The sequence below is a fragment of the Stenotrophomonas sp. YJH_SMC_20 genome, assembly GCF_059367845.1.
Genome location: NZ_JCAFRG010000004.1, coordinates 113,820 through 225,249, shown reverse-complemented (window position 1 = coordinate 225,249; position 111,430 = coordinate 113,820). Strand labels below are relative to the sequence as shown.

General features: G+C 67.5%; 102 protein-coding genes and 2 tRNA genes (2 of these 104 only partly in view). 52 read left to right on the top strand and 52 right to left on the bottom strand.

Annotation, left to right across the window (positions count from 1 at the left end; genetic code table 11):
- The 3 genes from AC5P6A_RS09400 to AC5P6A_RS09390 all read right to left on the bottom strand — a co-directional run.
- Positions 1-374: the start of a PQQ-dependent sugar dehydrogenase gene (locus tag AC5P6A_RS09400; protein WP_495222300.1), read on the bottom strand. The gene continues 937 nt to the left of window position 1, outside the view; the window shows 374 of its 1,311 coding nt (coding positions 1-374); its start codon is at positions 372-374; its stop codon lies beyond the left edge, outside the window.
- On the bottom strand, positions 367-807 hold the full coding sequence (locus AC5P6A_RS09395; RefSeq protein WP_021201954.1) for a DUF2231 domain-containing protein: 441 nt from the start codon (positions 805-807) through the stop codon (positions 367-369). The genes AC5P6A_RS09400 and AC5P6A_RS09395 overlap by 8 nt, the downstream gene beginning before the upstream one ends.
- Positions 808-915: 108 nt before the next feature.
- A complete protein-coding gene (locus AC5P6A_RS09390) occupies positions 916-1,326 on the bottom strand; it encodes a hypothetical protein (protein ID WP_242015502.1) in 411 nt (136 codons plus the stop codon).
- Positions 1,327-1,577: 251 nt separating this feature from the next.
- Here AC5P6A_RS09390 and AC5P6A_RS09385 point away from each other — a divergent pair, with 251 nt between their 5' ends.
- On the top strand, positions 1,578-3,344 hold the full coding sequence (locus AC5P6A_RS09385) for a S8 family serine peptidase (RefSeq protein WP_049441989.1): 1,767 nt from the start codon (positions 1,578-1,580) through the stop codon (positions 3,342-3,344).
- A complete protein-coding gene (locus AC5P6A_RS09380) occupies positions 3,344-3,922 on the top strand; it encodes a DNA breaking-rejoining protein (RefSeq protein WP_346473401.1) in 579 nt (192 codons plus the stop codon). The genes AC5P6A_RS09385 and AC5P6A_RS09380 overlap by 1 nt, the downstream gene beginning before the upstream one ends.
- Positions 3,923-4,027: 105 nt before the next feature.
- On the opposite strand, the gene AC5P6A_RS09375 is transcribed toward AC5P6A_RS09380, so the two are convergent.
- From AC5P6A_RS09375 to cyoA, 5 genes are read right to left on the bottom strand one after another with little or no spacing between them, the layout of a single operon-like run.
- Entirely contained in the window at positions 4,028-4,708 is a 681-nt protein-coding gene (locus AC5P6A_RS09375; RefSeq protein WP_346715030.1) for an SCO family protein, read from the bottom strand.
- 11 nt (positions 4,709-4,719) lie between these two features.
- Positions 4,720-5,052 carry a cytochrome o ubiquinol oxidase subunit IV gene (cyoD, locus tag AC5P6A_RS09370; protein WP_005411473.1) on the bottom strand — a complete coding sequence of 111 codons (333 nt, stop codon included), beginning with the start codon at positions 5,050-5,052 and terminating at the stop codon, positions 4,720-4,722.
- A 1-nt stretch (position 5,053) separates the two neighbouring features.
- Positions 5,054-5,689 carry a cytochrome o ubiquinol oxidase subunit III gene (cyoC, locus tag AC5P6A_RS09365; RefSeq protein WP_005414759.1) on the bottom strand — a complete coding sequence of 212 codons (636 nt, stop codon included), beginning with the start codon at positions 5,687-5,689 and terminating at the stop codon, positions 5,054-5,056.
- Positions 5,686-7,662 (bottom strand): cytochrome o ubiquinol oxidase subunit I, encoded by a 1,977-nt coding sequence (cyoB, locus tag AC5P6A_RS09360; RefSeq protein WP_014038802.1) that lies wholly within the window; start codon positions 7,660-7,662, stop codon positions 5,686-5,688. The genes cyoC and cyoB overlap by 4 nt, the downstream gene beginning before the upstream one ends.
- Positions 7,663-7,667: 5 nt before the next feature.
- On the bottom strand, positions 7,668-8,573 hold the full coding sequence (gene cyoA / locus AC5P6A_RS09355; protein ID WP_010482114.1) for a ubiquinol oxidase subunit II: 906 nt from the start codon (positions 8,571-8,573) through the stop codon (positions 7,668-7,670).
- 183 nt (positions 8,574-8,756) lie between these two features.
- On the opposite strand from cyoA, the gene AC5P6A_RS09350 reads away from it, so the two are divergent.
- The 4 genes from AC5P6A_RS09350 to AC5P6A_RS09335 are packed head-to-tail and all read left to right on the top strand — an operon-like array spanning position 8,757 to position 12,629.
- Positions 8,757-10,172, top strand: a complete 1,416-nt coding sequence (locus AC5P6A_RS09350) for an aminotransferase-like domain-containing protein (RefSeq protein WP_346469706.1) — start codon at positions 8,757-8,759, stop codon at positions 10,170-10,172.
- Between the two features lie 55 nt (positions 10,173-10,227).
- Complete coding sequence (locus AC5P6A_RS09345) at positions 10,228-10,506, top strand: hypothetical protein (protein WP_227853757.1); 279 nt, start codon at positions 10,228-10,230, stop codon at positions 10,504-10,506.
- Positions 10,506-11,105: a DUF6436 domain-containing protein gene (locus tag AC5P6A_RS09340; RefSeq protein ID WP_346715029.1), complete on the top strand. Its 600-nt coding sequence runs from the start codon at positions 10,506-10,508 to the stop codon at positions 11,103-11,105. Before AC5P6A_RS09345 ends, AC5P6A_RS09340 begins: the two co-directional genes overlap by 1 nt.
- A gap of 9 nt (positions 11,106-11,114) precedes the next feature.
- Positions 11,115-12,629: an aminotransferase-like domain-containing protein gene (locus AC5P6A_RS09335; RefSeq protein WP_346715028.1), complete on the top strand. Its 1,515-nt coding sequence runs from the start codon at positions 11,115-11,117 to the stop codon at positions 12,627-12,629.
- A gap of 96 nt (positions 12,630-12,725) precedes the next feature.
- Here the strand turns inward: AC5P6A_RS09335 and AC5P6A_RS09330 are convergent, their stop codons facing one another.
- Positions 12,726-14,027: an aminotransferase class V-fold PLP-dependent enzyme gene (locus tag AC5P6A_RS09330; protein WP_495222299.1), complete on the bottom strand. Its 1,302-nt coding sequence runs from the start codon at positions 14,025-14,027 to the stop codon at positions 12,726-12,728.
- Positions 14,027-16,429: a TonB-dependent receptor plug domain-containing protein gene (locus tag AC5P6A_RS09325; protein WP_346715026.1), complete on the bottom strand. Its 2,403-nt coding sequence runs from the start codon at positions 16,427-16,429 to the stop codon at positions 14,027-14,029. Before AC5P6A_RS09325 ends, AC5P6A_RS09330 begins: the two co-directional genes overlap by 1 nt.
- Before the next feature lie 201 nt (positions 16,430-16,630).
- On the opposite strand from AC5P6A_RS09325, the gene AC5P6A_RS09320 reads away from it, so the two are divergent.
- From AC5P6A_RS09320 to AC5P6A_RS09310, 3 genes are read left to right on the top strand one after another with little or no spacing between them, the layout of a single operon-like run.
- Positions 16,631-17,458 (top strand): AraC family transcriptional regulator, encoded by an 828-nt coding sequence (locus tag AC5P6A_RS09320; protein WP_346715025.1) that lies wholly within the window; start codon positions 16,631-16,633, stop codon positions 17,456-17,458.
- 49 nt (positions 17,459-17,507) lie between these two features.
- A complete protein-coding gene (locus AC5P6A_RS09315; protein WP_429001274.1) occupies positions 17,508-18,551 on the top strand; it encodes an alpha/beta hydrolase family protein in 1,044 nt (347 codons plus the stop codon).
- A 54-nt stretch (positions 18,552-18,605) separates the two neighbouring features.
- Complete coding sequence (locus AC5P6A_RS09310) at positions 18,606-19,277, top strand: VOC family protein (protein WP_111104532.1); 672 nt, start codon at positions 18,606-18,608, stop codon at positions 19,275-19,277.
- Between the two features lies 1 nt (position 19,278).
- Here AC5P6A_RS09310 and AC5P6A_RS09305 read toward each other — a convergent pair whose 3' ends face one another.
- From AC5P6A_RS09305 to AC5P6A_RS09290, 4 genes are all read right to left on the bottom strand, one after another.
- Positions 19,279-20,691 (bottom strand): TPM domain-containing protein, encoded by a 1,413-nt coding sequence (locus AC5P6A_RS09305; RefSeq protein WP_346715023.1) that lies wholly within the window; start codon positions 20,689-20,691, stop codon positions 19,279-19,281.
- Between the two features lie 141 nt (positions 20,692-20,832).
- On the bottom strand, positions 20,833-22,557 hold the full coding sequence (locus AC5P6A_RS09300; RefSeq protein WP_346715022.1) for a peptidoglycan-binding protein: 1,725 nt from the start codon (positions 22,555-22,557) through the stop codon (positions 20,833-20,835).
- Between the two features lie 122 nt (positions 22,558-22,679).
- On the bottom strand, positions 22,680-23,255 hold the full coding sequence (locus AC5P6A_RS09295) for a hypothetical protein (protein WP_229301578.1): 576 nt from the start codon (positions 23,253-23,255) through the stop codon (positions 22,680-22,682).
- A 52-nt stretch (positions 23,256-23,307) separates the two neighbouring features.
- Positions 23,308-23,832, bottom strand: a complete 525-nt coding sequence (locus AC5P6A_RS09290; RefSeq protein WP_019661618.1) for a hypothetical protein — start codon at positions 23,830-23,832, stop codon at positions 23,308-23,310.
- 206 nt (positions 23,833-24,038) lie between these two features.
- Between AC5P6A_RS09290 and AC5P6A_RS09285 the strand changes: the two genes are divergently transcribed.
- Positions 24,039-24,665, top strand: coding sequence for a YiiX/YebB-like N1pC/P60 family cysteine hydrolase (locus tag AC5P6A_RS09285; protein WP_019661619.1), 627 nt, complete (start codon positions 24,039-24,041; stop codon positions 24,663-24,665).
- A gap of 55 nt (positions 24,666-24,720) precedes the next feature.
- On the opposite strand, the gene AC5P6A_RS09280 is transcribed toward AC5P6A_RS09285, so the two are convergent.
- The 3 genes from AC5P6A_RS09280 to ubiA form a co-directional block, all read right to left on the bottom strand.
- Positions 24,721-24,885: a hypothetical protein gene (locus AC5P6A_RS09280; RefSeq protein WP_005414774.1), complete on the bottom strand. Its 165-nt coding sequence runs from the start codon at positions 24,883-24,885 to the stop codon at positions 24,721-24,723.
- Positions 24,886-25,159: 274 nt separating this feature from the next.
- Positions 25,160-26,584: a short-chain fatty acid transporter gene (locus AC5P6A_RS09275; protein ID WP_495222298.1), complete on the bottom strand. Its 1,425-nt coding sequence runs from the start codon at positions 26,582-26,584 to the stop codon at positions 25,160-25,162.
- 186 nt (positions 26,585-26,770) lie between these two features.
- Positions 26,771-27,664, bottom strand: coding sequence for a 4-hydroxybenzoate octaprenyltransferase (gene ubiA / locus AC5P6A_RS09270; RefSeq protein ID WP_019336794.1), 894 nt, complete (start codon positions 27,662-27,664; stop codon positions 26,771-26,773).
- A gap of 149 nt (positions 27,665-27,813) precedes the next feature.
- Between ubiA and AC5P6A_RS09265 the strand changes: the two genes are divergently transcribed.
- Positions 27,814-27,890 (top strand) — tRNA-Arg (locus tag AC5P6A_RS09265).
- 51 nt (positions 27,891-27,941) lie between these two features.
- On the opposite strand, the gene AC5P6A_RS09260 is transcribed toward AC5P6A_RS09265, so the two are convergent.
- The 5 genes from AC5P6A_RS09260 to AC5P6A_RS09240 form a co-directional block, all read right to left on the bottom strand.
- Positions 27,942-28,403, bottom strand: coding sequence for a hypothetical protein (locus AC5P6A_RS09260; RefSeq protein ID WP_019661621.1), 462 nt, complete (start codon positions 28,401-28,403; stop codon positions 27,942-27,944).
- A complete protein-coding gene (locus AC5P6A_RS09255) occupies positions 28,400-28,819 on the bottom strand; it encodes a hypothetical protein (RefSeq protein WP_346715021.1) in 420 nt (139 codons plus the stop codon). The genes AC5P6A_RS09260 and AC5P6A_RS09255 overlap by 4 nt, the downstream gene beginning before the upstream one ends.
- A gap of 155 nt (positions 28,820-28,974) precedes the next feature.
- The gene (locus AC5P6A_RS09250) at positions 28,975-30,330 is read right to left on the bottom strand and encodes a Gfo/Idh/MocA family protein (protein ID WP_346715020.1); all 1,356 of its coding nucleotides are present in this window, start codon (positions 30,328-30,330) and stop codon (positions 28,975-28,977) included.
- 65 nt (positions 30,331-30,395) lie between these two features.
- The gene (locus AC5P6A_RS09245) at positions 30,396-33,371 is read right to left on the bottom strand and encodes a TonB-dependent receptor (protein WP_346715019.1); all 2,976 of its coding nucleotides are present in this window, start codon (positions 33,369-33,371) and stop codon (positions 30,396-30,398) included.
- Between the two features lie 133 nt (positions 33,372-33,504).
- Positions 33,505-36,864: a TIM-barrel domain-containing protein gene (locus tag AC5P6A_RS09240; protein WP_346715018.1), complete on the bottom strand. Its 3,360-nt coding sequence runs from the start codon at positions 36,862-36,864 to the stop codon at positions 33,505-33,507.
- Positions 36,865-37,186: 322 nt separating this feature from the next.
- On the opposite strand from AC5P6A_RS09240, the gene AC5P6A_RS09235 reads away from it, so the two are divergent.
- The 6 genes from AC5P6A_RS09235 (at position 37,187) to AC5P6A_RS09210 (ending at position 44,516) form a co-directional block, all read left to right on the top strand.
- A complete protein-coding gene (locus tag AC5P6A_RS09235) occupies positions 37,187-38,341 on the top strand; it encodes an SIS domain-containing protein (protein ID WP_346715017.1) in 1,155 nt (384 codons plus the stop codon).
- Positions 38,334-39,272, top strand: coding sequence for an ROK family protein (locus AC5P6A_RS09230; protein WP_346715016.1), 939 nt, complete (start codon positions 38,334-38,336; stop codon positions 39,270-39,272). The genes AC5P6A_RS09235 and AC5P6A_RS09230 overlap by 8 nt, the downstream gene beginning before the upstream one ends.
- Positions 39,273-39,288: 16 nt before the next feature.
- The gene (locus tag AC5P6A_RS09225; protein ID WP_346715015.1) at positions 39,289-40,623 is read left to right on the top strand and encodes a D-tagatose-bisphosphate aldolase, class II, non-catalytic subunit; all 1,335 of its coding nucleotides are present in this window, start codon (positions 39,289-39,291) and stop codon (positions 40,621-40,623) included.
- A 33-nt stretch (positions 40,624-40,656) separates the two neighbouring features.
- On the top strand, positions 40,657-41,433 hold the full coding sequence (locus tag AC5P6A_RS09220) for a DeoR family transcriptional regulator (protein ID WP_010482152.1): 777 nt from the start codon (positions 40,657-40,659) through the stop codon (positions 41,431-41,433).
- Positions 41,430-42,545: an N-acetylglucosamine-6-phosphate deacetylase gene (gene nagA / locus AC5P6A_RS09215; RefSeq protein ID WP_155030285.1), complete on the top strand. Its 1,116-nt coding sequence runs from the start codon at positions 41,430-41,432 to the stop codon at positions 42,543-42,545. Before AC5P6A_RS09220 ends, nagA begins: the two co-directional genes overlap by 4 nt.
- Before the next feature lie 192 nt (positions 42,546-42,737).
- Positions 42,738-44,516 carry an MFS transporter gene (locus AC5P6A_RS09210; RefSeq protein ID WP_346715014.1) on the top strand — a complete coding sequence of 593 codons (1,779 nt, stop codon included), beginning with the start codon at positions 42,738-42,740 and terminating at the stop codon, positions 44,514-44,516.
- Positions 44,517-44,568: 52 nt separating this feature from the next.
- On the opposite strand, the gene AC5P6A_RS09205 is transcribed toward AC5P6A_RS09210, so the two are convergent.
- The 5 genes from AC5P6A_RS09205 to AC5P6A_RS09185 all read right to left on the bottom strand — a co-directional run bounded on the left by AC5P6A_RS09205 (position 44,569) and on the right by AC5P6A_RS09185 (position 48,239).
- On the bottom strand, positions 44,569-45,039 hold the full coding sequence (locus tag AC5P6A_RS09205) for a SecDF P1 head subdomain-containing protein (RefSeq protein ID WP_180876404.1): 471 nt from the start codon (positions 45,037-45,039) through the stop codon (positions 44,569-44,571).
- The gene (locus tag AC5P6A_RS09200) at positions 45,036-45,587 is read right to left on the bottom strand and encodes an HdeD family acid-resistance protein (RefSeq protein WP_111103902.1); all 552 of its coding nucleotides are present in this window, start codon (positions 45,585-45,587) and stop codon (positions 45,036-45,038) included. Before AC5P6A_RS09200 ends, AC5P6A_RS09205 begins: the two co-directional genes overlap by 4 nt.
- Before the next feature lie 58 nt (positions 45,588-45,645).
- The gene (locus AC5P6A_RS09195) at positions 45,646-46,341 is read right to left on the bottom strand and encodes a ComF family protein (RefSeq protein WP_346715013.1); all 696 of its coding nucleotides are present in this window, start codon (positions 46,339-46,341) and stop codon (positions 45,646-45,648) included.
- A 97-nt stretch (positions 46,342-46,438) separates the two neighbouring features.
- Entirely contained in the window at positions 46,439-47,779 is a 1,341-nt protein-coding gene (locus tag AC5P6A_RS09190) for a chloride channel protein (protein WP_058979044.1), read from the bottom strand.
- 142 nt (positions 47,780-47,921) lie between these two features.
- Positions 47,922-48,239, bottom strand: a complete 318-nt coding sequence (locus tag AC5P6A_RS09185) for a hypothetical protein (protein WP_111098629.1) — start codon at positions 48,237-48,239, stop codon at positions 47,922-47,924.
- Positions 48,240-48,537: 298 nt separating this feature from the next.
- On the opposite strand from AC5P6A_RS09185, the gene bioB reads away from it, so the two are divergent.
- The 5 genes from bioB (at position 48,538) to bioC (ending at position 53,375) form a co-directional block, all read left to right on the top strand.
- Positions 48,538-49,581, top strand: a complete 1,044-nt coding sequence (gene bioB / locus AC5P6A_RS09180) for a biotin synthase BioB (protein WP_346715012.1) — start codon at positions 48,538-48,540, stop codon at positions 49,579-49,581.
- A gap of 67 nt (positions 49,582-49,648) precedes the next feature.
- Positions 49,649-50,872, top strand: a complete 1,224-nt coding sequence (bioF, locus tag AC5P6A_RS09175; RefSeq protein ID WP_312546065.1) for an 8-amino-7-oxononanoate synthase — start codon at positions 49,649-49,651, stop codon at positions 50,870-50,872.
- 17 nt (positions 50,873-50,889) lie between these two features.
- Positions 50,890-51,669 (top strand): pimeloyl-ACP methyl ester esterase BioH, encoded by a 780-nt coding sequence (bioH, locus tag AC5P6A_RS09170; RefSeq protein WP_155030292.1) that lies wholly within the window; start codon positions 50,890-50,892, stop codon positions 51,667-51,669.
- Between the two features lie 29 nt (positions 51,670-51,698).
- Positions 51,699-52,478: an SDR family oxidoreductase gene (locus AC5P6A_RS09165; RefSeq protein WP_155030293.1), complete on the top strand. Its 780-nt coding sequence runs from the start codon at positions 51,699-51,701 to the stop codon at positions 52,476-52,478.
- Between the two features lie 12 nt (positions 52,479-52,490).
- Positions 52,491-53,375, top strand: coding sequence for a malonyl-ACP O-methyltransferase BioC (gene bioC, locus AC5P6A_RS09160; RefSeq protein ID WP_010482174.1), 885 nt, complete (start codon positions 52,491-52,493; stop codon positions 53,373-53,375).
- A gap of 222 nt (positions 53,376-53,597) precedes the next feature.
- Here the strand turns inward: bioC and AC5P6A_RS09155 are convergent, their stop codons facing one another.
- Both AC5P6A_RS09155 and AC5P6A_RS09150 read right to left on the bottom strand, forming a co-directional pair.
- Entirely contained in the window at positions 53,598-54,242 is a 645-nt protein-coding gene (locus AC5P6A_RS09155) for a YdcF family protein (RefSeq protein ID WP_058979308.1), read from the bottom strand.
- Complete coding sequence (locus AC5P6A_RS09150; RefSeq protein ID WP_019661647.1) at positions 54,227-55,189, bottom strand: pyridoxal-phosphate dependent enzyme; 963 nt, start codon at positions 55,187-55,189, stop codon at positions 54,227-54,229. The genes AC5P6A_RS09155 and AC5P6A_RS09150 overlap by 16 nt, the downstream gene beginning before the upstream one ends.
- Before the next feature lie 159 nt (positions 55,190-55,348).
- Between AC5P6A_RS09150 and AC5P6A_RS09145 the strand changes: the two genes are divergently transcribed.
- The 9 genes from AC5P6A_RS09145 to AC5P6A_RS09105 all read left to right on the top strand — a co-directional run bounded on the left by AC5P6A_RS09145 (position 55,349) and on the right by AC5P6A_RS09105 (position 65,838).
- Entirely contained in the window at positions 55,349-55,828 is a 480-nt protein-coding gene (locus AC5P6A_RS09145; RefSeq protein ID WP_019661648.1) for a hypothetical protein, read from the top strand.
- A gap of 548 nt (positions 55,829-56,376) precedes the next feature.
- On the top strand, positions 56,377-58,266 hold the full coding sequence (mnmG, locus tag AC5P6A_RS09140) for a tRNA uridine-5-carboxymethylaminomethyl(34) synthesis enzyme MnmG (RefSeq protein WP_308305385.1): 1,890 nt from the start codon (positions 56,377-56,379) through the stop codon (positions 58,264-58,266).
- A 168-nt stretch (positions 58,267-58,434) separates the two neighbouring features.
- Entirely contained in the window at positions 58,435-58,965 is a 531-nt protein-coding gene (locus AC5P6A_RS09135) for a gamma carbonic anhydrase family protein (protein ID WP_019661650.1), read from the top strand.
- A 123-nt stretch (positions 58,966-59,088) separates the two neighbouring features.
- Positions 59,089-59,778 carry an RDD family protein gene (locus tag AC5P6A_RS09130; protein ID WP_019661651.1) on the top strand — a complete coding sequence of 230 codons (690 nt, stop codon included), beginning with the start codon at positions 59,089-59,091 and terminating at the stop codon, positions 59,776-59,778.
- A complete protein-coding gene (locus AC5P6A_RS09125) occupies positions 59,775-60,767 on the top strand; it encodes a stage II sporulation protein M (RefSeq protein WP_346715010.1) in 993 nt (330 codons plus the stop codon). Before AC5P6A_RS09130 ends, AC5P6A_RS09125 begins: the two co-directional genes overlap by 4 nt.
- Positions 60,757-62,379, top strand: coding sequence for a DUF4129 domain-containing protein (locus tag AC5P6A_RS09120; protein WP_346715009.1), 1,623 nt, complete (start codon positions 60,757-60,759; stop codon positions 62,377-62,379). Before AC5P6A_RS09125 ends, AC5P6A_RS09120 begins: the two co-directional genes overlap by 11 nt.
- On the top strand, positions 62,376-63,560 hold the full coding sequence (locus AC5P6A_RS09115) for a DUF4350 domain-containing protein (RefSeq protein ID WP_346715008.1): 1,185 nt from the start codon (positions 62,376-62,378) through the stop codon (positions 63,558-63,560). Before AC5P6A_RS09120 ends, AC5P6A_RS09115 begins: the two co-directional genes overlap by 4 nt.
- Positions 63,557-64,543 carry an AAA family ATPase gene (locus AC5P6A_RS09110; protein WP_134730930.1) on the top strand — a complete coding sequence of 329 codons (987 nt, stop codon included), beginning with the start codon at positions 63,557-63,559 and terminating at the stop codon, positions 64,541-64,543. The genes AC5P6A_RS09115 and AC5P6A_RS09110 overlap by 4 nt, the downstream gene beginning before the upstream one ends.
- Positions 64,540-65,838: a DUF58 domain-containing protein gene (locus AC5P6A_RS09105; protein ID WP_188249733.1), complete on the top strand. Its 1,299-nt coding sequence runs from the start codon at positions 64,540-64,542 to the stop codon at positions 65,836-65,838. The genes AC5P6A_RS09110 and AC5P6A_RS09105 overlap by 4 nt, the downstream gene beginning before the upstream one ends.
- An 85-nt stretch (positions 65,839-65,923) precedes the next feature.
- Here AC5P6A_RS09105 and AC5P6A_RS09100 read toward each other — a convergent pair whose 3' ends face one another.
- Genes AC5P6A_RS09100 through AC5P6A_RS09090 form a run of 3 tightly spaced genes read right to left on the bottom strand, consistent with a single transcriptional unit; the run spans position 65,924 to position 68,329 of the window.
- Positions 65,924-66,571 (bottom strand): hypothetical protein, encoded by a 648-nt coding sequence (locus AC5P6A_RS09100; protein ID WP_346474348.1) that lies wholly within the window; start codon positions 66,569-66,571, stop codon positions 65,924-65,926.
- Positions 66,571-67,749 (bottom strand): glutathionylspermidine synthase family protein, encoded by a 1,179-nt coding sequence (locus AC5P6A_RS09095; RefSeq protein WP_134730924.1) that lies wholly within the window; start codon positions 67,747-67,749, stop codon positions 66,571-66,573. Before AC5P6A_RS09095 ends, AC5P6A_RS09100 begins: the two co-directional genes overlap by 1 nt.
- A gap of 7 nt (positions 67,750-67,756) precedes the next feature.
- Positions 67,757-68,329, bottom strand: a complete 573-nt coding sequence (locus AC5P6A_RS09090) for a DUF1190 domain-containing protein (protein WP_021203331.1) — start codon at positions 68,327-68,329, stop codon at positions 67,757-67,759.
- 446 nt (positions 68,330-68,775) lie between these two features.
- Here AC5P6A_RS09090 and ilvD point away from each other — a divergent pair, with 446 nt between their 5' ends.
- Entirely contained in the window at positions 68,776-70,614 is a 1,839-nt protein-coding gene (gene ilvD, locus AC5P6A_RS09085; protein WP_332329389.1) for a dihydroxy-acid dehydratase, read from the top strand.
- Between the two features lie 138 nt (positions 70,615-70,752).
- Positions 70,753-71,364: a hypothetical protein gene (locus tag AC5P6A_RS09080; RefSeq protein WP_100479126.1), complete on the top strand. Its 612-nt coding sequence runs from the start codon at positions 70,753-70,755 to the stop codon at positions 71,362-71,364.
- 57 nt (positions 71,365-71,421) lie between these two features.
- Here AC5P6A_RS09080 and dinG read toward each other — a convergent pair whose 3' ends face one another.
- From dinG to aroE, 3 genes are all read right to left on the bottom strand, one after another.
- On the bottom strand, positions 71,422-73,497 hold the full coding sequence (dinG, locus tag AC5P6A_RS09075; protein WP_180876501.1) for an ATP-dependent DNA helicase DinG: 2,076 nt from the start codon (positions 73,495-73,497) through the stop codon (positions 71,422-71,424).
- Positions 73,498-73,679: 182 nt separating this feature from the next.
- The gene (locus tag AC5P6A_RS09070) at positions 73,680-74,033 is read right to left on the bottom strand and encodes a hypothetical protein (RefSeq protein ID WP_134730918.1); all 354 of its coding nucleotides are present in this window, start codon (positions 74,031-74,033) and stop codon (positions 73,680-73,682) included.
- A 3-nt stretch (positions 74,034-74,036) separates the two neighbouring features.
- Complete coding sequence (gene aroE, locus AC5P6A_RS09065; protein WP_111099155.1) at positions 74,037-74,882, bottom strand: shikimate dehydrogenase; 846 nt, start codon at positions 74,880-74,882, stop codon at positions 74,037-74,039.
- A 48-nt stretch (positions 74,883-74,930) separates the two neighbouring features.
- Here aroE and AC5P6A_RS09060 point away from each other — a divergent pair, with 48 nt between their 5' ends.
- Positions 74,931-75,803, top strand: a complete 873-nt coding sequence (locus AC5P6A_RS09060) for a TolB-like translocation protein (protein WP_171952499.1) — start codon at positions 74,931-74,933, stop codon at positions 75,801-75,803.
- A gap of 148 nt (positions 75,804-75,951) precedes the next feature.
- Here AC5P6A_RS09060 and AC5P6A_RS09055 read toward each other — a convergent pair whose 3' ends face one another.
- The 4 genes from AC5P6A_RS09055 to AC5P6A_RS09040 form a co-directional block, all read right to left on the bottom strand.
- Positions 75,952-76,221 (bottom strand): SHOCT domain-containing protein, encoded by a 270-nt coding sequence (locus AC5P6A_RS09055; RefSeq protein WP_171952498.1) that lies wholly within the window; start codon positions 76,219-76,221, stop codon positions 75,952-75,954.
- 30 nt (positions 76,222-76,251) lie between these two features.
- Complete coding sequence (hemB, locus tag AC5P6A_RS09050) at positions 76,252-77,241, bottom strand: porphobilinogen synthase (protein WP_006400669.1); 990 nt, start codon at positions 77,239-77,241, stop codon at positions 76,252-76,254.
- A 19-nt stretch (positions 77,242-77,260) separates the two neighbouring features.
- Positions 77,261-78,178: a bestrophin family protein gene (locus tag AC5P6A_RS09045; protein ID WP_019661664.1), complete on the bottom strand. Its 918-nt coding sequence runs from the start codon at positions 78,176-78,178 to the stop codon at positions 77,261-77,263.
- 122 nt (positions 78,179-78,300) lie between these two features.
- The gene (locus AC5P6A_RS09040; protein ID WP_006475755.1) at positions 78,301-78,549 is read right to left on the bottom strand and encodes a hypothetical protein; all 249 of its coding nucleotides are present in this window, start codon (positions 78,547-78,549) and stop codon (positions 78,301-78,303) included.
- 184 nt (positions 78,550-78,733) lie between these two features.
- Between AC5P6A_RS09040 and AC5P6A_RS09035 the strand changes: the two genes are divergently transcribed.
- Positions 78,734-79,192, top strand: a complete 459-nt coding sequence (locus AC5P6A_RS09035) for a hypothetical protein (RefSeq protein WP_010482223.1) — start codon at positions 78,734-78,736, stop codon at positions 79,190-79,192.
- Positions 79,193-79,276: 84 nt separating this feature from the next.
- On the opposite strand, the gene AC5P6A_RS09030 is transcribed toward AC5P6A_RS09035, so the two are convergent.
- The 4 genes from AC5P6A_RS09030 to AC5P6A_RS09015 form a co-directional block, all read right to left on the bottom strand.
- Positions 79,277-81,079 (bottom strand): DUF885 domain-containing protein, encoded by a 1,803-nt coding sequence (locus AC5P6A_RS09030; RefSeq protein ID WP_019661665.1) that lies wholly within the window; start codon positions 81,077-81,079, stop codon positions 79,277-79,279.
- Positions 81,080-81,315: 236 nt separating this feature from the next.
- Positions 81,316-81,831, bottom strand: a complete 516-nt coding sequence (locus AC5P6A_RS09025; protein WP_019661666.1) for a cytochrome c oxidase assembly factor Coa1 family protein — start codon at positions 81,829-81,831, stop codon at positions 81,316-81,318.
- Between the two features lie 25 nt (positions 81,832-81,856).
- Positions 81,857-84,082 carry a S9 family peptidase gene (locus AC5P6A_RS09020; protein ID WP_019661667.1) on the bottom strand — a complete coding sequence of 742 codons (2,226 nt, stop codon included), beginning with the start codon at positions 84,080-84,082 and terminating at the stop codon, positions 81,857-81,859.
- A gap of 188 nt (positions 84,083-84,270) precedes the next feature.
- The gene (locus AC5P6A_RS09015) at positions 84,271-84,960 is read right to left on the bottom strand and encodes a glutathione binding-like protein (protein ID WP_019661668.1); all 690 of its coding nucleotides are present in this window, start codon (positions 84,958-84,960) and stop codon (positions 84,271-84,273) included.
- Between the two features lie 110 nt (positions 84,961-85,070).
- Between AC5P6A_RS09015 and AC5P6A_RS09010 the strand changes: the two genes are divergently transcribed.
- Together AC5P6A_RS09010 and AC5P6A_RS09005 are read left to right on the top strand one after the other, a co-directional pair.
- The gene (locus AC5P6A_RS09010; RefSeq protein WP_019661669.1) at positions 85,071-85,712 is read left to right on the top strand and encodes a TIGR00645 family protein; all 642 of its coding nucleotides are present in this window, start codon (positions 85,071-85,073) and stop codon (positions 85,710-85,712) included.
- A 201-nt stretch (positions 85,713-85,913) separates the two neighbouring features.
- Entirely contained in the window at positions 85,914-86,915 is a 1,002-nt protein-coding gene (locus AC5P6A_RS09005) for an energy transducer TonB (RefSeq protein ID WP_019661670.1), read from the top strand.
- A gap of 83 nt (positions 86,916-86,998) precedes the next feature.
- Here AC5P6A_RS09005 and AC5P6A_RS09000 read toward each other — a convergent pair whose 3' ends face one another.
- A complete protein-coding gene (locus AC5P6A_RS09000) occupies positions 86,999-87,253 on the bottom strand; it encodes a hypothetical protein (protein ID WP_134730910.1) in 255 nt (84 codons plus the stop codon).
- Positions 87,254-87,331: 78 nt separating this feature from the next.
- On the opposite strand from AC5P6A_RS09000, the gene AC5P6A_RS08995 reads away from it, so the two are divergent.
- Both AC5P6A_RS08995 and AC5P6A_RS08990 read left to right on the top strand, forming a co-directional pair.
- On the top strand, positions 87,332-88,129 hold the full coding sequence (locus AC5P6A_RS08995) for a helix-turn-helix domain-containing protein (RefSeq protein ID WP_134735729.1): 798 nt from the start codon (positions 87,332-87,334) through the stop codon (positions 88,127-88,129).
- A 99-nt stretch (positions 88,130-88,228) separates the two neighbouring features.
- The gene (locus AC5P6A_RS08990) at positions 88,229-88,939 is read left to right on the top strand and encodes a transposase (protein ID WP_032959053.1); all 711 of its coding nucleotides are present in this window, start codon (positions 88,229-88,231) and stop codon (positions 88,937-88,939) included.
- A 24-nt stretch (positions 88,940-88,963) separates the two neighbouring features.
- Here the strand turns inward: AC5P6A_RS08990 and AC5P6A_RS08985 are convergent, their stop codons facing one another.
- The 3 genes from AC5P6A_RS08985 to AC5P6A_RS08975 are packed head-to-tail and all read right to left on the bottom strand — an operon-like array spanning position 88,964 to position 92,414.
- A complete protein-coding gene (locus AC5P6A_RS08985; RefSeq protein ID WP_308305993.1) occupies positions 88,964-90,148 on the bottom strand; it encodes an ABC transporter permease in 1,185 nt (394 codons plus the stop codon).
- The gene (locus AC5P6A_RS08980) at positions 90,145-90,891 is read right to left on the bottom strand and encodes an ABC transporter ATP-binding protein (RefSeq protein ID WP_021203318.1); all 747 of its coding nucleotides are present in this window, start codon (positions 90,889-90,891) and stop codon (positions 90,145-90,147) included. The genes AC5P6A_RS08985 and AC5P6A_RS08980 overlap by 4 nt, the downstream gene beginning before the upstream one ends.
- The gene (locus AC5P6A_RS08975) at positions 90,888-92,414 is read right to left on the bottom strand and encodes an alpha/beta hydrolase (protein WP_233653574.1); all 1,527 of its coding nucleotides are present in this window, start codon (positions 92,412-92,414) and stop codon (positions 90,888-90,890) included. Before AC5P6A_RS08975 ends, AC5P6A_RS08980 begins: the two co-directional genes overlap by 4 nt.
- Before the next feature lie 296 nt (positions 92,415-92,710).
- Between AC5P6A_RS08975 and AC5P6A_RS08970 the strand changes: the two genes are divergently transcribed.
- The 4 genes from AC5P6A_RS08970 to AC5P6A_RS08955 all read left to right on the top strand — a co-directional run bounded on the left by AC5P6A_RS08970 (position 92,711) and on the right by AC5P6A_RS08955 (position 97,279).
- Positions 92,711-93,238 carry a DUF1203 domain-containing protein gene (locus tag AC5P6A_RS08970; protein ID WP_346715007.1) on the top strand — a complete coding sequence of 176 codons (528 nt, stop codon included), beginning with the start codon at positions 92,711-92,713 and terminating at the stop codon, positions 93,236-93,238.
- 191 nt (positions 93,239-93,429) lie between these two features.
- Positions 93,430-94,602, top strand: coding sequence for a lytic polysaccharide monooxygenase auxiliary activity family 9 protein (locus tag AC5P6A_RS08965; RefSeq protein ID WP_019661678.1), 1,173 nt, complete (start codon positions 93,430-93,432; stop codon positions 94,600-94,602).
- A gap of 178 nt (positions 94,603-94,780) precedes the next feature.
- Positions 94,781-95,944 (top strand): lytic polysaccharide monooxygenase, encoded by a 1,164-nt coding sequence (locus AC5P6A_RS08960; RefSeq protein ID WP_019661679.1) that lies wholly within the window; start codon positions 94,781-94,783, stop codon positions 95,942-95,944.
- Between the two features lie 177 nt (positions 95,945-96,121).
- Complete coding sequence (locus tag AC5P6A_RS08955) at positions 96,122-97,279, top strand: lytic polysaccharide monooxygenase (protein WP_346715006.1); 1,158 nt, start codon at positions 96,122-96,124, stop codon at positions 97,277-97,279.
- Positions 97,280-97,391: 112 nt separating this feature from the next.
- Here AC5P6A_RS08955 and AC5P6A_RS08950 read toward each other — a convergent pair whose 3' ends face one another.
- Complete coding sequence (locus AC5P6A_RS08950) at positions 97,392-98,141, bottom strand: ferredoxin--NADP reductase (protein WP_019661680.1); 750 nt, start codon at positions 98,139-98,141, stop codon at positions 97,392-97,394.
- A gap of 84 nt (positions 98,142-98,225) precedes the next feature.
- Here AC5P6A_RS08950 and AC5P6A_RS08945 point away from each other — a divergent pair, with 84 nt between their 5' ends.
- The 4 genes from AC5P6A_RS08945 to AC5P6A_RS08930 all read left to right on the top strand — a co-directional run bounded on the left by AC5P6A_RS08945 (position 98,226) and on the right by AC5P6A_RS08930 (position 102,225).
- The gene (locus AC5P6A_RS08945) at positions 98,226-99,194 is read left to right on the top strand and encodes an ABC transporter ATP-binding protein (RefSeq protein ID WP_019661681.1); all 969 of its coding nucleotides are present in this window, start codon (positions 98,226-98,228) and stop codon (positions 99,192-99,194) included.
- On the top strand, positions 99,191-99,982 hold the full coding sequence (locus AC5P6A_RS08940) for an ABC transporter permease (RefSeq protein ID WP_005411568.1): 792 nt from the start codon (positions 99,191-99,193) through the stop codon (positions 99,980-99,982). Before AC5P6A_RS08945 ends, AC5P6A_RS08940 begins: the two co-directional genes overlap by 4 nt.
- Positions 99,983-100,363: 381 nt before the next feature.
- Positions 100,364-101,302, top strand: coding sequence for a 2-dehydropantoate 2-reductase (gene panE, locus AC5P6A_RS08935; RefSeq protein ID WP_180876372.1), 939 nt, complete (start codon positions 100,364-100,366; stop codon positions 101,300-101,302).
- Positions 101,299-102,225 (top strand): NAD-dependent epimerase/dehydratase family protein, encoded by a 927-nt coding sequence (locus tag AC5P6A_RS08930; protein ID WP_138953466.1) that lies wholly within the window; start codon positions 101,299-101,301, stop codon positions 102,223-102,225. The genes panE and AC5P6A_RS08930 overlap by 4 nt, the downstream gene beginning before the upstream one ends.
- A 78-nt stretch (positions 102,226-102,303) precedes the next feature.
- On the opposite strand, the gene AC5P6A_RS08925 is transcribed toward AC5P6A_RS08930, so the two are convergent.
- Positions 102,304-103,101, bottom strand: coding sequence for a TatD family hydrolase (locus tag AC5P6A_RS08925; protein ID WP_071228618.1), 798 nt, complete (start codon positions 103,099-103,101; stop codon positions 102,304-102,306).
- A gap of 67 nt (positions 103,102-103,168) precedes the next feature.
- Here AC5P6A_RS08925 and hrpB point away from each other — a divergent pair, with 67 nt between their 5' ends.
- Both hrpB and AC5P6A_RS08915 read left to right on the top strand, forming a co-directional pair.
- A complete protein-coding gene (hrpB, locus tag AC5P6A_RS08920) occupies positions 103,169-105,673 on the top strand; it encodes an ATP-dependent helicase HrpB (RefSeq protein ID WP_180876369.1) in 2,505 nt (834 codons plus the stop codon).
- A gap of 120 nt (positions 105,674-105,793) precedes the next feature.
- Positions 105,794-106,183, top strand: a complete 390-nt coding sequence (locus tag AC5P6A_RS08915; protein WP_019661686.1) for a hypothetical protein — start codon at positions 105,794-105,796, stop codon at positions 106,181-106,183.
- Positions 106,184-106,273: 90 nt separating this feature from the next.
- On the opposite strand, the gene AC5P6A_RS08910 is transcribed toward AC5P6A_RS08915, so the two are convergent.
- The 3 genes from AC5P6A_RS08910 to AC5P6A_RS08900 all read right to left on the bottom strand — a co-directional run bounded on the left by AC5P6A_RS08910 (position 106,274) and on the right by AC5P6A_RS08900 (position 108,123).
- Positions 106,274-106,813 carry a pseudouridine synthase gene (locus AC5P6A_RS08910; protein WP_026347220.1) on the bottom strand — a complete coding sequence of 180 codons (540 nt, stop codon included), beginning with the start codon at positions 106,811-106,813 and terminating at the stop codon, positions 106,274-106,276.
- Between the two features lie 88 nt (positions 106,814-106,901).
- On the bottom strand, positions 106,902-107,153 hold the full coding sequence (locus tag AC5P6A_RS08905; RefSeq protein WP_224329425.1) for a hypothetical protein: 252 nt from the start codon (positions 107,151-107,153) through the stop codon (positions 106,902-106,904).
- 112 nt (positions 107,154-107,265) lie between these two features.
- Positions 107,266-108,123 (bottom strand): class I SAM-dependent methyltransferase, encoded by an 858-nt coding sequence (locus tag AC5P6A_RS08900; RefSeq protein ID WP_346715063.1) that lies wholly within the window; start codon positions 108,121-108,123, stop codon positions 107,266-107,268.
- A 202-nt stretch (positions 108,124-108,325) separates the two neighbouring features.
- Between AC5P6A_RS08900 and AC5P6A_RS08895 the strand changes: the two genes are divergently transcribed.
- The 3 genes from AC5P6A_RS08895 to AC5P6A_RS08885 form a co-directional block, all read left to right on the top strand.
- Positions 108,326-109,282, top strand: a complete 957-nt coding sequence (locus AC5P6A_RS08895; RefSeq protein WP_346715005.1) for an aldo/keto reductase — start codon at positions 108,326-108,328, stop codon at positions 109,280-109,282.
- A 645-nt stretch (positions 109,283-109,927) separates the two neighbouring features.
- A tRNA-Gln gene (locus AC5P6A_RS08890) sits at positions 109,928-110,001 on the top strand.
- 357 nt (positions 110,002-110,358) lie between these two features.
- Positions 110,359-111,430 carry the 5' portion of a slipin family protein gene (locus tag AC5P6A_RS08885; protein ID WP_155030320.1) on the top strand. It continues 53 nt past the right edge of the window, so 1,072 of the gene's 1,125 nt are visible here — the first part of the coding sequence; it begins with the start codon at positions 110,359-110,361; its stop codon lies beyond the right edge, outside the window.

Below are 111,430 nucleotides of genomic sequence, written 5' to 3'. Positions count from 1 at the left end.
CCGGCCTTGCCCGAGCGCGCTTTGACCTTGCCTGCAATCCACTGCTTGGGCGTGGTGACCGGTTCTTCGCCGGGGCCGTTGCCTTCCACCACCAGTACGTCGCCATTGGGCAGGGTCAGCAGGCGCCGCGGATGCTGCAGGTTGGCGGCGATGCGCTCGATCTTCAGGCCCTCGGCCACCGTGGGGGTCTGTCCATCAGCCCAGCCGACGCCCTTGGGCACCTGCATCGGCGGCATCAGGAAGTTGGCCGGCTTGGGCAGCGGCGGCTGCGGGCCCGACTGGTCGGCGGGATGGTATTCAGCCTTGCCGGCGCAGGCCGACAGCATCACGGCCAGCGCCAGGGCGCCCATGGTGGGCAGGATGTGCTTAGCCATGACGACCTCCCTGCAGCACCGGCGGCTGCAGTGACAGCAGGATCAGGCCCAGGGCGATCAGGGCCACGGTCAGCGCCGACAGGATCGTGCCCGGCACCGCAACGGCGTACGCATCGCGGCTGTGCACGAAGGCGTTCCAGATGGCCAGCACCACCGCGACCAGGTTGAGCAAGAAGTCGATGCGGTCGATGCGGGTGGCCGTGCCGTTGCGGCGCCAGACCGCGAACAGGTTGATCAGGCGCGGCACGATGGCGATCAGCAGGCCGAAGGTGATCAGCCAGGCGGCTGCCTTGCCCCACATCACCTCGGCGCTGTTGAGGTAGATCGCGTCGAAGATCAGTGCGCCGACGAAGAAACCGAAGGGTATCGGGTTCAACAGGCTGAACAGTGTGGTGCCGAGGCCGCGATGAGCCTGGGCGAGCGGATTGACCATCATCGTGCTCCGTGCGGAAGGGTGCACGGGCTGTAGTAGCACAGCGCGATGTGAGGGCGCGCGATGATGACCCGGCGGGGCTGCCACACCCTCCGCGCAGGCACCGCGCTAAGTGGATTCGTCCTCGCGCACCTCGTGGAAGGGCAGCATCGTCTCGAAGCCGAATTCGTGTTCCATGCTGGTGCGGACCAGGCCGCCGATGGCGTAGCGGCTGGTGTTGGCATGCACGTCTATGCCACCAGGCCGCCACTCGGTGCGCAGATGCAGCGTCTCTGCGCGTCGCATGACGATCCGTTCCTCCTGCAGCAGCGCGCGACGATGCTTCTTCATCAACAGGCGCAGCGGTTTCACCGTGGTGATGCCGAAGGCTGCCAGCTCGGGCAGCAACTCGCTGATATCGGCATCGTCGCCATAGTCGTGGCTGCGCGTATGCACGGACAGCACCACCTTGCGGATGACGGCAACCGAGAGCGGAGTCTGGTCCGCGCGTGCACGGGCACGCTGGCGTGCCTTCTTCATGTGTGACTTCACCTGCATGCGATTACCCACGTTCCCCGTACCTCGAAGCAAGCACGCGATGATGGCGTGAAGGCATTCGAGTGCCCCGTCATAACTTGACGTACTAAGTGTTTGTGACGCAATTGGCACATTCGCACATTGCGGGTGTGAAGAGGTAGGGGTTTGTTCGTTGTGTCGCGTTTGGCTCGTTGCGATGGGGCAGATCCGCCCCGCCGTCCTGCCATGCCGATTCACAACAGAAGGATTCGTGTATGAAGCGACACACGCAACGCTCCGCGCCACCGCGCTCTGCGCGCCTGGCCCTTGCCACTGCCCTGGTGCTGGGCAGTCTGGCCGTCACCGCCCAGGCCCAACAGGCCGATCCACTGGCGGGGATACAGTGGCACCTGCTCAACACCGGGCAGACGGTCCCGGCTGACACCCTGCCGGTGGCCGGCAACGACCTGAACGTGGATGGCCTGTTCCGCAACGGCATCCGCGGCCAGGGCGTCACCATCGCCATCGTCGATGATGGCCTGCAGATCGCGCACCCGGACCTGGCCGCCAACGTGGCGGCGGTGGCCGGCAAGAACTTCACCAATGGCTCGAACAACCCCACCCCGACCAACCCGGATGTCGACAACCACGGCACCATGGTCGGCGGCATTGCGGGCGCGGTGGGCGCCAACAACCTGGGCGTGCGCGGTGTGGCGCCGGCGGCGACGCTGAAAGGCTTCAACCCGATTTCGCGCTCGGCCCTGGGCAACCAGCAGAGCAACATCGAGTACGCCTGGTGGGACGGCGCGGAGTCGGCCGACGTGCAGGTGTTCAACAACAGCTGGGGTGCCGGCCCGGGCAATCCGAACCTGCCGCTGGCGTACAGCGAAAACACGATTCGTTCGTATGAGCAGGCACTGTCGGGCACGCGCGGTGGCCGTGGCGGCATCTACGTGAAGTCGGCCGGCAACAACTTCAACAATGCCTCGATCAGCCAGACCCAGGATGTCTGCACCACCGACACCAAGAACCGCAACACCGGCTGCGTGCCGGCCGGACGCGATCCGCGCAACAACCTGTTCAACGTGATCACCGTAGGCGCGGTGCGTGCCGATGGCGTGCGCTCGTCCTACTCCTCCACCGGCTCGGCGCTGTGGGTCTCGGCCTTTGGCGGTGAGTACGGCCTGCAGGCCCAGTACGCCCCCGGCCTGGTGGCACGCGCCTACGACCCGGCCATCGTCACCACCGACGTGACCGGGTGCGCGCAGGGCAGCAACAAGAACACCAACCGCCAGAACACCCTGGACAGCAACCTGTCGGCCATCGACAGCACCTGCAACTACACCGCCAAGATGAACGGCACCTCGGCGTCGGCGCCGATGGTCTCGGGCGTGGCGGCGCTGGTGCTGGAAGCCAATCCGAACCTGTCCTATCGCGATGTGAAGTACATCCTGGCTACCACCGCCACCCGCAACCACCCGAACCAGCCGGCGGTGACGCTGGCCGACGGCCGCACGCTGGTGCCGGGCTGGACGGTGAATGCTGCCGGCCGTGCCTACAGCAACTGGTATGGCTTCGGCGTGGTCAACGCTGCACGCGCGGTGCAGGTGGCCGAGAACTTCCAGTCGCTCGGTGCGCTGGTCGATAGCGGCTGGCGCAACACCACGCGTACCGTGGCCATCGGCAACACCTCGGCCGCCGCCGCACGCCTGACCTTCCAGCTGGCCAACGGCGCGCGCAACATCGAGAGCGTGCAGCTGGGCTTCCGGGTCAACCACCGCAACACGCGCCAGCTGCAGTTCGTGCTGGTGTCGCCCAGCGGCACCCGCAGCGTGGTGCAGCCGGCGTTCACCGCGATCGGTTCGGGCACGGGTGGCGCGCAGAGCAACTTCACCAGCTGGGACCTGCTGTCCAGCAATGCCTTCCTGGATGAGAACGCCACAGGCACCTGGACGCTGGAAGTGACCGACATGGGGCAGGCCGCGACCGCTGCATCGCGTGGCAACCTCGAATTCTTCAAGATCCGCGTTCTGGGGCACTGATGATGAAGACGACCATTCTGTTGAGCACGCTCACCTTCGCGGTGATGACCTCCCCTGCCTGGGCACAGAGCTCGGGGCAGACCCCTCCGGCCAGGACCCTGTCGACCGTGGATGCGCAGGAACTGAAGGCATCCGCTACCGGCCGCACATTCGACGTGGGCGGCACGCGTTTCCAGCTGTCGCCCTCGGCAACGGTAAAGCAGGCCAGCGGCGGCCAGTTCACGATCACCCCGCAGGCGGCGGCGACCACCAGCGCGCGTACCAAGCGTTCGCTGGATGGCGCCACCGCCGCGCCTGCTGATGCCGGTGCCGGCAAGTTCGCGGCGGCGGTGTCCCGTGACGGCGCGCCGGTGGTGGCGACCTCGCGGGTCAAGGTGTTCTTCACCGATGCAGCCTCGGCCCAGCGCGCAGCCGCCGCCACTGGCGGTACCGTGGTGAAGGTCTCCAAGGCTTCAGGCCAGGCCATCGTGGAGTACCCGTCGGTGAACGCGGCGCTGGATGCGACCACCAGGCTGCTGTCCATCGCCGGTATCCGCGCGATCGAGCCGGACGTGGTGCAGTGGGAAGAGACCAAGTAAGGCGTTGAGTGGTGCCCCTGGCCGGTTGGCTCTCCTGGCCGGCCGGGGGATTGGTGTGGGAGATGTGCCGACCAACGGTCGGCACCCACCGCGGTGGAGGTGACGTCAGCGCGCGGCGAGTGTGTCGCTTTGCTTGAGACTGCAGCTGGCCAGTGCGTCGTTACCTGCCGCTGGATGGGCCGGTTCCAGCAGCAGGCGCTGCACGTCGGAGAACAGCTTGTCCACCGGCATGCCATAGGGCGCGAACAGGCGCAGTCGACCCTGGCGGTCGAACACGTAGCCGCCGGCAATGTGGCTCATCGTGTAGGTATCCGGTACCTGACCGGGTTCCTTTTCGTAGAACGCCTTGAAGTCGCTGGCCATCGCCGCCAGCTGCGCTTCGTTGCCGACCAGCGCGATTGCCTTGGGGTCGAACGCTTCCACGTAGGTCCGCGCAACCTCCGGGGTGTCGCGGGCCGGGTCGACGCTGACGAACACCACCTGCAGCTGGTCGGCATCCTTGCCCATCAGGTGCTTGACCTGGCTGAGCTCGACCATGGTGGTCGGGCACACGTCCGGGCAGCTGGTGAAGCCGAAGAACAGATAGGTCACCTGCCCCTCCAGATCCTTGGGCACGCGCAAGGCGCCGCGGCTGTCGGGCATCGACCAGTGCTGGCCGAGCTCTTCGCAGGCGATGTCCTTGGAGTAGAAGTCCATGCGCGACTGCGCACTGCAACCGGCCAGCAGGCCGAGCAGCAGGCCTGCGGCCAGCCGCAGGCCACGTTGGGGGAACGCGATGCCTTTCACGGTTCGCAGGCTCAGTTGATCATCATGTGGTAGTGCATGCTCCAGATGATCCACACCGACAACGCAACGATGATGAACAGGATCACCAGGGTGAACACGAAGCTGGCCAGGTTCCAGCCACCTTCGGACTTGCGGTCCATGTGCAGGAAATAGACCAGCTGTACCAGGATCTGCGCCACCGCGAAGCCGACCAGCAGGAACAGCGTGAGCGGCCGCGACAGCACCGGGTTCATCACCAGTGCGAACGGCACCACGGTCAGCAGCGCGCACAGCACGAAGCCGATCAGGTAGGACTTGGTGGAGCCGTGCGCATTGCCGGCGCGCGAGGTTTCGACGTGGGCCATGTCAGAAGGCTCCGATCAGATAGACGAAGGTGAAGACGCAGATCCACACCAGGTCCAGGAAGTGCCAGAACAGGCTCAGGCACGACACACGGGTGATGTTGGTCGGGGTCAGGCCACGGCGGTAGACCTGGTGCATGACCACCGCCATCCAGATCAGGCCGCTGGCCACGTGCAGGCCGTGGGTGGCGACCAGCGCGAAGAACGCCGACAGGTAGGCACTGGTGCTGGGGCCCGCGCCTTCGTGGATCAGGTGCGAGAACTCGTAGATCTCCATGCCGATGAACGAGGCACCGAGCACGAAGGTCACGCCCAGCCAGCGCAGCACCGCCGAGGTGTCGTGGCGATGCATCGCCAGTACGGCCTGGCCGTAGGTGATGCTGGAGACCAGCAGCAGGAAGGTCTCGGCCATCACGAACGGCAGCGAGAACAGCTCCTTGCCGGTGGGGCCGCCGGCGTAGGCGGTGCTGAGCACCGCGTACGAGGCGAACAGCGAACCGAACAGCACCAGGTCGGACATGAGGTAGACCCACATGCCGAACACCTTCATGCCGCCCTGTTCGTGGCCGTGGTCGTGCTCGTGGTGGTCCTCATGCGCCTGCGTGTCGCTGGCCAGCTCGGGGCGGGTCAACAGGTTCATGCGCGTACCTCCTTCAACTTGGCCAGGCTGGCCGCTTCGGTGCGCGCCACCTCTTCGGAACTGACGTAGTAGTCCACGTCCTCGTCGTAGGACCGCACGATCAGGGTCACGATCATCGCGATGAAGCTGGCCGCGGCCATCCACCAGATGTGCCAGACCAGGGCGAAGCACAGCACCAGGATCCAGATGTTGAGGATCAGCGGCACGCCGGTGTTCTTCGGCATGTGGATCGGTGCGTACTTCTTCGGCGGCGGCGGCAGGCCGCGCTTCTTCGCTTCGTGGAAGGCGTCCAGCTCATCGGCCTTGGGCACCACGGCGAAGTTGTAGAACGGCGGCGGCGACGGCGTGGCCCATTCCAGCGTGCGTGCGTTCCACGGGTCGCCGGTCAGGTCCAGGTTGCGCTTGCGGTCGCGCACGCTCACGTAGATCTGCACCAGCATCAGGATGATGCCCGCGAACACGAACAGCGCACCGATGAAGGCGGCGATCAGGTACGGCGTCCACGCCGGGTTGTCGTACTGGTTCATGCGGCGGGTCATGCCCATGAAGCCGAGCATGTACAGCGGCATGAAGGCCAGGTAGAAGCCGATCACCCAGCACGCGAACGACCACTTGCCCAGGCGCTCGTTGAGGGTGAAGCCGAACACTTTCGGGAACCAGTAGGCGAAGCCGGCCAGGTAGCCGAACAGCGCGCCGCCGATGATGGTGTTGTGGAAGTGCGCGACCAGGAACAGGCTGTTGTGCAGCAGGAAATCCGCGCCCGGAATGGCCAGCAGCACGCCGGTCATGCCACCGATGGTGAAGGTGACCAGGAACGCGATGGTCCACAGCATCGGCACGCTGAACTCGACGCGGCCACCGTACATGGTGAACAGCCAGGTAAAGATCTTAACGCCGGTGGGAATGGCGATGATCATCGTCATGATGCCGAAGAAGGCATTGACGCTGGCACCGGAACCCATGGTGAAGAAGTGGTGCAGCCAGACGATGAACGACAGGATGCCGATCGCCAGCGTGGCGCCCACCATCGACTTGTAACCGAACAGCTTCTTGCGCGCGAACGTGGCAGTGACTTCAGAGAAGATGCCGAACGCCGGCAGCACCAGGATGTACACCTCCGGATGGCCCCAGGCCCACACCAGGTTCACGTACATCATCGGGTTGCCACCCAATGTGTTGGTGTAGAAGTTGAAGTCCAGGTAGCGATCCAGGGTGAGCGCGCCCAGCGCCACGGTCAGGATCGGGAAGGCGGCGATGATGATCACGCTGGTGACCAGCACGGTCCAGGTGAACACCGGCATCTTCATCAGGGTCATGCCCGGCGCACGCATGCGCAGGATGGTGATGAACAGGTTGACGCCGGTCAGCAACGTACCGATGCCGGACGCCTGCAGGGCCCAGATGTAGTAGTCGACACCTACGCCTGGACTGAACTCGATGCCCGACAGCGGCGGATAGGCGACCCAGCCGGTCATGGCGAATTCGCCAACGCCCAGCGAGATCATCATCAACGCTGCGCCGACTACGAAGATCCAGAAGCTGAAGGCGTTGAGGAACGGGAACGCCATGTCGCGCGCACCGATCTGCAGCGGCACGATGATATTCATCAGGCCGACCACGAACGGGGTGGCCACGAAGAAGATCATGATCACGCCGTGCGCGGTGAAGATCTGGTCGTAGTGCTCCGGTGGCAGGAAGCCGTCACTGCCCGGCCCGGCCGCGGCCAGCTGCGCGCGCATCATCAGCGCATCGGCAAAGCCACGCACCAGCATGACCAGCGCCACCACCACGTACATGATGCCGATCTTCTTGTGGTCCACGGTGGTGAACCAGTCACGCCAGAGCGGACCCCACAGCTTGAAGTACGTCACCGCGCCGAGCAGCGCGAGGCCGCCCAGCACCATGGCCGCCAATGTGACCACGACGATCGGCTCGTGCAGTGGCACAGCCTCCCACGTCAATTTACCCAACATGTTCGTTACTCCTGGGAAACCTGGGCACCGCCGGCAGCGCCCGCCGGGGTAGCAGCAGCGGTGTTCTCACCGACGCCGATGAACTGGTCGATGACCTTCTTGAACAGCAGCGGTTCAACACTGGAGAAGTGCTGCACCGGTGCGTTCTTCGACGGCGCGGCCAGCGCCTTGAACTGCGTGAAGCTGAGCGCGTCCGGCGCGCTGCGCACTTCGGCCACCCAGCGCTCGAAGTCTTCGTTGCTGCTGGCAGTGGCGATGAACTTCATGTTCGAGAAGCCATGCCCGCTGTAGTTGCCGGACATGCCACGGAACTGGCCGGGTTCGTTGGCGATCAGGTGCAGCTGCGTGCGCATGCCGGCCATCGCGTAGATCTGCCCACCCAGCTGCGGGATGAAGAAGGTATTCATCGTCGAGTTGGAGGTGATGTTGAATGCCAGCGGACGATTGGCCGGGAAGTTGAGCTGGTTGACCGTGGCGATGCCCAGGTCCGGGTACACGAACACCCACTTCCAGTCGGTGGCGATCACGTCCACGTGCAGCGGTTCGCCAGCCACGTCCAGCGGCTTGTAGGGGTCCAGCTCGTGGGTGGACTTCCACACGATCACCGCCAGCACCGCGATGATGATCAGCGGCACGCCCCAGACCACGATCTCCACCTTGGTGGAGTGCGACCAGTCCGGCGTGTATTTCGCTTTGGTGTTGCCGGCGCGGTAGCGCCACGCGAACACGAAGGTCAGCACGATGGCCGGTATCACCACGATCAGCATCAGGCCGATGCAGATCAGGATCAGGTCGCGCTGGGCGAGCCCGACCATGCCCTTCGAATCCAGCAGCACCCAGTCACAGCCCGACAGGCCGACGCAGGCCAGGGCGACCAGCGCCAGGCGGATGCGGTTCCAGCAGATATTCATTGGAGGTCAACCCTGTTGAAGAAGCGCGCTTGACCGGCTCGCCTGCGCGCAGCGCCCGGGCGTGGAGCGGCTACACTGTGGGTACGAGGTCGCCTACAAGAGGGCGAACCACTCCAATCAAGCCCATACAAGATACATCATTGTATGGACTTGTGCACCTGCACGTATGGAAAAACCTGACCGATGACGCCACCTGCCGCCGGCCGCCGCCTGAAACACCCCAATCGCACCTGGGTTCGCCCCTTCCGCGAGGGCGCCGGCCCGCTGTACCTGCAGATTGCCCAGCAGGTGCGCGAGGCGGTGGACGACGGCGTGCTGCGCCCGGGCGACCGGCTGCCGCCGCAGCGCGACCTGGCCCAGCAGGTGGGCGTGGACCTGACCACGGTCACCCGCGCCTTCGCCGAGCTGCGCCAGGCCGGCCTGCTGGATGCGCAGGGCGCCGGCGGTACCTTCATCGCACTGTCGGCCGGAAACCGCAGCACCTCAGTGGACCTGAGCATGAACATCCCGCCGCTGCTGGGCAGCGCGCCGTTCGCACGGGACATGGAGGCCGGTTTCCAGCACGTCGGGCAGCAGCTGGGCCAGGGCGAACTGATGAGCTACCACGTCGGCGCCGGCACCCGCGAGGACCGCGCCGCCGCCGTGCAGTGGCTGTCACCGATGCTGGGGATGGTCGGTGCCGACCAGGTGGTGATCTGCCCCGGTGCGCAGACCGCACTGTGCGCGCTGATCCTGGCCCGCACCCAGCCGGGCGAGCTGATCGCCGCCGAGGAGCTGACCTACCCGGGCCTGCTGGCCGCCGCGCGCGTGCTGCAGCGGGGCGTGGTGCCGGTGGCAATGGACGCCGAAGGCATGCTGCCCGATGCGCTGGAAGAAGCCTGCCAGCTGCGCCGCCCGCGCCTGCTGTACCTGGTACCGACCATCCAGAACCCGACCACGGCAACGATGTCGGCACAACGCCGGCAGGCCCTGTTGGCGGTCGCCAAGCGCCACGATCTGACCGTGATCGAAGACGATCCCTACTGGTTGCTGGCCGGGGACGCCGCACCGCCGTTGGCCGCCCATCGCGACGCCGGCTGCCCGGTGTATTACATCTCCACCCTGTCCAAGTGCCTGGCACCGGGCCTGCGCACCGCCTACCTGGTGGTGCCGGCCGGCGAACCGATGGAACCGGTGCTGGACGCCCTGCGTGCGATCGCGCTGATGCCGACCCAGTCAATGGTGGCGGTGGCCTCGCAGTGGATCCGCAGCGGCAAGGCCCAGGACATGGTGCAGCGCTTCCAGCAGGAGCTGCGCGAGCGCCAGGCCATTGCCGCCCGGTATCTGCCCACCCGCGCCCAGGCCCATCCGGCCGGCCTGCATGTGTGGCTGCCGCTGCCGCCACGGCTTGACCAGTACCGGCTGATCCAGGCCGCGCAGGAACAGGGCCTGGGCATCGCCAGTTCCGACGCCTTCAGCGTGGAAGAGCCGCCGCCGGGCAACGCCATCCGCCTGTCGCTGGGCGGCGCGGTCGACCAGGGCGCTTTGGCCGGGGCGCTGGCCAAGCTGAACGAGATCCTGTCCGAAGTTCCCGAGGCCCGGCACAACGCCATCGTCTGAGTCGTCCACGTGGCACGACATCCATACAAGATGATATTTTGTATGCAATGTATGGATGAAGGGACGTGCATCGATGCGCGCCGAGAAACTGAAGTTCCACCTGGTGATGGCCGGGTGCGGTGGCTTTGTGGTGCTGATGCTGGCCGCGCTGGCCTGGGTCTGCCTGCAGCCGCAGACCGTGGACGTAAAGGCCGCCGAACGCCACGCCATCGAGCAATGCGTGCAGCGCAGCGAGGATCCGTCGCGTAGCGAGATCCAGCGCCGCGCGCAGGCAGATTCCTGCCGCGAGATGCGCAAGCAGTACGTGCACAAGTTCGGCGGGGAAGACTCCTGATGGGCGCAGCCGCGCCGCGCCGCCGCTGGCTACTGCCGACGATGATCGCCCTCGCCTGCCTGTTCATGGCCGGCGTGGCGGCTGCACTGTGGCAGTACTTCGGTTACAGCGCGCAGTCCACGTTCACCGAACAGGCCATCGTCTTCGACGACTCGCAGCTGCGCCTGCCGGCCGATCTGGCCGGAGATACCGGCCGCATCCGCGTGGTGCATTTCTGGGACCCGGCCTGCGGGGTGTGCAACCGCGAGACCGGTGCCCACCTGAGCTACCTGATCAGCATGTACCGCCGCGCCGGCATCGACTTCTACGCGATCCGTCGCCCTGGCACGCAGGGCGAACTGCCCGAGCCGCTGCGCAACAAGGTGATCAACCTGCCGTCCATCGACGGCATCGAGCACATCCCGGCCAGCCCTGCGGTGGCGATCTGGGACCGGCAGGGCCATCTGGCCTACGCCGGCCCGTACAGCATCGGCATGGTCTGCAGCTCGGCCAACAGTTTCGTCGAACCGCTGCTGGACAGACTGGTGCGCGGCGAAACCGTGCGCCCCAAGGGACTGCTTGCCGTGGGCTGCTACTGCCCCTGGCAGGCCAAGCGCTGAGGACGCGCAATGACATCACTGGCTCTGGGTGGCGCGACCGCCGCAAACAACAACGGCGGTCACCTGTCCGAACCGACCGATGGTTGTGGACAGGCTCCCGCCGTTGGAAGCAACGATACGCCCCGACATGCTCCGTACATGCCGCGACCGGATGTCGCAGCGCGCGAGTGGGTGCAGGACGTGCTCGCGCACAGCGGCCCGATCTACCTGCGCATCGTCAATTCGCTGGAACGCACGGTGCGCCGTGGTGGTCTGGCACCGGGACAGCGCCTGCCCTCGCAGCGCGCGTTGGCGCAGCAGCTGGGCATCGACCTGACCACGGTCACCCGCGCCTTCGATGAAGCACGCAAGCGTGGCCTGATCGAAGCGCGTGGACCACAGGGCAGCTTCATCGCACCGCCCAAGGCCGGCTTCGACCAGGTGGTGGACCTGAGCATGAACGTGCCGCCGGTGCCCGACGCCGACGCGCTGGCAGAGACGCTGCGCCGTGGTGCCGCCGCCGTGCTTGCACGCAGCAACGCGCCGAACCTGATGACCTATCACCTGGGGGGCGGCAACCCCACTGATCGCCATGCCGCGGCGCGCTGGCTGCAGCCGATGCTGGGCGTCGTGGCTGACAACTGCCTGCTGCTGACCGAAGGCGCACAGGTGGCGCTGGCCGCGATCCTGGTCAGCCAGGGCCGCGATGGCGATACGATCCTCTGCGATGCGCTGGTCTACCCGGGCCTGCTGCAGGCCGCCGCCGCACTGGGCCGGCGGCTGCTGCCGGTGGACGGCGACGAACACGGCATGTGTCCTGCAGCGCTGCTGCGGCAGGCACGCGAAAGCGGCGCGCGCCTGGTCTATCTCAATCCCACCTGCCAGAACCCGACCGCGCTGACCCTGCCGCTGCAGCGGCGCGAGGCGCTGGCGCGTGTACTGGAGAGCGAAGGCCTGCTGGCGATCGAGGATGATCCGTACTGGCACCTCGCCGAAGAGGCACCGATACCCCTGGCAGCATTGGCACCGCGCCATGTGTTCTATGTAGCGACGCTGTCGAAGGTGATCAGCCCCGGCCTGCGCACCGCATTCGTGCAATGCCCGAGCGCTGTGCACGCCGAGGCGATGACGGCGGCGTTGCGGGCGACGCGGCTGATGGGCCATCCGCTGGTCTCGGCATTGGCCAGCCAACTGCTGCTGGATGGTTCGGCGCAGTCACTGCTGGCCCAGGTACGCGCCGAGGCACGCGAGCGCATGCGCATGGCACGTTACCTGCTCGCGCCGTCGCTGCTGCAGCGCGCGGAGGGCCTGCATGCCTGGTGCCGGATACCGGCACCCTGGACCGACGCCACGCTGGTGCGTACCGCACAGCTGCAGGGGCTGGCGATTGCGCCGTCATCGGCGTTCTGTCCGCCGGGGGTCTCGCTCCAGTACGGCGTGCGGTTGTCGCTGGGGCTGGCGGCGGACCGACGGCAGCTGGAGAGTGCGTTGCGGCGGATTGACCGGTTGTTGTTGTCCGATGCGTTGCCGGCGATCGAGCGGTAGCCCCCACCCGATCGGTAGTGCCGGCCGCTGGCCGGCAGCTGCTCGTGGGCGACGATCATGAGGTTGCCGGCCAGCGGCCGGCACTACCGTTCATGATCAGGCCAATGCGGAGAGCGCCGTCACCAACGCATCCATCTGCTCGGGCCGGGTGAACACCGACGGCGTCACCCGCACGCAGGCGCCGGAGTCCAAGCCGTCGCGATGGGTGGTGAATATCCGATGTTCATCAAGCAGGCGCTTCTGCAGCGCGATGTTGTCTGCCACGCTGATGCGCCCGCGCAGGCGGAAGCTGGCCAGGGCGCTGGCCAGCGCCGGATCCGGCGAAGACAGCACTTCGATATGCGCCATCCGCCGCGCCGGTACGGTCCAGCGCTCGCGAAGAAAGCGCAGGCGCGCCTGCTTGTTGGCCACGCCGATGCGCTGGTGCAATGCGATCGCTTCTGGCAGCGCCAGGTAAGCGGCGAAGTTGACCGTGCCGGTGTGCACACGGCTGCCCACGCGGCCATCGTCGGTTTCACCCATGTACGGGTCGAGGTCCGCAACGCGGCCCTTGCGCACATACATCGCGCCGACGCCGACCGGCGCACCGATCCACTTGTGCAGGTTGATGCCGACGAAGTCGGCCTTGAGCTGCGGCACCGCGTAGTCGATCTGGCCGAACCCATGCGCCGCATCGACGATCACGTCGATATCGCGTGCGCGTGCGCGCTCGGCGATTTCGGCCACCGGCAGCACCAGCCCATGGCGATGGCTGACCTGGGTCAGCAGCACCAGCTTCAGGCGTGGCAGCCGCGCGAACGCGGCCTCGTAGGCCTGCAGGATCTGCACATGGTCGGGCACCACCGGCAGCGCGATGCGCTCGACCTGCACGCCACGGCGCTGCTGCAGCCAACGCATCGCACCGATCATGCTGTCGTAGTCGATGTCGGCGTACAGCACCTGGTCGCCGGGCCGCAGGCGGTTGTAGCCACCGATCAGCGCCAGCATCGCCTCGGTGGCGCCTCGGGTCAGTGCGATCTCATCCACGCCCACGCCCAGCAGTTCGGCCACCTGCCGCTGCACCGCCATGTACTGCGCCGGGAACGCATGACGGCCATACCAGGCGTTGCCACGGTTCACTTCAGCGGTATTGCGCTGGTAACTGGCCAGCGTTTCGCGGCCCATCGCGCCCCAGTAGCCATTCTCCAGGTGGTTCACTTCGTCGGTGATGTCGAAGTGGCTGGCCACGGCGGCCCAGTAGCTCTCATCGCGGGCCAGCACGTCCGGCGCCACGGTCGTTGCGGGAATCTGCATGGACGCAGCGTAACGCGTGGCAGCCATGGCGGGCAGTGAAGACAGTGCGGCTGCGGCCGGCAGCAAGGAGCCGGCACGCAACAGGAAGCGGCGGGTCGGGTCCATCAGAAGCTCAGCCGGTACTGCGCGTACAGGTTGGCGCCGTCGGTGTCGTACGGCGCGTTGCGCGAGTAGACCAGGCCGCGACTGGCCTGGAACGTGGCTTCGTCCGGATAGCGGTCGAACACGTTGTCGGCACCCACGCGCAGGCTGTGATGTTCGTTGATGCGATAGCCGACAGCCAGGTCGAGGAAGCTCATCGCGCCGAAGCGCTGGTAGATATCGCCCACTGCATTGCCGCTGGAATCGGTCCAGGCGCCGTAGTAGCGCATGCGTGCCATCAGCGACCAGGCGCCGATGTCCCAGCTGCCGGTCAGGCTGCCCTTGTGCTCGGGCAGGCGGTCTTCGAACAGCACGCGCTGGGTCTCATTGGTTGCCACCGAGGTGCTGCCGTTGTCCACGCGGGTGCGGTTGTAGTTGTAGGCCAGGGTCAGCGTCATGCGGCCGGCGCCGAGGTCGCGCAGGTAGTTGCCGACCACGTCCACGCCGGTGGTGGTGGTATCGAAGTCGTTGGTGAAATAGTTCACCGAGGTATAGCCCAGCGGATTGGGCGTACCGGCCGGAATGGCGAAACTGGCCGACTGGCTGAAGCGGTCGCTGAGCTTGATCTGGTAGACATCCACCGAACCGGACAGGCCCAGGTCGGTGCGCCAGGTCAGGCCCAGCGAGGCGGTGCCCGATTCTTCGGGCTTCAACGGCTTGGCCCCAAGCAGCTGCGCCAGCGGATCGTTCGGCGACAGGCGGCCACTGGTGAAGATCTGCAGCGTGCGCGTGTCCAACCCCTGGGTGGTACTGGTGGTGTTGAGCTGCGCCGGCGTCGGCGCACGGAAGCCGGTGGACACGGTACCGCGCAGGGCTACATCCGGCGTGATCGCGAAGCGCGCCGACAGCTTGCCGTCCAGCGTGCTGCCGAAGCTGGAGAAGTCCTCGTAGCGGCTGGCCGCACCGATGCTCCAGCGCTCGCCCAGCGGCACTTCCATATCCACATAGGCGGCCTTGCTGCGCTGGCTCCACTGCCCGGCCTGGCTGGCCGAGAAACCGGGCGCACCATTGGAATTGGCCTCCAGGCCTGCAGCCGCGCCCGGACCCACCGCGTACGACGCCGGGTCACCGGCGCGCACCTGGTAGGTCTCCTGGCGGAACTCGCCACCGAAGGCGACGTTGATCGGCCTGGTCAGCGCGGCCACGTCCCACTCATAGTTGAAGTCGGCGTTGGCGTTCTTCTCGGTCTGGGTCAGGCGGCCGAGATCGAACGCGGTCGGGCTGGCGGGACCCAGCGAGGCATTGATCGAATTCTTCAGGCTGTAGTCGATGGCGTTGCGGCCATACGAGGCGCTCACGTCCCAGCGCAGCTTGGGTGTGATCTCGCCGCGCAGGCCGCCGACCAGCTGCAGGTCATTCTGGACGTTGCCGTACTGCGGGCTGAAGCCGACCGGATACAGCGAGCGCAGGTTCCAGCCCGGGAAGATGGCGGTGGTGCGATACGCGCCAGTGGTGGTATCCGGGTTGCGCCAATTGAAATCGCTGACACCGTCGCTGTGGCTGTACAGGCCGAAGGCATAGAGCTCCAGCGTCTCGCTGGCATTGGCCTTCACGTTGAAGCCGACGCGGCGGCTTTCCAGTTCCGGCTGGCCCCAGCGCTGCACCGGGTTGGGCACCTCCAGCTCCGGATGTACAGCCTGGAAGGCGATCGCATCCGGGCGCTGGCGGGTACGCGAGGTGGCGTCTGAATTGGACGACTCGGCGAACAGCACCAGGCTGCCATAGTCGCCCAGCGACCAGCCGGTGCGCGCACTGAAGTCGCGCGAGGCACCGTCGCCCTGCGCGTACTGCGAATAGCCGGCGGTGATCCCGGTGCCGGGGCCGTCCTCAAGAATGATGTTGATGACACCGGCGATGGCGTCCGAGCCGTACTGCGCCGATGCGCCGTCGCGCAGCACTTCGATGCGCTTGATCGCGCTGGTCGGAATCTGTGCAAGGTCGGCCGCCTGTGCACCACGGTTGCCGAGCAGCGCGCTGCGGTGGAAGCGACGCCCGTTGACCAGCACCAGGGTCTGGTCCGGCGACAGGCCACGCAGCGTAGCCGGACGCACGAACACCTGGCCGTCCGCCATCGGCAGGCGCTGCACCACGAATGATGGCACCAGCTGGGCAAGCACGTCCTTCAGATCGGTGGATTCAACGGAGCTGATGTCTTCCTTGCTGAACACGTCCACCGGCGCCAGCGTTTCGAACTGGGTGCGGTTGGACGCACGGGTGCCGGTGACCAGCATTGCATCAAGCTGGGTGGGCGCGACGCGGCTGCCGCCTGCGGCATCGACCGCATCGGCCTCCGCTGCGATCGCGCCTCCTGCGCTGGCCATGGAAAGGGCGAGGAGGATGGAACGCGAAAGCTTCGAACGATGCACGGCAGGACTCCGGGAGGACGCGACAGGGCCAGCACCTGCAGGGATATCCCAGGCCTGGACAAGGCGCGCAGTCTCGGCGCGATCTGTGAAGGAGGCATGACGTCAGTGCGACAGCTTGAGTGCGCGCAGGCGCAAGAACTGCTAAACGCCACGCCTGCCGATCCGCTACTGTGTCCAGCATCGGATTCATGGAACGACAGGATGAGTGCGGCAGGCAAGGCGGTGTGGTACATCGAAACCCATGCGGAGCAGCCGCTGGCCTTGGCCGATATCGCCGCTGCGGTGGGACTGTCGCCATTCCATCTGTCGCGCCTGTTCCAGGCCCGCACCGGCACGTCGGTGGTCCGTTACCTGCGTGGGCGCCGCTTGACAACGGCCGCGCAGCGGCTGGCCAACGGCGCATGCGACATCCTGCAGGTGGCGATTGGCGCGGGCTACACCACCCATGCCGCGTTTACCCGTGCCTTCAGCGAACAGTTCGGGCAGACACCGGAACGGGTACGCGAACAGGGCACCGATGGGCTGGCGCTGGTGCAGGCGATCCGCGTGGACGAGGCGCCGGTTGCCTGCGCTGAGGCGCCACAGCTGCTCGACACCCCGGCCTTCCAGCTGGCCGGCATCGGCATGCGCCATACCCGCAACAGCGGCGGTGCCATTCCCGGGCAGTGGGCCCAGCTCAACCGGGAATGGCCGGCGCCGGCCCCGGTCAGTTTTGGGGTGTGCTGCAACAACGACGACGGCGGCGGCTTCGACTATATCGCCGCGCTGCCGATTGGTTCACTTGGCCCTGTACCCGCGCACTGGCAGCGCGTGGATGTGCCCGCACGACGCTACTTGGTGGCCTGGCACGGCGGGCACATCTCGGCCATCCGCTCGACCTGGTTCTGGTTGCTGGATCACTACCTGCCCAGCGCCGGCCTCAGCCTGGCCGACGCGCCGGACCTGGAGCGCTACGACGCCCGGTTCAACGAGCACACTGGCAACGGCGGCGTGGAGATCTGGCTGCCGGTAGACGAAGGTCCCTGCTGACATGGAGCTGAAGATGCGCGTGAACATCACAATTGTCGGGCTGCTGCTGATGGCAGCGGCGCTCTCCGCCCACGCAGGCGACACCTGGAAAGCCGGCGAGCGCCATGGCACCACGACGGTGGCCAGTGCCGCCGTGCGCGATGCGCAGCACCGCAGCACCCTGCGCTACACGGTGTGGTATCCGGCACCGGCCGATAGCAGCGAAGTCGAGGTGACCATCGGGCCGCCTGGCACGCCCCTGTTCGATGTTGGTCGCTCGGCGATGGATGCGCCGCCCGCAGGCGCTCGCCTGCCGACACTGCTGCTGTCGCATGGCAACGGCGGCAGCGCGCGCATGATGGGCTGGCTGGGCACCGCGCTGGCACGGAAAGGTTATCTGGTGATCGCAGTCGATCATCCCGGCAACAATGGTGCCGACCAGATGACCCTCCATGGCAGCATGTTGACCTGGCTGCGCGCGGATGATCTGCGCGCGGCACTGGCGGCCGTGCAGGCCGATCCAGTGCTGGGCCCGCACGTCGATCCTGAACGCCTGGGTGTTGCCGGTTTCTCGGCCGGTGGCTACACCGCGCTGTTGGCGGCTGGGGCGCAACCGGACCTGCAGCGACTGCTGGCGTTCTGCACGGCGCATCCGGATGACGGCGTCTGCCGGCCTCAACAGGAAGCGGCAACGCACACGATGGAGGCGCGTGTTGCCGCTGCGGCGTCGGCCGAGCTGTCGCCGTGGATGTCCCACGCCAACGACGCACGCGCCATTCCCGGCGTGCGCGCGGTGTTCCTGCTGGCACCGGCGATCATCCAGGCCTTCGCGCCCGAGCAGCTGTCCTCGTTGCGGCTGCCCGTGTCGATTGTGCTTGGCGAGGCTGACACGGTTGCGCCGCCACAGACCAATGGCGCGGCCGCGCGTGCAGTGATTGCGGGCGCTGCACTGCAGCTGCTGCCAGGTGTCGGCCATTACGATTTCCTCGCCGCATGCACCCCGACCGGGCAGCAGCGGCTGCAGGACCTCTGCAGCACGTCAGTGCCAAAGGCAAAGACCCACGCGCAGACAGTGGACGCAGCAGTGCGGTTCTTCGACCATTCACTGCGCTAGTGGCCGCCGGGCGTGGCCCGGCGCTACAGTGGGCGCGTCCACGGAGAATCGATCATGCGCCTGCTGCACCTCACCCTGCCGGTATCCGACGTCGCTTCCGTGGCCGCGTATTTCCATGATGTGCTGCAGCAGCGCGTGGTCGGCAACCATGTGCACACCGGCTGGAGCACCATCGAACTGCAGCCGGCGGGTGATTACCCCGTCGGTGGCGTGCACCTGGCCTTCAACGTACCGGACAACCGCTTCGGCGAGGCGATGGCCTGGTTGCGCGAACGGGCCCCGCTGCAACGTAATCCTGAGGGCCTGGATTACTTTGCGCTGGAGAGCAGCTGGCAGTCGCAGTCGGTGTACTTCACCGGTCCTGATGGCCTGATCCTCGAGTTGATCGGCCGGCGCCGTCTGCCAGTCAGCACGCGCGCAGGCGCCTTCCATGGCAGTGAGCTGACCTGCCTGAGCGAGGTTGGCCTACCCAGCCACGATGTCGATGCGGTGCGCGAACAGTCCAGCCAGCGCTTCGGCCTGCAGCCGATCAGCCCGCCGTCGCCGCAGTTCGCGCCGATGGGCGACGACGAAGGCCTGCTGATCGTGGTTGCTGCGGACCGGCGCTGGTTCCCCGAGCAGAAAGACCTGCCCGGTGCCCAGGGCGTGCAGCTGCAGGTGGGTGATGTGAACGGTAGCGGCGAACTGCGCGATGCCGCGCTGGGCTGGCGGGTGTGGGCGGCCTGAGCTACCAGCTGCCCGAAGCGCCGCCGCCGCCGCTGCGACCACCACCACCGGACCAGCCGCCGGAACTGCTCGAGGACGAACTCGACGACGAGGTGCTGGACGAGGAACGGTAACCTTGGGACGACCTTCGTCCGCTGCGTGCTTTTTCGCCGGGCAGCAGGGTGAACAGCCAGATGAAGTACAGGAACAGCGTGCCTACGCTGGACACGATCATCGCCAACACGCGTGCGTTCTCGTCGCTGGCCCGGTCGATGGCCAGCAGCGCGCCCAGCGCATAGGCGCCGGTCAACAGCACCAGTACCACCAGCCGCACGGCGAAGCTGTTGCGGTTCTTGCGCCAGCGCGCGCGGCCGGCCCGCACCAGGAAGAACACCAGCATGGCGGCAAGGGCGACCGCCAGGTTCAGCAACGTGTGCAGGGCAAGGCTGGGCGGCAACTGGCCACGGACCAGCATCACCGCGAAGAAACCGATACTGACGGCCAACATGCCGCACAGCACGATGCGCACACCACGGCTGCGACGCCAGCACCATCCCAGCAGCGCCGCCACCGGTACAGCAGGTAACAGCACGAAGAACAGCGCAGGCAGCACATGCCGCGGCAGCAGCAGCGTCGCCGAAACCAACCCAGCGGCCATCACTGCCGTTACCAGCAGCGGTCTACCCCAGGCAGGCAATGTCGGCCAATTCGGCCTGGGCATTGCCGCATTGGCTGCCGATGCCTTGCGCCGCCGCTCACGGCGTTTAAAGCTGAACTCGGCCTCGGTCCTGGTGGCCAGCAGGCGCGGCGGTGATCGCCACAGACCGGCCAGGAACCCCACCAGCAACGTCAGGGCAACGACCGAATCCCCTGTGCGCCAATCCGCTGGCAACAGGTTGCGTGCGGATGAATCTTCCTGGGGCGGCAGCGGCTCGCCATCGATCAACGCCACCAGCACCTTGCTGCCGTCCAGCAGGCCCTGGTCCAGGTCTCCCTCACGCAGGCGCGGCACGATCGCCTTGTCGATGATGCGCGCGGCATAGGCATCGGGAACGGTGCCTTCCAGGCCATAGCCGGTCTGGATGCGTACGCGCCTGTCCTGCACTGCCACCAGCAGCAACACCCCGTCATCGACACCGGCGCGGCCCAGCTGCCACTGTTCGAAGACGCGCTGTGCATAGGCTTCGATGCCGTCATCGCCAACACTGGGCACCACCAGCACCTGCAGTTGCGCGCCTTTGCGTGCCTGCAGCTGCAATGCCTGCTCGCGCAGCGTGGCGCGGGTGCTGGCGGACAGCGCGTTGGCGGTGTCCACCACCGGATCATCCAGTGCCGGGATCGCGGCCGCCGCCAGCACTGGCAGCGGCAACAGGCAGAGCAGCAGTGCCAGCCCTACCCGCTGCCATGCGTTGCGCCACCGCAGCACCCGGCTCATGTGGACGCCGTGCCTTGCAATGGCGGCGTGCTGTGCATCATGCGAAACGGCATCCGTGTATGTCCTTGCCCCATGAACGGAAAAGCCGGCCGGATTACCCCGGCCGGCCTCCTTTACCACACACCTCTTCACACGCAGCGGTCAACGGCCCATGGCCACGCGCTGCTGCTCGTCCTGCACGTGTTGCTGCGAAGGCTCATGCTTGGCCAGCATTGCAGCGCTGGTCTCCTGCAGGCTCGGTGCCGTCTGGGTCATGTCCACCGCAGTACGGAAGCCGGGAACGGTGCCGATGACGAAGGCCTTGCCATCCTGCACGGTGACGCCCTGCAGCTTCTCCGGTGAATCGATGCCGGCGGCCTTGGCCTGGGCGGTCACATGCGCGCTCATCTCGTTGCAGATCATGCCCGGCATGTGGCCACGGATCGCATTGTGCAGCGGCGTATCCGGATGCGCCTTGTCGCCCAGTTGCGGCCCCTTCGGCGCCGCCTCGGCATGGCTGCGGCCTTCGGCCAGCTTGCCCAGCGTCGCCGGACCCGCCACGCCATCGGCGGTGAGCCCGTGCTGCTTCTGGTAGGCGATCAGTGCGTCCCTGGTATTGGCACCGAACTTGCCATCCTCGCTCAGCGGATTGCCTTGGCCGTCGCGCACGCCCAGGCGGTTGAGTTCCTTCTGCAGCGCAGTCACTTCCTCGCCCTTGGCCCCCTGGCGCAGCACACCGTTGTGGTCGGCGTCATGCGAATGGCCACCCTTGCCGGTTTCCTTCAGCTTGCCGTGGTCCCAGAAGTCCTGCGGGCTGAGCAGCTTGCCGTGCGGATCCTTCAACTGGTAATGCACGTGCTGGGCATACTGCCCCGCACCGCCCGGGCCACGCCCGCCCATGGTGCCGATCGGCTCGCCCGCCTTGATCGGCTGGCCTTCCTTCACCTGGGTCGAGTGCAGGTGCAGGATCTCGTGCGAGTTGCCCTGTGCATCCCTGATCTTCACCGTGCCGTAGTCGCCACCGACGAACGTCACCGTTCCGGAGATCGGCGCGTGGACGGTCGGGTGCTGCAGATTACGGCCGTGCTGGCCGCCGACATAGTTGAAGTCGGTGCCACCGTGCGGCTTGTGCGCGCGGTGTTCGCCGAACTCACCGGTAACGTGCGGCTTGACCCCGTTCTGCGGGGGCAGCATCACCTGCATCGTCTGCTCGAAGGTGCGGGTCTGGCCTTCGGCATGCGCCGCTGCCGGCTTGGTCTGCGCGTGGGTGGCCGCAGCTGCGGCGGGGGCCGCGTGGCTGCCATGGGACTGGCCGTGGGTCAGGCCCAGGCGCTGCTCCACGAACCGCTCGTACTTGTCCACGTACGGCATCACCTTCTTTTCAGACAGGGTGAGGCCGCCGTAATCGCGGGTCGGGCCGTCGTGGTGGTACTTGTAGATGTACTCCTCACCCTGGCCGCGCTTGTGCGCCAGCGTGCGGTTATCGATGTAATGGTCAACCAGTGCGTCGGACTGTGCGCCGACGTCGAAGCGGTTGCGGCTGTTGAGGTGGTAGTGGTTGCCGGTCTTGTCGATGAACTGGCCCAGGCCCGAGGCCGAGGTGGTGCCAGCGGCGGCATCGGGGTTGAAGCCCGATTCAACGCGGGCGATGGCCAGCACGTGCGCGGTTTCGCGCGGGGTCAGGCCCTTCTCGCGCGCCGACTCGATGATCGTGTCGATCACCCGTGACTGTACTTCCGGGGTCGCATCGCCCCACCGGCGGGAATTGCCATGCAGGCGGCCGTCGCTCTGGTCGATCGGCTCCCGGTAGTGGCTCCACGGTTTGATGCGGTCACTGCTGTAGGCCGCCCCGCGGGGCTGGACCATGTCCTGGTAGATGTCTGCCATGTCTGTGCTATCCATTCTATGAAAAAGGGGATTTCCTTAAGGGGTACTGCTCCTGGTACTTCTGGTACTGCGGTACTGCGGTGCTGCGTTCACAGCGCGCGTGCGACGTCCTGCCGCTGCGCTCAGTCTTCGATGTAGTTCACCTCCGGGTGCTTGATGCCGAGCGAGTCGATCAACGTCTCGTACTCGTCGTTGTTGGGCTCCTGCTCCTCGCCTTCCGCGCCGCGCAGCGGGGGTGTGCTGTGGGTCAACTGGCGGCCACTGGCGTCGTACAGGTAGTACCACTCGCAGAAGCTGCAGCCGAACGGCAGTTCACCGTACTGCACGACGAAGTACGGCGTACCGCTGCGGTCCTGCACGCAGGCCAGGCCAACGGCGGTATAGCCGTCCATCTCCTTGGGCGCAGCAATGGCCTGGCGTGCGCCGTCCTTTTCGATTTCCAGCGTGGTCAGCCGGGAAGCGTCCGTGTCTTGGGTGGGCTGGGCCGCCAGGTGCAGGCGGGTGCCTTGGCAATCGATATGCATGCCGGTCTCGTCGCGCGTAAGAGAGGTGGGAAGGTCCGCAACGGCAGCCGCTGGTGCGGCCGGCGACGCTGCCGGGTCAGTAGAAGCGGGGGCCGCCGCCGGTGCAGCCGCCTCAGGGCCGCTGCAGGCAGCAAGCATCAGGGCCAGCACGGGGGCAACGGGAGACAGACGCATGCGGTGCTCCTTGGGTGAATCACACGACCGCCCGCAGGCGGTCGCTCAGGGGTCAGATCGATTCGTCCTCACGCTTGACCAGTTGCCAGCACGGCTTCTGGGCAAAGGTGTAGATCTGCTGGTCGCTGGTATCGGGGGTGCGCATCTGCACCTGTACCTGGCCGTCGGGCAGGCGGGTGACCTGCATCTCGCGGCCCTGGCGTTGCAGCGTGGCCGGGTCCGGCATCACCGGCCATTCGACCTTGGCAAGCGGCACCTTCTCCTCCACCTTGCGTGGCTCCGGCTCGGCGTCGCCATCGATGTGGCTGTCCAGCAGCGGATCGGCAGTGGACGTTTCCTGCAGCGCGATCTCGTTGCCGAAATGCTTGAGGAAGTCGTCGAAGACCGGATGGGGGCAGCTGGCAGACGCGTCTGCCGGGGCCGCGGCAACCGGCGTGGCCGGCGTCGTGGCGGCGGCCGTGCTGCTCGGAGCCGGTGCGGCGGCGTCAGTGATGGCAGCCTGGGGCGCAGGCTTGCAGCCCGACAGCGCAAGCCCCAGGGCAAGCGCAAGCAGGGCAACGGGGCGGAGCTGGTTCAAGGGATCCTCCTGATTCCGGGCGGTCGCGCGCGGTTCCGGCGCGGTAGGGAGGCAAGGATAGCCATGCCTCTGTCGATTCAGTTTCAACATCCGCTGTCAGGAATATCCCGACATGCTGAATTGAGACTCATATCACACTTGGGCTGAAATCAACGTCATCGCAGCAGCCGTTAGACTACGCCGCACACGCTTCGACCCTGGCCCCCATGCGCGCATTCCTGCTTGCCCTCTCCCTGCTGGCGCCAACGCTGTGGCCTGGTGTTGTGGCCGCACTGGAGGTCCGGGAAGGCGACCTGCTGTTCGTCACCGCCGGCCGCAGCGGCCTCAGCGCGGCCATCGACGATGCCACCGGCAAGCAGCACGGCCCCAGCTTCGACCACGTGGCCCTTGTCGCCTTGGCGTCGCAGGGGTGGGAGGTACTGCACGCCGACGAGAAGGGATCGCGCCGGCAATCCCTGGTCGAGTTCCGCCAGGACGCCCGCGCCAGGCAGCGGCAGATCGTGGTCTATCGCCTGCAGGCACCGCAGCAGGCCGCCATCAAGGATGCGATCGCGACCGCACGCACGATGCTGGGCAAACCGTACAACACGTCATACGTGTTGAACGAGGACAGCTACTACTGCTCGGACTTCATCGAGCGCGCATTCCGTGCGCACCATGTGTTCGCGTTGCAGCCGATGAACTTCCGCAACCCGCAGACCGGGCAGATCGCCCGGCACTGGGTGGATCTGTACCGCGGCATGGGCATGGACGTGCCGCAGGACCAACCCGGCACCAATCCCAATGACATGTCGGCGGCGCCGGTGCTGCAGCGCATCGGCGTGCTGGAATAAGCGAAGCCCCGCACAGGGCGGGGCTTCGCGGGTTGCCCAGGCTGGGGCATCGAAGTCACTCTTCCTCGTCCTGCCCACCCTGCTGCTGGTTGCGCTGGTTGCGCTGCTGCTGTTCCTGCTGCTGTTGCTGCTGCTGGTCGCGGCCGCGCCCCTGCTGCTGATCCTGCTGGTTCTGCTGGCCCTGCTGCTTCTGGTTCGGGTTCTGGTTCTGCTGTGCCATGTCCGATCTCCAAAGCCACGCGCGGAATGCGGTGGACGGGACCATCGTCTGCAGCGATTGGTTAATCACACGTGGGTGGCCGGCTACATTCGTGTGTACGCCTGTGAATGAACGCGCGGAACCTCTTGCGGCACAAGCGCCTGAAGGATTCATGCGGGTTCGGCATGTGCTCATGCCGTCATCGGCGTTGCACGCATTCATGGCGCTCGCAGCCGGAGACACGCGCTGAACGAGGCTGGCTTTCCCGGCTCACACAGGGAAGCCAACGCTGCATTCATGGCATCACCGGCGGCACGTACGCCAGCGTCATCCCCAGCAGCCACAGCAGGCCCAGCACCAGCGGGATATGCACCAGCAGCTGGATGAAGGTGAAGCCCACGATGTCGCGTGCCTTCAGGCCCAGCACGCCCAGCAGCGGCAGCATCCAGAACGGGTTGATCAGGTTCGGCAGCGCTTCGGCCGCGTTGTAGACCTGCACGGCCCAGCCCAGGTGCGCCTTCAGTTCGTTGGCGGCCTGCATCACGTAGGGCGCCTCGATGATCCACTTGCCGCCACCAGACGGCACGAAGAAGCCCAGCACCGCCGAATAGACGCCCATCACCAGCGCGAACGAATCGGTGCTGGCCACGTGCACGAACAGGCTCGACAGCCGGTGCGCCAAGGTCTGCCAGTCACCGCCGGCGGCGTGGGTGAGGATCATCGCGATACCGCCGTACAGCGGGAACTGGATCAGTACGCCGGTGGTGCTCGGCACCGCCTTGGCCACCGCGTTGAGGAAGCTGCGCGGGCGCCAGTGCAGCAGCAGGCCCAGCGAAATGAACAGGAAGTTGTAGGTGTTGAGGTTGGCGATGGCGGTGACCACCGGTTTGTTGGCGAACTCGTTGAACAGCCAGCCGAACGCCAGCAACGAGAGCAGCACGGTCAGCAGCGGGCTGTATTCCAGCCACTCGCCCGGGCGCGTGCGCCGCTGCAGCGGCTCCGGCTCGGCCTGCGCGGCGCCCGGGAAATCCTCGGCGGTACGCGCACTGCCGGCCGCAGGCGCGGTCAGCCAAGCGATCAGCAGCGAGACCAGGATCAGCACTGCGGTCAGCGCGATCGACTGCCACAGGAAGATGGTTTCGGTGAACGGCAGCACGCCGGTGATCTCCACCAGCCCCGGCGGCATGCTGGCCGGGTTGGCCTGGAGCTGTGCGGCCGAGGAACTCAGCCCCATGGCCCACACCGCGCCCAGGCCAAGATATGCCGAAGCACCGGCCGCGCGGTAGTCCATGCGCAGCTCGGTACGGCGGGCCAACGCGCGGACCAGCAGGCCGCCGAACACCAGCGAGAAACCCCAGCTGAGCAGCGAGGCGAGCATGCTGACCAGGCCCACGTACACCACCGCGCCGCGACCGGTGCGCGGCACACGGGCAAGGAAGTCGATGAAGCGTGCGACCACCGGCGCGGTGGCCACGGCGTAGCCACCGATGACCACGAAGGCCATCTGCATGGTGAAGGGGATCAGGCTCCAGAAGCCGTCACCGAAGGCGCTGGCGGTGGCCTGCGGGGTCGAGCCGAAGCCCATCGCGGCCAGCGCGACGATGACCACGCCCAGCACCGCGAACACATACGCGTCGGGGAACCACTTTTCCGCCCAGGCGGCCGAGCGCAGCGCTGCGCGCGCCATCCAGCCATCCTGTACTGCTGCCTTCGAGGCCATCGCCTACCCTCCCAGGTTCGATGGATCGATTCTGGGCGGTGGGGTGCAGGCTGTCAGCCACCTATTGGTCGTAGGCGGCGGAAGGCCCGGCGCTGTGCGCCGCCGCCCGAGCATGGGCTCGGGCGCTACGGATATCCGGTTTCGGGGGGCCACCTGTAGAGCCGAGCCCACGCTCGGCTGCGCGTCTCAGCGCAGCGCCAGGTCCACGGCGATGCCGGCAAACAGCGCGGCACCCACCCAATTGTTGTGCAGGAACGCCTTGAAGCATGGACCGCGTTCGCGATTGCGGCAGATCCAGAACTCGTACACCACCAGCACCGTGGCCACGGCCACACCGGCCAGGTAGTACCCACCCAGCCCGCCACGCACGCCAACCAGCGCCATGGTGGCCAGGAACAGCGCGTAGAGCACGCCCTGGATGACCAGGTCGAGGTCACCGAACAGGATCGCGGTGGAGTGCGAGCCCATCTTCAGGTCGTCCTCGCGATCGACCATGGCGTACCAGGTGTCGTAGGCGGTGGACCACAGGATGTTGCCGGCATACAGCAGCCAGCCCAGCATCGGCACCTCGCCCTGCACGGCGGCGAACGCCATCGGGATGCCCCAGCCGAAGGACATTCCCAGGTAGACCTGTGGCAGATGGGTGTAGCGCTTCAGGTAGGGGTAGCTGGCGGCCAGGAACACGCCGATGAAGCTCAGGCCGATGGTCAGCCCGTTCATCGTCAGCACCAGGCCAAATGCCACCAGCATCAGCACCGCAAACAGCGCCAGCGCGGCACGGCCACTGATCGCACCGGTGGCCAGCGGGCGCGCCTTGGTGCGCTCCACGTGCGGGTCGAGCCAGCGGTCGGCGTAGTCGTTGATGACGCAACCGGCCGAGCGGGTCAGCCACACACCGGCAGTGAACACGAACAGGGTCCACAGCGGCGGCAGGCCGCCTGCGGCCAGCCACAACGCCCACCAGGTGGGCCACAGCAGCAGCAGCGTGCCGATCGGGCGATCGGCGCGCATCAGACTCCAGTAATGCCGCCAACGCGGCGTCGCCGGCGACTGCGGCGAAGTGAGGGGGGTATCAGCCATGGCGATAGGATACTCCTGCCCCTCCGGCAGGGCTTTGCCCGTGGGGGGAGATTTGTTCGGCGAAACTGGATAGAATGCCGGTCCCGCACCGCCTCATGGCGCTGCGATGCCCGCCCCGGCACTGGCCGGTGGCGCGGCGGTTCTACAACGCGCCCGTAGCTCAGCCGGATAGAGTAGTGGCTTCCGAAGCCATTGGTCGGGGGTTCGAATCCCTCCGGGCGCGCCATCTTCCCCTGCTCGTTCCCGTCACCCCGGGCCTCTCGCTTGCGCTTCCACGTCAACGTGGCTCAGGAGCGAACGGCATCGAGCGATGTGTGCAACCTTGAAGATCGCGCACGACGATGGAAAGCGCCTGCCCTTTCTGCACGGCACCGGGCAGGAAGGCGCCCTTGCCGTCGTACAGGAAGGTTTCAATCTCACCACGTGCAACCACCAGGTCCGCAGCCGGCGGCTTGAGCTCTTCCAGAACAACACTGAAGGGACGCCAGGCCAGACCGTGTTCGTCGCGGATATCGGTCGATACGGCGTGTGCATGCGCCTGCCGATCCATGCTGGCCAGTGGCAGCCGTAGTGCCTGCGATCCCTCCGTAGCGATCTGGAACCTGCCAAGGACCACGGTATCCACAGTTTCACTGCCGATGTAGGTGATCGTGGCCTCGGGACACTGCACGGCATCGGCCGGGTGCGATGCACACGCGGCCATGCTTGCGGTCAGGAGCAGAATGATCGGCCGGATCATTGGCTGGCACCTGGCACATCGCTACCCTGCCCGGGGTTTGCAGCGGCGCGCGTAGTGGTAGCGCCCGGCCTGCGCGCATAGCTGTAATCGGGATCGCGCCAGGCGCGCACGATCGGACTTCGTGCGTGCCTGATCGCGCCGGGGACCCAGGACAACATCAACACCACGGCCCAGATCGCAGCCAGCCAGAACCATCGGCCCGAGGCATAGGCCCAGATCATGGGTAATGCAGCCAGCATTACGATGATCTGCGTATACAACAGGTAGAGCGTATACAGGCCCAAGCGAGGATCCGAGCGCAGCACCACGCCACATCCCCTGCATGCCGTCTTCGCCTGCCGTCCCGATGCGGAAAGCAGTGGAAACCGCTGCCCCGCGGCGCCGCAAAGTGGACAGGTGAAGGTCAGCAGGCGCATCAGGCAGCTCCTCTCTGTCGTTTGACATCAACTGTCCGGCACGAAGCCGAGCCTAGCATGGGCTTGGTAGGGGGACGCCACAGACAACAACGCCGGGCTATGCCCGGCGTTGTGTTCAAAGCAGTCGAGCATGGCTCGACTCTACACAGAGCAGATCAGTACCTGCCATCGAACGCGAAGATCGGCTTGCGCTGCTTCCACGCACCTGCAGTGAAGTCCGGGAACTCCAACGTCTGGAAACTATTGGCGATCGACTGCTCGCTCAACGGCGTGATCGCACTCCAGGTCACCGCGTCGTAGATGTCGATCGGCATCGGTGCCTTGGCCTTCAGTGCTTCAACAAATGCATGGATGACGAACCAGTCCATGCCACCGTGGCCAGCGCTGGCAGCGGTCTCGGCATTCTGCTTCCACAGCGGGTGCTCGTACTCGTCCTGGTACTTCTTGAACTCCTCCCACTGGTGCGGCGGGCTGCGGCCTTCGATGTGGATCGAATGGTTCACGTCCATCCACAGACCCTTGGTACCCTGCACGCGGAAGCCCATCGAGTACGGGCGCGGCAGCGAGGTGTCGTGCTGCAGCAGGATGGTCTCGCCGTTCTCGCAGGCCAGCGTGGTGGTCACGATGTCGCCGAGCTTGAACTTCACCTTGGTGCTGGGGTGGGTGGTGCCGCCACTCTTGGCCACGGTGTATTCGTGCAGGCCGCGTGCCTTGGTCGCGAAGGCATTGATGTGGGTGAAGCGGTTGCCACGGTTGATGCCGGTGTACATCGCGCACGGGCCGATGCCGTGGCTGGGGTACAGCTCGCCGTTGCGCTCCACCGAATGCTCGGTGCGCCAGCGGGCTTCGCTCCAGCCCTTGGGCCCGAACTCCACGCCGCTGTCGTAGGGCTGGTTGGGGTCGCCGGAATTGAACTTCACGCCGCGCAGGTCGTGCTGGTAGCCGGCCTGCAGATGCACCAGCTCGCCGAACAGGCCCTGGCGCACCATCTGCAACGCCGCCATCACGTCGCGGCGGTAGCAGACGTTCTCCAGCAGCATGTACGGGGTACCGGTGCTCAGCTGGGTCTTCAACACGTCCCAGTGGTCCTGCAGGGTGATGCCGGCCACTACTTCGCAGCCCACGGCCACGCCGGCCTGCATCGCGGCAATCGCCATCGGCGCGTGGTACTCCCACGGCGTGGCGATGATCACGCCATCGATGCCCTTCTGATCCAACAGGCGCTTCCAGGCATTGGTGTCGCGATCCTGGCCGTAGGTCTTCGGGGCCGGCTTGCCGGCCTTGGCCACCATGTCCATGGCGCGGCCGAGCATGATCGGCTCGATGTCGCACAACGCGACCACCTCGACATCGTCGCGGCGCACCAGCTCCTTCAGCAGCACCAGCCCACGCATCCCGGTGCCGATCATGGCCAGGCGCACCTTGCGCCCGCGTGCCCATGCCGGGGTCTGCGGCAGCAGGCTGCTGGCGGCGACAGCGGCACTGGCCGCGATGAATTCCCTACGCTTCATGGCAGACATCTCTCCTCTTGGCAGCGAGCCGGCCGTAGCCGGCCCGCCGGGTAACGCAAACGGAATTACTTGAATCGGTAGCCGATGGTCACACTGTAACCACGACCGAAGATGGTGGCGTAGTCACTGGAGTCACCCAGGAAGCTGTTCGGATCGTAGAACGGCAGGCGGTTGAACAGGTTCTTGACGGTGAAGCTCAGGTTCCACGCGTCATCCGGGCGCCAGGTGACGCTCATGTTGGCGGTCCACCACGACGGTGCACCATCGCACTTGCTCTTCTGCAGGGCCAGGTAGCCGCCGGTGCAGGTTTCCTTGTTGTTGCTCTCTTCGTCGATCTGGTCGGTGGCCCACTTGGTGCCGCCCACGTAGTTGACGAACATGCTGGTGGTCACCTGCTTGTAGGTCCAGTCTGCATTGAGCGTGGCACGCAGGCGCGGGTTGTTGTAGTAGCCCACCACGTCGCCGTAGTACCAGCCGTTCTCCGCGTCCATGTAGAAGCGGTTGCGGTTGGCGATGGTGGCGGCCAGGCCGATGTTCAGGTTGCCCCAGTCGCCCAGCGAGAAGCGGCTGCGCGCGTCGATGTCGAATCCGTCGATCAGCGTCTTGCCGCGGTTCTTGTACTGGCCGACCACGCTGGCCACGTTGCCGGCGGAGTAGCCCGGCAGGGTGGCCGGGCAGCTCACGCCGCTGGCCGGGTCGGCGCACATCGCCGCCAACTGGGCAAGATTGGCACGGTCGCTGTCGGTGATCGGCGAGCGCGACATCGAGATGATGTCTTCCATGCGGCGGTAGTCCGGCGCGACGATTTCATTGTCACGGTAGATGAACCAGTAGTCGGCCGACACCGACAGCCAGGTTGCTGGCTCGTATACGAAGCCGAGGGTGGCGATCTTGGCCTTTTCCGGCTTCAGGTCCTTGTTCGGCTGGGTCATGCGCGCCACGGTGCGGCTGCAGTCGACGTTCAGCAGGTTCTTGCCGAGGTCGACGTCACCCGGCCGCTGCGACTTCAGCAGCAGGTTGGCGATGGCGTTGGTCTCGCCGCAGCGCAGTTCATCACGGAAGCCACCGAGCTGTGCGAACACGCCGCCATTGCCGGACTCGGCCAGGCTCGGTGCGCGGAAGCCGGTGGAATAGGTGCCGCGCAGCATCAGCTGGTCGAAGGCCTGGTACTTGAAGCCGATCTTCGGCGCCACGTTGGCACTGAAGTTCGGGTACTTGTCCACGCGCACCGCCGCATCCACTTCCAGCTTGTCGGTGATCGGCGCCACGGTCTCGGCGAACAGCGCGTAAGTGTTGCGCTTGCCATCGAACCACGAGCCACCCTGCTGGGTGATCAGGCCGTTGGCCGCATCCGCATTACCCGGGGTGTAGAAGGTCTCGCGGCTGGCGTTGAAGCCGAACGCGGCGCGCATCTCACCGGCCGGCAGCTGGAACAGCGGTCCTTCGATCTTGCCGTCCAGGGTATGCAGGCGGGTCCACGACTGGATGTCGAAGGTCGGGAACGCTTCACGGATCAATGCGGCGTTGGCTTCGCTGATCTCGCCGAACTTGTACGCCGGGTGGTCGGAAATGATCACCCGACCGGTACCCGGATCGATCGTGTACGGCCCGAACGCCTTCTCGAAGCCCTTGGTGTTGACGTTGATCGTCTGGTAGGTGGTGGAGTGGGTACCGGCGCTGGCGAAGGCGGTCTCCCAGTTCCAGTCACCGCGGTTGCCACGCGCACCGGCCAGCACGCGGTAGCTCTTGTCGGTGTTGCGCTGGCCGAAGTAGTTCGGGCCGGCATCCTGCAGCAGGTAGTTCAGGCCGACCACCCCACCCATCAGTGCCTTCAGCTGCGGGCTGGCGTGGTTGTATTCGTTGTTGGGGCCCAGGAACGGGTACAGGAACTGGTTGACGGTGTTGCCGGTATTGCGCGAGAACCAGCTGGTCGGGTTGCCGGTGGTGGTGCCGTAGGTGCGCGGCGTGCCACCGTTGGCGCGCAGGTCGATGTCGGTGTAGGTCGCCTCGGCGAAGATCTCGGTGCTGTCACCCACCAGGAAAGTGCCGTTGAGGTAGGCGGTATTGCGCTCGGACTTGGCGCCGGCATCGATCTCGTTGTTCATCCAGGTTTCCCAGACGCAACGCGGGCCGGCCGCTTCACTGGTCAGCACGTTCCTGCAGCCCGGCGCAGCTTCCTGCACGCGGCGGCCGGTGACCGGATCGAAGGCGAAGTAGGTGCCCGGGTTGAACTCGCCCGGCTTGCTGCCCACGCCCAGGCGCAGGTTGTTGAGGTAGTTCGGGTTGTTGACGTAGTACTGGTCCGGACGCTTGTCGTAGAAATCGCTCAGCGGAATCGCGTCGCGACGGTACATGTTGACCGCACCGTAGATGTTGAAGCGGTTCTCGGCCAGGTCACCGAAGCCGGCGGTGATGCTGGCCTGGCGCTCGCCGTAGGAGTCGATGCGCGAGGAGGTGTCGTTGGTGAAGCTGACCTCGGCGCCCTGGAAGTTGCGCTTGGTGATCACGTTGATCACGCCGGCCACCGCGTCGGTGCCGTACACCGCCGAAGCGCCGTCGGTCAGCACTTCCATGCGTTCGATGGCCGCAGCCGGGATCGCGTCGATGTTGACGAACTGGGTCTGGAAGCCGGCCGGTGCACCGTAGTACGACAGGCGACGACCATTCAGCAGCACCAGCGTTCCCTGGGCACCGAGGCCACGCAGGTTGGCCTGCGAAGCACCGTCGGAACCGGTGAACAGCGAACGCGCGTCCTGCTGCGCCGGGCGGGCGGCCGGCAGGTTGTCGAGCACCTGCAGCAGCGTGCGCGCACCCATGTTCTGGATGTCCTGCTTGCTGATCACCTGCACCGGCGAGGCGGTTTCAACGTCGGTGCGGCGGATGTTGGAGCCGGTGACCTCGATGCGGGCCAGGTCGGTGGCCTTGTCCTTGCTCTCCTGGGCGAAGGCAGGAACGGCGACCGACAGCAGCACGCCGGCGATGGCCAGCGACAGCGGAGCGATCGAACGACAGGGGGGGCGGTGGTGGCGGGCGGGCAACATCGGGGTTCTCTCCTGGCAGGGGTGCAGCGCAATAAGTGAGCGCGTGGGCGTTCGGCGGGCAAAACGCTCCCGGGCCACGGCCACGAGGGCCGTAGTCGGAATGGGCGGGGGGAGGAGCGGTGTTACGAGGGGGTCATGGGGCGACGATGCTGGCGGAGTCGCCCTCCTGGCCGATCAGTACGGCGTTGGCCCAGTTGGCACAGACCTGGGCGGGTTGGCTGCCCTGCGCACCCAGCGTGCGCAGGCTCAGGGTGGAAAGGCCACGGATGTCCAGCTCCGGCTTGACCACGCCGGGTGCCTTTACCAGGCCGCTGTCGTACAGCAGGCGGTTGTCACCCCAGACCTGGAACTGCAGGCCACCGGCGCTGCGGCAGGCGTCGTCGATGCCGAGGTCGGCACGCAGCAGGTGCCAGCCGCCCTGCAGTCGCAGGTCGATGCGGCTGTTGGCGCCGACGCCCAGGCCACGGCGGAACTGCAGGCCGTTCATGCGCATGCCGGCACCGCCACGGAACGACTGGTCGGCGCGCACCTGGCTGGCCAGCGCGGCCGGCACCGGCAGCTCGGAGAGATAGCGCTGCCGGGCCGGTCGCTCCGGTTCCTGGTGTTCGAGGATGTGGAAGGTGGACAGTGCGATCGGGCCGACGTCGCGCGGCTGCAGCGCATCGAAGGCGCGGGCACTGCCCTGAGCGGCGGTGACCATCGGATCGGTGCTGCTGGCACCGTCGCCTTCCGGGTTCTGCACGCTCAACACGCGGAAGCGCAGCAGGCGGCCGGCATGGGCCGGGAACGCGATGCGCTGCACGCCTTCCTTCAACTGCAGGCGGCCACGCGCGATCGGCTCGCCCCACTCGCCGTTGCTGTCGCCCAGGTAGACCTCGTAGTCGCGTACCTGGCCGTGCTTCCAGTTCTTGTCGTTGCGCGGCGCGATGTCGATGCCATCGATCATCCTGCGCTCGCCGAACCCGATCACCCACTCATGCGCACCGGTGCGCACGGCTTGGTTGCGCACACTGCGGAACCAGGTGGCCGGGTCATCATCGAAGGCATTTTCCAGCGCATGGCCGGGCTCTTCGGCCGGGCGATTGACCACCAGCAGGCTGTCGGCCGGCAGTTCGCGGCCGAGTACCGGCGCAGCCGGATAGGCATCGTCGGCGGCCGCAGCGGCCACCGCGAAGTCCAGCTGCAGCTGCAGCGGCTGGCGGATGTCCTGGCTGGCGGTGCGCACATGCAGCGTGCCGCGTCGTTCGGCGGCATCGAAGTACCAGCCTTCAGCAGCAGCGTTGAACGCAGCGGCATCAGCCAGCGCCGGCAGCGCGCGGCCAGCGGCCTGCACCGCACGCGGCGCCTGGCGGCTGAGCACGCGCAGGCCGTAGCGGCGCTGCGGCAGCTGGCCGTTGTACTGGCCCTGCACCGCATCGATCTGCACCTGCACCGGGCCACTGCCCTGCGCCGGGGCCTGCACGCGGATCTGCTGCGTGCTCGACTCGCCCTGCTGGTAGCGGCGCGTGTTGCCATCGTCTTCGTACAGCGTGTACTGCGACTCGCCCTGCGGGTACAGGTCGAAGGTCACTTCATCGAGCGGCTTTTCGCCGTCGAACAGCATCGAGGGGTACATCGGCAGGATCGCACCGGCACGCACGAACACCGGCAGCGTGGCCAGGTCCACCTGGCGGTCGAGCTGGCGGCCGTCGGCGCCGGCCTGCACGCGGCGGCCATCCCAGTAGTCGATCCAGCCGCCGGCCGGCAGGTGGATGTCGCGGCGCCAGCCACGGCTGGCGGCCTGGCTGCGGTACACCGGCGCCACCAGCAGGTCGCGGCCAAGCAGGAACTGGTACTTGTAGGTTTCATCCTGCGCATGCGGGTCGCGCGGGTTGTCCCACATCAGGCCGCGCACCGGCGGTGCACCAGTCTGCGCGGCCTCGTGCACCAGACCGTACATGTACGGGGTCAGGCGCATCTTCAACTTCAGGTAATCGCGGTTGATGCTGCGGTAGGGCTCGTCGTACCACCACGGATGCTTGCGTGCGTTCGACGACCAGCCGCTCATGCCCATCAGTACCGGCGTGAACGCCTTCCACTGCAGGTCGCGGGTGAAGGTCTCGGCGCTGCCGCCGAAGATCGCATCGACGTCGCCGCTGGCATATGCCATGCCGGACAGGCCGGAACCGACCAGGGTCGGCACATGCCAGCGGATGTAGTCCCAGCTGCTGCTCTGGTCGCCGGTCCAGGCCACGGCATAGCGCTGGATGCCGGCCCAGCCCATCACCGTCCACAGGAACGGGCGCGAATCGGAATTGTCGAGGATGCCGTTGAACGCCTGACGGTTGGCGTCCATCGCGAACTGGTAGCCCTTGCCGGTCCAGGCGACGTCCAGCTTCTGCACGCGGCTGCCGGCCTTGCCCACTTCCCAGGCGATCTTGTCGACGCCGTTCTCGGTCCACAGGCCGGTGCGGAAACCGTAGCCGGCGAGCCCCTTCACCGTTTCCGGCAACTGCTTGTAGCCGCAGCCGTAGCCATCGTTGGGCAGGATCCAGCCACCGGGCATGTCGTGGGCACGGTACTGCTTGGCCACCGAGTCGATCACATCCGGCGTGGTGCCGGTCGGGCCGTCACTCCAGCCTTCGGGCACGGTGCCGGGCTTCTTGCTGTTGTCGCCATCGTTGTAGCAATCGGCGTCGCCGTAGGACAGCGCCCAGCGCGCGACCATGTTCGGGCGGCCAGTCAGCTGGGTGTAGCGCTCGATCAGTTTCGGCAGGTCGGCGCCGACGAAGTAATAGGCATCGAAGCGGTCTTCGCGATGCAGCAGCGTGGACTGGTCGGCCTCGCGCAGATCGTAGCTGCCATCGCTCCAGGTGTTGCGCAGCATGCCCCAGCCACGACTGCTCAGCAGCATCGGTGCAGGGCTGGGGCGGTCGCCCTCTTCCCAGCCGCCGGAATAGGACACCTCCAGCTCGCGACCCTTGAACTGGTAGCGGCCGTTCTGCTGGCCGCCACCGAAGTAGCCCTCATCGGCCTGCGAGGACAGCACCTGCACGCTCTGCGTGGCATCCAGGTCCAGCGGCTGCAGTTCCTGCCACAGCGCGGTGGGTTGGCCGTTGTCCAGCCGTTCCAGGCGCATGCGCAGCGGCTGCCGCTGTACATGCAACACCAATGACTCGGTGCGCACGCGGATTTCCTGAGCGTCTTCTTCCAGCTGCGCCTTCACGTTCGCCTTGGGCTGCGGCAGCACGATCGGTGCGGCCTTGTCGCCGGCACCGGTCAGCGTGCCGTTGCGGCCGGCCTGCACGCGGACGATGTCGGTGGCCGGCAGTTCGATGCGGATGCGCGCGCCCTTGTCGGTCTGCAGGTCCCAGCCCTGCACGCCGTCGCGGCTGGCGCTGGCGGCAACCGAACGCAGGTTGCCGACCGGCTCGGCCTGGGCCGGCATGGACGCCAACATCAATGCCGGCAACAGAGCCAGCATCAGCGGCGAGCGACGAACGCAGATTTCCACACGGACTCCCAACCCGTTCACCGGGCGTTTCGAAAGCGGTTGGGCCGACTCTAGGGCAGCGATTCGAAAGATGTCAACAAATTGAAAGGAAAAAGGAAGATATATTCCATTGAAACGAAAGTTGTTGCGTCGCAATACTTTGTGTAATCGATTGCAGCTGCCTGTTAAGCATTGTGCGATACGGCATTCGCCCCGTTCTTTCGTTTTCCCCAGCGCTCGGCAGCGGGAAAAGTCATCGCGTCATTTTCTTTCTTTTTACTTTCGATGTTTGACATTTCGAAAGAAAACGCAGATGGTGCGCTGGCCCAACTGGAACCTCCGAATGGACGTCACCCTGCTTTCCGATGTGTCCGCCTGGCAGCGCCTTGGCGGAGCCGATACCGCTACCGAAATCGCCCAGCAGCCAGCGCTGTGGGAAGCCCTCGCCCAGGATCTGTCGCGTGCCCGCGACCGCCTGCAGGCCTTCCTCGGCGGCAGCCTCAACGATCCCAACCAGCGCGTGCTGTTCACCGGCGCCGGCAGCTCCGGCTTCATCGCCGAGATGGTGGCCGATGCGATCAACGCGCAGTGGCCGGCCGAGGTGCGCGTGGTGCACACCACCAGCCTGCTGACCCATCCGGCGCTGTACCTGCAGCGCGACCGCCCCACCCTGCTGGTGTCGTTCGGCCGCAGCGGTTCCAGCCCGGAAAGCGTGGCCGCGGTGGAGCGCGTGCGCAGCGATGTGGATGAGGCACGCTTCCTCGACATCACCTGCAACGCCGATGGCGAACTCGCCCGTCGTGGTGCCGGCCGTGCCGATACCTGCACGCTGCTGATGCCGTCGGCCAGCTGCGATCGCGCCTTCGCCATGACCAGCAGCCTGACCTGCATGCTGCTGGCCGCACTGACCGTGTTCGATCGTTCGCCGTGGGATGCGCGCGTGGCGCGCCTGAAGCAGATCGCCGCGCTGGCCCGCGAAGGCCAGGCGCAGTGGGATGCACCGGTGGCGGAGCTGGCGCAGCGCCCGTTCAACCGCATCATCTACCTCGGCAGCGGCCCGCTGGAAGCGCTGGCGCGCGAGTGCGCGCTGAAGGTGCTGGAGCTCACCGCCGGCCGCGTGCTGGCGCTGGCCAACACACCGCTGGGCTTCCGCCATGGCCCGAAGTCGACGCTGGACGGCAACACCCTGGTGGTGGTGCTGCGCAGCGTGCAGCCGCTGGCGCGCCGCTACGAACAGGACCTGCTGGAAGAACTGCGCCGCGATGGCGTGGCCGGCCAGGTACTGGCGATCGGCCCGCATTCGGACATCGGCGCCGATGACGAGTACACCCTCACCGTGCCGGCACTGGACGATCCGTGGCTGGCACCGGTGTGGCTGGGCTTCGCGCAGCTGTTCGCGCTGCAGCGCTCGGCCGCGCTGGGCCTGACCCCGGACAACCCGTTCCCGGACGGCACCGTCAACCGCGTCGTCAAGGGCGTCACCATCCACCATGGCTGAGCTGATCGCCCACGCCTGCTATGGCATCGACATCGGCGGCACCAAGATCGAGCTGGTGGCGTGCGATGCGGCGATGCAGGTCACCTGGCGCCGCCGCGTGGCCACCCCACAGGGTGACTACGACGGCTTCCTGCAGGCGGTGGTGGCGCTGGTGGCCGAGGCCGATGCGGCGCTGGGCCGCGGTGATGCCGCCATCGGCATCGCCCTGCCCGGCGTGCGCCACCGCCGCAGCGGCCGCCAGCTCAGCGCGAACGTGCCGGCACTGACCGGCCAATGCGTGGCGCAGGATCTGCAGGCACGCCTGCAACGCCCGCTGCACTTCGGCAACGATCTGCAGTGCTTTGCCCTGTCTGAAGCGCACGGCGGCGCGGCTGACGGCTACCCCAGCATGTTCGGCGCCATTCTCGGCACTGGTGCCGGCGGTGGCTTCTGCCTGCAGGGCCGCCTGCTGACCGGTTTCAACGGGCTGGCCGGCGAATGGGGCCACTGGAGCGTGCCCGGCCACCTGCTGCAGCGACATGGCCTGCCGCTGATCGACTGCGCCTGTGGCCTGCAGGGCTGCGTGGAGCGCTACGTGTCCGGCAGCGGGCTGGCAATGATCGAGCGCCACCTCGGTGGCAGTGCCGCGGACGCCAGCGCCGTGATCGCCCTGGCCGAAGCCGGCGATCTACATGCGCGCAAGGCGCTGGACATCCACCGCGACCTGCTCGGCCACAGCCTGGCCGCGCTGGTGCTGGCGCTGGACCCGCACGTGATCGTGCTCGGCGGTGGCCTTTCGCAGTACGCGCCGCTGTACCAGCACCTGCCCGCCGCCATCGCCACCCACCTGTTCAAGGGTGTGCAGGTGCCACCGATCGTGCCGCCACGCTTCGGCGATGCCGGTGGCGCACGTGGTGCCGCTCTGCTCGCCTGCCAACCCTCGTTTTCCTGATGTCCGGAGCCTGACCATGTCCCCGTTGCAGACCCTGCTTGCTTCCCACCGCGCCGGTGCCAATGTCGGCCTGTACAGCGTCTGCTGCAGCAACGAGCAGGTGCTGCGCGCGGCCATGCACGTGGCGCTGGCGCACGGTACCGTGCTGCTGATCGAGGCCACCTCCAACCAGGTCGACCAGTTCGGCGGCTACACCGGGATGACCCCGCCGCAGTACCGCGATTACGTGGGCACGCTGGCCGATGAAGAAGGTTTCCCGCGCGAGCGGCTGATCCTGGGTGGCGACCACCTCGGCCCGAATGCCTGGCAGAAGCGCCCGGCCGCTGAAGCGATGACCCACGCACGCGTGCTGATCGAAGCCTATGTCGCCGCCGGTTTCCACAAGATCCACCTCGATTGCAGCATGTCCTGCGCCGATGACCCGGTGCCGCTGCCCGATGCCGTCGTCGCTGCACGTTCGGCCGAGCTGGCCGAGATCGCCGAGCGCACCGCCGCCGAACACGGCCTGCCGCCGCCGGTCTACGTGATCGGTACCGAAGTGCCCATTCCCGGTGGCGAAGCTTCGCTGGCCGAAGGCCTGCAGGTGACCACGCCCGCTGCTGCCGCGCAGACCCTGGCGATTCATCAGCAGGCGTTCGATACGCCGCAGCTGCGCGATGCGTGGCAGCGCGTGATCGCCATGGTGGTGCAACCGGGCGTGGACTTCGACCACAGCAGTGTGCACGAGTACGACCCAGCCGCCGCCAGCACGCTGGCCGACTTCCTCGAACAGCAGCCGCGCATCGTGTTCGAAGCGCATTCCACCGACTACCAGCGCGAAAGTGGCCTGCACGCCTTGGTGCGCGACCACTTCGCCATCCTCAAGGTCGGCCCGGCGGCGACCTTCGCCTACCGCGAAGCGCTGTTCGCGCTGGCCGCGATCGAGGCCGAACTGCTGCCGGCCGCGCAGTGTTCACGCCTGCCGCAGGTGCTGGACGAGGTGATGGTGGCGCAGCCGAAGTACTGGCAGTCCTACTACCAGGGCGATGAGGCAGCGCTGCGCCTGCTGCGCAGCTATTCCTTCAGCGACCGCTGCCGCTACTACTGGGGCGTGCCGGCGCTGGTACAGGCGGTGGAGACCCTGTTCGCCAACCTGGAACAGCACGCGCCGCCACTGGTACTGCTCAGCCAGTACCTGCCGGAGCAGTACCGCGCCGTGCGCGAGGGCACGCTGGCCAACACGCCCACCGCGCTGGCACAGCATCGCGTCGGCCTGTGCCTGGGCGAGTACGCCCGTGCGTGCAGCGCCAACCAGGCCGGAACCCGCACGCATCACGCAGACGCGGCTGCCGCCGTTGCTGCGAACGGCTAATCTCTACCTTTCCCCGCGACACCGAGAATGGCCATGCGCAACACCCGCTCCCGCCGGCAACAGATCCTGCAGCTGCTGATCGAGCACGGCTCGGTGCAGGTGGCCGATCTGGTCGAGCGCTTCGGCGTGTCGGCGGTGACCATCCGTGCCGACCTGACCCACTTCGAATCGCAGGGCCTGGCCAATCGTACTCACGGCGGCGCCACGCTGGTGCGCACGCCGCCACAGGAACAGGACATCCACGAAAAGGACGCACTGAACCTGCCGCTGAAGGAATCGATCGGCGCGTGTGCCGCGCGCCTGGTGCGGCCCGGTGACAACATCATCATCGACTCCGGCTCGACCACGATGACCCTGGCCCGCCACTTGCGCACCCAGCGCGACGTGACGGTGATGACCAATGGGTTGAACATCGCCTGGGAACTGGCCAACGCGCCCGGCATCAACGTACTGCTGACCGGTGGACTGCTGCGCCAGCAGTCGTTGTCGCTGCAGGGCAGCCAGGCCGAAGCCAGCCTCAACTCCTACAGCTTCGACACCCTGTTCCTGGGCGTGGACGGCCTGGACCTGCAGTTCGGCCTGACCACCCACGATGAAGCCGAAGCCCGCCTCAACCACCGCATGGTCGAGCGCGCGCGCCGCATCGTGGTGCTGACCGACGCCTCCAAGTTCGGCCGCGTCAGCCTGCACCGCATCGCACTTCTCGATCAGATCCACGCCATCATCACCGACGCCGGCATCGACGACGCAACCCGTGAAGGGCTGCAGCGGTTGGGCATCGAGGTGATCATCGCCGAGCCCACTGCATGACCGACACCCGCACCCTGCATGGCCGCATCCTCACGCCGCTGGGTTGGCGGCGTGGCCAGGTCCACTTCGATTCGCACGTGCGCCAGCTGCAGGTGGACGACCACAGCGGCGCCGACGACCTGCAGCTGCCGGTGATCCTGCCCGGCTTCGTCGACCTGCATGTGCATGGCGCGGCCGGCGTGGACCTGATGCAGGGCGGCGACGTGGCACGCACCATCGCCCGCACCCATCTGCGCTTCGGCACCACCACGCTGCTGGCGACCACCATGACCGCCGGGCTGGACGAGATCGAGCACGCGCTGCACGGCGTCGCTGCGGCGATGGCGGCGCCCGATGCCGACGCCGCCAGCATCGTCGGCGTGCATCTGGAAGGACCGTTCATCAGCCCGCAGCGGCTGGGCGCACAGCCCAATCGTACGATCGAGGCGACGGTGGCACTGGTGCAGCAGCTGCACGCGCTGGCGCCGATCCGGGTGATGACACTGGCGCCGGAAATCGGCGAGCACACCGCGCTGATTCCCGCGCTTTCGGCAATGGGCATCCGCGTGCAGCTTGGCCACAGCGCTGGCACTTACGAAGAAGGTGTTGCTGCGCTGCAGGCCGGGGCTTCCGGCTTCACCCATCTGTTCAACGGCATGACCGGCGTCGACCACTACCGGCCTGGCATCGCCGCGGCGGCGCTGGCACATGCGCAGTACGCCGAGATCATTCCCGACCTGCAGCACATCCATCCCGGCGTGATCCGCCTGGCCGCGCGCGCGATTCCGCGCCTGTACGCGGTGACCGACGCGACTGCCGCCACCGGCATGCCCGACGGCGAGTACGCGCTGGGCGAGCAGCGCGTGCACAAGTGCGGCGGCTGCGTGCGCCTGGCCACCGGTTCGCTGGCCGGCAGCGCACTGACCATGGACCAGGCGCTGCGCAACCTGGTGCGTGTGGGACTGGAACTGGCCGATGCCTCGCATCGCGTGTCCACCTTCCCCGCCGATTACCTGGGCCTGGATGATCGCGGCCGCATCGCGCCCGACGCCCGCGCCGACCTGGTGGTGCTGGACGCCGAACTGCGCCTGCAGCAGGTGGTCATTGGTGGGCGCGTGGTCGATCTGACCTGACGCAAGCGATGCGGCCCGGATGCCGCGCGGGCTCCCTGTAGAGCCGAGCCATGCTCGGCTCACCGCGCGAAGCGCGGCATGGGGAACCTCGATATCGGAACGGAAAGCAGCCGAGCATGGCTCGGCTCTACAGAATGCACTCTGCGACGAACCGCCGCCGGGCCTGGCCCGGCGCTACCACAGGAACTGCCGATGACTGCAAGCACCGCCCCGCGCTGGCCCGTACGCTACCTGCTCTTCATCGGCGGCCTGGGGGGCCTGCTGTACGGCATCGACATCGGCATCATCGCCGGTGCCCTGCCCTATCTTGAAGCGACCGCCAGTCACTCCTGGCAGCTCAGCAGCCAGCAGCTCGGCTTCGTGGTGGCGGCCGTACTGCTGGGCAGCGTGCTGTCCTCGCTGTTCGCCGGCATGATCGCCGACCTGATTGGCCGCCGCGGCGCGATGCTGCTGGCCGGCCTGCTGTTCACCGCCTCGATTCCGATCATGGCGCTGGCCTCGGGCTACACGCCGCTGCTGCTCGGGCGGCTGCTGCAGGGGATCAGTGGCGGCCTGATCGGCGTGGTGATTCCGCTGTACCTGGCCGAAGTGCTCAGCCCCGAGCGGCGTGGACGCGGTGCGGCGATGTTCCAGCTGCTGCTGACCATCGGCCTGGTGCTGGCCGCGCTGATCGGCCTGTACCACGCCCATGCGGTGGATGCCGCCGCCGAGGCCGTGCGCTCGCTGCCGGTCGCGCAGCAGGCGCAGGAACTGTTCACGGTGAAGGACCACGCCTGGCGCACCATCTTCTGGAGTTGTCTGGCGCCAGGCCTGCTGTTCTGCGCCGGTATCTTCTGGCTGTCCGAATCGCCACGCTGGCTGGTGCGCCGCGGCCGCATCGCTGAAGCCCGGCGCAGCCTTGAGCGCGTCCTCCCCGCCGCAGAGGTTGAGCCCACGCTGGCCCAGATCCAGGCGCCGGAATCGAGCAGCAGCGATGGCAAGCGCGACCCGCTGCTCAGCCGCCGCTACGTGGTGCCGTTCGTGCTGGCCTGCGTGGTGCTGGCCTGCACCCAGGCCACCGGCATCAATTCGGTGCTGGCCTACGCGGTGAACATCCTCAACCAGGCCGGCCTGTCCGGCTCGGTGGCCAACGGCGCCGACGTGGCGATCAAGCTGCTGAATGCGGTGATGACCGTGGTCGCGCTGCTGCTGGTCGACCGCAAGGGCCGCAAATTCCTGCTGATGCTCGGCAGCGGCGGCATCTGCGTGGCCCTGCTGGGCGCGGCCACGCTGTTCTTCCAGGCCGAACGCGGCCGTACCGACGTGCAGCCGCAACTGCAGGCAGCGGTCAGCGGCGACGGCCCGCGGCTGGTGCTGGATGATGCGCAGTGGCAGCGCCTCGGCGCTGGCATCGACAGCGAAGGCCGGCCGCTGCAACTGACCGTGTCGTATGCCTACGGCGACTTCACCAATGTGCGCGCCCTGCGCAGCGACAACCTGACCGACCGCGAGCTGCGCATCGAGCGTGCCGGCACCGTGCAGCCGGACAGCGTGATCGGTGCGTTCTTCCGCAAACTCCACCTGAATCCATTTGCCGACCCGGCCAGTGCCAGCCAGGCGCCATTGCGCATCGAGCAGGCCCGCATTGGCCCGGTGCCGCCACCGGCACACGGCTGGGCGGTGGCCACCTGCATCCTGGTGTTCGTCGCGTTCTTCGCCGTCGGCCCCGGCGTGTGCGTGTGGCTGGCACTGTCGGAGCTGATGCCGAACCGCATCCGCTCCAACGGCATGAGCATCGCGCTGCTGATCAACCAGTTCGTCTCAACCACCATCGCCGCGATCTTCCTGCCCACGGTGGGCCACTACGGCTACGCCAGCATGTTCGTGTTCTGGGCGGCGTGCACCTTCGTGTTCTTCCTGGTGGCCGCATTCTGGCTGCCGGAGACCAAGGGCAAGTCGCTGGAAGAGATCGAGGCACGGTTCGCCCGGTAGCGGTCGACCTTGGTCGACCTCCATGCGCAGCGTGGGGGTGTTGGCACGTCCGTCAGTCGCCCGTGATGTGCTTGGCCAGCGCCTGCGCCTCGGCAACGCTGGGCAACCCGCTCAGCATCATCGATTCGCCGAACGGTCCCTGCACCGTCGCCACCATCAGCACGCGGCCATCCACGCTGATCGCCGCTCGCTGACCGACCAGTGCTGCCGTGCCATCGTGGATGCGCTGGTGCGCTTCGTGTCGAAACCGGATCTGCAGGCCCGGCTGCTTGGCCTCGTCCAGCACGTAGCGCACATCGGCGATGTCGGCGCTGCCAGCGATCGGCGGCTCGCGCAGGGCGAGCGTTTCGCCCTGCCACTGCGCCTGCCTGCCCTTGCCGTCCGCATCGACCGCGCTCAGGCGGACATCCACATCCGCGCGCGGCGCATGATCCTTGCCTGCCAGCGCACCGGGCGTGGCACCCGGCATGCATCCGGCCAGCACCAGCGCTGCGCCCAGCAGGAACGGAAACGCGCCCCTCACTTCAGCTTCCGCAGCTTGAATGCCACCAGTACCTGCAGCAGCCCATACAGCAGGCTGCCGATGCCGATCCACAGCGTGGTCACCGCCACGCCTGCGTACGGGTTGGCCGCAAACAGCAGGCCCAGCACCACCGCAAGCACACCACTGAGTATCAGCAACCACTCGCCCTGGATCTGCTTGCGCACGCGGATCGCGAGCACGATGCGATAGATGCCCGCCACCAGCAGCCACGCTGCGAGGAACAACACCAGCACGCTGGCGGTGGCCAGCGGGTTGATCACCGCCAGGATGCCGAAGCCCAGCGAGGCGATGGCATACAGCGCCAGCCACCCACGCGAGGCACCACTGCCGCCGCTGATCAGTGCGAACAGGCTGATGACGCCTTCAACGATGGCCATCACGCCCAGTGTCCACGCCAGCGCCATCGCTGCGGACAAGGGCCAGCCGATGGCAACGATGCCAAAACCCAGTGCGACAAGCCCGTACAGCAGCAGGATCCACCAGCTGCGGCCAACCGCCGACAGCAAGGGAGACAAGGGGGAATTCATGACCACTCCTTCGATCCGGAACCGGCCTCATCCTAGCCCCTGTGGATGAAGAGGGCGATCACGGCGCCCGCGCGCAGACCCACACGCGCACCTCCGCAGCGCCCACCAGGCGCAGCGTCTCGGCAACCTCCATCACCGTGCTGCCGGTGGTCATCACATCATCGACCACGGTCAGCCGCGTTGGCACCAATCCACGCACATCGAACGCATCGAACAGATTTTCCCTGCGCTGTTCGGCCGTGCGCTCGGACTGCGGCGCGGTGTGGCGCCGCCGGTACAGCCCCTGCCAGACCGGCATCGGCAGCAGCCGGCACAGCTCGCCCGCCTGGTTGTAGCCGCGCTGGCGCAGCCGGCGATTGTGCAGCGGCACCGGCACCAGCGGTGGACACCACCACGGCGGCGGTGCGCGCTGCATCAGCTGCGCGAGCAGGCGTCCGGCTGCGAGATCCTGATGGAACTTGTAGCGGACCAGCAACTGGTCGACCGGTGGCAGGTACAGCAGGCTGGCGTGGGTAGCCGTCTGTGGCGGTACCTCCTCGCGGCAGCTGCCACAGACGATCAACGCGGTGTCGGGCAACGGCAACGCGCAGCGCAGGCAGGCACGGCCTGCCCAGGGCAGATCGGCCAAGCAAGCGCAGCACAGATCAAGATCATCGTGGCCCGGGTCGCCGCAGACCAGGCAGCGGAGCGGTAGCAGCACACCAAGCAGTGCGCGCGAGACACGGGTTGCCGAACGCAGGAGATCAGTACGCATCACCCAATACTTGATGGCGCACGCCGCGTGCGGCCATCGGCGAAGCACCGATTGCAGTGTCGGAACTGCCCTCAACTGCGACGGGGGCCGCCGCCCGTCAGGAAAGGCGTTCACCCTGTCCGGTCGCCGGTGGCGTAGCGGCGGGCCCGATCAACAACTCCGCCAGCCCGCGATAGATCGGCACCCTGCACACCAGCCCGGACACGCCACGCGCGATCAGCACCGTGGCCAGTATCGGCAGCAGCAGGTCGCCGCTGTCGGTCAGTTCCAGCGAGATCACCGCCGACGTCAGCGGGGCCTGGGTAACGCCGGTCAGGTAAGCACACATGCCCAGCAGCACGAACGCGCGCGGGTCCACGCCCGGCATCAGCACTGCCAGGTTGTGGCCGAGTCCAGCGCCGACCGCCAACGCCGGCGAGAACAGGCCGCCGGGAATGCCCGCCACGTACGAGGCCAGATTGGCCAGCAGCTTCATCAACCCGAACTCGTGGCCGACCAGCGCCTGCCCCTGCACCAGGCTGCGCGCCTGCTCGTAGCCGGTGCCGAACGCGCCTTCACCGAAGACCAGGGCGAGCAGTACCACCGCCATGCCGCAGCCTGCGGCCAGCAGCACCGGATGCCGCTGCCGCAGTTGCCCGAGCCAACGCGGGCGGCCCGCCGCACTGGCCAGCACCGCACGCGCGAACAGGCCGCCCAGCAGCCCTGCCACCACGCCGCAAAGCAGGATGGCCAGCCAGCCCTGGCCGAGTGGCAGGCGTGCACTCACATGGCCGAAGTAGGTGTAGTTGCCGAGCAGGCCCAGCGACACCACGCCGCCGACGATCACTGCGGTCAGCAGGGTGCCTGAGAAACGATGCTCGAAGCGGCCGCTGAGCTCCTCGATGGCGAAGACGATACCGGCCAGCGGCGTGTTGAAGGCCGCCGCGATACCCGCCGCACCACCGGCCAGCAGGAAGTGCGAGAGCTCGCGGGGATCCTTGAAACCGAACCAGCGGCCGAACAGATACATCAGGCTTGCGCCTACGTGCACGGTGGGCCCCTCGCGCCCGACCGATGCGCCCCCCAGCAGCGACAGCGAGGTCAGCAGCAGCTTGCCGGCCGAAACCGCTGGGGAAAGGTTGGTTTTCCGGAACGGCTCATCGGCCTTGTCCAGCGCAGCGATGACCTGCGGAATGCCGCTGCCCCGCGTGGGCTTCAGCACGCCGGAAGTGAGCCACGCCAGCAGCGCGAAGATGCCGGGCGTGAGCAGCAGGGCCCACCATGGCGAGTGTGACGTGATGCGCTGGAACAGATGGAAGGCCGCATCGCTGGCCTTGGCGAACAGGATGGCCACCAGCGCCACGGCCACGGCGCCGCCCCAGAGCGCGGCGCGGCGGCGCCAGGCTTCGCTGAGAACCAGCGCGGTGATGCGGCCGCGGAGGCGATGGAGATCGGTCATGAGTCAAAGTCTGCGCGCCAGCGCTTTGGTTAGACAGCGGCCACTGTGGCCGAAGGCCTTGCAGGATGCGGTGAAATGCACGTATGCCGCCAGAAGAGCGTCCTGAACTCGGGCAGATGCAGCGATCTGCGAGATCTGATGCTCAGATCACCAAACGATGGAGAATGTGGGTCAGCGTCAGCTGAGAACAGCCTTGGTTCGGCAACACACCATCCTCTCCCGGCGTGCCCATCTCGAATCCTTCCTCAACGTCCTCGTAGTACAGCAACCCGTCGGGCAGCTGTGCGACCGCCCAGACCCACTCAATCATGCCCAGCCTGTGCAACCGAACCGCATGGAATGGCACGCGCAGGGATTCGAAGGTGGCTCGTTGGACAGGTGAGCAATCCTGCAACTGCCGTGCGACCAGGGTTTCCAGTTCTTCCCGGGTGATCGGCTGCCAGTTGTCCGGATTGTCCATTGCAGCGCTGCCCGATTGAACGTGTGTGCTTGAGGTTACGTCCAACGCGCTGCGCGGGTCGATCCTGACGATGTTCGGGCCAAGCTCACCGCGCAGGCTGCCCCCGCTCCCGGCCCGAGGACGGGGTTCGCCGCGGCAGCAGCGATGCCCGCAATCGATGCAGCGCCATGGCCATCGCTTGTATGGGATTCCATTCCAGTCACGGCCAAGTAAACCAAAACATCAAACTAAAAGTTGACAGCCCGTGCCCCCCCAACCACACTGCCGCCCTTGCTCCATTCGTACCCAAGGCCCCGCCATGGCTGCTGCCATCCGCCACGACTGGCATCACGACGAACTGCAGGCGCTGTTCGATCTGCCGTTTCCCGAGCTGCTGTTCCGCGCCGCCGCGGTGCACCGCGAGCACTTCGATCCGGCGCAGGTGCAGGTGTCCACGCTGTTGTCGGTGAAGACCGGAGGCTGCCCGGAAGACTGCGCGTACTGCCCGCAGGCGCAGCGCTACAGCACCGGGGTGAATGCGCAGAAGCTGATGGAGACCGATGCGGTGCTGGCCAAGGCGCGCCAGGCCAAGGCCGCCGGTGCGTCGCGCTTCTGCATGGGTGCCGCATGGCGTTCACCGAAGGATCGCGACATTCCGAAGGTGGCGGCGATGATCGCCGGGGTGAAGGCACTGGGCCTGGAGACCTGCGCCACGCTGGGCATGCTCAGCGGCGAGCAGGCACGTGCGCTGAAGGACGCCGGCCTGGACTACTACAACCACAACCTCGACACCGCGCCGGACTACTACGATTCGATCATCCACACGCGCCAGTACCAGGACCGCCTGGATACGCTGGAACACGTGCGCGATGCCGGCCTGAAGACCTGCTGCGGCGGCATCGTCGGCATGGGCGAGACGCGCGCGCAGCGCGTTGGCCTGCTGCTGGCGCTGGCCACGCTGCCGGCGCATCCGGATTCGGTGCCGATCAACAAGCTGGTGCAGGTGGCAGGTACGCCGCTGCATGGCAGCGCCGAACTGGACCCATTCGAGTTCGTGCGCATGATCGCGGTGGCCCGCATCGCCATGCCGCGCTCGATGGTGCGGCTGTCGGCCGGGCGCGAGGCGATGAGTGACGAACTGCAGGCGCTGTGTTTCCTGGCCGGCGCCAACTCCATCTTCTACGGCGACAAGCTGCTGACCACCGGCAACCCGGAAAGCGAGCGCGATCTGGCGCTGTTCGCACGGCTGGGGCTACAGCCGATGGCGGTGCAGGGGGATGCCGAAGGCCACGACCACGGCGGTACCGTGCACGCCGATATCAGTGCCGATACGCCCGGCTGTGGCTGCGCTCACGCGGCCTGAGACGGGCCGCAAGCAGGCGCCGCGGCAACGCGCTACCCTAGCCGCCCCGTCGACGCATTCAGCCACCATGGCCCGCCCCGACCTGACCGCCCGCCTCCACGCCCAGCGCGCTCTGCGCGATGCCCAAGGCCGTCGCCGCCCGCGACGCATGGTCACCCGTCGTGATGGCGTGCGCCTGGAAGTGGACGGCCAGTGGCTGACCGGCTTCTGCAGCAACGACTACCTGGGCCTGGCCCAGCAGTTCAGCGTGGTCAACGCGCTGCAGGACGCCGCCGCACGCGAAGGCGCTGGCGCCGGTGCCTCGCACCTGGTCTGCGGCCATCATGCCCTGCATGAGGCGCTGGAACGCGAGGTGGCCGAGTGGCTGGGCTATCCGCGTGCGCTGCTGTTCGGCAGTGGCTTCGCCGCCAATCTGGCGGTACAGCAGGCACTGCTGAGCGAAGAGAACGATGTCTGCGTACAGGACAAGCTCAACCACGCCAGCCTCCTTGATGCCACCCGGCTGGCCGGTGCGCGCCTGCGCCGCTACCCGCACCTGGATGCGGAAGGCGCGATGCGCCAGCTCAAGCACGCGCCCGACGGCGCGGCAATGCTGGCCACCGATGGTGTCTTCAGCATGGACGGCGACATCGCACCGCTGCGTGCATTGTCGCTTGTGGCACGCCTGCAACAGGCGCTGTTCTATGTGGATGATGCGCACGGTGTAGGCGTGGTCGGTGATGGCCGTGGTGCCGTGGCCGCCGCCGGACTGGGCGTGGACGACGTACCGCTGCAGCTGGTCACGCTGGGCAAGGCACTGGGCGGTTCCGGTGCGCTGGTGCTGGGCCGCGACGACCTGATCGAGCATCTGGCCGAAACCGCGCGCCCGTACATCTACACCACCGCCGTGCCACCGGCGATGGCCGCTGCTGCGCTTGAAGCAGTGCGCCTGGCGCGCCGCGACCACTGGCGTCGCACAAAGCTGACCGACCTGATCGCGCTGTTCCGCACTGAAGCGCGTCGCCATGGCCTGGACCTGATGGCTTCGGAAACACCGATCCAGCCGCTGCTGTTCGGCGATGACCGCACCGCCGTGGCGATGTCCACGGCGCTGGAACAGGCCGGCTGGCTGGTCGGTGCAATCCGCCCGCCGACTGTGCCGGAAGGCAAGGCACGCCTGCGCGTGACACTGTCCGCGCTGCATACGCCGGAACAGGTGCGCGGCCTGGTGGAGGCTATCGCCAGCGCGCGCGATCGCGTGACCCTGGCCGTGCGTGAAGCCGCGCCACCGCCGCTGCCCGCTTTTGCCTGAGTTCCGTGTCGTTGCCCATGCATATTGACGTCACCGGCCGTGGGCCGGACCTGGTACTGATCCACGGCTGGGCCCTGCAGGGCGGTGTATTCGCGCCGCTGGTGCAGCGCCTGGCGGACCAGTTCACCCTGCACCTGGTCGACCTGCCCGGCCATGGCCACAGCCGCGAGGACACCACGCCGCTGCGCCTGCCGTTCGTGGTCAGTGCCATTGCCGCGGCCACACCCCCGGCGGTGTGGTGCGGCTGGTCGCTGGGCGGCCTGTTCGCGCTGCACGCTGCCGCGACGCTGCCGAAGGTGCGCGGGCTGGCGATGATCGCGGCCACGCCACGCTTCGTGCGTGGCGAAGACTGGCCGCATGCAGTGGAACCGGCGGTGTTCGAGCAGTTCGGGCGCGAGCTGGCCACCGACTTCGCCGGCACCCTGGAACGCTTCCTCGCGCTGGACGTGATGGGCTCGGCACACGCCCGCGAGGAGCTGCGCGTCCTGCGGCAGCGCCTGGTCGAGCGCGGTGCGCCCACCGAACGCGCCCTGCTGGAAGGCCTGCGCCTGCTCGAAAGCACCGATCTGCGCGGCGCGCTGCCGACGCTGGGCAAGCCCAGCCTGTGGATCGCCGGCCAGCGAGACCGGTTGGTGTCTCCGGTGGCGATGCAGGCCGCCGCAGCGCTGGCCCCGGGCGCGCAGGCGCTGACGATCGCCCATGGTGGACATGCGCCTTTCCTCGGCCATGCCGATGAGGTGGCCGCCGCCCTGCAACACTTCGTTGCCGGCCTGTCACCGGCCGATGGCGGACAATGAGCCCCCTCCGAATTCCGCAGGATTGACGCATGGATCTGGGTATCAACGGCCGCTGGGCACTGGTCTGCGGCGCAAGCAAGGGCTTGGGCCTGGGCTGCGCGCGTGCGCTGGTGCGCGAGGGCGTCAACGTGGTGATCGTGGCTCGTGGCGAGGAGGCACTGCAGGTTGCCGCCGCAGGGCTGAGCGCCCTGCCCGGTGCCGGTGAGGTGCGCGCCGTCGCCGCCGACGTCACCACCGAGGCCGGCCGCACTGCGGCGCTGGCCGCCTGCCCGCAGGTGGACATCCTGGTCAACAATGCCGGTGGTCCGCCGCCCGGTGATTTCCGCAATTTCGAACGCGACGACTGGATTGCCGCGCTGGACGCCAACATGCTGGCGCCGATCGCGCTGATCCGCGCCACCGTCGACGCGATGATCGAGCGCGGCTTCGGCCGCATCGTCAACATCACATCGTCGGCGGTGAAAGCCCCGATCGACATCCTGGCGTTGTCCAACGGCGCGCGCAGTGGCCTGACCGGTTTCGTCGCCGGCCTGGCGCGCCGCACGGTGGCCCACAACGTCACCATCAACAATCTGCTGCCCGGCCAGTTCGACACCGACCGCCTGCGCGCCAACTTCGCCCACAGTGCGGGCAAGGACGGCGATGCCGGCGAAGTCGCCGAACGCCGCCGCCAGCAGATTCCCGCCGGCCGCTTCGGCACGCCTGACGAATTCGGCGCCGCCTGCGCCTTCCTGTGCAGTGCACAGGCCGGTTACCTCACCGGACAGAACCTGCTGATCGACGGCGGCGCCTACCCCGGTACGTTCTAAGAGACTTTCGCAATGCCGTCCCACTTCGATGCCCGCCATGTCCGCCGCGCGTTCGCGCGTGCCGCCAGCAGCTATGACGCCGCTGCCGCCCTGCAGCGCGAGGTGCAGTCGCGGCTGATCGAATCGCTGGACTACCTGGAGGCACGCAAGCCCGAGGTGGTGCTGGACATCGGTGCCGGCACCGGCCACGCCAGCGCGTTGATGAAGAAGCGCTGGCCGAAGGCGCAGGTGATCGCGCTGGACGTGGCGCTGCCGATGCTGGACCAGGCCAAGCGCCAGGCCGGCTGGTGGAAGCCGTTCCAGCGCCTGTGCGGCGACGCCGCCGCATTGCCGTTGGCGGACAACAGCGTGGATGTGATCTTCAGCAACCTGTGCCTGCAGTGGGTGGACGACCTGCCGGCGGTGTTCGCAGGCTTCCGTCGCGTGCTCAAGCCCGGTGGCCTGCTGCTGTGTTCCACCTTCGGCCCGGAAACCCTGATCGAACTCAACGAAGCCTTCGCGGCCGCCGATGACCGCCCGCACGTGAGCCGCTTTGCACAGATCGCCCAGTTCGGCGATGCGTTGATGATGGCGGGCTTCCGCGACCCGGTGCTGGACCGCGATCTGTTCACCCTGACCTACGACGACCTGCCCTCGTTGATGCGCGAACTGCGCGCGATGGGCGCGACCAACGCGCGGGTGGACCGCCGCCACACACTGACCGGGCGTAGCCGTTTCGCGGCGGCGGCAGCGGCGTATGAACCGATGCGGCGCGCCGACGGCAAGCTGCCCAGCAGCTGGGAAGTGATCTATGCCCACGCCTGGGCACCGGACCCGGGCGCACCGATCCGCGAAGGCGGGCATGACGTGGCCTCGGTGCCGGTGTCGGCGATTCCGATCCGGCGCAAGCAGACCTGATCGTCTGGTAGTGCCGGCCGCTGGCCGGCAACCTCACGATTCCATGGTGGGCATCTGCCGTCCAGCGGCCGGCACTACCAAATGCGACGCCATACGCGAATCGCTCTGGTGGGTGCCGACCTTGGTCGGCACAGTGCCGGCAACCTCACGATTCCATGGTGGGCGTCTGCCGGCCAGCGGCCGGCACTACCGCATGGCACCCGCCCAAATCAGGTTTCCGCCTCAGGTATTGGCCGGCGAGCTCAGCGGCGGGCGCACCAGGTCGCGGTGGAAGAAGTAGATTTCCTGCACCAGGAAGCGCCAGCTGGTGTGGAAGCTGCGGAAGCGCGTGCTGGGCGTGGACGAGGCCAGCGCATCGATGCCCAGCGCCTTGCTCAGGCGCAGCGCGCGCGCCATGTGCAGCGGGTCGCTGACGATGATCACCCGGTGCAGGTCGCGCTGGTCCATCAGTCGCTTGGCTTCCACCAGGTTCTGCACGGTGTTGCGTGACGCGGTCTCGATCAGGATCGCATCGTCCGGCACGCCATGCTTCAGCGCATAGCGCCGCGCCACCTGCGATTCGGAGAAGCGCGCACCGGTGCCGCCATAGCCGCCGGTGAAGATCAGCAGCGGCGCGTACTGGGCCTCGTACAGGTCTAGTCCATGCCGGATACGTTCTTCGAACACCGGCGATGGCTTGGCGTCATAGGCGGCCGCACCGAGCACGATGATGGCGTCGGCCTTGGCGGCCTGGTCGCGCTCACCGACCCAGACGATCCAGGCGGTCACGCCCAGCAGCCAGACCACCAGCAGCACGAACAGCCGCCACAGCCAGCCCAGCAGGCCGGTGCGGGGCCGGTGCCGGTCGCGGCTCATGGCGCGCCCCAGCGCAGCGCAGGCAGGTCGACATTGCCACCAGACAGCACCAGGCCCACGCGCAGGCCGGCGAAGCGCTGTGGCTGTGCCAGCACGGCAGCGAGCACGGTGGCCGACGACGGCTCGACCACCTGCTTGAGCACCTCCCACAGCAGGCGCATCGCCGCCATCGTCGCGGTGTCATCAACCACGATCACCTCGGCACCTGCCGCGCGCAGCAGTTCGAAATTCGGCGCGCCGATCAGGGTACGCAGTCCATCGCAGATCGTGTCCGGGGCGAACGCGCCCTGGCGCTCGCCAGCGGCCAGCGAGCGCGCGGTATCGTCGGCTCCGGCTGGCTCGGCCAGCACCAGGCGGGTCTGCGGGCTGGCGTGCTGCAGGGCCAGCGCGGTGCCGCTGGCCAGGCCACCGCCGCCGACCGGCACGACCAGCACGTCGAACGGGCCGTCGCTGTGCAGCAGCTCCAGCGCGGCGGTGCCCTGCCCCGCCATCACCGCCGGGTCGGTGTATGGATGGACGAGAGTCGCGCCGGTATCGGCCTGCACTTTGGCGCAGGCGGCCTCACGATCGGCGGTGGTCGGCGGGCAGCGCCAGAGGGTGGCGCCATGGCGCGCGATGTTGGCCAGCTTGGCCGCCACCGCGCCTTCCGGCACCACCACGTGACAGGGAATGCCACGCGTGCGCGCGGCCAGCGCCAAGGCGGCGCCGTGGTTGCCGGAGGAGTGCGTGACCACGCCGGCACTGGCGCGATCGGCCTCCAGCGCCCACACCGCGTTGCAGGCACCACGGAACTTGAATGCGCCGCCGCGCTGCAGGTGCTCGGCCTTGAACGCGAGTTGCGCGCCGGCCAGCGCATCAAGCATGCGCGAGCGCAGTACCGGGGTCACGCTGGCATGCGGGGCAATCCTCGCCGCAGCAAGCAGGACGTCATCGGCGCGGGGCAACAGTGAATCGCTCATGACGCAAGATTAACGTATGGCTTCGCGCTGGCGACCGGGGCGCAGGTCATGCCAGCATGCAGGCCTACGCCTCCATTCATCCTGGCCGGCAGAATTAAGGGCCGATTCAACGCTGGCGCCCGAAGCTGACTGCACACCCGTCCTCTGGGGGGACCCACCATGAAAATGCGCCTGATGCTTGCCGGTGGCCTGTTGCTGGCCCTGACCGGCTGCACCACCTACGACTATGTCGGCGGCGGCCGCAGCGGCAGCTACTACCACGGTGCGCCGTCGGTGGAGTACCGCTACCCGGCCGGCTATCCCTACAACTACGGCCCCTACTACGGTGGCTATGGCGGCTACTACGGCGGCTACGGCAACCCGTATTACTCGCGCCCGATCTACCGCCCGCCGCACAACCATCGCCCGCCGCCGCGCCCGGGCAATGGTGGCGAGCACCGTCCGCCGCCGCCGTCGCGACCGTCGTACAACGGTGGTTCGCCGTGGCGGAACATGGACTCGATGCGCCGCCCGCCGCAGTCAAACGCACAGCCGCCGGCGCCCCAGGCCCGTCCGGCACCGGCACCGAGTGCGCCGAGGATGAACGGTTCCCCCTGGCGCAACATGGATCGTGCGACGCAGCGCACAGTTGAGCGCTGAACCGTCTTGCATTTCACACGGTCTAAGCTGCACTCTACGCGGACAGTGACGGCCCGCGTCACAAAGTGACAAAAACGACACGGGCCGCCGCAAAAAGCTCTACGTCGATATCCGACAGGAACATCTGGATCCCCCCTGTTCCGGCCCTGTCGGATGTCGGCACCTCTGAAGGCAGACGGCCCCGCAATGCGGGGCCGTTTGTTTTGTCAGGTCGCCAACCGGCGAAAGCCCCAGCTTCAGTAGATCCACGCCATGCGTGGATGGCGCCTTCCCGACAACCCCAAAAAAACAGGGCCGGACAGTCCCCCGACTGCCGGCCCTCTGCTCCCCCACCGTGCGCCTGTACCGGCCCCTGTTCCAATTCCGGTCACGGGCGCCTACGGCGCCAGCCACGATGGGTGCTATTGGGTTATCTGCAAAAATCCTGCCAACTTTAGGGCCGATTTCGCCACCAACTGGCCGGCGCCGGCGTCCGGACCCCGAATGGCGCTAAAATCGCCACCCCGGCGCCGCCCCCGGCCGCGCCTGCCCCAAGCTGAACAGCCCCCATGAACCCGTCCTTCCATCGTTACGACGTCATCGTCATCGGCGGTGGCCACGCCGGCACCGAAGCCGCGCTGGCCGCGGCCCGCACCGGCGTGCGCACCCTGCTGCTGACCCACAACATCGAAACCGTGGGTGCGATGAGCTGCAACCCGGCCATCGGCGGCATCGGCAAGGGCCACCTGGTCAAGGAAATCGACGCGCTCGGCGGTGCGATGGCGCATGCCGCCGACCGCGCCGGCATCCAGTGGCGCACCCTCAACGCCTCCAAGGGCCCGGCCGTGCGCGCCACCCGCTGCCAGGCCGACCGCAACCTGTACCGCATGGCGATCCGCGCCATCGTCGAAGGCCAGGCCAACCTGACCGTGTTCCAGGCGGCCGTCGATGACCTGGTCATCGAAGGCGACGCCGTGCGCGGGGTCATCACCCAGACCGGCCTGCGCTTCGACGCCGAGGCCGTGGTGCTGACCGCCGGCACCTTCCTGGCCGGCAAGATCCATGTCGGCCCGACCCAGTACGCCGCCGGCCGCATGGGCGACCCGCCGGCCACCACGCTGGCCGCGCGCCTGCGCGAGCGCCCGTTCCAGGTGGACCGCCTGAAGACCGGCACGCCGCCGCGCATCGACGGCCGCTCGCTGGACTACAGCGTGATGGATGAGCAGCCCGGCGACTCGCCGCGCCCGGTGATGTCCTTCCTCGGTTCGGTGGACGAGCATCCGCAGCAGGTCAGCTGCTGGATCACCCACACCACCGAACAGACCCACCAGATCATCCGCGACGCGCTGCACCGCTCACCGCTGTACAGCGGCCAGATCGAGGGCATCGGCCCGCGCTACTGCCCGTCCATCGAGGACAAGGTGGTGCGCTTTGCCGAGAAGGCCAGCCACCAGATCTTCGTCGAACCCGAAGGCCTGGGCATCGTCGAGATCTACCCCAACGGCATCTCCACCTCGCTGCCGTTCGACGTGCAGCTGGAGATGGTGCGCAGCATCCGCGGTTTCGGCAACGCGCATATCACCCGCCCGGGCTACGCGATCGAGTACGACTTCTTTGATCCACGCGGGTTGAAGGCTTCGCTGGAAACCAAGCTGGTCAACGGCCTGTTCTTCGCCGGCCAGATCAACGGCACCACCGGCTATGAAGAAGCCGCCGCGCAAGGCCTGTTGGCCGGCCTCAACGCTGCACGCCAGGTGCGCGGACTGGACGGCTGGTGCCCGCGCCGCGACGAGGCGTACCTGGGCGTGCTGGTGGATGACCTGATCACTCACGGTACCAACGAGCCCTACCGCATGTTCACCAGCCGCGCCGAGTACCGCCTGCAGCTGCGCGAGGACAATGCCGACCAGCGCCTGACGCCGGCCGGCCGCGAGATGGGCCTGGTGGATGACCGCCGCTGGAACGCGTTCGAGACCAAGCAGGCCGCTGTTGCTGCCGAACGCGCACGCTTGGGCGCGCTGTGGGCAACCCCGGCCAATGCGCTGGGCCGCGAAGTGCAGGACACGCTGGGTGTGGCGGTCAGCCGCGAGACCAGCGTGCTGGACCTGATCAAGCGCCCCGAGCTGGATTACGCGCAGCTGATGCAGGTGCCATCGCTGGGCCCGGCGGTAGCCGACGCCAAAGTGGCCGAGCAGGTGGAGATCGGCGTGAAGTACGCCGGCTATCTGGATCGCCAGCGCGAGGAAATCGAGCGCCAGCAGCGGCACGAAGCCACGCCGATCGCTGAAGCCTTCGATTACGCGACGGTGCGCGGGCTGTCGGCCGAAGCACTGCAGAAGCTGGAGCGCGTGCGCCCGCAGACCATCGGCCAGGCGCAGCGCATTCCGGGCATGACCCCGGCGGCAATCTCGCTGCTGCTGGTGCACCTGGAGCGTGCACGCCGCGGCCGCGTGGCGTAACGCGGGATCGGTGGATGCCATCCACCAATGCGGCGCGCGATCCGTTCTGGCAGGTGTCGACCTTGGTCGACACGGATGCATGAGGCATTCCGGCAGTTGCGGGTGGCGGGGTCGCCATTGGCCGAGCGCGTATCATCGTCGCGGACGCCCTGATTTCCGGAGACATCGATGAACCCGCTGCGCCCCTTCCGCGACAAGATGCCCGTCCTCGGCGAGCGCGTGTACATCGACCCGTCGTGCACGATCATCGGTGACGTGGAGCTGGGCGAGGACGTCTCGGTGTGGCCGGGCACGATCATCCGCGGTGACGTCAACTACGTGCGCATCGGCGCACGCACCAACGTGCAGGACGGCACCATCATCCACGTCAGCCACCACAGCCCCTACAACAAGGCCGGCTACCCGACCCTGATCGGCGAAGGCGTGACCGTCGGCCACGGCTGCATCATCCACGCCTGCACCATCGGTGATTACAGCCTGATTGGCATGGGTGCCTGCATCCTCGACGGCGCGCGGGTCGAGCGCCATGGCTTCGTCGGCGCCGGTGCCGTGGTCGGCCCGGGCAAGGTGGTCGGCGAAGGCGAGCTGTGGGTGGGCAACCCGGCCCGCCCGGCACGCACGCTGAGCGACAAGGAAATCGAGGCGCTGCATTACTCGGCCGACCACTACGTGCGGCTGAAGGACGAATACCTGGGCTGAGCGGCCAACGCCGCCATGCGGCTCTGCTAAAGTCTGGGCCCGACCAGGACCTGTCGAGACCCCCATGCCTGTGGCTGCCTGCCGGAGAGGACTCCGGCGCCCACAACGAAGGCCATCACGCTGATGGCCGCACCGATGCTCGATACCTACCGCGAGGTGGTAACGCCGGAGGGTGTGCCGCTGCAGTTGCCTGCAGCCGGCCCGGTACCGAGGGCGATGGCCTGGCTGGTCGATCTCGGCGTGCGCATCGCGGCACTGGTGCTGATGTCGATTCCGCTGGCACTGCTGGACCAGTTCGGTTCCGGCCTCTACCTGGTGCTGATGTTCCTGGTCTACTGGGCCTACCCGATCGTCTGCGAAGCAGTGTGGGGACGCACCCTGGGCAAGCGTGCGCTGGGGCTGCGCGTGCTGTCCCGCGATGGCGCGCCGGCAGGCTGGATGGCGGCGATCACCCGCAACCTGCTGCGCACGGTGGACATGCTGCCCTTCGGCTATGCGCTGGGCCTGATCAGCAGCCTGTTCGATCCGCATGGCCGCCGTCTGGGCGACCTGGTGGCAGGCACTGTGGTGGTGCATGCACCCGCGCTGTATCTGCCACCGCCGCCGACCATCGGCAGCGTGCTGGCCCCGCCGCAGCCCCTGCGACCAGAGGAACAGGCCGCGCTGATGGCCTTCGCCGAGCGCGCGCCACGCTTGTCGGCGGCGCGCCAGCAGGAGCTGGCCGGTATTGCCGAGCCACTGACCGGCACCCACGGCCAGGTCGGCGTGTTGCGCCTGTATGCGATGGCCAACTGGCTGCTGGGGCGGCGATGAAACAGGAGCAGTTCGTCGCCCGCTACCAGCAGGAATGGCAGGATCTGGAGCAGTGGCTGCTGCTGCGTGCCGGCGCCTCACGCCGCACGCGCCGCAAGGCCAGCGGCCTGGCACTGGACGACACTACCTTCCCGCAGCGCTACCGGCGGCTGTGCCAGCAGCTGGCGCTGGCCCGCGAGCGCGGCTACAGCCCGCAGCTGGTGCAACGCCTGCAACAGCTGATGCAGCAGGGCCACAGCGTGCTGTACCGCACGCCGCCAACGCGCTGGCGGCGTGCCCTGGAGTTCCTGGTGGCCGATTTTCCGCTGCTGGTGCGCAGCCAGGCGCGCAGCATGTGGGCGGCGCTGGCGATGTTCGCGCTGCCGGCGGTGGCCTGCTTCGTGCTGGTGCAGGTCTATCCGGACCTGATCCACATGCTGATGGACAACCGCCAGATCGCAGAAATGGAGCGCATGTACGATCCCGCCGCCGAGCGCCTGGGGCGTGACAGCGGCACCGACTGGATGATGTTCGGCCACTACATCATGAACAACATCAGCATCGCCCTGCGCGCCTTCGCCAGCGGGCTGCTGGCCGGGCTGGGCACGCTGCTGGTGCTGCTGTTCAACGGCGTGATCATCGGTTCAGTGGCAGGCCACCTGCAGCACATCGGCCATGGCGACCCGTTCTGGCGCTTCGTGGTCGGCCACGGCGCCTTCGAGCTGACTGCGATCGTGATCGCTGGCGGTGCCGGCCTGCAGCTGGGCATGAAGCTGCTGGCGCCGGGCCGGCGCCGCCGCCTGGATGCACTGGTCGACGGCGGCCGCATCGGCGCGCGGCTGTGCCTCGGCGTCGCCTTCATGCTGTTGGTGGCCGCCTTCATCGAAGCCTTCTGGTCATCGATCGCCGAAGTACCTGCATGGGGCAAGTTCAGCGTGGCCGGTGTGTTGTGGGCCGGCGTGCTGCTGTGGCTGTGGCGCGGCGGACGTGGAGCTGGCCATGCGCATTGACCACCTGGACGTGGCGCTGCGTGCCCGCAGTGGCTGGGAAGCGATGGAGCTGGGCACCGCGCTGTCCCGCCGTCACGCGCGCGCGCTGTGGGGCAGCTGGCTGCTGGCCAGTGCACCGCTGTTCGTGGTCTTCAACGCGCTGGGCTGGTGGCTGGATGCCTTCGGCTGGGCCTGGCTGGCGATGTGGTGGTGCAAACCGCTGTTCGAACGTGCGCCGCTGTATGTGCTGTCGCGCGGCATCTTCGGTGAACCAGTCGGCACGCTGGCCGCGCTGCGTGCGCAACGTCACTGGGGCAACAGCGGCTTCTGGGGCTACCTGGGTTGGCGCCGCTTCAGCGTACTGCGCAGCCTGTGCCTGCCGGTGAACCTGCTGGAAGGCAACACACCAGACCAGCGCGGCCCACGCCGCCGTGCGGTGGCCGCCGGGGCTGCAGGCGCGGCACTGGTGCTGACCGTGAGCTGCATGGCCTTCGAAGTGGTACTGGTATCCGGCGCGATCGGCGCGGTGTTCATGTTCATGCCACTGGAGCTGATGTCCGAATCATGGCGCGCCGCATGGGACATGATCGGCCAGGACACACCCGCATGGGCACGGCTGGGCTTCAACCTGGCGTGCTGGCTGGCCTCGGTGCTGATCGGCCCGTTCTTCGTCGGTGCGGGCTTTGGCCTGTACTTGAACCGGCGCACGCAGATGGAAGCCTGGGATGTGGAGATCGCCCTGCGCCGCCTGCGCGAGCGGCTGCTGCCGGCGGCATCGACGCTGGCCCTGCTGCTGTGCCTGGCACTGCCGCTGGTCTCCGCACCGGTGCATGCGCAGGACACAGACGCCGAGCCCGAACGAGCCATGGGCAAGCCCAACGACCGTGGCATCGACGCCGAGGAAAGCGAAGGAGCACCGACCATCGACCCGGCCAACACCCCGGCAACGATCTTCGGCGGTACGCCGGTGGACACCGCCGGTTTCCGTCAGGCAGTGAACCGCGCCTATGAAGACCCGCTGCAGCGCCCGACCCGCCAGGTCACCCGCTGGAAGCCGATCGAACAGGCCGAGGAAGAGAAGAAGGAAGACAAGCAGCTGCAGCGTGACACCAACAGCAACGGTGAACGCAAAGCGCGCAAGGACGGCATCGCCTGGCTGGCGCGTCTGGCCGAATGGGGCCTGTGGGGGCTGCTCGGCGTCCTGCTGCTGGTGCTGCTGCTGACCGCACGGCTGTGGCTGCCATGGCTGCGGGGCAGCGGCCGACGCAAGGCCGAGGCCGCACCGCCGGTGGTGGAGGAACAGGTGGAGTTGCCGGTGGTGCTGCCGCCGGACGTGGCCACCCAGGCCGGCCTGCTCTGGGACCAGGGCCGGCCGCGGCAGGCGCTGGCCCTTCTGTACCGCGCCAGCGTGCGCACGGTGGGCGAGCGCAGCGGTATCGCGCTTCCACCCGGTGCCACCGAAGCGCAATGCCTGCGCGCGTCGCGGCGCATGCCCGAGGCCAGCGACCGTGACCTGTTCGCGCGCATCGTGCGCATGTGGCAGTACGCCGCCTACGGTGGCCGCCTGCCCAGCCGCGCCGATTTCGATTCGATGGCCGATGCCCTGCGCCAGCAGTACGGGTGGCAGGCATGAGTCCGCGCCTGTTCTGGTCGCTGCTGCTCGGTGCATTGGTGCTGCTCGGCGTACCGCTGGCGATCCTCTACCTGCGCACGCACGAGCGGGTAACCGAGACCATCCGGCTGCCGCCACGGGGCGAGGCGGCCTACAACCCGCTGTACGTGCTCGGCCAGGCCCTGCGCGCTGATGGCATCGCCGTGCACTCGCGGCCGCGGCTGGACCTGCAGCAGATGGCGCTGGGTCCGCACGACACGGTGGTGGTGCTGCAGGACAGCAGCGAACTGCCGGCGCCCGTTGCCAGCGCGCTGCTGGACTGGGTCGACCGTGGCGGCCACCTGCTTGTACGTACACCGCCGCCGGTCGAGGACGATGCCGGCAGCACGCAGGGCCCCCTGCTGGACCGGCTGGGCGTGGACAGCCTGTTCCAGCGCAGCGATTGCCAGCCGTTCCATGTCGACGACGATCCTGGCCACGTTGAATTCTGTGCTGGCCGCCGCTTCACCCTGGGTTTTGCCGCCAATGCGCAGGCCGAACGCCGCTGGGGCGGTGACCGTGACCTGGTGTTCGCGCGCCTGCGCCATGGCCAGGGCAAAGTGAGCGTGCTGGCGGACATGGAGTTCCTGCGCGGTGATATCGACTCGCCTGCCGCGCGCCTGGCCGCGGCTGCCGGCGGTGCCAGCGATGGCCTGCACGACAAGGCTCACCGCGACCTGACCCGCTATCTGCTCGATCCGAACTACGGCAAGGGTGCGGTCTGGCTGATCTATGCCAGCCGTCCACCGTCGCTGTGGGCGCGCCTGTTCTACCAGGGCTGGCCGCTGTGGGCGCCGCTGCTGCTGGCCCTGCTGGGCTGGTTGTGGGCCCGCTCGCAACGCTTCGGCAGCCTGCTGCCGTCACCGGTACTGGAACGCCGTTCGCTGCTGGAACACGTGCACGCCAGTGGTGAATTGCTGCTGCGTTTCGGCCACGGTACGCGCCTGTACGAGGCCGTTCTCGCCCTGTTCCTGCACCGCCTGCGCCTGCGCGCACCGGTGGCTGCCGCACTGGATGGTGCGCCACGCGAACAAGCCATCGCCGAACTGCTGAAGTGGCCGCAAGGCCGTGTTGCCGCCGCACTGACGCCACCTCCGCCGCACGATTCCTCCGCCCTGCGCGAGCGTATCCGCTTGCTGCTCCAGATGAGATCCCTGCTATGACCGAAGTCCCCGAGCTGCCGGCGGCCGCCAACGCCCGCCTGATCGAACGCGTCGATGCCATCCGCGCCGCCGTTGGACACGCCTTCATCGGCCAGGCCGATGTACTGGACCAGATCCTGGTGGCGCTGCTGGCCGGTGGCCACGTGCTGATCGAAGGCGTGCCCGGGCTGGGCAAGACCCTGCTGGTGCGTGCACTGGCACAGGCCCTGGAGCTGGACTACGGGCGCGTGCAGTTCACCCCCGACCTGATGCCCAGCGACGTCAGTGGCCACGCGGTGTACGACCCGAAGAGCGAGAGCTTCAAGATCCGCCGCGGCCCGGTGTTCACCAACCTGCTGCTGGCCGACGAGATCAACCGTGCCCCGGCCAAGACCCAGTCGGCCCTGCTGGAAGTAATGCAGGAAGGCCAGGTGACCATTGAGGGCAAGGCCTTCACCCTGGCGCCGCCCTTCATGGCGCTGGCCACGCAGAACCCGCTGGAGCAGGAAGGCACCTACCCGCTGCCGGAAGCACAGCTGGACCGCTTCCTGCTGAAGGTGCTGATCGACTACCCCCAGCTGGAGGACGAGAAGCGCATGGTGACCGCGATCACCAGCGGCCGCGCTGCCAGCGATTTCGACCTGAGCCAGGTGCCGCGTGTGCTCGGTGCCGGCGAGCTGCTGGAACTGCAGCGTGCCACTGCGGCGATCACCGTCGATGACGAGGTGATCGACTACGCGGTGCGCATCGTCGCCGCCACCCGGCAGTGGCCGGGCATCGCCGTCGGCGCCGGTCCGCGCGGCAGCATCGCGCTGGTGCGTGCCTCGCGCGCACAGGCGGTGCTGGCCGGCCGCGACTTCGTCACGCCGGACGACGTGCGCGACATCGCCCGCCCGGCGCTGCGGCACCGCATCGCGCTGGCCCCGGAACTGCAGATTGAAGGCCAGGACGCCGACGATGTGCTGGGCGCGCTGCTGGCCAAGGTGGAAGCGCCGCGCCGATGAGGCCGGCCCCGCTGCTGCTGGCGCTGCTGCTGGCCTGGGCCGCCCTGGGCGGGCTGGTGCTGGGCGGATGGCTGCCGCGCTGGAGCTGGGCACTGGCGGCCGTGGCCATCGCGTTGCCCGCGCTGTGGGACCTGTGGCGGCAGTGGCGGCGTGCATCGCCGCAGGTGCAGCGCGAGCTGCCCGAAGCGCTGGCACTGGGCGTGCGCCGCGAGGCGGCGTTGCGTGTGCAGGCCGAGCAATCGATGACGGTGCAGGTGTTCGACCTGGTGCCCGGCGGCTGGCCGCTGGAAGCGCTGCCGCAGCGCGTGAGCCTGCAGGCCGGTACGGCGTCCACCCTGCACTACCACCTGCAGCCGCTGCAGCGTGGGCACTTCCGCTTCGAGGGGGTGCACCTGCGCATGCGCTCGCCGTGGCGCCTGTGGTGGCAGCAACGCACGCTGCCGCCGGCGCTGGAGGTGCGGGTCTATCCGAACTTCGTGCCGCTCACCCGCTTCGCATTGTTCAGTGCCGACCAAGCCTCGCGGCTGGTCGGTGCGCACGTGAAGCGCCGCCGTGGTGAAGGCACCGACTTCCACCAGATGCGCGAGTACCGTATCGGCGACAGCCTGCGCCAGCTGGACTGGAAGGCCACCGCACGTGCGCGCAAGCTGATCTCGCGCGAGTATCAGGACGAGAAGAACCAGCAGTTGCTGCTGATGCTCGACAGTGGCCGACGCATGCTGGCCAGCGAAGGCGGGCTCTCGCACTTCGACCATGCCTTGAATGCCTCGCTGGTGGTGGCCTACCTGGCGCTGCGCCAGGGCGATGCCGCCGGCCTGTACGCTGCCGGGGGCGAACGCCGCTGGGTAGCACCACAGCGCGGCATGGGCACGGTCGAGCACCTGCTGCGCGCCAGCTACGACCTGCAGCCGCGCGCGGTGGCCACCGACTACCTGGCTGCGGCCACCGAAGTATCGCTGCGCCAGCGCCGGCGTGCGCTGGTGATGCTGGTCAGCAATGTGCGCGACGAGGACATCGAAGACCTGCTGGCGGCGGTGCGCCTGCTGCAGCGGCGCCACCTGGTATGCGTGGCCAGCCTGCGCGAGCGCGAGCTGGACGGCGCGCTGGAGGGTGACGTGCAGACCCTGGAAGACGCCACCCAGGCCGGTGCCGCCGCGCTGTACCTGCAGCAGCGCGCGAAGGCGCACGAGGCACTGCGCAGCGAGAAGGTGATGGTGCTGGACGTGACCGCCGACGCCCTGCCCGGCGCGCTGGTGGAGCGCTACCTGGCGGTGAAGCGCGAAGGGTTGCTCTGAGCCGAGCGTAGGCTCGGCTCTACACGAATCGGGTTGTCTGTAGCGCCGAGCCCTTGCTCGGCTGCCGGCCGGCGGCCGGCACTACCTACCCCTGCAGCAAGCGCCGCTGCAACCGCTCCACCGCACGCTGCAGCAGCACCCGGTTGCGGGCCAGCTTCATCCACTGCGGCAGGCGCGAGAACATGGATCGGTGATGGCCGCGGCTTTCGCGCAACGTCGCGCCCGCGTATTCGTGCAGTGCCTGCAGATGTTCAGCGTTATAGGCCCAGAGCAGGCCCGCGCGGGTCGGTTCGACCAGGCGCAGCGGCAATCCGAAGTGCGGATCGGCAGGCTCGGCGTCACGCAACGGACGCACCGCGACCGAAACATCGGTACTGCGATCACATTGCGCACATCGAGCAGCGAAGCACGCCGGTGCAGGCACTCCGGCGGGAGCCCGGCGACGCACATGCAGCCACTGATACCCACAGAATCCACAAGGTTGGCGGCCCAGCATGTAGACCGCACCGACCCAGTCACCACTATCCAACGCAGAACTGCAGCCGGTGCAGCGGAAACGCGCGGTCCATCGATAGGGTTTCCAGCTGGCGATAACCCAACCGGAGGTGTCGCAGCGATGGCAACGCACCGCGACGCGGTCCGCGAATGCCTGCAGGCTGCGCCCGTCATCGAAATGCCGACCCGGCACGGGCGTGGCACGCCCATGCCGGCCAGGCCAGCGCTGCACCGTCATCAGACGTAGATCCGCGTCGGCGCCTCGTCGACGATCGCGTGCGGCACGAAGCGCGCACTGTCGCGGGTGATCGCGCTGTCGTCCTCGCGGATGCCGATGCCGCAGGCGTGGTCACCCACCACCCAGCTGCCGATCAGCGGGTAGCCGCCTTCGAAGCGGGTCAGCGGATGGGCGCGCTGGATGATCGCCGGGCCATCGTAGGGACCGTCGCTGCGCTGGGTGCTGCCATCGGCCAGGTGCATCTCGATGTTGGCACCTTCGCGCGAGAACAGCGGCTTGCGCACCCAGCCCGGGGCCAGCGTGCTGCCGTCATCGAAGTGCGCCTCCAGCAGGTTCGGATGGCCTACGTTGCGCTGCCACAGCAACGGCAGGATGCCCTTGTTGCTCAGCACCGCCTTCCAGGCCGGCTCCAGCAGCTGCACGCCCGAAGCGGGCAGCGCGCGGCCGAATTCCTCGGCCATCAGGTCTTCCAGCGGATACAGCTTGAACAGCGTGCCGATCACCGAATCATCCAGCGCGGTGAAGCGGCCATCCTCGGACAGGCCGATGTCCTCGATCGCGATGGCCTGGCCATGCAGGCCGGCCTGCGACGCGCAGTCGCGCAGGTACTCGACCGTGCCGCGGTCTTCTTCCGAGCTTCCCACCGCGCTGAAGTACAGCGGTGGCGGCAGCTGCGTGGCCAGTTCGCCGAAGCGCTCGACCAGCGCCTCATGGATCGCATTGAACTGGTCGGCATGCTGCGGCAGGCGGCCGGCGTTGCGCTGGTCTTCCAGCCACTGCCACTGGAAGAAGCTGGCCTCGAACAGCGAGGTCGGCGTATCGTAGTTCAGCTCGTACAGTTTGGCCGGGCCGGTGCCGTCGTAGGCCAGGTCCAGGCGGCCGTAAAGGTGCGGCTGGCGCTGGCGCCAGCTGTCGGCGATCCAGTCGCGGTAATGCGACGGAATCGCCAGCTGGTCCATCAACCGCTCGCTGCCGATGACATCACCGACCAGGTCCAGCGCCATCTGGTGCAGCTCGGCACTGGGGTCTTCGATGTCCTGTTCGATCTGGCGCAGGGTGAACGCGTAGTACGCGCTTTCATCCCAGTAGGGCTGGCCATCGATGGTATGGAAACGGAAACCCGCTTCCTCCGCGCGTGCCCGCCACTGGGCACGCTCGGCAATCCGGATGCGCTGCATGGGTCGATCAGCCGCCGTAGCTGCCGCTGCTGCTGCGGCGTGCGCTGGTGTTGCCGAAGCCACCACGGCTGGCAGTGACCGCACGGTTCGGTTCGCTGGTGACCGGTGCCAGACCGGCCTTGCCGGCGCCGATGCCGCTGGCGGTGTTCAGGCCACCGGTGCCGCCCGGTGCCGGGCGCGCCCAGCCAGCGTTCTTGTCCTGGTAAGCCGGTGACGACGCCGGCGCCTGCGGGGCGAGGCCGCCGCGGTTGCTCAGCATCTGCGACATGAAGAAGCCCATCATCATCGGGCCGATGAACGAGGTGCCGGCCGAGGTGTGCTGCTGCACGCACTGTTCCGGCTTGTAGTCCTTCTCGCAGGCTTCCTTGCTGGCGTACTTCGGTGCCGCATCGGCGGCCTGCTTCTGCGCTTCGGCAAAGGCATTGCGGCACGACGACGGATCACCGGTGGCCTCGGTGCAGGCCTCGACCGAGGTATACAGGCCTTCCTGCACCTTCACCTCCGGCTCCTTCTGGCAGGCGGTGAACAGCAGCGGCGCAGCGCTCATCAGCAGCAGCGCGGTGGTGCGGGAACGTTTCATGGCCTCATGCCCTGTCGACGGATCAATGCCCCAATGATGCCAAATCCGGGCCAGCAACCGGAATCGGCAAAGTGGGAAAGATGAACGGCCTTTCATTTTCGTCGTTCCCCATCAGCCACGCATGACGTGGATCCATCGTGTCGACCAGGATCGACACCTACCAACAGCCACAGGAAACGTCGAAGGCGGGGTGGGTCCGGTGGCAGGGGTGTGAGCCGCATGGATGCGGCGACCAAGCCCCCATGGACGGGTTAACGGCGTCCCCTGCCACCGGACCCACCCCGCCATCCCACGGAGCGCCCGCCTTTGGCGTTGACGTGGACGTTGCCTCTGCGGGTGCCGGGCGCAGCCCGGCCGGACCACCTCCGGTGGTTGCAGCAGCAACCGAAAAAATTGGCCATGATCGGCTGCCCCCCACGTCGTACGGCCCGCCCGTTCCGCCCGCCATGCCCGAGTACCGTTCCCGCACCTCCACCGCCGGCCGCAACATGGCCGGCGCCCGCGCCCTGTGGCGTGCCACCGGCATGAAGGACGGCGACTTCCACAAGCCGATCATCGCCATCGCCAACTCCTTCACCCAGTTCGTGCCCGGCCACGTGCACCTGAAGGATCTTGGCCAGCTGGTCGCGCATGAGATCGAACAGGTCGGCGGTGTCGCCAAGGAATTCAACACCATCGCCGTGGACGACGGCATCGCGATGGGCCACGACGGCATGCTGTACTCGCTGCCCAGCCGCGAGATCATCGCCGACGCCGTGGAGTACATGGTCAACGCGCACTGCGCCGACGCGCTGGTGTGCATCAGCAACTGTGACAAGATCACCCCTGGCATGCTGATGGCCGCGCTGCGCCTGAACATCCCGGTGGTGTTCGTCTCCGGCGGGCCGATGGAAGCGGGCAAGACCAGGCTGTCCGAGCACAAGCTGGACCTGGTCGACGCGATGGTGGTGGCCGCCGATGACAGCGCCTCCGACGAGAAGGTGGCCGCGTTCGAGCGCAGCGCCTGTCCCACCTGCGGCTCCTGCTCGGGCATGTTCACCGCCAACTCGATGAACTGCCTGACCGAAGCACTGGGCCTGTCGCTGCCCGGCAACGGCACTACGCTGGCCACCCATGCCGACCGCGAGGCGCTGTTCCGCCGCGCCGGCCGCCTGATCGTCGAGCTCTGCCATCGCTGGTACGGCGGCGAAGACCCGAGCGCGCTGCCGCGCGGGATCGCCACCCAGGCCGCGTTCGCCAACGCGATGACCCTGGACATCGCCATGGGCGGCTCCACCAACACCATCCTGCACCTGCTGGCCGCAGCGCAGGAAGCGGAGGTCGACTTCGACCTGACCCACATCGACGCGCTGTCGCGACGCGTCCCGCAGCTGTGCAAGGTGGCGCCGAACACACCGAAGTACCACATCGAGGACGTGCACCGCGCCGGCGGCGTGTTCGGCATCCTCGGTGAGCTGGATCGCGCCGGCCTGCTCGATGCCACGGTGCCAACCGTGCACAGCGCCAGCCTGGCCGACGCACTGGAACGCTGGGACGTGGTGCGCAGTGACAACGACACCCTGCACACCTTCTTCAAGGCCGGCCCAGCCGGCATTCCCACCCAGGAGGCCTTCAGCCAGGCCACGCGCTGGCCGACGCTGGACCTGGACCGCGCCGGGGGCTGCATCCGTTCGCTGCAACATGCGTATTCGCTGGAGGGCGGCCTCGCGGTGCTGCGCGGCAACCTGGCTGTCGATGGCTGCGTGGTGAAAACCGCCGGCGTGGACGAATCGATCCATGTGTTCGAAGGCCCCGCGCGTGTCTATGAAAGCCAGGACGCCGCCGTGGCCGGCATCCTCGCCGACGAGGTGCGGCCGGGCGATGTGGTGGTGATCCGCTACGAAGGGCCGAAGGGCGGCCCCGGCATGCAGGAAATGCTGTACCCGACCAGCTATCTTAAGTCGAAGGGGCTGGGCAAGCAGTGCGCGCTGCTCACCGACGGCCGCTTCTCCGGCGGCACCTCGGGCCTGTCGATCGGCCACGTCTCGCCGGAAGCCGCCAGCGGCGGCACGATCGGTCTGGTGGAAGATGGCGACCGCATCCGCATCGACATCCCCGCCCGCCGCATCGACCTGCTGCTGGACGAGGCCACGCTGGCCCAACGCCGCGCCGACGCCGATGCGAGCGGCTGGAAACCGCGTGCGCCGCGCCCGCGCAAGGTCACCAGCGCGCTGAAGGCCTACGCCCTGCTCGCCACCAGCGCCGACAAGGGCGCCGTGCGCAACACCGCCCTGCTGGGTGATTGACCGCCATACGGTAGTGCCGGCCGCTGGCCGGCACCTGCACCGTGACGGCCCAGATCGATGAGGCTGCCGGCCAGCGGCCGGCACTACCCATCCTGATCCGTTATGGTGGTCCAGGAAGTCACCAACACGGAGGTTGCGATGATGTTGCTTTCCTTTGCGCTGGCCGCTGCCATGGGCACGTCGACAGAACCGCCAAAAGCACCCGACTGCCGCTACGACCGTGCAGCGATGCTGGCGATGGAACCGGATGCGTTCGATCAGGACCTGGAAGGTGGCTGGCGCACGCTGGCCGACCGCGGCTGCCACCGTGAAGCCGCTGATCTGCTCGCCGCCTATGCTGCGTTGCCCAAGGCTGCGGGCAACACCATGATTCTGTGGCATGAAGGCCAGATGCGTGCGGAGGCGGGCCAGTACCCGCAGGCGGTGGCGCTGATGCAGCGCACCTACAAGCCCACCGACACCGACCCCGGTTACTGGAACGCCTACGTGGACGGCACGATCGCCTTCCTGCGGCGCGATCGTGCGGCGCTGGAGAACGCGCGAGCAAGGTTGATTGCGATTCCTGCGCCGGAGCAGATTGCCAGGGCGCTGAAGAATGGGCGTTATCATTTCACGACCGCCGGCGGGCAGAAGGTGGATGTGCCGTGGCCGCCCAACCTGGACGTGCTCGATGGTTTCCTGCGCTGCTTTGATCGCGACTACCACAATGCGATGGGCAACCAGGCCTGCCGGAATCCGCTGGGCGGTTGAACAGCAGAGTGCGTGGTGGGGTCAGAGCCTTTCCTGCGGAAGGGACCCGACCCCGTGTCAGCCGATCACGCGCTTGAACGGCGGCAGCGCGTCGATGATGCGCTTGCCGTAGCGGCGGGTCAGCAGCCGCGAATCGAGGATGATCACGCGGCCGGTGTCGGTGGAGGTGCGGATCAGGCGGCCGGCGAACTGGGTCAGCGTGCGCAGCGCGTGCGGAATGGCGATCAGGTTGAAGGCATTCAGCCCACGCCCTTCGAACCACTCGCTGAGGGTGGCGGTCTGCGGGTCGGTCGGCACGGCGAACGGCACCTGGGTGATCACTACCGTGGTGCAGGCTTCGCCGGGCAGGTCGAGGCCTTCACCGAACGAGTTCAGTCCGAACAGCACCGAACCCTCGCCTGCGGCCACGCGGCGCAGGTGCTCGTCGATCAGCCGGGTCTTGGACATCTCGCCCTGCACCAGCACCTGCTTGCGGCGCGCGGCCGACATCAGCCCGGCCACCTTCTCCATCTTCCAGCGCGAGGTGAACAGCACCATCGAACCCTTGGCCCAGTCCAGCTCGGTGTCCAGGTAGCGCGCCACTTCGCGGGGATGGCCTTCGCGATCGTCGGGGGTGACCGGAAACTTCGGCACGATCAGCTCGGCCTGGTTGGGCAGGTCGAACGGCGACGACAGCGAGACCATCTCGGCCTCTTCGGGAATGCCGTTGTCGATCGCCAGCGATTGGAAATCGCCACCGCCGGTCAGCGTCGCCGAGGTCATCACCACCGAGTCCACTTCATCCCACAGCAGCTTGCGCAGCACGTGCGCGGCCGACACCGGCGAGCCGTGCAGCACCAGGTCGCCGTCGCGGGTGGCGGTGACCCAGCGCGCCATCGGCGGCGCGCCGTCCTTGTCCTCGCGGCGCCACGCCTGCCACAGGTTGTACTGCTGCTCGATCATCTCCAGCGCCATGCCCAGATTGCGCTGCAGGCGCTCGCGTGCGGCATCGTCCGGCTTGCCCTTGGCCACCTGCGCGGTGGCGGCATGCGCCCAGTTGTAGAGACTGCGGGTATCGTCGGCCAGCGCCTCGATCGGCTCACGCCAGGCCTCGGGCAGGCGCCCGTTGGCCGCGCGCCACATTGGTTCCTCGTCGGCCGGCGCCGGCATCCACACCCGCTCGATGTGGTCACGGAACGCGCGCAGCTGCTTGGCCACGTTGCTGGCGACCTCGATGGCTTCGTTGGGCAGCAGGTTGCCGAGCCGGTCCTTGTCGACTGCGCGGTAGGCACCGGCAATCAGGATCTGCAGGCGGCCGGTGCGCTTGGCCATTTCATCCAGCGCCAGGCTGGCCGCACCCTGGTCGATGGCCACGTTGCCGATGTGATGGCCTTCGTCCAGCACCAGCAGCATGTCCGACGGCGGCGCAATCAACGGCTGGCCGTTGTCGCTGTCGCCGATCGACAGCGCCGACAGCAGCAGCGCGTGGTTGGTGACCACGATCTGCGCATCACGCACGGTGTTGCGCGAACGCAGCACCGCACACTGCGCCGAATAGGCACAGCGGCGCCCGGCGCAGCCCGAGGCCGGCGTGGTGATGCGGCTGCGCAGGCCGGGGCTGATGGTCTCCGGTGCGTTGTCGATGTCGCCATCCCAGCTGCCGCTGGTGAAGGCGTCGGTCAGGCGCTTGGCGATGTCCATTTCGATCGGCGCCAGCGGCCGATCGAACAGCGGCGCGTCATCCTCGAACATGCCGCCCTGCGAGCCCTCACCCTGTGCCTCGGCAGCATTGCGCGTGCACAGATAGCGGGTGCGGCCCTTGGCCAGCGCCACGGTCGCTTCCAGGCCGGTGGCCTTGAGGAAATTCGGAATGTCGCGCTCGACCAGCTGCGACTGCAGCGCCACGGTGCCGGTGCTGATCACCAGCTTCTTCCTGGTGGCCAGCGCGATCGGTACACCTGCGGTGAGGTAGCCCAGGCTCTTGCCGACGCCGGTGGGCGCCTCGACCACGCCGACGCCGCCACTTTTCGACAGCGCACGCGACACCACGCCGATCATCTGGCTCTGCGAGCGGCGGGTGGAGAAGCCGGGGGTATTGGCCTGCAGCGTGGTGTACGCCTTGCGGATCGCGTCCTTCAAGGCGTCATCGAGCATGCGCGGAGCGGCGACGGTTTCGGTCACGCCGGGAACTACCGTAGCTGGATCAGGCCGGTCATTGTCGCATGGCCGGCCACGACCGCCGCCGCTGCCTGCCTGAACAAGCCAGCGACGACACCCGGCGGCCGGATGAACACGCCGGACGCTGCTGGGGACAGACCAGGGCCGTCACCGGGAGGTCACTGCACCACGTTGCCACGCAGCCGCAGCAGGCGCACCAGCGCCCACACCAGCAGCACCACGCCGATGGCTTCAACCATTGCCAGCGCGAAGTGCAGCACGCCGAGGATGGTGCCGATGCCCGACACGGCGCCGAAGTTGCCGCTGCTGACCAGCCACATCGGCAGGATGCCCGCTGCCAGGCCGCCAAGACTGGACAGCAGCAACAGCAGCAGGCCGGCCAGGGCGCCGGTGCGGGTGGCATCGCGCGGCGCGCCGACCACCCAGACCAGGCCGATGCACAGCGCGATCAGCACCGGCAGGCGCACGCCCACCATGCTCAGCACGGTCACCAGCAGGGTTGTGCCGTCCATCGATCAGTCCTCGCCGGCCAGCACGGCCGAGCCCTGGCGCAGCGACTGGTAGACCTCATCGGTCTGCGGGCGCACGCCATGCCACTGCAGGAAGCTCTCGGCGGCCTGTTCGACCAGCATGCCCAGCCCATCCACGGTATTGCGGCAGTTCGACGCGCGTGCCCAGGCCAGGAAGGCGATGGCAGCCTCGCCGTAGTTGAGGTCGACGGCGGTGGTCATCGAGTTGACCAGCGACAGCGGCAGCTTGAACTCGACGTCGCGGTCGCGGCCGGCCGAGGTGGCATTGAGGATCAGCTCGAAGTCACCCAGGTCACGCAGGTCTTCCCAGTAGCGGCTGATCGCGCGGCCCGGTTCGCCCATCGCGTCGATCAGTTCATCGGCGCGTTCCGGTGTGCGGTTGACCACCACCAGCTCGGTGATGCCGGCATCGAGCAGCGCCGGCGCGACGCTGCGCGCGGAACCGCCGGCGCCGATCAGCAGCACGCGGCGGCCACGCAGGTCCAGGCCATGGCGGTCGGTCAGGTCACGCACCAGGCCGATGCCATCGGTGGTATCGCCGTGCCAGCGGTCGCCCTTGCGCAGCAGCGTGTTGACCGAGCCGGCGCGGCGCGCGCGCGCGGTCAGGGTGGTGCACACCGAGAACGCGGCTTCCTTGTGCGGCGAGGTGACGTTGGCACCGACACCGCCTTCGGCGGCGAAGGCTTCCAGGCCGGCCAGGAACGCATCAGGGGCCAGGTCGATTGCACGGTAGTCGATGCTGATGCCTTCCTGGCGACCGAACGTCGCGTGGATCTGCGGCGACTTCGAGTGGGCAACGGGGTGTCCGAAGACGGCGTAACGGTCGGTCATGGAATCCTCAAGCTGGCTAGACTGATGCTCTTTCGTGCACGGACCCGGATGATGCGCATCACCCCGCCCCTGCTGGTGCTTGCCGCCAGTCTACTCTCTGCCCCCGTGGCGATGGCGTTGAACGAGTACGGCATCGAAGGCATGGGCGTGGTCTCCACCCGTGCCGACGAGGGCCGCGCCACGATCAGTCCCGATGGCCAGCGCATCGTCTTTGCACGCCGCGGCGAGGCGGGCTGGGGCCTGTGGCAGGCGCGCGTGGTCGAGGGCCGCTGGCAGCAGGCGCAGGCGCTGCCGGTGGGCGTGGCCGGCGAGGCCCGCGATCCCTACTTCAGCCGTGATGGCCGCTGGCTGCTGTTCGCGGCCGGCCGCGAGGGCGCGCTGGCGCTGTACCGGGCCACGGTGGAAGCCGACGGCCAGCTCGGGAAGGCGCAGCCCTTGGCGGGCGATGGTGGGCGCCGGGAAGAGCGCGGGCCGGCCCTGAGTGCGGACGGCAAGCGGCTGTTGTTTGCCCGCGAGCAGGGTCGCGGCGCGGGCTGGGACCTGTTCGTGGCGTCACTGGACGCGCAGGGCGTGCGTGGCCCAGCCACCGCGTTGGCCGCGTTGAACAGCGCCGACGACGAGACCGACGGCGACTGGCTGGGCAACGACGGCGCGGTGGTGTTCAGCCGCGGCAGCGGCACGACCGCACAGGTGTGGAGCAGCGGCTGCGCGTGGAGTGGCGCGGCCCTGCAGCCGTTGGGACTGTCGTTCAACCAGACCGGCGGCTGGACCGGCGCGCCGGTGATCGACAACGCCAAGCCGGGCGAGATGCTGGTGGCCAGCAGCGCGGCGAAGGCGCCGCGCGCCGGTGGCGTGGACGTGTACCGCTTGGCGGTGCCGAAGAGGGCGGCGGTGGCCGGGTGCGTGCCAGGCGCGCGGTAACGGCAGACGCCAACCAAGGTTGGCGACTACCAGGGCGATGGGGGTGCCAGGTGCGTGCGATAGATCCACGCGATGCGTAGATGATCGCGGGGTAGGTGCCGACCTTGGTCGGCACGCCAAGGTGCCAACCAAGGTTGGCACCCACCCGTCAGCGAGACAACACCTTGGCGCGCTGCTGCTCGTACTCCAGCTCACTCAGCTGGCCGTTGTCCTTGCGCTGGTTCAACGCGGCCAGCTCGGCCTGCACGCTGTCCGGCAGCGCCTGCTCACGGGCCACGTGGCGGGCAGCGGAGAGCTGTTCCGGCGGGCGCTTGCCGGCCCGCCAGGCGGCGATGAAGACACCGACGATGATGGCGCCGAACACCAGTGTTCCGGTGCTCCAGATCAGCCATTGCATCCATCCCAGTTCGGGCGCCATCGCAGTCCTCCGTCTATCGTGTCGCTATTGTCAACGCTCGCGCAGCCATCGCGCCACCTGCGGCGCGAAATAGGTCAGCACGCCGTCGGCGCCGGCCCGCTTGAAGCCCAGCAGCGACTCCAGCACGCAGGCGCGTTCGTCCAGCCAGCCGTTGGCGAAGGCGGCCTTCATCATCGCGTACTCGCCACTCACCTGATAGGCGAAGGTCGGCACACCGAATGTCTCCTTCACCCGGCGCACCAGGTCCAGGTACGGCATGCCCGGCTTGACCATCACCATGTCGGCGCCCTCTTCCAGGTCCAGCGCGATCTCGCGCAGGGCCTCGTCGCCGTTGGCCGGGTCCATCTGGTAGGTCTTCTTGTCGGCCTTGCCGAGGCTGGCCGCGCTACCCACCGCATCACGGAACGGGCCGTAGAACGCCGAGGCGTACTTGGCCGAGTAGGCCATGATGCGCACGTTGATGTGGTTGTCGGCATCCAGCGCACGGCGGATCGCGCCGATGCGGCCGTCCATCATGTCCGACGGCGAGACGATGTCGACCCCGGCTTCGGCGTGCGACACCGACTGCTTGACCAGCGCTTCCACGGTGATGTCGTTCAGCACGTAGCCCTTGTCATCGATGATGCCGTCCTGGCCGTGGGTGGTGTACGGGTCCAGCGCCACGTCGGTCATCACGCCCAGCTCCGGGAAGCGCGACTTCAGCGCGCGGATCGCACGCTGCGCCAGGCCGTCCTCGGCCCAGGCGGCCGATGCGTCCAGCGACTTCAGCGACGGGTCGATCACCGGGAACAGGTCGATCACCGGAATGCCCAGCTCCAGCGCCTCTTCGGCAACCTTCAGCAGTTCTTCGATCGACAGCCGCTCCACGCCCGGCATCGACGGCACTGCGGTGCGGCCGGCCAGTTCGTGCACGAACACCGGGTAGATCAGGTCGTCGGTGGTCAGCGTGTTCTCGCGCATCAGGCGGCGCGAGAACTCGTCGTGGCGCATGCGGCGCGGGCGGTACAGCGGGTGGGACATGGCAGGCTCCGAGGAGTGGCTATTGCAACAGGTAGCCCTGCGGCAGCAGGGGTTCGGGCAACGGGCGTTCGCCGAGCGCATCGAGCTGGTCGATCTCGATCGTGCGCACCAGCGCGTCCAGCGGCAGATCGTTCGGCTCAAGGCCGAAGGGGTCTTCCATTTCTTCGCCCAGCTGGTCCAGGCCGAAGAAGGCATAAGCCAGCACCGCCGACAGCACCGGCGTGCCCCAGCCCAGCGAACTGGCCAGGCCGAACGGCAGCAGCACGCAGAACATCCACGCGCAGCGGTGCAGCAGCAGGGTGTAGGCGAACGGCAGCGGCGTGGTGAGGATGCGCTCGCAGCCGGCCTGGATCGACGACATCGCGTGCAGGCGCTCTTCCAGCTGGGTGTAGAGGATCGGATCGAGCTCACCGCTGCGCAGCGCCTGGGCCAGTTCGGCGGCGATCATCGCCAGCAGCGCGTCGGGCACGTTCTCGCGCTGGCCCAGCTGTTCGCGCTGGCGCTTGTCCAGCCACGGCAGGGCCATCAGCGCCACGATGCGCCCACGCAGGCGCCCGGCCAGGGCGTGGGCGAACGCGGTGGTGACGTAGGCGATGCGGCGACGGCGGCCGGTGTCATCGGCCAGCAGCAGGTTCACCTGGCGGGCCAGCGAACGCGATTCGTAGACCAGCTGGCCCCACAGCTTGCGGCCTTCCCACCAGCGCTCGTAGCAGGCGCTGTTGCGGAAGCTGAGGAAGATCGACAGCACCAAGCCGAGCAGCGTGAACGGCGTGACCGACACGCGTTCGATGCCGGTCGGCGGCGCCAGTTCCACCACCGCAGCCACGGCGATGGACAGGATCAGGATGGCCAGCACCTTGGGCGCGATCGCTTTGACGATCGAACCGCGCAGGATGTACAGCAGTTGCCAGCCGTGGGGACGGGGTCGGATGATCATGGGGCAGCCGCGCCGGGCGCGGATTCACAGGCACGCGGGGGGCTCGCGCAGCCATTCATTGTACGCCCCCGCCCGGCCATCGGCCGTGCGCCTGCGACGCCCTGTCGCACCCGGGCGCGGGCTCAGATGACGCCACCACCCAGGCCGAGGCGGAGGATGCCCACCACCACCACGATGCCGTTCAGGACCAGGCCGGCCCAGGCCCGGCCACGCTTGCTCGGGTGGGTGAACAGGATGCCCAGCGCGGCGATGACCGCGCCCACCGCAGCGAACGGGATAAGGAACCAGTTGCCCCAGCCGAGCAGTGGAATCAGCGCCAGGATCATCCACAACAGCGCCAGTACGCCCCACAACAGACTGATCACGCCCATGCCACTCTCCCGCAGTTGGTTCCTGCCCCAACCATAGACGTTCCCGCTGCCGTCGCCTACTGCCGTTGGCGGGGCTGTCACCCCCGGCGTGCTAGCGTGCTGCCGTGCGTGCCCTGGCCCGGGTGTTGGCGCCGATTCAGAGTGGCCCGCCGATGATCGCAACCAGTCCTACAGGGGTCGTGCCATGAACATCCGTTGGGCCGCGTTGGCGGCCATCCTGCTGGTCGCCGCCGGCTGTGCCAGCACCTCCAAGGTGATGCTGGGCCGCGCCCGCGCACCCATCGATCCGGCACTGGTGCAGATCTATTCGACGCCTCCGGCCGGTTCCCAGGAAATCGCCCAGCTGGAATCGGCGTCCGCCGTCGGCTTCGGCACACAGGGCCAGACCGATGCCGCCGTGGCACGCCTGAAGCGTGAGGCCGCCGCGCTGGGCGCCAATGGCGTGGTGCTGATGGGCGTGGGCAGCAGTGGCTCGCCGGTGGGCATGTCGGTGGGCGCCGGCACGTTCGGCTCGCATGTGGGTGGCGGCGTCGGCATCGGTATTCCGACCACGCAGAAGCGCGCCGCCGGCGTCGCGATCTGGGTGCCGAATCCGGCACCGCCGGCGCGATTGCCGACACAGGTGATTACCCCGCAGCGGTGAGGCGGCAGCGTCACCGCGGGTAGCGCCGGGCCATGCCCGGCGTCTCTCCCGCTGCGCTCGCCGGGCATGGCCCGGCGCTACCGATTATTTCTGCCGGTACTTCGGCACGAACACCTTGTTCACCGCATCAGCCAGCTGGTCCGGCGGCAGCAGGCCCTGGTCGAGCAGGAAGTTGTTGAACGCAAGGCGGTCGAACTTCGCACCCAGTGCCAGCTCGGTCTGCATGCGCAGTTCCAGGATGCGGGTGTAGCCGTAGAAGTAGCTGCCGGCCTGGCCCGGCATGCGCACCATGTAGCGATCCAGTTCCTGGGTGGCCATTGCCTTGGACAGGCCGACCTGCTCCATCAGCACGCGCTCGCCGTTGGCGCGGTCGGTCAGGCCCAGGTTGAGCATCGGGTCCAGCATCGCGCGCGCGGCGCGCAGCAGGCGGAACTGCAGGGCGATCATCTGACCGTCCAGCGGTTCGTAGGGCACCATCTCGGCCTCGGCATACAGTGCCCAGCCTTCCACGTTCACCGAATTGAACGCGAACATGGTGCGTGCCAGCGACACGCCACGCTCGACCATCGCGGTGAACTGGAGCTCGTGGCCGGGGCGGCCTTCATGCGCGCTCAGCGTCCATGCTGCCGCACCGAAGTTGAAGTCGTCGTACTGCGCGCCCGGGCCCGCTGCCGGGTTGCCCAGCGGCAGCACGAAGGTGCCCTGCTGCCCGGTGTTGTTGACCAGCGGCGCCGGCAGGAAATGCGGCGCGGGACTGGCCGCGCTCTCGGCGGCCGAACCCAGGCGCATCTGCATGGCGCGCTGGGGCACGTCGACGATGGCATGCTCGCGGATCAGCGGATCGATCGCGTCGATCACCTTGCGGTAGTGGCCTTCCAGATGGTCGTCGGCGATCTTGTCGGCCTTCAGCGCGCGGATCACCGCCACCGGGTCGCTCGGGTCGGCCACCTTCAGGCCCTTGTCCTTCACCACCAGCGGCGCCAGCTGCTGCATCGCCGAGCGGGTTTCCATGAACTCCAGCTGCGCGCGCTGCATCAGCAGCTTCGGGTCGATGTCGATGCCGACCTGCTTGAGCTGGTAGGCGTACAGCGGCGCTGGCAGGCGCGCATCGGTGCGTGCCTTCGGCAGCACGTCCTTGCGGGTCCAGGCGGCGTAGTCCTTCATCTGCCCGGCCAGGGCCTTCATTGCTTCATCGGTGCCGGCGATCTGGTACTTCTTCAGCAGCGACTCGATACCGGTGATGTAGGTCTCGACGTTGTCCAGCGACTGCTGCACTTCGATCTTGGTCGGCTGCAGCAGGCTGGTGTCCTTCAGGCGCTCTTCATAGCGCTGGCGGGCCAGCGTGGTGAAGGCGGTGCCGCCCGGCTGCAGGCCGGCATAGGCCTTGAGGCGGTCGATCGCCTTGGCCCGGCGCTCGGCCGGCACCTGGTCGGACAGCAGCAGGTTGAGGCCGCTGAACACGGTCTGCGGCGCATCACTCCACGGCAGCAGGTATTTCTCGTTGAGCTCGCTGCCTTCGATGTTCTGGCTGGCGGCGTGGATCATGATCTCCAGGTCCTGGCGGACGTTGGGATCCTTCTCGGTGGCCAGCTTTGCCTTGAGTTCATCGCGGGCTTTGGCCATCGCGGCGCGATAGCGCTTGCCGTTGTCCGGGCCAAGGTCTGCGACCTTGTCGTCGTAGCCGGGAACGCCGAAGAAGCCGGTTTCCTCCGGCTGGAACGGGCCTTGTGCATCAAGCAGGATCTGCGCCAGTGCATTGCTGCGGGCAACCCAGGCCGGGCTGGCCGGGGTAGCGGCCTTGGCGGCGGGTGCGGCCAGCGCCGGTGGCGCAGACAGCAGCGGTGCGGCAGTCAGGGCCAGGGCAACGGCGAACGCAATCGGCTTCATGGTGCACTCCAGGACGGGGTTGCCCGCACCCTACGCGCTCACGGCGATGGCGACAATCGGCGGGAAGTCATGGCGGCTGGTTGTGCAGCCGGGGCTCCGCGGAAGCCTGCCGGCGTAGAGTCGACTGTCAGTCGACTATCGCGCGCAGCGCGGGGGTTTCGCTATCTGACCGAAGAGCAGTCGACTGACAGTCGACTCTACCCGGTCGACGTCCCGCAGTCGCCTGCCCGGGGAGGTCACAACGCGGCGGTCAGCGGGCATTCGCCGCGATCACGGCAGGCCTGCAGCTCGCACTCCTGCGCAGCCTCATCATCATCCAGCGCCGTCAGGTCGAAGGTCTGCTTGTCTTCGGCCAGCACGTACATCACCGGGTAGTCCCAGACATCGTCACGACGGATGCCCTGCACGAACAACCGCCCGCGTGCCTGCGGCCCTTCCAGCGCAACGGTCAGGCCAACGTCGCGCTGGCCGTTGATGGCGGTCTGCATGCTGCCCAGCGGCATCGATTCGATATGCAGCGGCTCGCCGAAGGCTTCCACCAGTTCGATGCTGCAGCCCGCGCGGCGCAACGCTTCGCGCATCGGTGGACTTTCGCGTGCCGCCTCGCTCCAGCGCAACAGGCTCCAGGTCACCACGCCACCGGCGCCACCCAGCACCAGCACCACCGTCAGCGGCATCGCCCAGCGCCAGTGGCGGCGCCACCATCCGGTGGACGTCTGGCGATGGGCGGGAATCGGCGGTGGCAGGGTCATCGGCGGGCTCCTTCCCGGTTGCGGATCAGGGTTTCAGGCAGCGTCCCAGGAAGGCTTCGGCCACGCGGTAGCGATGCAGGGCATCGGCGCCCGACAGGCCATGCTTGGCACCCGGGTAGGTCATCAGCTCGAACGGCTGTGCACGCTTTTGCAGCGCGCTCATCAGGCTGGTCGAGTTGGTGAACAGCACGTTGTCGTCGGCCATGCCGTGGATCAGCAGCAGCGGCGAGCGCAGGCCATCGATATGGGTCAGCACGCGCGCTTCGCGATAACCGGCTTCATTGCGTGCCGGCAGATCCATGTAGCGTTCGGTGTAGTGGCTGTCGTACAGGCCCCAGTCGGTCACCGGCGCACCGGCCACGCCGCAGGCGTACTGGTTCGAGGCCTTGGCCAGCAGCATCAGGGTCATGTAACCGCCGTTGGACCAGCCCTGCACGCCAATGCGCGCCGGGTCCACCCACGGCTGCTGCTTGAGCCAGGCCACGCCGCGCAGCTGGTCGGTCACTTCCACCGTGCCCTGCTTCCCGTACAGCGCACCACCGAAGTCGCGGCCGCGACGCGGGGTGCCGCGGTTGTCCAGCGAGAACACCACGTAGCCCTGCTGGGCCAGGTACTGGTTGAACAGGTGATCACCGCGGCCGGGCCAACTGTCGGTGACGGTCTGGCTGGCCGGGCCGCCATAGACATACACCGCCACCGGGTAGCGCTTGGACGGATCAAACCCGGCCGGCTTGATCAGGCTGTAGTTCAGTGGGGTCTTGCCATCGGCGGCGGTCAGCGTGCCGAACTCGACCGGGCGCTGCGCGTCGCGGTAGCGCGCATACGGGTGCTTGGGATCGGCCAGGTCGTTCTCCACCAGCGTAGCGATCTTCTCGCCATTGGCGCGGAACAGCTCGATCTGCGGCGGCGTGGTGCTGTTGGACCAGCTGTCGACATAGACGCTGGCATTGCGGGCGAACGTGGCGCTGTGCATGCCCGGTGCCTTGGACAGGCGCTGGGGCTCGCCGCCCTGCAGCGATACCGCGTAGATCTGGCTTTCGCGCGAGGTTTCGATGCCGGCGCGGAAGTAGGCCTTGCCGGCCTTCTCATCAACCGCCAGCAGTTCGTCCACCGGCCAGTTGCCGTGGGTCAGCGCGGTGGTCTTGCCCTTGCTGTCGATGCGGTACAGGTGCTGGAAGCCGGTACGCTCGGACGACCACAGCACGCTGCCGTCTTCCAGGAAGCGCAGGCTGTTATGCAGCGGCACCCAGGTCGGGCTGGTCTCGTGGGCGAGCACGCGCTGGCGGTTGGAGTCGAGCGCCACTTCCACCAGGTCCAGTTGCTTCTGGTCACGCGACTGGCGCTGGAAACTCAGGTGCTGCGGATCGCGCCAATCGACGCGGGCCAGGTAGATATCCTGTTCCCTGCCGAGGTCGACCCAGCGCGGCTGCGCATCGGCGGCCGGTGCGATCACGCCCAGCTGCACGCGCACGTTGGCGTCGCCGGCGGCCGGGTAACGCTGCTCGATCACGTCGGTGCGGTCGGCATAGACCTCGTAGCGCTTCTGTACCGGCACCGGCGATTCATCGATGCGGGCAAAGGCAATGGCCGAATCATCCGGCGCCCACCAGTAGCCGGTGTGGCGATCCATCTCCTCATCGGCGACGAACTCGGCCACGCCGTTGCCGATGGTGGTGCTGCCGTCGTGGGTCAGCTGCAGCTGCTTGCCATTGGCCAGGTCGATCACCCACAGGTTGCGGCCGCGGATGAAGCTGACGAAACCGCCCTTGGGCGACAGCTTGGCGTCGGTGGCGAAACCTTCACCGTGGGTCAGCTGGCGCACGGCCGCCTGGCCCTGCTGCTTGAGGTCGTACAGGTAGAGTTCGCCGCCCAGCGGGAACAGCAGGCGCTGCGCGTCCGGCGACCACTGGTAATCAACGATGCCGGTCATCGCGGCGATGCGCTGGCGCTCGCGGCGTGCCTTTTCCTCGTCGCTGAGGGTCTCGGTGCCGGGCAGCACCACCTTGGAATCAACCAGCAGCCGGGTCTGGCCGCTACCGATGTCGTAGGTCCACAGGTCCAGCTGGTTTCGGTCGCTGTCCTTGCCGCGCAGGAAGCTGACCTGCGATCCGTCCGGTGCCACCTTGGGCTTCATCAAGGTCGGGCCGGACAGCGGCAGCGGACCGGTGATGGCTTCCAGGGTCAGCTTTTCAGCGTGGGCAGCGGTTGTGGTGGCAAGCATGAGGGCGAGCGAAGCGAACAGGTGGCGCATGGAGGATCCCGGCAAACGGCAGGTACGCCTCCACGCGGGGCGCGGGACGGTCGTCCCCCCATCCTAACCAAGCCCGTGCGGGAAGGCAGCATGACCTTCTGCCCATAAGGCGTGCGGACGAGTGCCGACCAAGGGTCGGCACCCACCATCCGTAGATCCACGTCACGCGTGAATGACGCCGTCCTGGTTCAACGCTGGCCGAACAGGTGCTTGCGCTCTTCGTCGCTGAGCGGCTTGCCGGCGTTGGGGTTCACCTGCTGGCGCAGGGCATAGGCGCGCTGGGTGGCCGGGCGTGCGGCAATCGCTTCATGCCAGCGCTTGAGGTTCGGGAACGCGGCGAAGTCCACCGGCAGCGTGTCGTAGGCGCCGACCCACGGGTAGCTGGCCATGTCGGCGATGGTGTACTCATCGCCGGCCAGGAAGGCGTGCTGGGCCAGGCGCTTGTCCATCACCCCGTGCAGGCGGCGCACCTCGTTGTCGTAGCGCTCGATGGCATAGGGAATCTTCTCCGGCGCGTACACGTTGAAGTGGCCCATCTGGCCACTCATCGGGCCCAGGCCCGCCATCTGCCAGAACAGCCATTCCAGGGTGGTCACGCGGCCACGCGCGTCGCTGGGCAGGAAGCGGCCGGTCTTCTCGGCCAGGTACAGCAGGATCGCGCCGGACTCGAACACACTCTGGGGAGCACCGCCATCGGCCGGGGCATGGTCGACGATGGCCGGCATCTTGTTGTTCGGCGAGATGGCCAGGAATTCCGGCTTGAACTGGTCGCCCGAACCGATGTTGACCGGGTGGATGCGGTACTCCAGGCCGGCTTCCTCCAACAGCAGGGTCACTTTGTGGCCGTTCGGGGTGGGCCAGTAATACAGGTCGATCATGGCGGCGGCTCGGGGTGCGGAAAGGAACCTGAAGTCTAGTGCGTGAGTTGGGTTGGCACCGTCATGGCGGGCCGGTAACCTCGCGGCTCCCCCGAAACGCACTGTCCTGCATGAGCCACAGTCCTCGTCCCTTGTCCCCGTTGTCCTCGCTGATCTTCGCCTCGCGCTGGCTGCAGCTGCCGCTGTACCTGGGCCTGATCCTTGCCCAGTGCGTCTACGTGTTCCTGTTCGGCAAGGAACTGTGGCACCTGCTGTCCCACTCGGTGTCGATGGGCGAACAGCAGATCATGCTGATCGTGCTGGGCCTGATCGACGTGGTGATGATCTCCAACCTGCTGGTGATGGTGATCGTCGGCGGCTATGAAACCTTCGTCTCGCGCCTGCGCCTGGAAGGCCACCCGGACCAGCCGGAATGGCTGAGCCACGTCAACGCCAGCGTGCTGAAGGTGAAGCTGGCGATGGCGATCATCGGCATCTCCTCGATCCACCTGCTGAAGACCTTCATCGCCACCAGCGCGTTGAAGGGACTGCCGCTGTGCAAACCGGAACAATGGGCAGCGGCAGTGTCTTCGGCGTCGACCAGTTTCTACAACGCTGGCGTCGATACCTGCACGACCATGACCCAGGAAGGTGTGCTGTGGCAGACCATCATCCACTGCGTGTTCATCCTGTCGGCGATCGGCATCGCCTGGACCGACAAGCTGATGTCCAACGGCCACAGCAAGTCGCACGACAAGGCACACGACCACTGAGGTCGCCGCCGGCCACGACATGATCACTGCGGCCCCACCCGGCCACCACCCCTTGTGCGGGGCGGTGGCCGGGATGCTAGATTGCATCCTCGCCGTTGCCGGCGGTGGCGTCGGGAAACGCCACCCTGCCGCGCCTGGACCACGGGTCCCGGCCATGCATATCAATGATTTACGTCACGTCGTCTTCTAGAGGGGAGCAGGATGTCGCACGTCTCAACGATCACCGCCGCGCGCCGGTGGCTGCCGGTTGCTTTGGCACTGGCGCTGGCCGCCTGCTCGGGCAAGGAAGAATCCGCAGCACCGGCTCCGGCCGCCGCCCCCACCGCCGCTGCACCGGCCGCACCGGTGGTCGCCGCCAAGGTGCAGTCGATGGGCACCGAGCAGCTGCGTGAGTCGGCCAGCCAGGCCCTGCGCGAGAACCGCATGTACGCGCCGGCCGGCGACAATGCCATCGAGTACTACCTCGCCCTGCGCGACAAGACCCCGGACGACGCCTCGGTGAAGAGCGCGCTGACCGACCTGCTGCCCTACACCCTGATCGCCGCCGAGCAGCACCTGGGCCGCGAGGACTACACCGAAGCACAGCGCCTGGTGGCACTGATCGAGAAGGTGGATGCCTCCGCGCCCGCCCTGCCGCGCCTGAAGGACGGTCTGTCCAAGGGCGTGGAAAACGCGGCCAAGCGCACCGAGACCGAAGCGGAGAAGGCAAAGAAGGACGCCGAGGAGCGCAGCAAGCAGCAGATCGAACAGCAGCGCCTGGCCGAACAACGCGCCAAGGAAGCCGACGCGGCCAAGCAGATCGCTGCCCAGCAGGACGCCGCACGCCGCGACAACGAACGCCAGGAAGCCGAGCGCCAGGCCGCCGCACGCCGCGAAGCCGAACAGAAGCAGCAGCAGGCCGCGGCCCAGCAGGCCAGCGCGGCGCGCCAGGCCGCGGCTGCCGCCGCGCCCACCCTGCGCCCGATCAGTACGCCGGCGCCGCGCTATCCGGCCGAGGCACTGCGTTCGGGAACGTCGGGCGAAGTGCTGGTGGAGATCACGGTCGGTACCGACGGCTCGGTGGTCAACGCCCGCGTGCTGCGCGCAACCTCCGGCCGCACCTTCGACCGCGAAGCCCTGAACGCAGTCAAGCGCTGGCGCTTCGAGCCGGTCAGCGCGCCGGTCACCACCCGCCGCACCCTGGTGTTCGCGCCAGGCGGCTGACCGCAGAAAAGGGGACGGAGGGGATTAAGTCGTTTCCGCCCCAAAATGACCACACGGCCCGGCATCTCCGGGCCGTGTCCGCTTCAGGAGAGGCTGTCAATCAGGCGTTGCAGTGCCGGATCGCGCGCGGCCAGCACCTGGAACAGGCCCAGCGCATGCAGGCCCGGCAGCAGCCCACGCAGATCTGCTTCGGCGGTGGCGCGGGTGGCGTCATCGCTGGCGGGGTCCTGCCAGTCACGGACGCTGGCGAGGAAGGCGCCCACGCTGCCCTTGCGCACGATGAGGCCGTTTACCTGCACGTCGTTCTGATGGTCGGGAAGAATGTCCTGGGGCTGCATCGGGGCGGCTCGTGTTGGAATGGGCGCCCAGTGTGGCGCGCGCGGATCGGCGCTTCTGCCGTATAACTGCCAATGGATATGGCAGATCAGACACCGACCGGCTTGATTGATCCGGCATTGGCGGACGCCGACGACGGCCCCATCGTGCTGGCCGGCCAGCTGCGCGTGCCCGGAAGGCGGCGCACCGCGCGCCACCAGCACGTGCGCGGCCAGTTGCTGGGTGCCCACCACGGCCTGCTGCGGATCGAGGCCGGCGACCTGCACTGGCTGCTGCCGGCGGGGCATGTTGCCTGGATACCGCCCTTGCTGCCCCACGCCCTGGTAGGGGCAGACGCATTCGATGGCTGGAGCCTGTACGTCCGCGCCGATGCCGGCCTGGATCTGCCGCCGCTGCCCCGCATTTTCCAACCCGATGTGCTGTTGCAGGCGGCGGTGACGCGGGCACTGCGTTGGCCGCATCAGGCACTGGACGCTGCGCAGGCACGCTTGGCCGGCGTCATCGCCGATGAGATCCGTGCCAGCACTCCCTTGCCACTTGCCCTGCCACAACCGCAGGATCGACGGTTGCGGCGGATCGCGGCGGCGCTGGCACGGTCGCCGGACGACCTTCGCAGCGTCGAAGCGTGGGCAGCCACCAGCGGACTGTCCAGCCGCAGTCTCGCCCGCCGTTGGCAGGCCGAAACTGGCATGACCTTGAGCCAGTGGCGGCAGCGCCTGCGCGTGCTGCTGTCACTGCCACGCCTGCTGGCAGGCGAACCCGTGATCAGCGTTGCGCTGTCAATGGGCTACGACACACCCAGTTCCTTCATCAGCGTGTTCAAGCGCGTGATGGGGGTAACGCCTGCGCGGTACGCAAAAGGGGACGGAGGGGATTAGGTCGCTTCTGACTCCTCCGATACGCCGGCGCGGCATTACCTGATGCCCCACGCCACGGTGCCGATGCCAGGCTGAGGCACCCTTCGACCTGGGAATCCCATGCCCCGACAAGCGCGCCTGATGCTGGCCGGCCAGGCCTATCACGTGATCCAGCGCGGTGTGAACAAGGGTGCGATCTTTGTCGACGACATCGACCGGCAACTGTTCCTGCATCTGCTGCACAGCGCTTTCCTCAAGCACCGCGTCGCACTGCATGCCTACGTACTGATGGACAACCACATCCACCTACTGGCCACGCCATCCACGCAGCGTGGGCTGGCCGATGCAATGCGCATGCAGGGCAACAACTATGTGCAGGCTTTCAACCAGCGGCACGGCCGCACCGGTCCCCTGTGGCAGGGCCGCTTCCATTCCTCGATGATCGACAGCGACGCTTACCTGCTCAGCGTATACCGCTACATCGAACGCAATCCCGTTCGTGCCGGCATTGCGGTCAGTGCTGAAGATCATCCATGGTCCAGCGTGCACGGCAACCTTCAACGACGCGATGACCCCATGCTGACCCCGCATCCCGCATTCAGAGCGTTGGCCGCGACCGCTCGCAACAGGACGGCGGTGTATGCGCGATTCCTGCGCGATGTGAATGCGTCCGCCGATCTGCCCGCAATCCGCAGTCATAGCGCCAAACAGCGTCCGTTGGGGGATGCTGCGTTCCTGCGGATGGTAGAGAAGACGCTCGGGCGGCCGGTGGCAATGCGAAGACAAGGCCGCCCGCGCAAGGAGGGGACGGGAGGGGCAGAAACGACTTAATCCCCTCCGTCCCCTTTTTTGCGGTCAGCCGGAGATGGCCAGGCGCTCGTTGTGGTAGCGGCGCACGGCGGCGAACCACAGCATAGCGGCCAGGCCGAGGCTGGCACCGAGGTAGATCGCCCAGACCGTCGGGGTGATGGTCTCGTGGCGGATCACCTTCAGCAGCATCTGGTTCTGCGACAGGAACGGCACGGCGTACTGCCACATCTCGCTCTTCAGCGGATAGGCCACCAGGGCGTAGCCAGGCAGCATCGGCAGCAGCATCAGCCAGGTCATGTGGCTCTGCGCTTCCTTCATGCTCTTGGCCGCAGCCGACAGGAAGGTCAGCAGCGAGGTGCCGATCAGCAGCATCGGCAACATCACCAGCAGCATCTGCAGCATCGAGCCGACGTTCATGTTGAACTGGCGGCCGATGTTGCCGGGGGCGATCTGCGCGCTCACCTTGAACGCGACCAGGGTCAGCAGCAGCGACACGAAACCGACCACGCAGGCGGCGGCGATCTTGCCGCTGACGATCGCACTGCGCGAGCCCGGCGTGGCCAGCAAGGGTTCCAGTGACTGCCGCTCGCGCTCGCCGGCCGTGGCGTCCATCACCAGGTAGGCGCCACCGATGAACGAGGTCAGCGTCAGCAGTACCGGCAGCAGCATCGACAGGATCATGCCGCGCTTGGCCTCGGCACTGGCCAGGTCCTGGCGCGCCACGTCCAGCGGGCGTGCCACCTGTGCGTCGATGCCGCGTGCCATCAGGCGCAAGGCACCGACCTGGCCGTTGTAGGTGGCCAGCGCCGCCTCCAGGCGTGCACTGGGTACTTCGGCCGCGCGACGCGTGCTGTCCATGATGACCTCCACCAGCGCCGGCTTGCCCTCGGCCCAGTCCTTGCCGAACTCATCGCTGATGCGCAGCGCCACATCGATGTCCTGGGTGCGGATGGCCTCGGCCAGGTCCTTCGGTGCCGGTGCGGTGTTCAGCCCCTGCGCGGCGAGGAAGCGCACCAGGTTCGGCGCGTTGTCCGCACCGATGGTCGGAATCTGCAGCGGTTGTTCGATCTGGGTGCGCACCCGGCTCTCGGCCAGCTTGCCCATGCCCAGCAGCAGCACCGGGTACAGCAGTGGCCCGAACAGCAGGGTCAGAAGCAGCGTGCGGCGGTCACGCGACAGGTCACGCAGCTCCTTGCGCATCACCGTCATCAGGGTCGACATCATGCTCATGCGTGCAGGCCCTCTTCGCTGCCGATCAGTTTCACGAACGCATCTTCCAGGTTGGATTCGCCGGCCTGCGCACGCAGTTCGTCGGCGCTGCCGGCGGCCATCACCGTGCCCTTGGCGATGATCACGATGTGATCGCACAGCGCGGCCACCTCCTGCATGATGTGGCTGGACAGGATCACGCAGCGACCCTCTTCGCGCAGGCCCAGCAGGAAGCGGCGCAGCGCGCGCGTGGTCATCACGTCCAGGCCGTTGGTCGGTTCATCGAGAATGACGTTGCGAGGGTCGTGCACCAGCGCGCGGGCAATCGCGGTCTTGGTGCGCTGGCCCTGCGAGAAGCCATCGGTCTGGCGGTCGAGGATGTCCCCCATGTCCAGCGCGTGCGACAGCACCTCGATGCGTTCGCGGATGCGCTCGGCCGACAGGCCATGCAGTTCGCCGAAGTAGGCGATGTTCTCGCGCGCAGTCAGGCGCTTGTAGACGCCACGCGCATCAGGCAGCACGCCGAGGTGGCGACGCACCTCCACCGGATTGCGCGCCGCATCGATGCCGTCGACAGTGATGCTGCCCTGATCGGGCGTCATCAGCGTGTACAGCATGCGCATGGTGGTGGTCTTGCCGGCACCGTTGGGCCCCAGCAGGCCGGTGATGCGGCCATCCTCGGCGCGGAAGCCGACGTTGGACACTGCCTGGATACGGCCGGTGCGGGTGTCGAAGGCCTTGTGCAGGTTGTCGGCGACGATCATGGTTCCCATCCGTTGAACGAGGTGAACGCCGGCACGTAGCTCAGCGTATCCAGGCAGCCGGCATCCAGCGCCTTGGCATCGGTCGTGTCGATGAACTGGCCGAGCAGGCGCGGCATGCAGCCGGCGGTCAGCGTGCCGTGGCCCTGGCCACGGGCGACCAGCGCGCGTCCATTGGGCAGGCCCTTGAGGACCTGCTCGGCATAGCGCGGCGGGGTCACCGGGTCCAGTTCACCAGACAACAGCAGCGCCGGTACGTCACTGCGCAGCGGCACGGCATTGGCTGCCGGTGCCGGACGGTGCGGCCACACCGGGCAGGCCGCGAAGAACGCACTGGCCACCTCGTTGCCAAACAGCCGCTCGGGATCCTCGGCCGGCGCGTGGTAGCGCGGCGCATCTTCGCTACAGATCACCGACCAATGCATCCCGCGGTTGATCTGGAAATCCATGCTGCGGTTCGCACCGCGTGCCAGCGAGGCGAGCGGCGCGTAGCGGCCGTGCGCGGCTTCATCAAGAACCAGCGGCAGCAATGAGGCGTACTGGGGTACGTAGGAAAACGCAAAAGCCAGGCCCACCACGCTGTCCGGTGTCAGCACATCCTTCCGGGTCCCGTAGGTGCCGGGGTCGCGATACTCGACCGGAACCGGTGCACGGCGCAGGGTCTCGACCACGCTGCGCAGCTGCGCACGGGTATCGGTCGGGAAGCGCTTGCTGCAGGTAACGTCCTTGCGGCACTGCGCCGACTGCAGGGCGATCGCGTCCTCGAATGTCCTGGCGAAATCGCCGCCCACCACCAGCTCATTCGGCACCACGCCATCGATGACGATGCTGCGGGTGTGCTGTGGATAGGTACCCGCATAGCGCTGGGCCACGCGGGTGCCGTAGGACGCACCGATCAGGTTGACCCGGTCCACGCCCAAGGCCTGGCGAACTGCGTCCAGGTCTGCAATGGCTTCGGTGGTGGTGTAGAAACGTGCGTCCGCACGTCCCTGCAGGGAAGCCGCACAGCGCTGGGCGTAGTCGCGCAGCGATGCCTCGGAAGGCGCGGCATCCTCGTCCATCGGCAGCTCCTTCCCGTCCGCGCCCAGGCAGCTGAGCGGGTTGGAACCGCCGGTGCCGCGCTGGTCGATCAGGAACACGTCGCGCTGTTTGCGCACCTGGCGCAGTGCAGTATCGACGATGACCGCCACCTCGCTGGCCGCCTGGCCGGGGCCGCCGGCCAGGAAGAACACCGGATCCGGCTGGCTGGCGCCGCTGCTGCCCGATTCAAGCCAGGCGATACGCAGGCCGATCCGGCGACCGTCAGGCTGGGCCCGGTCCTCCGGCACCTGCAGGGTGGCGCACTGCGCCTCCACGTTGGCGCTGGCACCTACCGTGGACAGCGTGCAGGGCTGGAAATCGATCGTGCCGAAGCGGCGGCCGGGTGCGTCAGTGGCGCCCTCGGCGCCGGGTGACGGCGGCTGGCTGCAACCGGCAAGCATCAGGCTGGCCAACGCTGCGGCCAACGCGAGGTGGAGTCTTTGCATCGTGCTCGTTTCCCCTGGAAGACGTTCCTGGCAACCACGACGGGCTGCCGCGGAAGATGTGACTCAACTTACACGGGCAGCGCGCCGACGGCGATGGGCAATGACGAATCCGCCGCCAACGGCGCGCAGACCGGACGGTCCTGCCCCTCGGCCTTGGTCGGCACAGGGCGGCACCGGCGGCGGCCCGCAGCACCCCACGGGCCAGTGCCCCGGCCTGACGGCGATGCGGGGTCTGAAAACGGCGAGCACGGCCGCCGGCGCACGCGCAGAATCCGCCGCAAACCCAGGAGACACCCATGCACACGTGGTACCTCGGTGGCATCGACCATCGCCCCTTCCTGCACCTGTTCGAGATGAGCGACTGCGCGCTCGCTGCGCTCGGCATCCAGCGTCGCTGGGCCGGCGCGAGCGGCGGACATCCCTGCCGGATCAGCCTGAGCGATCCCGCGCCTGGCAGCGAACTGCTCCTGCTGTCCCACGTCCACCTGCCGCTGCATTCGCCGTACCGCGCCGCCGGCCCGATCTTCGTGCAGCGCGGCGTGACCCGTTGCATCCTGCCGCCGGGCGAGGTGCCCCCGTATGTGCAGCGCCGGGTGATCTCGATGCGTGCCTATGACCACGCCGCGCTGATGTGCGGTGCCCAGGTCTGTGCGGGCACCGAGGTGGCCGACCACCTGGATGCACTGTTTGCCGACCCGTCGGTGGCGTTCGTCCAGCTGCACAACGCCGCGCATGGCTGTTTCTCGTGCCAGGCAGATCGGGTGGGTACCGGGACTGCGTCGCGTGATCTCCATGACGTGATCGATGCCACGCCGGTCACGTGACGTCCAGCGCATCCGTTCAGCCCTGCGTGAAGCCTGCGGGAAGGGCTTCACATGCGCAGTCACGGATCGGCACTGCGATGGTTCCGCCGCCTGCAGTGCGACTCGATACTCGCCCTGGTGCCGCCGAAAGTCCGCCGCCCAGCGCAGCGCCTGCGGTCACCGTTCCCTTTCGACGACCACAAGGATGCGCCATGTCATTCCGATCCACACCGCTGTTGCTGGCCACCTCGTTCGCCGCTGCGGGCCTGTGCCTGGCCGGCAACGCGTTCGCCCACGGCACGATGACCACGCCGGTCAGCCGCGTCTATGCCTGCTTCCAGGGCAATCCCGAGAATCCGACCAACCCGGCCTGTGCCGCTGCAAAAGCGATTGGCGGTTCACAGGCGTTCTACGACTGGAACGGCATCAACCAGGCCAACGCCAACGGCAACCATCAGGCCGTGGTGCCCGACGGCAAGCTGTGCAGCGGCAACAACCCGACCTTCCGCGGCCTGGACGTGAACCGCAGTGACTGGCAGACCACGCCGATCCACGCCGATGCCAATGGCAGGTTCACCTTCGTGTTCAAGGCAACCGCGCCGCACGCCACGCGCGACTGGCGCTTCTTCGTCACCCGCGACGGCTGGCAACCGGGCAGCCCGTTGCGCTGGGCCGACCTGCAGGAGTTCTGCACGCTGGGCAATACACCGCTCTCTGCCGATGGCACCTACAAGCTGCAGTGCACGCTGCCGCAGCGCAGCGGCCAGCATGTGATCTACAACACCTGGCAGCGCTCGGATTCGACCGAGGCGTTCTACACCTGCATGGACGTGCGCTTTGAAGGCGGCGGCGGTGGTACGACGCCGGCACCGCAATGGCAGGATGCCGGCCCGGTCACCGCCCGCGGTGAATTGCCGGTCGGTACGACGCTGGCACTGCGCGTGTTCAATGCCAGCGGCAACGATGTCGAACGTGTGGAAGCGACGCTGGCCAGCGGCCAGACCTCGGCCGCGCAATGGCCCTTGGCGCTGGCCCGCAAGGTCAATGCCAGTGCCCAGCATGCGCGCGTGGGCGTGCTGGCCAATGGTGCAATCACGCCGACGGCCTCGGCCACCGCCAACCGCGTGTACCTGAAGGATGGCAACCGCTTCCAGCTCGACACGAAGGTGCCGGACCCGGGCACGCCGTCGCCGGGCGGTGATTTCGACCATGTGTACCCGGCCGGTATCGGCGGCTATGTGCCGGGCCAGACCGTGGTGAAGGGCACCGACGGCAAGCTGTACGCCTGCCGTCCGTTCCCGGAGGGTGCATGGTGCAACGTCAATGCCGAGGCCTACCGGCCGGGCGTGGGCGCGGCCTGGCGCGATGCGTGGATCGCGTACTGAGGCAGTGATGCGGGAGGCGGTGCACAATGCACCGCCTTTCGCCCGGATGACGGCAAAGTAAGCACCGTGTTGCAGATCGAACACAGCCGCCATCGATTTCAAACTTGTCCGATGTTGCCGGCGCATCTGCATGTGAAGACTCCTTGAGGTTTCCCACACCTCGCAAAGGAGTCTCTGCATGCACCTGTCCCATCGGGCAGTCTTCGCACTGTCCGTCGTCGCCGGCCTGGCCTTGTCCGGCAGCGCCTTCGCCCATGGCACCATGACCAAGCCGCTCAGCCGCGTGAAGCAGTGCCACGAGGGCAATCCGGAAAACCCGACCAACCCGGCCTGTGCCGCAGCCAAGGCCATTGGCGGCGCGCAGCCGTTCTACGACTGGAGCGCGATTGCCCACGGCAATGCCAATGGCAACCATCGCGAACTGGTGCGCGATGGCGAACTGTGCAGTGCCAGCATTCCCAAGTACCGCGGCCTTGACCTGAACCGTACCGACTGGCCGACCACACCAATCCGCGCCGACGCGCGTGGCCGCTACACCTTTGAGTTCTATGCCCCGGCCCCGCATGCCACCCGCGAGTGGAAGTTCTATGTCACCCGTGATGGCTGGCAGCCGGGCAGCCCGCTGCGCTGGGCCGACCTGCAGGAATTCTGCACACTGGGCAACGTGCCGGTGGACGGCAAGACCTACAAGCTGGACTGCCCGCTGCCCAAGCGCAGTGGCCAGCACATCATCTACAACACCTGGCAGCGTTCGGATTCGGGTGAAGCGTTCTACACCTGCATGGATGTCCGCTTCGAAGGCGGCAACGGCGTGATTCCGCCGCCGCAGTGGCAGGATGCCGGCCCGGTCACCGCCCGCGGTGCGTTGGAGGCAGGCACCACGCTGACCCTGCGCGTGTTCAATGCCAACGGCAACGATCTGGAGCGCCCGGAAGTGACCCTGGCCGCCGGCCAGACCGCTCCGGCGCAGTGGCCGATGGCGCTGGCCAGCAAGGTCAATGGCAGCGCCCAGCACGCCCGCGTCGGCGTGATGAAGAACGGCGTGATCACGCCGGTGGCGTCCGCCACCGAGAACCGTGTCTACCTGAAGCCGGGTCATCGCTTTGAACTGGAAACCCAGATTCCGGGTCCGGGCCCGGTCGATCCGCCGGGTGGCGATTTCGACTTCGTGTATCCGGCAGGCCTCGGCAGCTACAAGCCGGGCGAGACCGTGGTGAAGGGCACCGACGGCAAGCTGTACGCCTGCCGCCCGTTCCCGGAAGGTGCGTGGTGCAACATCAACGCCGATGCCTATCGCCCAGGCACCGGCTTTGCCTGGCGTGATGCCTGGATCGCGTACTGAACTCGACGGGGGTGGCACTTCGGTGCCACCCCTCCTGCATGACGTTTCTTGCGATGGCGGTCGCATGGAAAAAGACGACGGGTTCCCAGCCTCGGTTTTTTAGGAACCGTTGAATGGAGGACGCTCTTTGCTGCGTGGAAACTCGGCGGGTCTTCCACGCGTCAAAGGACGTCATCGATGCAAGCCCACCTACTTGCAGCAGTTGCTGCCTCCCTGTGCGCAGCTCTCTTCGCCTCACAGGAGGCCCAGGCCCACGGCACCCTTTCCAAGCCGATCAGCCGCATCTACGCCTGCCGCCAGGCCAACCCCGAGAATCCGACCAATGCGGCCTGTGCGGCAGCCAAGGCCATCGGTGGCGCGCAGCCCTTCTACGACTGGGCCGGCATCAACCAGGCCGAGGCTGACGGCAACCATCGCCAGGTCGTGCCTGATGGCGAACTGTGCAGCGGCGGCACTGCAAAGTACCGCGGCATGAACCTCAATCGCACGGACTGGTCGACCAGCCCGATCCGCGCCGATGCCCGCGGCCGCTACACCTTCGAGTACCTCGCATCGGCTCCGCACAAGACCCGCGACTGGGTCTTCTATGTAACCCGCGAAGGCTGGCAACCGGGCAGCCCGCTGCGTTGGGACGATCTGGAGCAGTTCTGCTCGCTGGGTCACGTGGACGAGGACGCCAACGGCATCTACCGACTCGATTGCCCACTGCCCAAGCGTACTGGCCAGCACATCATCTACAACACCTGGCAACGCTCGGATTCGAAGGAAGCGTTCTATACCTGTGCCGACGTACGTTTCGAAGGCGGTGACATCATTCCGCCACCAGAATGGGAGGACGCTGGGGCGATCACCGCGCGGGGTGACCTGGAGACCGGTACCACCCTGACCCTGCGCGTGTTCAACGCCAACGGCAATGACCTGGAAAGCCCGAAGATCACCCTCGCCACCGGGCAGACCTCCGCCACGCAATGGCCGCTGGCGCTGGGCCACAGGGTCAACGCTTCTGCCCAGCATGTCCGGGTGGGCGTGCTGAAGAATGGAATCATCACACCCATCGCCTCGGCCACCGAGAACCGCGTCTACCTGAAGCCGGGCCATCGCTTCCAGCTCGACACGCAACTGCCGGATCCGGTCGATCCGCCACCGGGCGACTATGACTTCGTGTATCCGGACGGTATCGGCAGCTACACGCCGGGCGAAACCGTGGTCAAGGGCGCCGACGGCAAACTCTACGCCTGCCGCCCGTTCCCGGAGGGCGCGTGGTGCAATGTCAATGCCGAACCCTACCGCCCGGGCACCGGCTCTGCCTGGCGTGACGCCTGGATCGCGTACTGAGGCCGGGCACCGGGGCGGCGTGATGCCGCCTCCGATTTGCGGGATTGCCGGCCAGCGGCCGGCATTACCAGCGTTCGTGGGGTTGCCGGCCAGCGGCCGGCACTACCCTGGCTTACTTGCTGCTGACGTACTTCTCGCGGCGGATCTGCGGGTTGCCCAGGCCGGCGGCCTTCAGCAGTTCGGCGCAGGCATCGACCATGTCCGGGTTGCCGCACAGGTAGGCGATGTCGGTGGCCGGGTCCGGCGTGAAACCGGCCAGCGCCTGCTGCACGTAGCCGTGCTGTACATCCGGGTGCGGTTCGGCCGGCAATTCGCGCGACAGGCACGGAACATAGCGGAAGTTCGCGTGCTTTTCGGCGAAGCTGTAGAAATCTTCGCTGTACAGCAGCTCGCCCGGGCTGCGCGCGCCCTGCAGCAGCACGATCTGCACATCGCGTTCGGCCATGGCCTTTTCCAGCAGCGGCAGCATGGAACGGTACGGGGTAACGCCGGTACCGGTGGCGATCAGCAGGTAACGGGCGTTGTGGTCACCGGGATTCAGGCAGAACCGGCCATAGGGGCCGGACGCACTGATCTGGCCGCCCGGCTCCAGTGCCTCGAACAGGGCCGTGGCAGCACCACCGGGCACGAAACTGACCGCGATATCCACCGCCTCGCCCGGGCCCAGCGCATGGTCGTGGATGGTCGCCAGCGAGTAGCTGCGCTTGGTTTCGGTGCCGTCGGCGTAGCTGAAATGGACCTGGATGAACTGGCCGGGCTGGAAATCCAGTGGCTGTCCATCATCACGCACGAACTGGTAGTGGCCGACGGTCGGGGCCAGCATGCGGCAGCCGACCAGCTTGAGGGGGAATTGAACAGGCACGACTTTTCGGGACAGTGTGTAGCCGGGGCAAGCCCTCGGGGTCTTCTATAATAGCCCCTCCCCGCCCCTCTCCAGCGCCAGCCCATGGGCGCGAAGGCTTCGAGCTTGGCATCCCAGAACGATACGGCGCCCGCCCTGCGCGTGCGCGACCTGCGCAAGACCTACGACAACGGCACCCAGGCCCTGAAGGGCGTTTCCCTGGAAGTGGCCCCGGGCGACTTCTTCGCCCTGCTCGGCCCCAACGGGGCCGGCAAGTCGACCCTGATCGGCATCATCAGCTCCCTGGTCAACCTCAGCGAGGGCCAGGTGGAGGTGTTCGGCAGCGACCTGGTGCGCAACCGCAGCGCGACCATGCGCCTGATCGGGCTGGTGCCTCAGGAAATCAACTTCAACCTGTTCGAGAAGCCCTTCGACATCCTGGTGAACTACGCCGGCTTCTATGGCGTGCCGCGCGAGGAAGCCGAGCAGCGCGCCGAAGAGGAACTGAAGCGCGCGCACCTGTGGGAAAAGGCACAGGTGATGAGCCGCACGCTGTCCGGCGGCATGAAGCGCCGGCTGATGATCGCCCGCGCGATGATGACCCGCCCGCGCCTGCTGATCCTGGACGAACCGACCGCCGGCGTGGACATCGAGATCCGCCGCGACATGTGGCGCGTGCTGAAGGAGATCAACGGTGCCGGCACCACGATCATCCTCACCACGCACTACCTGGAAGAGGCCGAGTACCTGTGCCGCCACCTGGCGATCATCAACCATGGCCAGATCGTCGAACAGGGGCCGATGCGCACCCTGCTGGCCAAGCTGGACGTGGAAGGCTTCCTGCTGGACATCGACGGTGACCTGCCGGCGCAGCTGCCGGTGATCGAGGGCGCGACGCTGACCGCCCCGGACCCGCACACGCTGGACATCGATATGCCACGCGCGATGGACCTCAACCGCGTGTTTGCGACGCTCAACGCGTCCGGTATCCGCGTGCGTTCGATGCGTACCAAGAGCAACCGCCTGGAGGAGCTGTTCGTGCGCCTCACCGGCAACATGGAGAAGCCCGCATGAGCACCACCGAGCTGACCGACGGCCAGCGCAACCGCATCGCGCTGATGACCATCGTGCGCCGCGAAGTCGCCCGCATCATGCGCATCTGGGGCCAGACCCTGGTGCCGCCGGCGATCACCATGACCCTGTACTTCCTCATCTTCGGCAACCTGATCGGGTCGCGCGTGGGTGACATGGGCGGCTACACCTACATGCAGTTCATCGTGCCGGGCCTGGTGATGATGAGCGTGATCCAGAACAGCTACGGCAACATCAGCTCCTCGTTTTTCGGCGCCAAATTCGGCCGCCACGTCGAAGAGCTGCTGGTCAGCCCGATGCCGAACTGGGTGATCCTGTGGGGCTATGTGGCTGGCGCGGTGCTGCGCGGCCTGATGGTGGGCGTGATCGTGCTGATCATCGCGATGTTCTTCACCCCGGTGCGCATCCCGCACCCGCTGGTGATGCTGACCACGGTGATCCTGGGCGCGACGATCTTCTCGCTGGCCGGATTCATCAATGCGGTGTATGCGAAGAAGTTCGATGACGTGGCGATCGTGCCGACCTTCATCCTGACCCCGCTGACCTACCTGGGTGGCGTGTTCTATTCGGTGAAGCTGCTGCCGGGCTGGGCCGAAGCGGCCACGCACGCGAACCCGATCTTCTACATGGTCAACGCGTTCCGCTATGGCCTGCTGGGTAGCAGCGATGTGCCGCTGCCGGTGGCCTACGGCCTGATGATCGGTTTCGTGGTGGTGCTGACGGCGCTGGCGCTGTGGCTGCTGCGCCGTGGCGTGGGCATGCGCAGCTGAGTTTTGCCTGCAGGGCCTGCGGCCCTGCACCCGCTGAATCAACGTCAACTTCAACGGCAAAAGCTGACTATCCGGGGGATGGCGGGGTGGGTCCGGTTGCGGGGGACGCCGTGAATCCGTCCATGGAGGCTCGGTCGCGCCATCCATGGCGCTCACGCCCCCGCAACCGGACCCACCCCGCCTTCGACAAATTCCTGCGATCTGCCGGGGAGCCGTTCTGCGCTGCTGTTGGTAGGTGTCGACCTTGGTCGACACGATGGATCCAAGCCATGCGCGGATGAAGCGATCTCTGTAGAGCCAAGCCGATGCTCGGCTCTTTTTTTGCCCGCAATCTCCGGCACAATCGCAGATCTGATTCCCCCAGAAAGCGGTGAACGTGCAATGCGCATCCTGATCCTCGGCGCCGGCGGTACCGGCGGTTACTTCGGTGGCCGCCTGGCCCAGGCCGGCGTGGACGTGACCTTCCTCGTGCGCCCCGCGCGCGCCGCGCAGCTGGACCATGATGGCCTGGTCATCCGCAGCCCACTGGGTGATGCGCGTTTCCCGGTTCAGCACGTCACTGCTGATGCACTGCCCGCACTGGCCGCGCAGAAGCCCTTCGACCTGGTCATCCTCAGCTGCAAGGCCTACGACCTGGACAGTTCGATCGATGCCATCGCCCCGGCAGTCGGCGCGAACACCACCGTGCTGCCGATCCTCAATGGCCTGCACCACTACAACGCGCTGGACCTGCGCTTCGGCCGCGACGCGGTACTCGGCGGCCTGTGCTTCATCAGCGCCACCAAGGCGCCCGATGGCGCGGTGCTGCATCTGGGCAAGCCGGCCAAGCTCACCTTCGGCGAGCGCGACGGCGGAGCAATCTCCGCACGCGTGCGCGCCTTCGCTGCCGCCTGCGCACAGGCCAATCTTGATCACCTGGCCAGCGAGCGCATCGGCCAGGAGCAATGGATCAAGTACACCTTCCTGACCGCGCTGGCCGCCGCTACCTGCCTGCTGCGTGCGGATATCGGCACCATCGTCGCCACCGATGATGGCGAGGCGATCGTACGTGGCCTTTACGACGAGTGCCTGGCCGTCGCCGAAGCCGCCGGTGAACCGGTTCCGGAGGCAGCGCAGGACACCGCGCGCGGCACGCTGACCCAGGCCGGCTCGGCGTTGAAGGCCTCGATGCTGCGCGATCTGGAGGCCGGCCAGCAGGTGGAAGCGGAACAGATTGTCGGCGACATGCTGGCGCGTGCGCGAAGGGCCGATCAGGAGGCCCTGCTGCTGCAGGTTGCCTACAGCAGCCTGCAGGCCTACCAGGCACTGCGGGTCGCGTGACTCCCGCATTGCAGGCCAGCCCGTTGCCCGCGCGGGTACTGATTCTCGGGCTGGGCTGGAGCGGACGCGTGCTGGCCGCGCAGCTGCAGGCGCGGGGCGTAGCCGTGTCCGGCACGGTGCGCGACCCGTCTGCGGCACCGCACGATGGCCTGCTGCGACACCCGCTTCGAGCTGACACCGCACCGTCACCTGCCCTGCTCGAAGAGATCGCGCAGGCCGATGCCGTGCTGTGCAGCGTGCCGCCGGATGCTGAAGGGGACCCGGCACTGCGCCTGCTGCTGCCCGCGCTGCAGGCCAGCCCGGCATTGCGCTGGGTCGGCTATCTGTCGTCGACCTCGGTGTATGCCGACCGCGCCGGCGGTTGGATCGACGAGCGCAGCGCGGCCGACGCCACTGAAACGGCTGGCGTGCAGCGCCTGCTCGCGGAAGCACAGTGGCGTGCACTGGCCGGACAACGCGGCATCGCCTCGGCGGTGTTCCGCCTGCCCGGCCTGTACGGGCCGGGTCGCAATGCGCTGGTGCAGTTGGCGCAGGGGCGTGCACGCCACGTGGTTCGCCCGGGCCAGGTGTTCAACCGACTGCACGTGGATGACCTGGCAACCGTCATCATCGCCGCAATGCGGCGCCCGGCCCGGCAGGGTCTCTACCTGCCCAGCGACGACGAGCCTGCACCGCCGCAGGATGTGCTGGCCTTCGCCGCGAAGCTGGGCGGGTTTGCGCTGCCGCCCGCCGTGGCCTGGGATGACCCGGCACTGAGCCCGACGCTGCGGCGCTTCTACGAGAGCAACAAGCGCATCGACAGCCGTGGCACGCGTGAAGCGCTGGGGTGGGCGCCACGGTTTCCGACGTATCGGGAAGGGCTGACGGACCTTGCCGCTTCGCTCGCCGGGCATGGCACGGCGCTACCGGACAGCGCTTTGTAGAGCCGAGCCCATGCTCGGCTGCTCTTTGCGTCTTTCGCGCTGCGCGCGATAAGCCGAGCATGGGCTCGGCTCTACGGATCAACCGGCGTCGGGCAGGCGGAAGAACGCGCGCGTCGCCGCAGTCGCATTGGCCGCCGTCACTGCAACGTCCTCGCCACGGTCACGTGCCAGTTCTTCCACGATATGCGAAAGGAACATCGGTTCGTTGCGGCGGTCCTTCGGCATCGGCTTCAGCGTGCGCGGCAGCAGGTACGGTGCGTCGGTCTCGATCATCAGGCGGTTGGCCGGGATGTTCTTCACCAGTTCGCGCAGGTGCGCGCCACGGCGCTCGTCGCACAGCCAACCGGTGATGCCGATGTACCAGTCCTGGTCCAGGTAATCGAACAGTTCATCGCGTTCGCCGGTGAAGCAATGCACCACCGCCGGGCCGATGCGACCTTCGAAGTTCTTCATCTGTGCCATGAAGTCGGCATGCGCATCACGCTGGTGCAGGAACAGCGGCTTGCCATTGTCCGCAGCCAGCTGCAGCTGGCGCTCGAACGCGCGGTGCTGCGCCGGGCGCGGCGAGAAGTCACGGAAGTAGTCCAGCCCGCACTCCCCCACCGCCACCACTTCCGGATGCGCGTGCAGCGCGCGCATCTCGGCATCGCATTCCTCGGTGTATTCCACCGCGTGGTGCGGGTGCACGCCGGCGGTGGCGTATAGGAAACCGGGGTGCTGCTGGGCCAGCTGCACCGCCAACGGCGAGTGCTCGCGGCTGGCGCCGGTGATGACCATCTGCACCACGCCGGCCTGGCGCGCGCGGTCCAGCACGGCATCGCGGTCGCGGTCGAAGGAGTCGTGGGTCAGGTTGGCGCCGATATCGATCAGGTGCATGGTCATCGCGGGGGAAAAGTGCCCGCGCATTGTACCTGCGCCCGCCGTGGCCCCTTATCCTTTGCCCATGAATGCCCCGCTCTTCCCGATTTCCCCGCTGCTGCCGCAGATCCAGCAGCACCTGGCCGTGCAGCCACGGCTGGTGCTGGAAGCCCCGCCCGGCGCCGGCAAGACCACCCAGGTACCACTGGCCCTGCTCGATGCACCGTGGTTGCAGGGCCGGAAAATCATCCTGCTGGAGCCGCGCCGGGTCGCCGCACGCAGCGCCGCGCTGTTCATGGCACGGCAGCTGGGCGAGGAGGTCGGTGGCACGGTCGGCTACCGTATCCGCTTCGAGAACAAGGTTTCGGCGCGTACGCGCATTGAAGTCGTCACCGAAGGCATCCTGACCCGCATGCTGCAGGACGACCCGATGCTGGAAGAGGTCGGTGCGATCCTGTTCGACGAATTCCACGAGCGCCATCTCAGCGGTGACCTCGGCCTGGCGCTGGCGCTGGACGTGCAGGCGCAGCTGCGCGATGGCCTGCGCCTGGTAGTGATGTCGGCCACGCTGGATGGCGAGCGCCTGGCACGCTTCCTCGATGCGCCGCGGCTGAGCAGCGAGGGCCGCAGCTACCCGGTGACGGTCAGCCATTTCCCGGCGCGCCGCGATGAGACGCTGGAACTGCAGGTGCGCCGCGCTGTGCAGCAGGCGCTGGCCGAACACCCCGGTGACCTGCTGGTGTTCCTGCCCGGCCAGCGCGAGATCGCGCGGGTGCAGGCTGGCCTGCAGGAGTCACTCGATGGCAACGTCGAGGTGCTGGCGCTGCATGGCGAGCTGCCGGTGGAACAACAGGCGCGCGTGCTGCAGATGGCCAGCGATGGCCGCCGTCGCGTGGTGCTGGCGACCAACGTGGCCGAGTCGTCGGTGACCCTGCCCGGCGTGCGCGTGGTGATCGACAGCGGCCAGGCGCGCGAACCGCGCTACGACCCCAACAGCGGCTTCACCCGGCTGGACGTGGTGTCCATCGCCCAGGCGTCGGCCGACCAGCGCGCCGGTCGCGCCGGTCGCGTGGCCGAAGGCGTGGCCTGGCGGCTGTGGCCGCAGTCGCAGCGATTGGAGCCGCAGCGCCGTGCCGAGATCGACCAGGTGGAACTGGCCGGACTGGCGCTGGAACTGGCGGCCTGGGGCAGCAGCGATCTGCGCTTCCTCGATCCGCCCCCGGCGGGTCCGATGGGCGCGGCGCGCGAACTGCTGCAGCGGCTCGGCGCCCTGTCCAGCAGTGGCGCGATCACCGAACTGGGCCGGCGTGTGCTGGCGCTGGGCACGCATCCACGGATGGCGGCGATGCTGCTGGCAGCGCCCGATGCCCGCGCCCAGGCGCTGGCTGCCGACCTGGCCGCGCTGCTGGAGGCGCGCGACCCGTTGCGCCAGGGCGGCGACGCGCTGGCGAGCCGCTGGCGCGCACTGGCTGCGTTCCGCAATGGCCGCATACCGGGCGATGCCAACCGCAGCGGGCTGGCTGCCATCGATGCCGCCGCCAGGCAGTGGCGTCGCCGCCTGCGCTGCGAGGCTACGCCGCCGGCCAGCATCGAGGCGCACGAACTGGGTGATCTGCTCGCGCACGCCTTCCCAGACCGGATTGGCGTCCAGCATCCCAGCGATCCATTGCGCTACCTCCTGGCCAATGGCCGCAGCGCGCGCCTGCACGAGCTGAGCGACTTGCGCGGCGAGCCGTGGCTGGTGGCCAGCGAACTGCGCTTCGAAGCGCGCGATGCGTTGTTGCTGCGTGCCGCACCGGTCGATGAAAGTGCTCTGCGCCATGCGTGGCCGGAGCGCTTCGTCACCGAAGACGTGGTGCGCTGGGACAGCGAGCGCCGCGCCCTGGTGGCCCTGCGCGAGACCCGTTTCGACCGGATCGTGTTGGACAGCCGCTCGGCCGGCCGGGTCGATCCGCAGCACGCCGCGCAGGCGCTGACCGATGCGGTGGCCGAGCTCGGCCTGCAGGCGCTGCCGTGGACCGAAGGCCTGCGCCAGTGGCAGGCACGGGTGGAATCGCTGCGCCGCTGGATGCCCGAGCTCGGCCTGCCCGACTGCAGCGACGACGCCCTGCTGGCCAACCGCGCGCAGTGGTTGCAGCCAGCGTTCGCCGGCAAGAGCCGTCTGGATGCGCTGGATGAAGCCAGCTTCGGCGAAGCGCTGAAATCGCCACTGGAGTGGCCACAACGGCAGCTGGTCGAGCGTCATGCGCCGACCCGCATCACCGTGCCGTCCGGACTGGAGCGGCCGATCACCTATGCGCTGGACAGCGAGAGCGGCGACCCGCTGCCGCCGGTGCTGGCGGTGAAGCTGCAGGAACTGTTCGGCCTGGCCGACACGCCGCGCATCGCCGATGGCCGCGTGCCGCTGACCCTGCACCTGCTCTCCCCCGGCGGCCGCCCGCTGCAGGTCACCCAGGACCTGCGCAACTTCTGGGAAAGCACCTACGCCGAGGTGAAAAAGGAAATGAAGGGCCGTTACCCGCGCCATCCGTGGCCGGATGACCCGTGGACGGCCACGGCCACGCATCGGGCCAAGCCGCGCGGGACGTAGCCGGACCCTGCCTGATCCTGAATGGCTGCGGTAAAGTCACACCGCGTGCCACCTCGACTGACATACCGTTTACGGGCAACACGCGACACTGGACTTCGACCCGAGGCAAAGGACCCCCGCATGAGCAAGCTGACCGTAATCACCGACCGCGCTCTGGAGCGCGCCCTGGACCTGGCCCACAGCGCCGGCGACGGCCTGAAGAGTGCCGGTGGCAGCCTGCGCCACCTTGGGCCGCAGGCCAGTGACTGGATCAAGACCGGCGCGGCGCTGGGTGCCGTCAAGACCGGTGGCAAGGTGGCCACCAAGTTCGCCCGGCGCAACCCGGCGGTGACCATTGCCGCCGCTGCGGTGGGTGTCGGCCTGCTCGGCTATGCGCTGTACCGCAAGCAGCAGAAGAAGAAGGCCGCCAACGGCCACGTGGTGAATGGCCAGGCGCAGCGCATCAATGCGCGTGACCGCCGCAACGACACCGTGGTGGACGAGCACAGCGATATCGGCAGCGACGCCTGAGTCTGCCGGGGTCGGCTTCCTTCCGCAGGAACTGAGCCCATCAGCCCGCTATGAGGGCCGGATACCGTAGGGTATCCGGCCCTTCCTGTTTCAGCCGATCTGCCGCCACTGCCCCGGCTGCAGGTCGTCCAGGCGGTAGGGTCCCATCGACACGCGGACCAGCCGCAGCGTCGGCAGGTTCACCGCCGCGGTCATCCGCCGCACCTGGCGGTTGCGGCCCTCGCGGATCGTGATCGCCAGCCAACTGTCGGGCACGGTCTTGCGGAAGCGCACCGGCGGATCGCGTGTCCACAGCGACGGCGCCGGATCGAGGCGCTCGATCTTCGCCGGCAGGGTCGGTCCGTCATTCAGCTCCACCCCATCGCGCAGCCGTTGCAGCTGCTCATCGCTGGGCGTGCCTTCCACCTGCACCCAGTAGGTCTTGTCGGCCTTATGCCTGGGGTCGGTCAGCTTGTGCGCCAGCGTACCGTTATCCGTCAGCAGCAGCAGGCCTTCGCTGTCATGGTCCAGGCGACCGGCGGCATACACGCGCGGCGGCAGGCCGAACCCGGCCAGCGTCGGCCGCGGCGGTACGCTGCGGTCGGTGAACTGGCAGAGCACGTTGAAGGGCTTGTTGAAGGCGATCAGCATTGCGGGCACGGCGGGCGGCAGATGGCGCATTGTCCCACGCCGCGCTGCTCGCTCGCCGGGCACCGCTTTGGCCGAGGCTGCGGCGGGATCAGCCGAAGACCTTCCACTCCAGCAGGAACGAACCCAACACCAGTGCGATGCCGCACGCCGCGATGACATTGGCCCGGCGCCGCAGGCGGACCGGTGGCGGATTCATGGCACGCGCACGTTCCTCCAGCAGCGCACCGGCGAACAGTACGGCAAACCCCACCGTCGCCACCAGGTCGTAGGCATGGCCACCGTAGAACACGAAATCAATCAGCCGCGCCAGCACCAGCACGGCCACGGCGATGTAGAACACTTTCTTCAACAGTCCACTCCATGGATGGTAGCGCCGGGCCATGCCCGGCGGATGCACATTGCGTCGATTGCCACGCCGCTGCGCTCGCCGGGCGTGGCCCGGCCCTGCCGATTTACGGCTTGATGAAGCGCAGGGTCATGCGGTCGCTTTCACCGATCGCCTGGTACTTCGCATCATCGGCCTTGTCGTGCTGGTTGGTCGGCGGCAGCGTCCACACGCCGTTCGGGTGGTCCTTGGTGTCGCGCGGGTTGGCGTTGACCTCGCTGCGTGCATCCAGCTTGAAACCAGCCGCCTCGGCCATCGCGATCACCTGCTGCTGGCCGACATAGCCGGTGTCATCATCGTCGGCTACGTCGGCCTTGGCACGATGCTCGACTACGCCCAGCACGCCGCCCGGCTTGAGCACGTTGAAGAAGCCCTGGAACATGCCCTGCGCCTGGCCGGCCTTGCGCCAGTTGTGCACGTTGCGGAAGGTCAGCACCACATCGGCTGAATTGGCCGGGCCGAACACCGGCTTGGCCGGATCGTAGGCGACCACGGCAGTCTTGCCGAACTGTGCCGGCGCACCGGCGTACTTCTTCTCCAGGCTGTCGCGGCTGCGCTGCTGGTAGTCACGGCCGCGGCCTTCGGGCACCGCCATCGGATCGACCACCGCAGCAACGTAGTGGCCCTTGTCGTGCAACAGCGGCGCCAGGATCTCCGAGTACCAGCCGTTGCCGGGGGTGATCTCGATGACGGTCTTTTCCGGTGCCACCTTGAAGAACGACAGCGTCTGCGCCGGATGACGGAAGCCATCGCGCTTGACGTTGTTGGCATCACGGGTCGACGCCTTCACCGCCGCATCGATGGCCGGTGAGACCTGGATCTTCGCCGGCGCCACCGTGGACGGTGCGGCGAACGCGGGAACGGCGGCAAGCAGGGCCGAAGCAAGCAGCAGGCGGTAACCACGCAGGGACGAAGCAGGCAGCAGGCGGTAACCACGCAGGGACGAAGCAGGCATCATCGGGACGACTCCAGCGGAAGATGCGGCGAGACTAGCAGTCACAGCGTCCCAGGTGTTCACAAAACGTTAGCTGCGTGCGCGCCGCGGAACACTGTTTTGTGGTCGTCGCCGCAGCACGGTCACACATCGCGTTCTATTCTGGAGCACTTCCCCCAAGGAGTCCGTGCCCATGACGGCAACCCGCGAACTGGGCCGTTCCGGCCTGCATGTACGTCCGCTCGCCTTCGGTGGCAACGTGTTCGGCTGGAGCGCCGATGAGAAGGCCAGCTTCGCCCTGCTCGATGCCTTCGTCGACGCCGGCTTCAACCTGGTCGACACCGCCGATGTGTATTCGGCCTGGGTGCCGGGCAACGCCGGCGGCGAATCGGAAACGCTGATCGGCAAGTGGTTCGCGCGCAGCGGCAAGCGCGACAAGGTGGTGCTGGCGACCAAGGTGGCCAAGTGGGCCGAACGCCCCGGCCTGACCCCGGACAACATCAATTCGGCGGTCGAGGATTCGCTGCGCCGCCTGCAGACCGACGTGATCGATCTGTACCAGGCCCACGAGGATGACGAGTCGACGCCGCTGGAAGCGACCCTGGCTGCGTTCGGCCGGTTGATCGAAGCTGGCAAGGTGCGTGCGATCGGTGCTTCCAACTACAGCGCCACGCGCCTGGCCGATGCGCTGAAGGTGTCCACCGACTACAGGCTGCCGCGTTACGAAACGCTGCAGCCGGAGTACAACCTGTATGACCGCGCCGGCTACGAAAAGGAACTGGAACCGCTGGTGCAGCGCGAACAGATCGGCGTGATCGGCTACTACGCGCTGGCCAGCGGCTTCCTCAGCGGCAAGTACCGCACGCCGGCCGATGCAGCCAAGAGCCCGGCGCGTGGCGAAACGGTGGTGAAGCGCTATCTGAATCCGCGCGGCCTGCGCATCCTGCAGGCACTGGATGACGTGGCCAGCAAGCACGGCGCCAGCGCCGCACAGATCGCGCTGGCGTGGCAGATCGCGCGGCCGTCGATCACTGCGCCGATCGTCAGCGCCACCAGCGTCGAACAGCTGCACGATCTGCTGGCAGCGGCCAACCTGTCGTTGAGCGTGCAGGATGTCGCGCAGCTGGATGCCGCCAGCGCGGAAGCCTGAGTTGTAGTGCCGGCCGCTGGCCGGCATTGCACAACAGCGAAGAAAATAATTGAACAAAATGGTTGCGCGCGACTAAATCGTGGTTTATCGTGCGCACCTCGTTTCAACAACCACTGGAAAACTCCCTTGAACGCGCACTCCGTCGCCACCGCCAAACTACTGCCATGCCTGCGCATGGACGTGCTGGCGCGCGCGTTCGGCAAGGAAGACCAGCTGACAACGGCCTGATACCCGCCCTGCGGAGATCGGCCACCCCGATCTCCGAGGCCTGACGACGCCCTCGGAACGCAAGTCCCGGGGGCGTTTTCGTTTGCGTCGGCACAAGGACCCGCGATGCCAGAACTGCACCCCGCGCGGCAACCCGCCGCTCACTGACCCAGGTTTTTCCCGCCCCGCCGAAGGATTTACTTCGCGCGACCGGCAGCGCCTGGACATTATCTGCATCGCACCCAAACATTATCGCTCGCCGATAATGTCGGCGGCCTGCACCCTCGATTCTCCAACGGTCCCGTTTCCACCACGGGCTGGTGCGCGCGGCGTTGCCGTGGCGTATGCCGGAGGTCGCGGACATGCCATCGCCTGGATCGCCTGCTGGAGGCAGGCGCCGGTTCGCCGGTACGCGGTTCGATTCCGCGCGGTCCCCAACTGGATAGCTCAGCTTGGTCAGAGCAACGGATCCTGATTCCGTCTGTCGTGGGTTCGATTCCCACTCCAAACCACATGACCTGTCACGTCATGACTTGAAGCAACACCCGGGGCGCAAGCCCCAGCGGCCATCGTCGCCATCCACGGACATCGCCTTCGGGCAGGAACGTGGAAGGCAACGGAGCGCACGCCGGGCTCCGGCCCGCCGCCACTGCCAGCCACGTTCCGCACCGGTGCTGCCTGCCGGGAACGACGATGGCAGCACTGCCGGTGCACCGAAGGCTCCGCGCGCGGACCGTCCGCCGATGGCCGCCCTCTTCCGCCGCCTGCACGTGGTGTGCAGGCAGCCTCGCCACGACCGAATCGACCCGGGTCATGGCGATTCATCCGCAACGGGTCGAACCACCAGAGCCATACAAGGAGAGACTCCCATGTTCTGGACCATCAAGGTCGTGATCGGCGACGGCGAGCGCGGCCTGGTGTATCGCAACCGTCGTTTCCAGCAGATCCTGCTGCCGGGCGTGCACCGCCTGTCGCCGTTCGGCGGCCGGCCGCACGTGGACCTCCACAACGCATCGAAGGGCGCGGCCTACACCGGCAGCGACCAGGACAGCCTGATCGAAGCGCTGGGCGCACAGCTGGACACGCACTTCGTGCTGGCCAACGTCGGCGCCGGCGAAGTCGGTCTGTTGCTGCGCAACGGCCGCATCGACGAGGTCCTGCCGCCGGGCAGCCGCCGTCTGTACTGGCGCGGTTCGGTCGACACCCAGGTACGCGTGATGGCGCTGGGTGACGAGCCGCGCATCCCGCTGGACGTGCAGCAGCGCCTGGGCCAGCTGGGCGTGCTGCCGCGTGTGGCGGTGATCAGCACCGTGCCGAGCGAGTCGGTGGGCCTGCTGTTCATCGATGGCACGCTGCGGCAGACGCTGGACGCCGGCCTGCACGCGTTCTGGAACTTCAACGGCAACGTGTCGGTGGAGCGTGTGGAACTGCGTGCACGTTCACTGGACGTGTCCGGCCAGGAGCTGCTCAGCCGCGACAAGGTGACCCTGCGGGTGAACCTGGCCGCGACCGTGCAGGTAGTCGACCCGGTGCGTGCACACCGCACGCTGAGCAATGCCGATGAGTTCATCTATCGGCAGCTGCAGTTCGGCCTGCGCCAGGCGATTGCCGCGCGCAGCCTGGACGAGCTGCTGGGCGACAAGGCGGCGCTGGACGGCGAGATCGCCTCACATGTGCAGGCGGCAATCGAGGGCCACGGCGTGCGGTTGCTCGGCGTCGGCATCAAGGACGTGATCCTGCCGGGCGAGATGAAGGAGATCCTCAACGGCGTGGTGCTGGCCGAGAAGCAGGCCCAGGCCAGCGTGATCCGTCGCCGCGAGGAGGCCAACGCCACGCGATCACAGCTCAACACCGCAAAGCTGATCGAGGACAACCCGGTGCTGATGCGCTTGAAGGAGCTGGAGGCACTGGAGAAGGTCACCGAGAAGATCGACACGCTCA

What these genes read in the sequence shown, in the direction of transcription:
- AC5P6A_RS09395 (WP_021201954.1), bottom strand. Translation starts at nt 807, where the DNA reads ATGGTCAATCCGCTCGCCCAGGCTCATCGCGGCCTCGGCACCACACTG.
- AC5P6A_RS09390 (WP_242015502.1), bottom strand. Translation starts at nt 1,326, where the DNA reads ATGAAGAAGGCACGCCAGCGTGCCCGTGCACGCGCGGACCAGACTCCG.
- AC5P6A_RS09385 (WP_049441989.1), top strand. Translation starts at nt 1,578, where the DNA reads ATGAAGCGACACACGCAACGCTCCGCGCCACCGCGCTCTGCGCGCCTG.
- AC5P6A_RS09380 (WP_346473401.1), top strand. Translation starts at nt 3,344, where the DNA reads ATGATGAAGACGACCATTCTGTTGAGCACGCTCACCTTCGCGGTGATG.
- cyoD (WP_005411473.1), bottom strand. Translation starts at nt 5,052, where the DNA reads ATGGCCCACGTCGAAACCTCGCGCGCCGGCAATGCGCACGGCTCCACC.
- cyoC (WP_005414759.1), bottom strand. Translation starts at nt 5,689, where the DNA reads ATGAACCTGTTGACCCGCCCCGAGCTGGCCAGCGACACGCAGGCGCAT.
- cyoB (WP_014038802.1), bottom strand. Translation starts at nt 7,662, where the DNA reads ATGTTGGGTAAATTGACGTGGGAGGCTGTGCCACTGCACGAGCCGATC.
- cyoA (WP_010482114.1), bottom strand. Translation starts at nt 8,573, where the DNA reads ATGAATATCTGCTGGAACCGCATCCGCCTGGCGCTGGTCGCCCTGGCC.
- AC5P6A_RS09350 (WP_346469706.1), top strand. Translation starts at nt 8,757, where the DNA reads ATGACGCCACCTGCCGCCGGCCGCCGCCTGAAACACCCCAATCGCACC.
- AC5P6A_RS09345 (WP_227853757.1), top strand. Translation starts at nt 10,228, where the DNA reads ATGAAGGGACGTGCATCGATGCGCGCCGAGAAACTGAAGTTCCACCTG.
- AC5P6A_RS09340 (WP_346715029.1), top strand. Translation starts at nt 10,506, where the DNA reads ATGGGCGCAGCCGCGCCGCGCCGCCGCTGGCTACTGCCGACGATGATC.
- AC5P6A_RS09335 (WP_346715028.1), top strand. Translation starts at nt 11,115, where the DNA reads ATGACATCACTGGCTCTGGGTGGCGCGACCGCCGCAAACAACAACGGC.
- AC5P6A_RS09330 (WP_495222299.1), bottom strand. Translation starts at nt 14,027, where the DNA reads ATGGACCCGACCCGCCGCTTCCTGTTGCGTGCCGGCTCCTTGCTGCCG.
- AC5P6A_RS09320 (WP_346715025.1), top strand. Translation starts at nt 16,631, where the DNA reads ATGAGTGCGGCAGGCAAGGCGGTGTGGTACATCGAAACCCATGCGGAG.
- AC5P6A_RS09315 (WP_429001274.1), top strand. Translation starts at nt 17,508, where the DNA reads ATGGCAGCGGCGCTCTCCGCCCACGCAGGCGACACCTGGAAAGCCGGC.
- AC5P6A_RS09310 (WP_111104532.1), top strand. Translation starts at nt 18,606, where the DNA reads ATGCGCCTGCTGCACCTCACCCTGCCGGTATCCGACGTCGCTTCCGTG.
- AC5P6A_RS09305 (WP_346715023.1), bottom strand. Translation starts at nt 20,691, where the DNA reads ATGAGCCGGGTGCTGCGGTGGCGCAACGCATGGCAGCGGGTAGGGCTG.
- AC5P6A_RS09300 (WP_346715022.1), bottom strand. Translation starts at nt 22,557, where the DNA reads ATGGCAGACATCTACCAGGACATGGTCCAGCCCCGCGGGGCGGCCTAC.
- AC5P6A_RS09295 (WP_229301578.1), bottom strand. Translation starts at nt 23,255, where the DNA reads ATGCGTCTGTCTCCCGTTGCCCCCGTGCTGGCCCTGATGCTTGCTGCC.
- AC5P6A_RS09285 (WP_019661619.1), top strand. Translation starts at nt 24,039, where the DNA reads ATGCGCGCATTCCTGCTTGCCCTCTCCCTGCTGGCGCCAACGCTGTGG.
- AC5P6A_RS09280 (WP_005414774.1), bottom strand. Translation starts at nt 24,885, where the DNA reads ATGGCACAGCAGAACCAGAACCCGAACCAGAAGCAGCAGGGCCAGCAG.
- AC5P6A_RS09275 (WP_495222298.1), bottom strand. Translation starts at nt 26,584, where the DNA reads ATGGCCTCGAAGGCAGCAGTACAGGATGGCTGGATGGCGCGCGCAGCG.
- ubiA (WP_019336794.1), bottom strand. Translation starts at nt 27,664, where the DNA reads ATGGCTGATACCCCCCTCACTTCGCCGCAGTCGCCGGCGACGCCGCGT.
- AC5P6A_RS09260 (WP_019661621.1), bottom strand. Translation starts at nt 28,403, where the DNA reads ATGATCCGGCCGATCATTCTGCTCCTGACCGCAAGCATGGCCGCGTGT.
- AC5P6A_RS09255 (WP_346715021.1), bottom strand. Translation starts at nt 28,819, where the DNA reads ATGCGCCTGCTGACCTTCACCTGTCCACTTTGCGGCGCCGCGGGGCAG.
- AC5P6A_RS09250 (WP_346715020.1), bottom strand. Translation starts at nt 30,330, where the DNA reads ATGAAGCGTAGGGAATTCATCGCGGCCAGTGCCGCTGTCGCCGCCAGC.
- AC5P6A_RS09245 (WP_346715019.1), bottom strand. Translation starts at nt 33,371, where the DNA reads ATGTTGCCCGCCCGCCACCACCGCCCCCCCTGTCGTTCGATCGCTCCG.
- AC5P6A_RS09235 (WP_346715017.1), top strand. Translation starts at nt 37,187, where the DNA reads ATGGACGTCACCCTGCTTTCCGATGTGTCCGCCTGGCAGCGCCTTGGC.
- AC5P6A_RS09230 (WP_346715016.1), top strand. Translation starts at nt 38,334, where the DNA reads ATGGCTGAGCTGATCGCCCACGCCTGCTATGGCATCGACATCGGCGGC.
- AC5P6A_RS09225 (WP_346715015.1), top strand. Translation starts at nt 39,289, where the DNA reads ATGTCCCCGTTGCAGACCCTGCTTGCTTCCCACCGCGCCGGTGCCAAT.
- AC5P6A_RS09220 (WP_010482152.1), top strand. Translation starts at nt 40,657, where the DNA reads ATGCGCAACACCCGCTCCCGCCGGCAACAGATCCTGCAGCTGCTGATC.
- nagA (WP_155030285.1), top strand. Translation starts at nt 41,430, where the DNA reads ATGACCGACACCCGCACCCTGCATGGCCGCATCCTCACGCCGCTGGGT.
- AC5P6A_RS09210 (WP_346715014.1), top strand. Translation starts at nt 42,738, where the DNA reads ATGACTGCAAGCACCGCCCCGCGCTGGCCCGTACGCTACCTGCTCTTC.
- AC5P6A_RS09200 (WP_111103902.1), bottom strand. Translation starts at nt 45,587, where the DNA reads ATGAATTCCCCCTTGTCTCCCTTGCTGTCGGCGGTTGGCCGCAGCTGG.
- AC5P6A_RS09195 (WP_346715013.1), bottom strand. Translation starts at nt 46,341, where the DNA reads ATGCGTACTGATCTCCTGCGTTCGGCAACCCGTGTCTCGCGCGCACTG.
- AC5P6A_RS09190 (WP_058979044.1), bottom strand. Translation starts at nt 47,779, where the DNA reads ATGACCGATCTCCATCGCCTCCGCGGCCGCATCACCGCGCTGGTTCTC.
- AC5P6A_RS09185 (WP_111098629.1), bottom strand. Translation starts at nt 48,239, where the DNA reads ATGGACAATCCGGACAACTGGCAGCCGATCACCCGGGAAGAACTGGAA.
- bioB (WP_346715012.1), top strand. Translation starts at nt 48,538, where the DNA reads ATGGCTGCTGCCATCCGCCACGACTGGCATCACGACGAACTGCAGGCG.
- bioF (WP_312546065.1), top strand. Translation starts at nt 49,649, where the DNA reads ATGGCCCGCCCCGACCTGACCGCCCGCCTCCACGCCCAGCGCGCTCTG.
- bioH (WP_155030292.1), top strand. Translation starts at nt 50,890, where the DNA reads ATGCATATTGACGTCACCGGCCGTGGGCCGGACCTGGTACTGATCCAC.
- AC5P6A_RS09165 (WP_155030293.1), top strand. Translation starts at nt 51,699, where the DNA reads ATGGATCTGGGTATCAACGGCCGCTGGGCACTGGTCTGCGGCGCAAGC.
- bioC (WP_010482174.1), top strand. Translation starts at nt 52,491, where the DNA reads ATGCCGTCCCACTTCGATGCCCGCCATGTCCGCCGCGCGTTCGCGCGT.
- AC5P6A_RS09150 (WP_019661647.1), bottom strand. Translation starts at nt 55,189, where the DNA reads ATGAGCGATTCACTGTTGCCCCGCGCCGATGACGTCCTGCTTGCTGCG.
- AC5P6A_RS09145 (WP_019661648.1), top strand. Translation starts at nt 55,349, where the DNA reads ATGAAAATGCGCCTGATGCTTGCCGGTGGCCTGTTGCTGGCCCTGACC.
- mnmG (WP_308305385.1), top strand. Translation starts at nt 56,377, where the DNA reads ATGAACCCGTCCTTCCATCGTTACGACGTCATCGTCATCGGCGGTGGC.
- AC5P6A_RS09135 (WP_019661650.1), top strand. Translation starts at nt 58,435, where the DNA reads ATGAACCCGCTGCGCCCCTTCCGCGACAAGATGCCCGTCCTCGGCGAG.
- AC5P6A_RS09130 (WP_019661651.1), top strand. Translation starts at nt 59,089, where the DNA reads ATGGCCGCACCGATGCTCGATACCTACCGCGAGGTGGTAACGCCGGAG.
- AC5P6A_RS09125 (WP_346715010.1), top strand. Translation starts at nt 59,775, where the DNA reads ATGAAACAGGAGCAGTTCGTCGCCCGCTACCAGCAGGAATGGCAGGAT.
- AC5P6A_RS09120 (WP_346715009.1), top strand. Translation starts at nt 60,757, where the DNA reads ATGCGCATTGACCACCTGGACGTGGCGCTGCGTGCCCGCAGTGGCTGG.
- AC5P6A_RS09115 (WP_346715008.1), top strand. Translation starts at nt 62,376, where the DNA reads ATGAGTCCGCGCCTGTTCTGGTCGCTGCTGCTCGGTGCATTGGTGCTG.
- AC5P6A_RS09110 (WP_134730930.1), top strand. Translation starts at nt 63,557, where the DNA reads ATGACCGAAGTCCCCGAGCTGCCGGCGGCCGCCAACGCCCGCCTGATC.
- AC5P6A_RS09105 (WP_188249733.1), top strand. Translation starts at nt 64,540, where the DNA reads ATGAGGCCGGCCCCGCTGCTGCTGGCGCTGCTGCTGGCCTGGGCCGCC.
- AC5P6A_RS09100 (WP_346474348.1), bottom strand. Translation starts at nt 66,571, where the DNA reads ATGACGGTGCAGCGCTGGCCTGGCCGGCATGGGCGTGCCACGCCCGTG.
- AC5P6A_RS09095 (WP_134730924.1), bottom strand. Translation starts at nt 67,749, where the DNA reads ATGCAGCGCATCCGGATTGCCGAGCGTGCCCAGTGGCGGGCACGCGCG.
- AC5P6A_RS09090 (WP_021203331.1), bottom strand. Translation starts at nt 68,329, where the DNA reads ATGAAACGTTCCCGCACCACCGCGCTGCTGCTGATGAGCGCTGCGCCG.
- ilvD (WP_332329389.1), top strand. Translation starts at nt 68,776, where the DNA reads ATGCCCGAGTACCGTTCCCGCACCTCCACCGCCGGCCGCAACATGGCC.
- AC5P6A_RS09080 (WP_100479126.1), top strand. Translation starts at nt 70,753, where the DNA reads ATGATGTTGCTTTCCTTTGCGCTGGCCGCTGCCATGGGCACGTCGACA.
- dinG (WP_180876501.1), bottom strand. Translation starts at nt 73,497, where the DNA reads ATGCTCGATGACGCCTTGAAGGACGCGATCCGCAAGGCGTACACCACG.
- AC5P6A_RS09070 (WP_134730918.1), bottom strand. Translation starts at nt 74,033, where the DNA reads ATGGACGGCACAACCCTGCTGGTGACCGTGCTGAGCATGGTGGGCGTG.
- aroE (WP_111099155.1), bottom strand. Translation starts at nt 74,882, where the DNA reads ATGACCGACCGTTACGCCGTCTTCGGACACCCCGTTGCCCACTCGAAG.
- AC5P6A_RS09060 (WP_171952499.1), top strand. Translation starts at nt 74,931, where the DNA reads ATGATGCGCATCACCCCGCCCCTGCTGGTGCTTGCCGCCAGTCTACTC.
- AC5P6A_RS09055 (WP_171952498.1), bottom strand. Translation starts at nt 76,221, where the DNA reads ATGGCGCCCGAACTGGGATGGATGCAATGGCTGATCTGGAGCACCGGA.
- hemB (WP_006400669.1), bottom strand. Translation starts at nt 77,241, where the DNA reads ATGTCCCACCCGCTGTACCGCCCGCGCCGCATGCGCCACGACGAGTTC.
- AC5P6A_RS09045 (WP_019661664.1), bottom strand. Translation starts at nt 78,178, where the DNA reads ATGATCATCCGACCCCGTCCCCACGGCTGGCAACTGCTGTACATCCTG.
- AC5P6A_RS09040 (WP_006475755.1), bottom strand. Translation starts at nt 78,549, where the DNA reads ATGGGCGTGATCAGTCTGTTGTGGGGCGTACTGGCGCTGTTGTGGATG.
- AC5P6A_RS09035 (WP_010482223.1), top strand. Translation starts at nt 78,734, where the DNA reads ATGAACATCCGTTGGGCCGCGTTGGCGGCCATCCTGCTGGTCGCCGCC.
- AC5P6A_RS09030 (WP_019661665.1), bottom strand. Translation starts at nt 81,079, where the DNA reads ATGAAGCCGATTGCGTTCGCCGTTGCCCTGGCCCTGACTGCCGCACCG.
- AC5P6A_RS09025 (WP_019661666.1), bottom strand. Translation starts at nt 81,831, where the DNA reads ATGACCCTGCCACCGCCGATTCCCGCCCATCGCCAGACGTCCACCGGA.
- AC5P6A_RS09020 (WP_019661667.1), bottom strand. Translation starts at nt 84,082, where the DNA reads ATGCGCCACCTGTTCGCTTCGCTCGCCCTCATGCTTGCCACCACAACC.
- AC5P6A_RS09015 (WP_019661668.1), bottom strand. Translation starts at nt 84,960, where the DNA reads ATGATCGACCTGTATTACTGGCCCACCCCGAACGGCCACAAAGTGACC.
- AC5P6A_RS09010 (WP_019661669.1), top strand. Translation starts at nt 85,071, where the DNA reads ATGAGCCACAGTCCTCGTCCCTTGTCCCCGTTGTCCTCGCTGATCTTC.
- AC5P6A_RS09005 (WP_019661670.1), top strand. Translation starts at nt 85,914, where the DNA reads ATGTCGCACGTCTCAACGATCACCGCCGCGCGCCGGTGGCTGCCGGTT.
- AC5P6A_RS09000 (WP_134730910.1), bottom strand. Translation starts at nt 87,253, where the DNA reads ATGCAGCCCCAGGACATTCTTCCCGACCATCAGAACGACGTGCAGGTA.
- AC5P6A_RS08995 (WP_134735729.1), top strand. Translation starts at nt 87,332, where the DNA reads ATGGCAGATCAGACACCGACCGGCTTGATTGATCCGGCATTGGCGGAC.
- AC5P6A_RS08990 (WP_032959053.1), top strand. Translation starts at nt 88,229, where the DNA reads ATGCCCCGACAAGCGCGCCTGATGCTGGCCGGCCAGGCCTATCACGTG.
- AC5P6A_RS08985 (WP_308305993.1), bottom strand. Translation starts at nt 90,148, where the DNA reads ATGAGCATGATGTCGACCCTGATGACGGTGATGCGCAAGGAGCTGCGT.
- AC5P6A_RS08980 (WP_021203318.1), bottom strand. Translation starts at nt 90,891, where the DNA reads ATGATCGTCGCCGACAACCTGCACAAGGCCTTCGACACCCGCACCGGC.
- AC5P6A_RS08975 (WP_233653574.1), bottom strand. Translation starts at nt 92,414, where the DNA reads ATGCAAAGACTCCACCTCGCGTTGGCCGCAGCGTTGGCCAGCCTGATG.
- AC5P6A_RS08970 (WP_346715007.1), top strand. Translation starts at nt 92,711, where the DNA reads ATGCACACGTGGTACCTCGGTGGCATCGACCATCGCCCCTTCCTGCAC.
- AC5P6A_RS08965 (WP_019661678.1), top strand. Translation starts at nt 93,430, where the DNA reads ATGTCATTCCGATCCACACCGCTGTTGCTGGCCACCTCGTTCGCCGCT.
- AC5P6A_RS08960 (WP_019661679.1), top strand. Translation starts at nt 94,781, where the DNA reads ATGCACCTGTCCCATCGGGCAGTCTTCGCACTGTCCGTCGTCGCCGGC.
- AC5P6A_RS08955 (WP_346715006.1), top strand. Translation starts at nt 96,122, where the DNA reads ATGCAAGCCCACCTACTTGCAGCAGTTGCTGCCTCCCTGTGCGCAGCT.
- AC5P6A_RS08945 (WP_019661681.1), top strand. Translation starts at nt 98,226, where the DNA reads ATGGGCGCGAAGGCTTCGAGCTTGGCATCCCAGAACGATACGGCGCCC.
- AC5P6A_RS08940 (WP_005411568.1), top strand. Translation starts at nt 99,191, where the DNA reads ATGAGCACCACCGAGCTGACCGACGGCCAGCGCAACCGCATCGCGCTG.
- panE (WP_180876372.1), top strand. Translation starts at nt 100,364, where the DNA reads ATGCGCATCCTGATCCTCGGCGCCGGCGGTACCGGCGGTTACTTCGGT.
- AC5P6A_RS08925 (WP_071228618.1), bottom strand. Translation starts at nt 103,101, where the DNA reads ATGCACCTGATCGATATCGGCGCCAACCTGACCCACGACTCCTTCGAC.
- hrpB (WP_180876369.1), top strand. Translation starts at nt 103,169, where the DNA reads ATGAATGCCCCGCTCTTCCCGATTTCCCCGCTGCTGCCGCAGATCCAG.
- AC5P6A_RS08915 (WP_019661686.1), top strand. Translation starts at nt 105,794, where the DNA reads ATGAGCAAGCTGACCGTAATCACCGACCGCGCTCTGGAGCGCGCCCTG.
- AC5P6A_RS08910 (WP_026347220.1), bottom strand. Translation starts at nt 106,813, where the DNA reads ATGCTGATCGCCTTCAACAAGCCCTTCAACGTGCTCTGCCAGTTCACC.
- AC5P6A_RS08895 (WP_346715005.1), top strand. Translation starts at nt 108,326, where the DNA reads ATGACGGCAACCCGCGAACTGGGCCGTTCCGGCCTGCATGTACGTCCG.